Below are 115,343 nucleotides of genomic sequence, written 5' to 3' on the forward strand. Positions count from 1 at the left end.
TGAAGCGCTGCTTAAAATCGTCAGCGCAGGCATTTGCGGCACCGACATTCATGCCTGGGCAGGAAACCAACCCTTTTTTAGCTATCCGCGTGTCCTCGGCCATGAACTCTGTGCGGAGGTGGTGGAGACAGGCGCTGCCGTTCACGATTTAGCCGCAGGACAGCGGGTGGCACTGATTCCCTATCTCTCCTGTTTTGAATGCGATGCCTGCCGCAGCGGTAAAACCAACTGCTGCGAAAACATTTCGGTGATGGGTGTCCATCAGGATGGCGGCTTTAGCGACTACCTTTGCGTACCGGCAGCTAACCTGCTGGTGGTGGACGATCTTGCGCCAGAAGCCGCAGCGCTCATTGAGCCTTTTGCCATCAGCGCCCACGCGGTGCGTCGAGCGGCGGTGGCGCAGGGCGAGCAGGTGCTGGTCGTGGGAGCGGGGCCGATCGGCCTGGGGGCTGCCGCCATTGCCGCTGCTAACGGCGCGCAGGTGGTGGTCGCGGATACCAGTGATTACCGCCGTCAGCACGTCAGCCAGCAGTTGGGCCTCTGTGCACTCAATCCGGCTGATGCGGCGTTTATAACCTCACTGCGAAACGAATTTGATGGCAGGCTGCCGTTGAAGGTGCTTGATGCCACAGGCAATCCTGCGGCGATGAACGCGGCCGTGAGCCTGATTCGCCATGGCGGAACAGTCGTGTATGTCGGTCTGCATAAAGGGGATTTGGTGATTCCTGACAGTGAGTTTCACAAGAAGGAGAGCACGATCATGGGTAGCCGTAACGCCACCCGTGAGGATTTTGATCGGGTGCGTGAACTCATGGCGGCCGGGACGTTACGTGCCGATATGATGCTCAACCGGCGTTTCGCGTTTTCGACGCTGGCAGAACACTTTGAGGCGCAGGTCATCAACAATCGAGCGTTAATTAAGGGCGTTATCGATTTTGATCGCTGAAGCCGGAGACAACGGGGTGCGCTGTCTCCGCACGCGCTACGCCGTTCCGGAGAGCGACTGGAAAAAGTGGCGACGCACGGCGTCGGCATCCACGCCCAATGCGATGCGTTGTCGGGGCAAATCGCGAAAAGGGTTGTGACGGGAAGCCAGCGTGCTGATCTGGCGCACCGTCTGACCACAGGCGATGCCTTCGGTAATCACCCGCAGTGGGCTTTCCACCAGCGTAAATGCCTCGGGCAAACACAGCCAGGATATCGTCAGCGTGTCATGCAACGCCATTCCCGCAAATCCTTCCTTCTCAAGACTGTACGCCAGATAAGGGCGGCAGATCGCCCGCAGGATCGGCTGTTGCAGTTGATCCACCTCATCGCTATTGATCAACACTTTATGGGTAACATCCAGCGGGATCAGCATAACCGGCAAGGCCGAGGACAGGACCTGATCCGCAGCATGAGGATCTTTCCAGATATTAAATTCACTGAACGGTGTCACATTCCCGCTGTGGCCATCGGTACCAAAGGCGCCGCCCATGATGACCAGTTCTTTGACCAGCGGGATAATATCCGGTGCCTGATTGATGGCGCTGGCGATATTGGTAAGGGGACCGATTGCCACCAGTGTAATGACGCCGGGATTAGCACGAACGCTGTCGATAATAAACTGCACGGCACCGGGCGCGTCGTCGCTAAACGGATTATCAAACGCATCCCCTAAACCGTCTTCACCATGCAGCCTGGCAGGTGCGCTCGGTTCCCGTGCCAGCGGACGGGCGCAGCCGCGGTACACCGGCACGTCAATCGCCATTTTCTGGCAAAAGAGCCGCGCATTTTTCACCGCCTGGCCCACGGCAACGTTGCCGAATACCGTGGTAATGCCCAGCAGATGTTGCGTCCGCGCGGCATAGGCCAGCGCAAAGGCATCATCCACGCCGATATCAGTATCAAAAATGACAGTGCGCACAGGATTCTCCAGAAAGCGTGAGCGCCTCACCCGGGGCGACAATCATTGTGCGGGCGCGGCAAGCGTAAAAGCCGTCATTTATTTAAGCGGAAAACGGAAAAAGGGGAAACCTGAATTCTCCCCCCTTTTAAGGCTACCCGCGTCGGGTTTTTAACGCTGCATGTCAGCCGCACATCACGGGCGCGCGCGTTCACATGGTCTGAGTTGCCAGTCAGAAAAAGGCATCGTATGATTGCCTGCGCAAGGTGATGGCGTTCCACCTTCCCCAACCGCCAGCAGGTTTCCCCTGCGGCTGATGACGCCTGACACTATCCTTTATCCTTTCGTGGGAGCGGGAGCGTCAGGTGCCGGTATTTGCTGACCCTCCACCGTCTTCTGCACAATGCCTGTTAACGGGAGTATAAGATGTTAAAACCGCTATTCGCTGTGATCGTGGGCGGCAGCGTAGGTTGTGTACTGCGTTGGTGGTTCGGTATGCGTTTCAATGCGTTTTTCCCCAATCTTCCACCGGGTACGTTGCTGGTGAATCTGATTGGCGGCTTTGTGATCGGGGGGGCCATGGCCTGGTTTATTAAAAATCCCCAGCTCGATCCCGCCTGGCGGTTACTGATCATTACAGGCTTATGTGGCGGGCTCACCACGTTTTCCACGTTTACCGCAGAATTAATGACCCTGTTGCAGTCCGGAAAATATCTCTGGGCGATGAGCAGCGCGCTGGTGCATGTCATTGGCTCGTTGCTGATGAGTTTTGCCGGTTTCGCGCTGATTAACCTGTTGGGTTAACGCCGCCGCGAAACCGGATGCCATCAGTCCTGCAGACACTGAGCGATGAAGCTGGCGGCGTGCAGGGCGCCCTCGGCTGAAATCGTGTGGCCAGTCTGTGGCTCAATCAATGCCTCGACCGGAACCGCCGCAGCTTTCAGGCGGGCCGCGGCTGACTCGCTTTCGCTGACGGGGATCACCGCATCAGCCCGGCCATGGATCAGCAGGGCTGGCGTATGCGCGAGTGGTGTCAGTGGGCCGTCAAAGGCCAGTCGGCCGGAAAATGCCACCACGCCCGCCAGGGGATAACGGCCAGAGGCCAGTAGATCTAGCGCCATGATCGAGCCCTGAGAAAAGCCCACCAGGATGACCTTCTCCCAGCATTCTGCCATATCATGCTGCGCCATCAGGTCACGCAGAACGCGGTCAAACGCCTCACGAGCTTCGCGAACCCGCCCTGAACGGTTTTCCGGCGTAATGCCCGCCAGACTGAACCACTGATAGCCCATGCCCTGTTCAAAAGCATAAGGCGCATCCGGTGAGGCAAAGACCACATCGGGTAACAAGGTTGCCCAATAGTCGCCGACAGGTGCCAGATCGTCGCCGTTACTGCCTACGCCGTGCAGAAAAATCACCAGTGCTTTTGCCATGCCGGTTCCTGTAAAAGTTGTGTTGTCTGACAGGTATTTGAACAGTTACACCGGTTAACGTCAAAATCAAACTGACCGCCGGGAAGGCCGCCTGTCGTACAGGGGAAGGCAAACATTACGTGCCGTCTCCCTTTCCCTGTAACGTAAAACCTGCTTGACTGAAACGTCACCGCTTGCCGTCTGGAGTTATGCATGTCGTTGTTTACCCTGAGCACGTTATCCGACATTCCCGCCGCTGAATGGGATGCGCTGCTGCCTGATGATCAGCCTTTTTTGCGCCATGCCTTTTTGCTGAGCCTTGAAGACAGCGGCAGCGTCAGGCCGGAACGGGGCTGGCAGCCAGCCCATCTGGTCTGGCGTGAGCAGGGTGAACTCTGCGCCGCGCTACCCGGCTACCAAAAAAGCCATTCACAGGGTGAATACGTGTTCGATCACGCCTGGGCCGATGCCTGTCAGCGAGCCGGTATCGCTTACTATCCGAAATGGCTCGGTGCCATTCCCTTCAGCCCGGTAACGGGCGCGCGCGTGCTGGGCAAATCCGATGCCGCTATCCGTCTGCTGTCGAGGCTGCCAGACTGGCTGGAGCGCCAGACGTTGAGTGGCGCGCATATCAATTTCACCGACTCTCACGCTAACGCGCTGCTGGCGGAACAACCCGACTGGCTGGCGCGGCTGGGCTGCCAGTATCACTGGCACAATCGCGGCTATCGCGACTTCCAGGACTTTCTGGATACGTTGATGTCACGCAAGCGCAAACAGCTGCGCAAGGAACGGGAGCAGGTCGCCCTGAACGGCTTTGAATTTGACTGGTATCGCGGCGATCAACTGCGTGAAGATCAATGGGATTTTGTGTACACCTGCTATGCTAACACGTACTCGGTGCGTGGTCAGCGTCCTTATCTGACGCGTGCCTTTTTTAGCTTACTGGCCGCGCGTCTGCCGGAAAACATTCGCGTCGTCATTGCCCGTTTGCAGCAGCAGCCCGCAGCGATGGCTTTTTACCTTAAAGACGGGGAAAGCCTGTATGGCCGCTACTGGGGCTGCCTGGCGGAATTTAACCAGCTTCACTTCGAAACCTGTTTTTATCAGGGGATGGATTTCGCCATCGCCGAAGGCCTGCAACGCTTCGATGCGGGCGCGCAGGGCGAACACAAGCTGGTGCGTGGTTTCGAACCGCAGATTACCCACTCCTGGCACTACCTGTGTCACCCCGGCCTGCGCGCCGCCGTTGACGATTTTTTGCAGCAGGAGCGGCAGGGCGTTCACCTGTGGGCCGAGGAAGCCCGGGACGCCTTGCCCTACCGACGCGGCGACTAGTCCGCCCCGACAAACCCGCCGGTCTGGTGTTGCCAGAGCCGGGCATACAGGCCATTTTGTGCCAGCAGTTCCTGGTGGCTACCGATTTCGACAATCTGGCCGTGTTCCAGCACCACCAGCCGGTCCATTTTTGCAATCGTGGACAGACGGTGAGCGATGGCAATCACCGTTTTCCCCTGCATCAACGACTCCAGGCTTTCCTGAATCGCCGCTTCCACCTCTGAATCAAGGGCGGAAGTGGCTTCATCCATGATCAGAACCGGCGCGTTTTTCAGCAACACGCGCGCAATGGCTATACGCTGACGCTGCCCGCCAGACAGTTTTACGCCGCGCTCACCGACATGCGCATCCAGCCCTGTCCGGCCCTGGGAATCCGACAGCAGCGGGATAAATTCGTCGGCGCGGGCGCGACGGATAGCCAGTTGCAGTTCTTCCTCGCTGGCATGGGGCCGGCCATAGAGCAGATTTTCGCGGATAGAGCGGTGCAGCAGCGAGGTATCCTGGGTGATCATGCCAATCTGGCTGCGCAGGCTTTCCTGCGTCACCTCGGCAATACACTGACCGTCAATCAGGATGCGCCCGCCGTTCAGGTCGTAAAGACGCAACAGCAGATTGACCAGCGTTGATTTTCCGGCACCGGAAGGTCCAATCAGGCCAATCTTTTCTCCCGGTTTAATGGTCAGGTTCAGGCCATTAATCACCTGCCGCTCGCCACCATAGTTAAAACGGATGTTGTCGAAGCGAATCTCCCCCTGCGTCACCCTGAGCTGTTTTGCCTGGGGCGCATCCTGCACGCTAAGCGGTTGGGAAATGGTGTTCAGTCCGTCCTGCACCATGCCGATATTTTCAAAAATGCCGTTCACCACCCACATCACCCAACCGGACATATTAACAAGACGGATAACCAGGCCGGTCGCCAGGGCAATGGCACCGACGCTAATCAGCGATGCGCTCCACAGCCACAGCGCCAGGCCGGACGTGGCAACAATCAGAACGCCGTTGAGCGTCGACAGCGTCAAATCCATGCTGGTTACCATGCGGTTAGCCTGCTGCGTTTTGTCTGTCTGCTCCTGAATCGCCTCACGTGCGTACTGCCGCTCCAGGTCGCTATGGGCGAACAGCTTGATGGTAGCTATATTGGTGTAACCATCCACAATCGTGCCCATGAGTTTCGAGCGCGCTTCTGAGGACACCACGGAACGGGCCTTTACGCGCGGCACAAAATAGCGCAGCGCCGCGCTGTAAAGCACAATCCAGATAATGAGCGGAATCATCAAACGCCAGTCCGCTTCGGCGAACAGCACCAGCGCCGTCGCGGCGTAGATCAGCACATGCCAGATGGCATCGACCAACTGCACCGCAGAATCGCGGAGCGAGTTACCGGTTTGCAAAATGCGTTGCGCAATCCGGCCCGCAAAATCGTTCTGGAAAAAATTCATGCTCTGACGCAGAACGTAGTTGTGGTGCTGCCAGCGAATCATGCTGGTCATGCCGGGATTAATGCTCTGGTGAACCAGCATATCGTGCAGCGCAATAAACACCGGCCGCAGTATCAGGGCGACGCAGCCCATCCAGAGTAAGGTTGGCCAGTTATCGTGGAACAGCGTAGCCGGGGTGGAATGGTTAACCAGATCAATGATGCGGCTCAGATAACTGAACAGCGCCACCTCAATGAGCGCGCCCACCAGCCCCACCACCAGCAGTGCTGCGAAGCTCGGCCACACCTGGCGCAGGTAGTAAAAATAAAAAGGCCAGACCCGTGAGGGCGGCATATCGGTGGGGGCATCCTGAAAAATATTGATAAAACGTTCGAAACGACGATACAACATACAGTTACTCTTTCCGTTCGATAAGAATTACAGCTTAGTGCATGTGTACGTCCGATTAAAAAAAGGATTCTCTATGGATATCACTCTGCGCGGCCGTGAACCACATGATGCAGCGGCTTACCAACGTCTTTACGGCCATCCGGCGGTTTTCCCCTGGACGCTGCAATTGCCGTTTCCCAGCGTCGCCACCTGGGAAAAGAAATTCGCAAAAATGGATGCCGAGGGCTTCATCAATTTTGTTGCCGAAGTAGACGGCGAAATGGTTGGTGAGCTGACCTTGTTTACAAATCATAATCCGCGTACGCGTCACTGCATCAGCTTCGGCATCGGTGTCAATCCGGCGTTCTCAGGGCGCGGCATTGGCGAGCTGTTGATCCGCACGGCAATGGATTATGCACGTAACTGGCTGGGCATCACCCGCATGGAGCTTGAGGTGTTTCATGACAATCATCGGGCGCTGGCGCTGTATGAAAGGCTGGGTTTTGAGCGCGAAGGGGTGCGTCGTCAGGCATCCTTACGTGAAGGTAAACTTCATGATGTGGTGATGATGGCCAAACTGCTCAACGTGGCGTAACGACCGCGCATTGCCCGTTTTTGCGCGCGGCGTTAAGGTCAAAAGTCGCGCAACATGTTTAAACGTTGTTCTGTGCCACAGTTCGCACAAAATGCCCTGCATAAAACCCATCGCCTGCCGATATGACGGTATCACCCACTGATGCTCTGGAGGGCGATTGTGATAAAACTAATAACGATCGACGAACTGAAAACGGGCATGTTCGTCCACAAACTTGAGGTCTGGTGGTTTAAAGACAAACGTATTCGTAATCAGATGCTGATCACCGATCCGCAGCAGGTTGCGATGTTCCGGCGTGAAGGTATTCAGCGGTTATGGATTGATGAAGAGAAATCGATTTCATCACCACCTCCTGAGCCAGTCCATACCGCACCCTGCCAGCAGGCTCCCTTTACGCAGGAACGTGAACAGGCACAGCAGCTATTTGAACAAGGCAAAATCAAGGTCCTGGCGCTGTTTAACGAAGCGCGAATGGGTTGCGGCCTCGATCTGAGCAGTATGATTGATATTGTGGATAAAATAGCCGGTTCGATTGAGCGCGAGCCCAGCGCACTTCTGCGCGTGGCACAACTGAAAGATCACGATAATTACACCTACCTGCACTCCATGGCGGTCTGCGGCTTGATGATCGCCCTGGGTAAAAAGCTCGGCCTGGATGCGCATCAACTTCAGCGCGTTGGCATGGGAGGGTTGTTACATGACATTGGCAAAGCGGCCGTACCGCTCAGTATCCTGAATAAACCGGATAAGCTGAGCGACGACGAGTTTGCCATCATGTGCGAGCATCCGATAGCGGGTGCACAGATGCTGATGGAAGCGAACGCAGGGGATGACCTGGTCGATATTGCCCTGCATCATCATGAAAAATATGACGGCAGCGGTTATCCCTACCGTCATAAAGGCCATGAGATTAGCGTCTATTCCCGTATGGCCACCATTTGTGATGTGTACGATGCCCTGACCTCAACGCGTCCTTACCGCGAGGGCTGGACACCCGCACAGGCTTTACAGTCGATGCTGGCCTGGCGCGGGCATTTTGACACAACGCTGCTGCATGCGTTCGTTACGACAATCGGTCTGTATCCGGTGGGGTCGCTGGTGCGGCTGGCATCGGGACGTATTGCACTGGTGGTCAAGGCGGGCGAACAATCGCTTCAGAAGCCGCGCGTACATGTTTTCTGGTCGTTGCACGCTAAGCGCCCCGTCAGACCAGAAGTGGTCGATCTGGGGGACAGTTTTTGCACGGACAGCATTGTCTGCTCGGAGAGTCTCGCGGCCTGGCCAACGATCGACCTCAACCGGGTCTGGTTGCTGGACGTTGCCTGAGCCAACGTCGCCATTTTTATACCTTTTTTACAGCGTGCCAGTGCTTTTTAACCCTTTCTTTATGTGACTCAGCGCAAGCTATTCAGCAAATCCAAACCTCTGGAGGTTGCTGTGAGTGCAGGCGTGATAACCGGCATTGTGCTGGTCGTGTTGTTGCTGGGCTATTTAGTGTATGCCCTGTTGAATGCGGAGGCCTTCTGATGGCGGCCAATGCATTTTTACTGATCGCGGTGTATCTGCTGGTGCTGATGGTGTTGGCACAGCCGCTGGGACGTGGTCTGGCAGCGCTGGTGGCGGACAAACCCCTTTTTACCCGTGCCGAAGCGCTGTTTTGGCGCGTCGCCGGGGTACAGCAAGGCGATATGCGCTGGCCGCAATACCTGCTGGCCATTGTGCTGTTCAACCTGTTCGGCCTGATCCTCCTGCTGGCTATACTGCTGCTTCAGGACAAGCTCCCGCTCAATCCACAACATTTTCCGGCCTTGAGCTGGGATCTGGCGCTTAACACCGCGATTAGCTTCGTCACTAACACCAACTGGCAAGCTTATTCAGGCGAGAGCACCCTGAGCTATTTCAGCCAGATGGTGGGCCTGACCGTGCAGAACTTTTTCTCTGCCGCGACCGGTATCGCTGTCGCCTTTGCCCTGATTCGGGGCTTTGCGAATCGCTCGATTGCAACCCTGGGTAACGCCTGGCGCGATCTGACGCGCGTGACGCTTTACGTGTTATTGCCCGTCAGTCTGCTGATGGCGCTGTTTTTTGTCAGCCAGGGCAGCATTCAGAACGTCCTGCCTTATCAGACGATTACCGGCCTGGATGGGGCGCAGCAAACGCTGGCAATGGGCCCGGTGGCCTCGCAGGAAGCCATCAAAATGCTGGGCACCAACGGCGGCGGCTTTTTTAACGCGAACTCTGCTCACCCGTTTGAAAACCCCACCGCGCTGACCAACTTCGTGCAGATGCTCAGTATCTTCCTGATACCGGCCGCGCTGTGCTTTGCCTTTGGCGAATGTGTGAAAGACCGTCGTCAGGGCAACATGCTGCTGTGGTCAATGACGCTGATGTTTGTTGTGGCGGCGGCCTTCGTGATGTGGGCGGAAGTGAACGGGAATCCGCACTTCCTGACGCTGGGCGCGGACAGCGCCATCAATATGGAAGGAAAAGAAACGCGCTTTGGCATTCTCAATTCCAGCCTGTTTGCGGTTATCACGACCGCCGCGTCCTGTGGTGCGGTGAATGCGATGCATGACTCGTTCACGGCCCTGGGCGGCATGGTACCTATGTTGCTGATGCAACTGGGCGAAGTGATCTTCGGCGGTGTCGGTGCGGGCCTGTATGGGATGTTGCTGTTCGTGTTGCTGGCGGTGTTTATCGCCGGACTGATGATTGGCCGTACTCCCGAGTTTCTCGGCAAAAAAATTGAAGTCTGGGAAATGAAAATGACCGCCCTTGCCATTCTGGTGACGCCCGCGCTGGTGCTGATCGGTACAGCCATCGCCATGATGACCGACGCTGGCCGGGCCGGTATGGCTAACCCAGGCACCCACGGCTTCAGTGAAGTGTTATACGCCGTATCGTCGGCCGCCAACAACAACGGCAGTGCCTTTGCCGGTCTGAGCGCGAACACGCCGTTCTGGAACGTTTTGCTGGCCATCTGCATGTTCCTGGGGCGCTTTGGCATCATCCTGCCGGTAATGGCGATTGCTGGTTCTATGGCCGGTAAAAAAATTCAGCCGGTCGGTAACGGGACGCTGCCAACGCATGGTCCGCTGTTTATCGCGTTGTTGGTGGGCACCGTCCTGCTGGTGGGCGCACTGACCTTTATCCCCGCTCTGGCTCTGGGTCCGGTAGCCGAGCATCTGCAACTTATTCAGGGACATTAATCATGAGTCGTCAACAACAGGTGTTTGACGCAGCGCTCTTGCGCACTTCAGCAATCGATGCCGTGAAAAAACTCGACCCACGCGTTCAGTTTCGTAATCCGGTGATGTTTGTCGTCTACCTGGGCAGTCTCCTGACCACGGTACTGGCGGTGCTGATGTCTACTGGCTATCAGAGCGGCAGCGCCAGTTTTACCGGCGCGGTGTCTGTCTGGCTGTGGTTTACCGTGCTGTTTGCGAACATGGCAGAAGCGCTGGCCGAAGGGCGCAGTAAAGCCCAGGCGAACAGCCTGAAAGGCGTCAAAAAAACCAGCTTTGCGAAAAAACTGTCGGCTGCGCATTACGGTGCAAAATGGCAGCAGATTGCGGCCGATGAGCTGCGCAAAGGGGATGCGGTATTAGTGGAAGCGGGTGACGTTATCCCGTGCGATGGTGAGGTGGTCGAAGGGGGCGCATCGGTTGATGAAAGTGCCATCACCGGGGAATCCGCACCGGTGATTCGTGAATCGGGCGGTGACTTTGCCTCGGTAACCGGCGGGACGCGTATTCTGTCCGACTGGCTGGTCATCACCTGTAGTGCAAACCCCGGCGAAACCTTCCTGGATCGCATGATCGCGATGGTGGAAGGAGCACAGCGCCGTAAAACGCCCAATGAAATCGCCCTGACGATTCTGCTGGTGTCCCTGACGATTGTGTTTCTGTTAGCTACCGTCACGCTGTGGCCGTTCTCCGCCTGGGGCGGTACGCCGGTGACCATCACCGTGCTGGTTGCGTTACTGGTGTGCCTGATCCCTACCACGATTGGTGGTTTACTCTCCGCCATCGGCGTCGCGGGGATGAGCCGAATGCTGGGGGCAAACGTGATTGCCACCAGTGGTCGTGCTGTCGAAGCGGCCGGGGATGTGGACGTGCTGATGCTGGACAAAACCGGCACCATCACACTGGGTAACCGCCAGGCGACCCAGTTTTTACCGGCCCCCGGCGTCACAGAAGAACAGCTTGCCGATGCCGCCCAGTTGGCCTCGCTGGCGGATGAAACGCCGGAAGGTCGCAGTATCGTGGTCCTGGCGAAGCAAAAATTTAATCTGCGTGAGCGGGACCTGAGCAGCATGGGAGCCAGTTTTATTCCCTTCTCAGCCCAGACGCGCATGAGTGGTGTGAACGTGCAGAACCGCCTGATTCGTAAAGGGGCGGTCGATGCGGTGCGCCGTCATATTGAAGCCAGTCACGGTGCGTTCCCGGCAGAAGTAAACGCCCGGGTGGAAGAGGTTGCCCGTGCGGGCGGCACCCCGCTGGTGGTCGCTGAAGGCCCGAAAGTGCTGGGCGTGGTCGCGCTGAAAGATATCGTCAAGGGCGGGATCAAAGAGCGCTTTGCCGAACTGCGCAAAATGGGCATTAAAACCGTGATGATTACCGGTGATAACCCGCTGACCGCCGCCGCGATTGCAGCCGAAGCGGGCGTGGATGACTTTTTGTCGGAAGCGACACCCGAAGCCAAACTGGCGCTGATCCGTCAGTATCAGGCCGAAGGCCGCCTGGTGGCGATGACCGGTGACGGCACCAACGATGCGCCTGCGCTGGCGCAGGCCGATGTCGCGGTCGCGATGAACTCGGGGACGCAGGCCGCAAAAGAGGCAGGCAACATGGTCGATCTGGATTCCAACCCGACCAAGCTGCTGGAAGTGGTCCATATCGGTAAACAGATGTTGATGACGCGCGGATCGTTAACCACGTTCAGTATCGCCAACGACGTAGCCAAATACTTCGCCATTATTCCGGCGGCGTTTGCGGCTACGTATCCTCAGCTCAATATGCTCAACGTGATGGAGCTGCACTCACCGTCCTCCGCGATTCTGTCGGCAGTGATTTTTAATGCCCTGGTAATCGTCTTCCTGATTCCGCTGGCCTTAAAAGGCGTGAGCTACCGGCCATTAAGCGCCGCATCACTGCTGCGCCGTAATTTGCTGATTTATGGATTAGGTGGACTGCTGGTGCCGTTTATCGGTATCAAAGCGATCGATATGTTGCTTGTGCTGTTTGGTATGGCCTGAGGAGAATAAAATGAGTCAGTTACGTCCGGCAATTTTTCTGCTGCTGCTGCTAACGGTTGTATGTGGCGTAGTTTATCCTTTGCTCACGACCGGGTTGGCGCAGTGGCTGTTTCCCTGGCAGGCTAACGGATCGCTGTTAAAGGTAGAAGGTGAAGAACGGGGCTCTGCACTGATTGGGCAGGCTTTTAGCCAGCCTGGCGAGTTTTGGGGCCGTCCTTCTGCCACCGGCGACAAACCGTATAATCCCCTGGCATCCAGTGGCAGTAACCTGGCCGCGAGTAATCCGGCACTCGACAAAGCGGTGGCTGAACGCGTTGCCGCGTTACGTGCAGCCAATCCGCAGGCCAATGGGCCGGTGCCGGTGGATCTGGTGACCAGTTCAGCCAGTGGGCTTGATCCAGAGATTTCGCCACAGGCAGCGCTGTGGCAGGCACCGCGCGTGGCGGCGGCCCGTCAGCTGCCGCTGGCGAAAGTGGATGCGCTGGTGGACAGCCTGACCCAACGTCCGCTGCTCCCATTTATCGGCGAACCCACGGTGAATGTGCTGCAACTCAATCTGGCGCTGAACGATCTTAAATAAGTAAAAGGACGCTATGAATCACGAACCGCTGCGCCCCGATCCGGATGCGCTGTTACAGGCCAACAGTGACAGCCATCGCGGTAAGCTCAAGATCTATTTTGGTGCCTGTGCGGGGGTAGGGAAAACCTACGCCATGCTGCAGGAGGCGCAGCGGCTCCGTGCCCAGGGACTCGACGTGCTGGTCGGCGTGGTGGAAACCCACGAGCGGCCGGAAACGGCCCAGCTTCTTAACGGACTGGTGGTGCTGCCGCGTCGCGCTACCGGCCGATCCCGCCATGCTGAATTCGATCTGGATGCCGCGCTGGCACGTCATCCGGCGGTCATCCTGATGGATGAACTGGCTCATACCAACGTGAAAGGCTCGCGACATCCCAAACGCTGGCAGGATATTGAAGAACTGCTGGATGCGGGCATCGATGTGCTGACCACAGTGAACGTTCAGCACCTGGAAAGCCTGAATGATGTGGTCGGCGGCGTTACCGGCATTCAGGTGCGTGAAACCGTACCAGACCCGTTTTTTGACAGCGCCGATGAAGTGGTGCTGGTGGATCTGCCGCCTGACGATCTCCGGCAACGCCTGAAAGAGGGCAAGGTCTACATTGGCGATCGCGCCGAGCGGGCCATCGAAAATTTCTTCCGCAAAGGCAATCTGTTTGCGCTTCGTGAGCTGGCACTGCGCCGCACGGCCGATCGGGTAGACGACCAGATGCGCGCCTGGCGCGACAGCCAGGGACGGGACAAGGTCTGGCACACGCGCGACGCGATTTTGCTCTGTATCGGAGACGATACGGGCAGCGAGAAACTGGTTCGTACGGCGGCACGGCTGGCCGCCCGGCTCGGCAGCGAATGGCATGCTGTCTATGTTGAAACGCCGCGCCTCAACCGCTTACCGGAGGCCCGTCGCCGCGCCATTTTGCGGACGCTCAAACTGGCGCAGGAGATGGGCGCGGAAACGGCAACGCTCTCCGATCCCGACGACGCTCAGGCGGTGCTGCGCTACGCGCGGGAACACGATCTGGGCAAGATTGTGACCGGACGGCGTCCCGTGCGACGCTGGCGACGCGACAGTTTTGCTGAGCGGCTGGGGCAACTGGGCCCGGATCTGGATTTGCTGGTAGTGGCACTCAATGAGCCCATGCAGGATGCGCCGCATCCTTTAGCCAGCGACCGGGTTAACAGCGACAAATGGCGCATGCAGTTGCGCGGCGTCATGATGGCGCTGGTGCTGTGTATTCTGGTCACCGCCGCCGGACAATCGGTGCTGATCAGCTTTGATCCGGCCAACTGCGTGATGATCTACCTGCTGGCGGTGGTGATCGTGGCCCTGCGTTATGGCCGATGGCCATCCGTGATCGCCACGGTCATCAACATTATTGCCTTTGATCTGTTTTTTGTGGCACCGAAAGGCACGATTGCCGTCTCCGATTTACAGTACCTGGTGACCTTTGGCGTGATGCTGGCGGTCGGCGTGATCGTGGGTAACCTGACGGCGGGCGTGCGCTACCAGGCACGCGTCGCGCGTTATCGCGAACAGCGCACCCGGCAACTGTATGAAATGGCTAAATCGTTGGGCAGCGGTCTGACACCCGAGGATATCGCGGCCACCAGTCAGCGCGTGCTCGACGCCACATTGCAGGCCCGATCTCTGCTGCTGCTGCCGGATGAGCAGGGCGAGCTGCAAACCCTGGGCAACGCGCTGCCGGGAAATGAACCGGACTGGGCTATCGCCAAATGGAGCTACAGCAAAGGTCAGCCAGCCGGCGCAGGCACAGACACGTTACCGGCCGTGCCCTACCAGATTCTGCCGCTGAAGGTAGGAGAATCCTGTCGCGGGCTGTTGGTCGTCGAGCCAGAAAACGTGCGCCAGCTGATGATTCCCGAACAGCAGCGGCTGTTAGAAACCTTCACCGTCCTGATTGCGAACGCGCTGGAACGTCTGGCGCTGTCGCAGAGTGAAGCGGCTTCGCGGCTGGCCGCCGAGCGTGAACAGTTACGCAATGCCCTGTTGTCGGCGCTGTCTCACGATTTACGCACGCCCTTAACCGTGCTGTTTGGTCAGGCGGAAATGCTGATGCTCGACCTGGCCAGTGATAATTCAAAGTATGTGCCCCAGGCCAGCCAGATTCGCGAACAGACCCTGAGCACGATTCGTCTGGTCAGCAATATGCTGGATATGGCGCGTATTCAGTCCGGCGGTCTGAATTTACGGGAAGAGTGGCTGGCTCTCGAAGAGGTGATCGGCGGGGCGCTCAGTAGCATGGCACCGTCGCTGAAAGGAAAGGCGGTCGAACTCGATCTGCCTGCGGATATCGTCCTGATTAAGGGAGACAGCACCTTGCTGGAGCGGGTGTTTACCAACCTGATCGAAAACAGCCTCAAATACGCCGGTAACTGCGCGCCGCGCGGGATCCGCGCCTGGTGTGATCATGCCCGCCTGGAAATTGCCGTCTGGGATGGCGGTCCGGGCATCGCGGAACAGGACATGACCCGTATTTTTGATAAGTTTTCGCGTGGCGACAAAGAGTCGGCCGTGCCTGGCGTCGGACTGGGACTGGCCATTTGTAAAACCATCATTGAGAGTCACGGCGGTCAGATCTGGGCGGAAAATCGCCCGGAAGGTGGGGCCTGTTTCCGCCTTTCTTTACCCTTGCCGCCCGCACCTGAAATTTCTCCTGAAGGGCTGAAATAACTTCACAGATGATCGGTTATAATGCGCGACTTTACTGCTTATGACTGGGAAATTATGGAACGTTTTACCGAAAACCTGATGTATGCATCGCGCTGGCTGTTGGCTCCCGTTTACATTGGACTTTCGCTGGGATTACTGGCACTGACCATCAAATTTTTCCAGGAAATTGTTCACCTGTTGCCCAACATTTTTAGCATTGCAGAAAACGATCTGATCCTGCTGTTGCTGTCACTGGTGGACATGACGCTGGTCGGCGGGCTGCTCGTGATGGTGATGCTGTCTGGCTATGAAAACTTTGTCTCCAAACTCGATATTGATGAGGGTAAAGAGAAGCTGAGCTGGCTGGGTAAGATGGATTCCGGCTCGCTGAAAAACAAAGTGGCGGCGTCGATTGTGGCTATCTCCTCCATCCACCTGCTGCGGGTGTTTATGGACGCGCGCAATGTCGAAAACGATAAGCTGATGTGGTACGTGATCATCCATCTGACCTTCGTTTTGTCGGCCTTCGTGATGGGCTGGCTGGACAGCATGTCGCGGGCAGAGAAGAAAAACGTGTAACCGACGGCACGCGTTATCCGCGCCGGCGACTGACGTCGCTTTTCCCGCGAGATGCCGGCGTCAGCCTGACGCCGGCCGTGCCCCCGCCAGATGAGGCAACACCGCCTTGATCATGGCAAAAAACGCAGTCAGCCGGGCAGGATAATAGCTCGCCCAGGGATAGGTCAGCCATACCGGTAACGCCGGAGCCTGCCATTCCGGCATGAGCTGGACCAGCCTGCCCTCTGCTAAATCCTCTTGTATCACCCACGACGACACGATGGCGGCCCCCAGGCCCGCCAGCGCGGCTTTGCGTACCGCATAGAGGCTGTCGCTGCTTAAAACAGGGGCGATCGGCAGATTCATCGGTTCACCTTTGTCCTGATGCTGTAACGCGATTTCGTTACGGTAGAAGCTGGTTAACGCGAGCCAGGGCAACGCGCCCAGCTGTTCGACCCGGGTGATCGGTGCATGCTGCCGGAGCAGTTCAGGGGCCGCGACAACAATGCGCGGCACTTCGGCCAGCAGTACCGCCACGACCGAAGGATCGGTAGGCGCGCCGACCTGAATGGCGCAGTCAACGTTCTCGGCCACAAAATCGGGTGTTCTGTCGTTCAGCATCCACTCTATGCGTAAACGGGGATAGCGGCGCATAAAGTCCACCAGCGGGGCGACCAGTTGATCCTGACCAAATGCATGTGGCGCGCGTACCCGCAGTGTCCCGACGGGATCGCTGCCTGCGCCGGTTAAATCGTCTTCCAGCGCATGCCAGGTGGCGAGCAGTTGCCGTGCCTGTGCATAACAGCGTTCGCCATCATCGGTGAGCTTGAGCGCGTGCGTCGTGCGCAATATCAGCTTCACGCCGAGCCCGTGCTCAAGCGCCTGCAACCGACGGCTGATAGTGGGCTGCGTTGAGCCAAGTTGCACTGCGGCGGCAGACAAACTGCCGCTTTCGACAATGCGAATAAAGGTATGCATCAATGCGATACGATCGTTATTGCTGAAATTGATCATGCGCCCCACGTATAACCGTTTTGTTTTTTATCAGTCTACCGCGTATGCCAAAAACAGGCTTTACTTGCCACACGCTTTTTTCGAGGATTTCACTATGACAGTGGTACTCAACCTGAACCGGCATTCAACTGAGCGCCTGCCTGCGCCCCTTGTTTTTACGTTAGCAACCGGTGCGGGTCTGAGCGTGGCATCGATTTACTACAGTCAGCCCATGCTCGACATCATCAGCAAGCAGTTCCAGATAAGCGTTGGCAGCGTCGGTATGGTGCCCATGTTAACCCAGGCGGGTTATGCGCTGGGGATCCTGCTGCTGGCCCCGCTCGGCGATCGTCACGATCGTCGCACCATTATTTTAATCAAAGGGTTACTGCTAGTCATGGCGCTTCTGCTGTGCGGCTTTTCCGGCGGCATCAGCGCACTGCTTATCGCCAGTTTTATCACCGGCCTGACGGCGACCGTGGCGCAGGACATTGTTCCGGCGTCGGCCGCGCTCGCCCCGGTGGCCAGCCGGGGTAAAACGGTTGGCACGGTGATGACGGGTTTACTGGTCGGCATTTTATTATCCCGTGTCGTTAGCGGTGTGGTGGCGGAGTATTTTGGCTGGCGCACCATGTACATGATTGCGGCTGTGGCCGTGTTGCTGATCAGCCTGACGCTGTGGCGCGTACTGCCGCGCTTTACGCCGGGTACGTCGGTAAGCTATCCCCGCCTGCTGTTGTCACTGGTGCACTTATGGCGTGCGCATCAAACCCTGCGGCGTGCGGCGCTGGCACAGGGACTGCTCTCCGTGAGTTTTAGTGCGTTCTGGTCAACGCTGGCGATCATGCTTAGCGACCGCTTCCATTTTGACAGTGCCATTGCCGGTGCTTTTGGTCTGGCAGGGGCGGCAGGCGCGCTGGCGGCGCCGCTGGCCGGGAACGTGGCGGATCGTATTGGCCCGGCGCGCGTCACCCAGTTTGGTGCCGGTCTGGTGACGCTCTCTTTCGCGCTGATGTTTTTACTGCCTTTCCTGCCGCTGTCTGCTCAACTGGCCGTCATTATTATCAGCACAATAGGTTTTGACTTAGGCGTGCAGGCCACGCTGGTGGCCCATCAGACATTGATTTACGGTCTGGTTCCCGAGGCGCGTAGCCGGCTAAATGCCCTGCTGTTTACCGTGGTGTTTATCGGTATGGCCAGTGGGGCGGCACTGGGTAGCCTGGCGTTGGCGCACTGGGGCTGGAATGGCGTTGTCGTGTTATCCACCGTTGCCGCCGCTGTCAGCCTGTTAATCCGCCTCGCCAGTCGTCACCTCAGGGACTGATTCTTCCGCCCGCCAGCAAATGTGCCAGGCTTAGTCATAAACTCAATTAAAACGGTGCGTTATGAACTTCATTGCCTGGACAGCTGCGACGGGCTGTCTGCTGTTATTAATGTCGCTGGCATCAGGGTGGATCCACCGCGGCCCCGTGACCTCTTTTGGTCTTTTTTTATTAACCGGGATCGCCTGTGGGCCGTGGGGATTTGATGTGATTGAAATCGATATCCTCCGCCATGCTGAACTGGTCGCGCATATTACCGAGATAACGATGGCCGCGTCGCTGTTCATCACCGGGCTCAAGCTGCGTCTGCCGCTGAAAGCCAGGCAATGGCGCGCGGGCAGCCTGCTGGCGTTTCCGGCCATGTTGTTGACGGTCGCCGCAATGACGCTGCTGTCTCACTGGCTGGTGGGGCTGTCGTGGCCGATTGCGCTGGCCTTTGGTGCCATTGTTGCGCCCACCGATCCTGTGCTGGCCAGCCTGATTTCCGTCAGCGATGCGCAGGACGATGATGCCCTGCGCGTTGCGATATCCAGTGAGGCGGGCATGAATGATGGTTCGGCGCTGCCGTTACTCATTCTGGCCCTGTTGCTGTTTAACGGTGAAAGTCTGGGCACGGGCATGCTGGCACGCTGGGCAGCCATTGATGTGGTGTGGGCCATTGGCGGCGGCATTCTGCTGGGGTTTGGTCTGGGGCGGTTAGTCGGCCTGCTGGCCGCACGGCTTCGTCATGCGCATGGTGATGTCGCACCCAATGACTTTCTGGCGCTGGCGCTCATTGCGTTGAGCTATGCCCTTGCTGAATCGCTGGGCGCGTCGGGCTTTCTGGCTACCTTTGCGGCAGGCCTGGGATTACGTCGGGCTGAACTGGGTGTGTTCAAACGTTATCAGCCTGATGATATGCCGGATGACGATCGGGTGCTGCCTGCGGAAGCACTGGTCAATCCCAACCAGCGTTTACAGCAACACGGTAGCGGTATGGTGAAATCGGTCGGTTTAGTGGTAGGCGACGCGCTGTCTTTTGGCGATACTATTGAGCGTTTACTGGCGGCCACAATGATGGTGGTCCTCGGCGTGACGCTGGCCCATCACTGGAACATGCAGGGCGTGATGCTCGGCCTGTTGCTGTTTGTGGTCGTCCGGCCACTCGCCGTATGGCTGGTCACGCTGCGCTGCGGCGTATCGCTTCCTCACCGTTTGCTCATCGGCTGGCTGGGGATTCGCGGTATAGGTAGTCTTAATTATATTGCGTTTGCCTGGGTCCATGGTATGGGCGGCTCGCAGGCAACGATGATGGTTGATATGGCGCTGACGCTGGTGGTATGCAGCATCGTGGTGCACGGCGTGTCGGTAACGCCGCTGCTAAACTGGCGCCAGGCCCGACTGGATGCAAAGCAGCGCCAGTCATGAAAGTGGGTTAACTGATAACAGGAGAAGACGATGAAGATATCTCAGATACTGTTGCTGAGCGTACTGGCCTCTGGCAGTGCGCTGGCGGCAGACGACACGGAACAAAGTGCTTACGCCAGCCAGCTGTGTCACATCGTGAGCAGTGAAAAAAGCGTATCGACAGCCGATCAGTATGTCGAAAAAATGAAATCCAGCGTCGCAGGATCGCAGTCCTCTTCCGCCTTCAATAAACCTGAATTTGACGAGGAACTGGCGAATGAAGTCGCCAGCGCATGGCTGCAGCTGGGTGACGAAGAGCGCGCTAAACTGCGTAAAAATACGCAGCAGTGTGAGCAAACGGTGATGACGCAGTTCCAGCAGGAAGATTAACCGCAGTTAAATCGTCAATAAACGCGCTAAAATGGCGCGTTTTTTAATGGATTTTCATGCCCGATTGCGTACATAATCGCCAGCGTCTTCACCAAACGTGCGATACATAATAAAAACGCAGCGGACCGACAGGGCCGTCTGACCTTTCTGGCATAGATTTAACAGGCATCATGATTACGCGTCGACGCTTTATTTTCGGCACAGGAGCGCTTGCGCTTTCACTGGCTACCAGCAAACTGTTTGCCCGCGATGATATTATTCCCCTCTGGCCGGACGAACCGCCCGGCGGTGGCGGCCCTGGCGGAAAATTACGTGTTGATGCATGGGGCTCCTGGTCGAATATCGTCAGCCCGGCGATTCAGCGTTTCAGACCTGAAAACCCCAACGGTGAAGCGGTGCTCATCGCGGCAGGCGGCGGCTACCGCTGGATCGGTATGGGACGTGAAGCCTGGCCCGTTGCACACTGGTTAAATGCCAACGGCTATACCGCCTATGTTCTCAGCTACCGTTTGCCGCGTGAAAAGTGGCAGGCCGGGAATCTGGCGCCTTTACAGGATGCCCAGCGCGCGCTGCGTCTGCTTCGCTCATTCGAACGAAAAGTGCATGTATTAGGATTTTCGGCCGGTGGGCATTTGCTGGGGATGGCGGCGGCGCGTCCGGACTTTCAGTCCTATCCCCCCATTGACAGAGTGGATCAGGAAATCCCCAAAGCGGACAGTGTCGGGCTGATTTATCCGGTCATTACCCTGGAAGCCCCTTATCAACATACCAATACACATCTGATGATGGTCGGTAATGATGCCAGCCCACAGGAAGAAGCCAGTTGGTCTGTGCAAAATTACGTCACGCACGCTTATCCGCCAACCTTCCTGGCGCAGGCTGGTGACGACCACACTTCAAAACCCTTTAACACGCAGTTAATGCGCGATACCTGTCGCCGCAATCGCGTGCCGGTTCAGTTGATTCAGCTTTCCAGCGGCGGGCATGGTTTTGGCCTGGGTAAAGCGGGCACGCCGGCTGCGCTGTGGGATCAGGCCTATGTGAAATGGCTGGAAAACCTTGATCAGAACCCCTCGCCGTTGACGCATCGGTCTGCCACTGTCCTTTAGTTATTCTGGCAACGCCAGTCATAAAAAAAGCCGGCAGTTGCCGGCCTCGCTAAAACAGCGATTCTCAGGATTGAAGCGACACAGGGCAAAGCATGTGATAAAGCACGGTCACTGCGATTAAAACTGATAGGTCAGGCCCATCCCGACGCTGTCTTTCGTAGTGATACCAGTAGCACGAGTAAAGTCATTATCTTTCAACAGGTTAATGCGGTAATCCACATAGGTCAGCATGTTCTTGTTGAAGTAGTAATAGGTGCCCACCGCAATATACTTCTGCATGGTCTGACTTCCACCGGCAAAGTTGCCTGCGCCTTGCAGGTTTTCCCCACGCTGCGTGACAAAACCAATGGAAGGGCGTAAGCCGTTGAGGAACTGATATTGCGCAATGGCTTCGAAGTTATGCGTCTTGTCAGCAATCTGCGACAGCTGGCCGTACGGGGTCACATCGTTGGCCTCACCGTACATCGCGGCAAGGTAGATTTGGTTCGCATCGTATTTGGCCGAGGTCACCCATGCCGTCGCATCGTCACCCTGACCGTCCGCTTGCTGTGTCAGCGTACGATTGGCTTTCATACCGGCCGCAGCAATGCTCAAACCATCGGTAATGCTGTAGGTCAGACCGGCACCGTAGCCGTCGCCGTTTGCCAGCTTAGCGGTTGAGCGGTCGTTTTTCCCCTGATACTGAAGAATGACCTTCAGGCCGTTCCAGTCTGGCGAGTGCCAGGTGGCCAGGCCGGTTGAGCGTTTTGACAGGAAGTTGTCGTTGGTGGTCATGGTGCCGGAACCGTAAATCGGTGCCATATCGGTGTAAGCCGATGCGGTATACAGCACGCCAAAGCTGCGGCCGTAATCGAATGAGCCAAAGTCAGCCAGTTTCAGACCTGCAAAACCCAGACGCGTCGCATTCCCGGTTTGTGCGTCAGTGCCGCCTTCACTGTGGTTCAGCTGGAAGTTATATTCCCATTGACCATAGCCTGTCAGCTGATCGTTAATTTGGGTTTCACCTTTAAAACCCAGGCGCGCATAAGAGTTATCACCATCTTCGGCGGTATTGTCCGAAAAGACATGACGCGCATCGACTTTACCGTACAGATCAAGTTTATTACCGTTTTTATTATAAATTTCAGCGGAGCATGCAGAAAATGAGATCAGCAAACACAGTGCATGCGGCGCGCATATTTTTATTTTACGTTGCATATCATCTACCCTTTAATGTTGGTGAAGCATGAGGTTTATTTCCGCACAAGGCGGCATTGTTCAAAAATGTCAGTTTCGTTATGACGAAATAATTAAAAGCGTTACGTGGCTACATCATGTGGCCGTATTTTTATGGTTTTCCCTGGTGTTGATTATCAGGGCGCATAACGCCTTGATAATGTATTTATTATTAAATGGCTAAATCAGGTATATCGCTCAATATCGTTTGCGCGCCACTGTGTAAATATTTACGGGCGACAGCAGGGTCATTAATTGTGGCAATCGCAAATTCAATACCGGAATCGGCCAGGCGTTTCAGGTCGTCATCCGTCGCAAAGTCCGCCAGGAAGTGCAGGATCTGACAGCCGGTTCTGGCCAGTAATGCCACAGGATCGCTGGGAGGAACGCACACGGCCAGTCCACGCGGGACGTCAGGCATGATCCTTTCCGCAACCTTCAGCGAGAGCTCAGAAAAGCTGCTGATAAAGAGCTTCTTTTCATCCGCAGGCCACAGCGATTTCAGCTGCGTAATGGCAATTTCCGCAGTTTCAATTTCCTGACCTGACGTTGGTTTGATCTCCAGCTGAAGGCCAATACCTTTATCCAGCACAAATCCCACGGTTTCAGCCAGTGTAGGGACTTTAACGCCTTTGAACAGGTGGCCATAACAGACGCCCGCATCCAGCGACCGGATTTGGTCCAGGGTTAAATTGGCGACATAGCCGGTGCCATTTGTTGTCCGATCCACCGCGTCATCGTGAATGATGACCGGGTGCCTGTCTTTGGTCAGTTTGACATCCACCTCTATCCACGTCGCGCCATGCTCAACGGCCGCCTGAAAAGAAGGCAGTGTATTTTCTGGTGCCAGCAGAGGCGCACCACGATGTGCAATCAGGCGGGAATTCACTACGCGTACAGGGTGTTTTTTTGTCGGCATGCTCAGCGTTACCTTCTGTTGTCGGGTTAGCACAGGCTTACTTAAGTAAGACCTGGTTAGAAAATTCGGTTCTGACTTCGTCGCCCAGCGGTTTAGGCATGAACTGGGTGCCATGAACACGTTCTTTGCTGTTGATCAGACCAGCATCGCGATTCACTTCTTTATTTTGTGGCGTAATGCCATAAACCTGTTGAAACAGCCTTTGTGTCGTGGGCAGCGTCAGCCAGTGGATAAACAGCAATGCTGCCGCTTTGTGTGGCGCATTCTTGGGAATCGCCACCATATTTCCGCCGCCGGGCATGCCGAAATCGGGGATATAGAGTCGGATGGTTTTGGGGACTTCGCCGTGGTTTTCTAAGCCCACCAGATAGTCTTCCCAGGCGGGGACCAGCAGAAACTCACCGCTCACCAGTCGCGTTACGCTGTCGGCGTTAGAGGCGGTAATAATGTAATCAGGACGCAGTTGTTTGAACCAGTTCCAGGCCGGTTGTAAGGCCGTCAGGCTTTTTACATCCGCATCGCCTTTGGTGAAATCAAAGCCAGGCACCAGCGTACGCGTGACAGATTCAATAAACGCCGGACCGGAACCGCCGTTTTCCACGTTAAAGCCAAACTCCTGAGGATGAGTCTGCAGGAAGGTGGTGAGCTGCGGCAGGGTACGGGGCAACTCGCTTTCTTTCATGCGGCGCGAATCGTAGGCCAGGCCCGTCTGATTGCCCCAAAATGCCACGCCATAACCTTTACTGTCCGTACCCTCAATGGTGTAGTTCAGGGTTTTGCCTTCCGGCAGCAGTGTATTAATCGGGCCAAAAAACGTTTGCTGAGGCGATACCGTACCGAATGCGCCTCCGCCAATCGAAAACACATCAATATCGCCTGTTTCCCGTCCCCGGTCAGCCATGAGTTTATTAATATTGCCTTGCAGCGGACCTTCAGAGATCGTAACAGCAATACCGTACTGTTTTTCAAACAGGCTGACCTGCTCTTTAAGACGATCCTGGTAATACCATTGGTACCAGGTTAATTTCCCTTCTTTTTTAGCCTCGTCAACAATGTGTTGCCAGTCCATTTGTGTAATATCCTGAGCCTGAGTACAAAAAGCCCACGCAAGTAATAATAAGGTGGCAGATCGTCTGAACATGATTTTCCCCAGTTAAGCGAGTTAATAACCGTCAGCCTTTTCCAGCAAAAGCGGCGACGGGATTCTTTGTCAGTAATTTTTCAGCTATCAGCATTAAAATGACATTCGGCACGACCAGCATTAAAGAAATAACAGCGGCATTAGGTCTGATAAAGTTGTAACCCAGATAAGAATAAAGAATTGTCGGTACGGTAATAAAATCCGGCGAGCCGACAATAAAGCTAATGGCGAACTCTTCGATGGATAACGTAAAGACAATAATTAAGGCCGCAAATATGCCGGGTCTGATAGTTGGCAGGCAGGCAACTAAAAAACGATTTACTACAGACGCGCCCATGTCGCGGGCGGCATCCAGGGTGTCCTGACGTATTTGAGAAAAGGAAAGGGTCAGAATCCTCACGGCATAGGGCATTAAGATGATGGTATGTCCCAGTAAAATGCCGACAAACCGACTGTGGATGCCCACTACGTTCAACAGCATGGAAAAAAACAGCGCAATCACAAAGCCGGGCACGATGAGCGGAAGCAAAACCGCATTCTGTAGCAGGGATTTACCCGTAAACGACATCCGGCCAAACGCCCAGCCCGCTGGCAGGGCCAGTAGCAACGTGAGCACAGAGACGGTTGCCGCCAGTAAATAGCTGTTCTTCAGCGCCTGCGGCAGGGCCGTGGTCGTCCAGACTTCGACCCAGCGGCCCAGGGAAAGCACGGGCGGCAGGGCATCCGGCCAGGCCCAGGGATGCGTTTTATCCACCAGAGACCACAGCACGGTCAGAATAAAGGGGATCACCAGCCACAACATGAACAGTGCGGTAATCAGGATCATCATCATGATACGCAGGGGCGACATGCTTTTTCTGGCTCTCATCATTTATGTTCTCCCACTTTTTGCAGCCACTTCGCCACACCGGCCAGCACCACCGCACCGACAAACGCCGCCAGCATTAATATCACCGCCACCACGGCCGCAAGGTTCCAGCCCTGGGCGCTGATTTCCGGAAAGCGCAGCATGTATTGCGACAGGGAGAAAACGCTGGTGGGGCCAGCCACGACCTGGAATGAAAAGTCGCCCAATGCGCCAATGAAGATCAGGATCAGCGAGACCTGAACGGCTTTGATGGATAAGGGCAGAATGATCTGTAAAAGGCGGGCGGTTTTGCCTGCGCCCAGATCGCGGGCCGCATCAACGATTTCGTCCCCGATAGCGCGCAGGCTGCCGGTGATGATCAACAGGGCATAGGGAAGCTGTTTCCAGACCTGCAGGATAATGACACCAATGCCCCAGCGATCATTCTGCATACGGATGGGTTGCGAGATGATGCCCAGTTTGAGCAGGCCGAGGTTAATAAAGCCCTGCCAGGAAATCAGGTTGATGAACAGCAGGGCGGCGACCAGCCCGTGTACCATCAACGGGGCTTTCAGTAAGCCGCTCATCAGCACAGAGCCGGGAAAGGGCTTTCTCAGCCACAGCGCCAGCGGCAGGGCCAGCGCCACAGACAGGACGGCACTGACCACGCCAATTTTCAGGGAATAGCCGGTGGCGCGCCACAGCTGACTGTCGTTCAGGATGGTTTCCCAGTACTGCAGCGTAAAATGCGCAGGCGCGCCAAAGTTGAACAGTCCGACAGATTGCGCGATGGCCATAACGACGATCAGAATCAGGGTGAGCACGACGGGAGCGACCGCAGGCAGCACCAGTAACCAGGCGACTATGTTTCGGTTGTGCACTTTCATGACCAGCTTTCCTGCAAAAAGCGAATCCTGTCAGGCGCAATGGAAAAATTAACGCTATCTCCTTCCCGAATGTGATTTTTACCCACTAACTGAATATGCCACTGGTATTCCGGCTCTTCATGGTCCTTTGGGTGAACCTGTAGCTCGGACAGGTTGCCCAGAAAGCTCACGGCACCTATTTCGAAAGCACGGGTATTCATACCGGTTTCCTGTTCGCTCAGCAGAGCATCTTCCGGACGCCAGAAGGTGTATACCTTGTCGGAAAGGGGCGGAACAGGGCTGTGAATGTTCATTTCACCCAGCACGCAGGAAACACGATACATTCCGGTGTGACTGTCACCGTCGATGACATGTGCTTTCATCACATTCGCCTGGCCAACAAAGCCCGCAACAAACCGGTTAACCGGCGAGTAATAAATATCTTCAGGGGTGCCGGTTTGCTCAATGCGTCCGGCGTTCATAACCACGACGACGTCAGACATGGACAGGGCTTCTGCACGGTCATGGGTCACATAGATAGCGGTAAACCCGTGTGAACGCTGCAGCTGGCGGATTTCGAGGCGGACTCTGTCGCGTAATGTGGCGTCGAGATTCGACAGCGGTTCGTCGAACAACACGATTTCGGGCCGCACAGCCAGCGCTCTGGCCAGCGCGACACGCTGCTGCTGACCGCCCGATAACTGCGCAGGCAGCTTCGGTAAGTGGGCGTTTAACGAGACCTGAGCGGCGGTTTGCGTGACGCGATCCTGTCTCTCCGCTTTGGCCATTTTCCTCTGCTTCAGCCCAAACCCAATGTTTTCGGCCACAGACAGGTGAGGGAACAGCGCATAGGACTGAAAGCACATGGCCGTATCGCGGTGCTCAGGTTTAACCTGATGCATGTCCTGCTGGTGAATCAGGACTTCCCCGCTGTCCAGGCTGTAAAAGCCCGCAATCACTTTGAGCAGCGTGGTTTTGCCACATCCAGACGGACCCAGCAGGGAAACGAACTGTCCTTTTTCGGCCTTCAGTGAAATGCCGTCCAGCGCGACAAAGTCGTCGAATCTGAGCATGGCATTATTGATTTCAAGCGTATTCACGTATGGCTGCCCCGTCATTGAAGAAATGTGTGCATCTTAATTAATGCGATGCGCATAATAATTTGATGCGGCGAAATTAGGCAATTTCAGGCAGGTTAAGAATTTATTAATTTTATAAAACCCATATTTAACATGATAATACTGAGGTGATTTGATTTCGTACATTTACTCTGCTAACTATTATCATGCATAGTGAATAATATTGAAGGCAGAACGTTTGTCGGTCATATGAAGAAAAAAGCGGGGAGGACAGCGCCGAAACGCTGTCCTGAAAAGACGGCAGGAAGAGAGCGCGGACTGACGGATATTCAGGCGGGGGTAAAGCGGGGGTGCGGAATAAACTGGGCGGAAAGGCGATTGAGTGCCGCGGTGCCAACACTCACATGTGTTGAACTTTTTTCCTGGCTCCCGGCCAGATGAGCATCAAGCCCTGCGGCTTTGCATAGGGCATAGCCCGCGGAAACATCCCACATACTGCTGAAGCACTCCTGATAGCCATCGACATAGCCCAGCACACTAAAGCTTAAACCGATGGTGGCACAGCGGTAGCGCACCACATTCCAGCCAGTATCCCGGTACGCTTTTTCAATGCAGAGCTGGTGGGTGAAGTCCCATGAAGGACTGTCGCCAATGGCAACGGTTTTGAGTCCCTGGGCGATTTCGGGTCGCGTAAAAGGCTGGCCGTTAAAATAAATGCCGGCCTCCTTGCCCCCGCTCAGCATGATGTTTAACACCGGATGAACAATCACCCCGATGACCGGTTCGCCGTCGATGACATAACCGACAGAAATGCCCCATAACGACGAGCCACGGAGAAAGTTACTGGTGCCATCAATCGGATCGACCGACCAGTAACGGTCACTGAGTTCGCCGCCTTGCTCTTCGCCAATGACGCGTTCATTGGGGAAATATTGCGCCAGACGTTGACGAATCAGCTTCTCAACCTCCTGATCTGCTTCACTGAACACATCCTGGGGCCTTTTTTCGCAGATTTCTAATTCACTGAGCTGCCTGAAATAATCCAGCGCCAGCTGTGATGCCTCTTGAGCAATACGTTCAATCACCTTTACGCGCGTATCCATTCTTAATCCGTTCATTTTGTGGAAGGTCCTGAGCTCGTTCGTTTACCTTGTGCTGCACAATGACTCAGCAACGGGAAACGCTGATTTAATATAATGCTTTACGCATGAAATTAGAGTGTCGGCCTGTTTTGTGTCAGTATTATGATGATTTGGTGATGCGATTTTTTTTAGGAATATCGTCCTGAATCAGCATGTTCACACAGCACGTAAAGGTCAGGCGCATGACTATTCGGAATGCATAAAAGCGTGCTAGGGTATAACAGAACCTGTCATTAAAACGGTGAGGATAACGTGGTGGTTCATGGATATTCAGGTCGTGATGAAGTCGAACTTAATCGCAGTGAAAAACTTATTCTTGAGCTTGTTCGCCGCAATCACGGCATTTCCCGCTCCTCGCTGGTTTCACAAACGATTCTGAATCAGTCATCGGTTCACCGTATTGTTGATACACTGACCGAAAACGGTTTTCTCAGCCTGGGGGAATCGCCCTCACAGGGAAGGGGTAAGCCCAGCCCGTCGTTATCCCTGAATCCGGACGCACGTTACAGTTACGGTATTTCCATTAACTCTGACAGCGTGGCGGCAAGCCTGATTAATTTCCGCGGCGATATTATCGAATACTGCGTGCTGGACACGCTGCCCGGCAATCCTGCCCGAACGCTGCTGGATCTCAAACGCCATTATCTGGATACCTTAAAACATATTGGTATTTCGTCAGAAAAAGTGTGTGGCGTCGGATACAGCATGGCGGGCTTTCTGTATGACTCCCGGAAATATTTTAATCCGCCAGAACCGCTGAAAAACTGGATGGGCATTGATCTGCGCCGTGAAATTATGACGCTGTTTGACCGGCCCGTCTGGATTGAAAATAACGCCACGACGGCCGCGCATGCAGAAGCTTTTTTGGGCGCGGGCCTGCACTACGAGACCTTCGGCTACCTCTCTTTTAATTACGGCTTTGGTGGCGGCATTGTCATTAACGGCAAACCGTTTCAGGGTGCTTTTGGCAATGCGGGCGAGATCAGCCGGATTTTTTCGCCGGAAGAGGGCAAACTGCGTCCTGCGCTGGGGATCTTAATTGATCGACTGCGCAACGGCGGTATTGAAATTCACAACATTCGCGATCTGAATAATAAATTCGATCCGGACTGGCCCATTGCCCGGCAATGGGTCAACGAAGTCACGCCCAATTTACATCGGGCCATGGATGCCCTGAATGCCGTTATCGATCCCGGTGCCATTATTTTAGGCGGCGAATTGCCCCGTAAGCTGGGCGAAATGTTTTTAGCCATGCCCCGGGTCAGTTCGGGCAAACGCTGGAATATTTCGGCGGAGTATCCGGATATTCTGCTGAGCACTATTGAGGGCGACAGCTCGGCACTCGGTGCGGCGTTGACGCCGCTGCGGGAGACCTATTTCAACTGATAAATCGCTCACTGGCGCGAAGGCCAGCGAGCGGTGGTCTCTCTGCTGTCTGTCGGCAGCAGAGAGGAACGGGTTAGCGCATGGTGACAAACTCTTCCGCCGCCGTCGGGTGAATCGCCACGGTATTATCAAAGTCTTTTTTGGTCGCGCCCATTTTTAACGCAACCGCAAAGCCCTGCAGCATTTCGTCCATACCACTGCCAATGCCATGAATGCCGACGATTTTTTCCTCCGGACCGACGCAGACGAGTTTCATGCGGCACGGCTGGCGATGCTGCGTGACGGCGGTGTACATCGCGGTAAAGGCGGACTTGTAGACTTTCACCTGGTCATCACCGTACTGTTCGCGCGCCTGCGGCTCTGTCAGGCCCACCGTGCCGATGGGGGGATGGCTGAACACCACAGTCGGGATATTGCGGTAGTCCAGATGCTCATCCGGTTTGTTATTGAACAAACGCTCTGACAGGCGACGGCCCGCCGCGACGGCGACCGGCGTCAGTTCGACGGCACCGGTGTTATCGCCGACGGCATAAACGCCAGGCACGTTGGTGTTCTGGAATTTATCGACCTTGATGTAGCCTTTCTCGTCCAGCGCCACACCCGCTGCCTGAATATTCAGGCCGTCGGTTTCAGGAACGCGTCCAATCGCCCAGACCAGGCAATCAACCGTGTATTCACTGCCATCTTCCAGCTGCAGCGTCAGGCTGCCATCGGCATTTTTTACTACCGCTTTTGGCGTCGCCTGCGTATGCAGCGTTGGGCCTTCCGCATTCATCACCTCAACCAGCGTATCCGTAATTAGCGGATCAAAATTGCGTAGTGGCGCATGTTTGCGAACAAACAGATGGGTTTCTGAACCTAATGCGTTTACCACGCCCGCCAGCTCAACGGCGATATAGCCCGCGCCGACCACGGCGGTACGTTTTGGCAGGGCATCCAGCTCAAAGAAGCCGTCAGAATCAATCCCGTATTCCGCGCCGGGAATGTCGGGATGACTTGGGCGTCCGCCCGTAGCAATCAAAATATGATCGGCGGTGATCGTTTCGCCATTCACCTCAACGGTATGGGCATCAATAAAACGGGCAAAACCGTGGATCACATCGACCTTATTTTTCCCCAGAACATTGTCGTATGATTGGTGAATACGATCGATATAGGCGCTACGGTTTTTCACCAGCGTGCCCCAGTCAAAGCGATTAACGGTGGTATCAAAACCATAATCCGGCCCGTAAAGATGAATGGCCTCGGCAATTTGTGCGGCGTGCCACATTACTTTTTTCGGCACGCAGCCGACGTTGACACAGGTTCCGCCCAGCGCTTTGGCTTCAATCAGGGCGCACGTCTGGCCATAGCTTGCTGCACGGTTAATTGAAGCGATACCGCCGCTGCCGCCGCCGATGGCGAGATAGTCATAATGTCGGGTCATGGAAGTCTCATCCGGTTACTGGGAAAGTGATAGAGAGTGTAACGCCGCAGGGTACGGCGTCGCAAAAATTGCGCCTATGATTGTAACAGGCCTTATCGTTTCATTATTTACAGGGAAGCATAGCATGTACCTGACTTTTCTTGGCACCGGCGGGGGCGCGCCGAGTCTGCAACGCAATGTCACTGCCATCGCGTTTACCCGCGACAAAAGCGGCGCCACCTGGCTGTTTGACTGCGGTGAGGGCACACAACTCCAGTTTATGCGCTCAGACCTGAAGCCTGGCAAACTCGATAAAATCTTTATCACCCATCTTCATGGCGACCATATTTTTGGGCTGCCGGGCCTGCTTACCAGTCGCTCGATGGCGGGGTTAACCACGCCAATGACGGTTTACGGTCCAGCAGGGCTGAAAGCTTTCGTTGAAACGGCACTGTCGCTGTCCAGCTCGTATACCGATTACTCGCTGGAGATCGTTGAGATCGCCGCGGGTGAGGTACTGGATGATGGCGAATTTCGCGTGACCGCCTGGCCGATGAATCACACCATTGCCTGCTTTGGCTATCGCATTGAGCAGCATGACAAACCCGGTTTTCTGGATGCGCCTCGCCTGAAAGCAGAGGGCGTACCGCGCGGTCCCTGGTATCAGCAGTTAAAGCAGGGCGACACGATTACGCTGGAAGACGGGCGTACCGTTAACGGCGCTGAGTATCTTGGGCCGCCAGTGAAAGGCAAAACGCTGGCCATTTTTGGAGATACTGCGCCCACTGACGTCGCGCTACAGCTGGCGGCGGACGTTGATGTGATGGTGCATGAAACCACGCTGGAAGAGGCGCTGGCTGAAAAAGCCAACGGGCGCGGTCACTCTACCACCTTACAGGCTGCGACGGTGGCAAAGCAGGCCGGAGCAAAGCGCCTGATTGCCACCCATTTTAGTTCGCGTTATCTCGCCCGGGACATGGCGCGCCTGCTGGCAGAATGCCAGCGCATTTTCCCTGACACCGAGATGGCGCACGACCTGGCGGTCTTCACGCTGTAGGGATCAGTGCGCCAGCGCAGGGTAAGTAAAGAACAGCAGGTGGACCATGTTGAGTGCAAAATGGAACGCGGTCGCCAGCCACAGGCGGCCGCTCCAGTGCCAGACCAGACCATAAATCAGTCCGGCCAGCGCGGCAAAGATCATCAGCAGCACGCCGCCAGATGCATGGGCCAGACCAAACAGCAGTGCCGTTATCAGCAGGGCGATCACGCCGCCCCATTTCTGGCGCAGGCGCTGCTGGAGATAACCCCGGAAAAACGCCTCTTCGGCCAGTGAGACAAAAAACAGATTGGCCAGCGCAAACGCCCCCAGCCAGTCCGGAAGGTGCGTTTCGACGGCAAGGCCGCCCAGCAACACGGCGCTGCCCAACAGCAGCGGCACGGCGGCGACAGGCGCGAGCCACCAGGCCGGCGAGCGCGGCGGATGCGCCTCTGCGTTGAACAGCGTCGGCAGACAGGCCAGCAGCAGAAAAGGAATCAGCGCTTTATCGAAATTAAAGGAAAATGAGAAAGGTACGCTGCGGGCACCGACCTTAACCGCCTCGACCTGCGGGGGATTATTGAATCCCGGAATAAGGTGCAGCATCAGCGCCAGCGCAATCAACACCAGAAGGGCTTCGCTGACGATCTGCCATCGCCGACTCCGGCGATCGTAGATACGAAACGCGACCAGGGCAGCGACAGCCGCAAACACAAAGGTAACGGGCCAGTCGAGGACGTTTTGATAAACGCCCAGCGCCGTTGCCAGCGCGAGCAATAACAGAGAAAGGCGTTTCGCCGGTTGCAGGGCGGCCAGCGCGCCCGCCAGGATGATCCACATAAAAATGACCTACGTTCAACGCCGCCGTGCTGTGCGCGGCGACGTTAAGCTGGGAAAGGAATTATTCAGGTACGATTTGGTTAACACTGAAATGGCCTGTGCCGGTTGGCACCAGTTTCTGATGCAGCCACGGCAGCAGCGTGTTCATCTGATCGGCCAGCTTCCACGGGGGATTGATGACAATCATGCCGGACGCGGTCATGCCACGCTGATCGCTATCGGGGCGCACGGCCAGCTCAATCTGCAGGATATTACGGATGCCCGTGGCCTCCAGCTCGCGCAGCATATGTTTGATTTGCTGACGCAAGACGACCGGGTACCACAGCGCATAAATACCGGTACCGAAACGTTTGTGACCTTCCTGAATGCCTTTTACAACGGCCTGGTAATCACTTTTCATTTCGTAAGGCGGATCAATCAGTATCAGTCCACGACGTGACAGCGGTGGCAGCTTCGCTTTTAGCTGCTGATAGCCATCGGCCCTTTCAACGCGCGCGCGACTGTCTTTGCTGAACTCGGTACGCAGCAGCGGATAATCGCTGGAATGCAGCTCGGTCAGCTGAATCTTATCTTCAGGGCGCAGCAGATGGCGGGCGATTAGCGGAGAGCCAGGATAGTAGCGCAGCGTGCCGTTACGGTTCAGGGCATGAATCGCATCGAAATAGGGTTGCAGCAGGGCGGGCGCGTCCGGTTGTTGCCAGATGCGTCCGATGCCTTCCAGATATTCACCCGTGCGCTCTGCGTGCTCGCCGCTGAGTTGATAACGTCCTGCACCGGCGTGCGTATCCAGATAGAGAAATGGTTTTTCTTTCTCTTTTAACGCAGTGATGATGAGGCTCTGTACGGTGTGCTTAAGCACGTCGGCATGGTTGCCAGCGTGAAAACTGTGGCGATAACTCAACATAAAAAAGGGTATGTCCGCGGTTGAAGCTAAAAATAATCAAGTTGGCCCGATTATAACGACAGATAAGAATAATTGCTGGCATTTCGCGCACGGCAGTGGGCCTCTGGCCCTGGATTACAGGGTAAACCTTCTGCGCCATCGGTGTGTTAGCCTGTTTTATCCTCTGCTATGGTTAATCCAAACGCCGGCGGAAGGCCAGCCTGGCGCTATTCTGCTATTCATGACCGGTTACACCATTGATTTTCAGCATTCCAGACCGCATGTTAATAAGATTGCGTTGCGCGATTCATCGCGCCCCACACATTGTTAAAGGACTGCGCTATGACTAATCCGTTACTCACCTCGTTCACGCTTCCCCCGTTTTCGGCGATCAAGCCTGAGCACGTGGTGCCTGCCGTGACCGACGTTTTAAATGAATGCCGGGCGATGGTGGAAAAAGTGGTAGCGCACGGCGCACCTTACACCTGGGATAATCTTGTCCAGCCGCTGGCAGAAGCCGACGATCGCCTGAGCCGTATTTTTTCGCCGGTCAGCCATCTGAACTCGGTTAAAAACAGCCCGGAACTGCGTGAAGCCTACGAGCAAACGCTGCCGCTGCTGTCTGAGTACAGTACCTGGGTTGGTCAGCACGAAGGGCTCTATCAGGCTTACCGGGATTTAAAGGAAAGCAGTCATTACCGCACGCTGGATCAGGCGCAGCAGAAAGCCGTCGATAACGCCCTGCGTGACTTTGAACTGTCCGGGATTGGTCTGGAAAAAGACAAGCAGCAGCGCTATGGCGAAATTGCCGCGCGTTTGTCTGAGCTGGGCTCTGCCTACAGTAACAACGTGCTGGATGCCACGATGGGCTGGAGCAAGCTGATCACTGACGAAAGCGAACTGTCGGGCATGCCGGAGAGCGCACTGGCCGCAGCGAAAGCGCAGGCTGAAGCCAAAGGTCAGGAAGGCTGGTTGCTGACGCTGGATATTCCCAGCTACCTGCCGGTGATGACCTACTGTGATAACGCCGCGTTGCGTGAAGAAATGTACCGTGCTTATTCCACCCGCGCCTCCGATCAAGGCCCTAATGCGGGCAAATGGGATAACGGCCCGATTATGGCCGAGGAGCTGGCTCTGCGCCACGAACTGGCTCAGCTGCTGGGTTTCGACTCCTTCGCGGATAAATCGCTGGCAACCAAAATGGCGCAAAGCCCTGCTCAGGTGATCGATTTCCTGAACGATCTGGCCGACCGCGCACGTCCACAGGGCGAGAAAGAGCTGGCGCAGTTGCGTGCTTTCGCGAAGAAAGAGTACGGCGTGGAGACCATGAATCCCTGGGATCTGACCTACTATGGCGAAAAACAGAAACAGCACCTCTACACCATTAGTGATGAGCAACTGCGTCCTTACTTCCCGGAATCCCGTGCGGTGTCTGGCCTGTTTGAAGTCGTCAAACGCATCTATGGCATCACCGCCAAAGAGCGGACGGATGTGGATGTTTATCATCCGGATGTGCGTTTCTTCGATCTGTTTGATGAAAGTGGCGAGCTGCGCGGCAGCTTCTACCTTGACCTGTATGCGCGTGAGCATAAGCGTGGCGGCGCGTGGATGGATGACTGCGTTGGGCAGATGCGTAAAGCCGATGGCAGCCTGCAAAAACCGGTCGCTTACCTGACCTGTAACTTTAACCGTCCCGTCAGTGGTAAACCGGCGCTGTTCACGCACGACGAAGTGATCACCCTGTTCCATGAGTTTGGTCACGGCCTGCACCACATGCTGACCCGCGTTGAGGCGGCTGGCGTGTCAGGCATTAACGGTGTGCCATGGGATGCGGTGGAACTGCCAAGTCAGTTCATGGAGAACTGGTGCTGGGAGCCAGAGGCGCTGGCGTTTATTTCCGGGCACTACGAAACCGGCGAGCCACTGCCTGAAGACCTGCTGAATAAGATGCTGGCAGCGAAAAATTACCAGGCGGCGTTGTTCATCCTGCGCCAGCTGGAGTTCGGTCTGTTCGATTTCCGTCTGCATACTGAATTCAACCCAGAAAAAGGCGCACAGATCCTGGAGACGCTGCGCGAAGTGAAAAGCAAAGTCGCCGTGGTCCCCAGCCCGGAATGGGGCCGCTTCCCGCATGCATTCAGCCATATCTTCGCGGGCGGTTACGCAGCGGGTTATTACAGCTATCTGTGGGCCGATGTACTGGCGGCGGATGCGTATTCACGTTTTGAAGAAGAGGGCATTTTTAACCGCGAAACCGGTCAGTCCTTCCTCGACAACATTCTGACGCGCGGCGGTTCGGAAGAACCGATGGAGCTGTTTAAACGCTTCCGTGGCCGTGAGCCTCAGCTGGATGCCATGCTGGAACACTACGGTATTCAGGGATAAGCCGTACGTGAAAATTTGTTTGTTTGATGAAACAGGCGCCGGTGACGGCGCCTTATCTGTTTTGGCCGAACGCTGGCAACTGACGCATTGTGACGATGCGGTGCTGGCGCTGGTAAAGACCGCAACGCATCTTGAACTGCGTAAGCGGGATGAGCCTAAACTGGGCGGCATCTTCGTGGATTTTGTTTCCGGTGCCATGGCGCATCGCCGGCGTTTTGGCGGTGGCCGTGGCGAAGCGGTAGCAAAAGCGGTCGGCATTAAAGGCAGTTACCTGCCCGATGTGGTGGATGCGACCGCCGGGTTAGGGCGCGATGCGTTTGTGCTGGCGGCCTTAGGCTGTCGGGTGCGCATGCTGGAACGGCATCCCGTGGTGGCGGCACTGCTGGAAGACGGGCTGGCGCGTGGCTATCAGGATGCGGAAATTGGTGGCTGGCTGCGTGAGCGTCTTTCACTGATTCATGCCTCCAGTATTCAGGCACTCACCGATATTGCGCCACCGCCAGATGTGGTTTATCTCGATCCTATGTATCCCCATCGACAAAAAAGCGCCATGGTGAAAAAAGAGATGCGGGTGTTTCAGTCATTAGTCGGCGCGGATGAGGATGCGGATGCCTTGCTGGAACCGGCCCGCCGTCTGGCAAAGAAGCGTATCGTGGTGAAACGTCCTGATTATGCGCCACCGCTGGCCGGTGTCGTTACGCAGTCTGCGGTGGTCACGAAAAGCCACCGCTTCGATATCTATCCGCCGCTCGCGGAGTAGTCATGTCAAGCCGGTCGGCGACGACGTTCCTTCACGTCAACCGCCCCGGCTTTTTTCGTGCGGGTTATTCGTCATCCTCGTCGCGCAGTGGCACGATCAACATGTCGATATGCACGGTGTTGATCAACTGACGCGCTGATGACATCAGCTTGCTCCAGAAGTCCTGATGATGACCGCACACCACCATGTCCACGTCGTATTTTTTAATCGCATCGACCAGCACCTGGCCCAGATCGCCACTGCCGCTCAGGGTTTCGGTGATGGGATAGCCCGCTGCATCTGACAGATTTTTCAGCGCCAGATGGGTTTCTTCAGAAATCCGCTTTTGCATATCGCCCAGGTTGACGTCAATCAGGCCGGTGTACAGATCAGAGTAATTCACATCGACATGAATCAGCGAAATTTTGGCGTCGTAAGGGCGCGCGAGCGAGACAGCTTTATCCACTAATAACTGACTTTCTGGCGAAAGATCGACTGCAATCAGGATATGTTTATAAGCCATGATATAACTCCTTCCACGAGATTCAGAATGGCAGCGGTTTCCAGACGCGTCACAGCTGCGAAATCCATTGCGCGAACGGGCGATGAGCGCCACCAAATTGGGTAACCTGCAATACAGGCAATGCTGTTGTTATACCTGAAAGTATAGCCCTGTGTGTTAACAAATGCTTCTGAAGCCGTCTGGCTTGTGAATAAGATCAATGATGAACGATTTTTACTCGTATAAAACGAAAATCCTCGCTGGTAAAAAATTGAACATTTCTCCTAAACTAAAAAAAGCAGCCTTGATCACATGGCTGTTACTTTTCTGATGATTCAAAAATAAAACTACAAATCGCTTAACGAGGTTGTTGGCAAATTCTGCAGGGACTGTTCAGCATGGTGCGCGTTTTGCACTGTTCTGCGGTGCCGGTAAGGAGGGTGACATGATCAGCACTATCGCGCTTTTTTGGGCTCTTTGTGTGGTATGCCTTGTAAATATGGCGCGCTATTTCTCTTCGTTGCGTGCGCTGCTGGTGGTTCTGCGGGGTTGCGATCCCCTCTTATACCAATATGTTGACGGCGCGGGTTTTTTCACCTCCCATGGTCAGCCTGGCAAGCAGGTGCGGCTGGTCCGCTATATCTGGGCAAGGCGCTATCTTGATCATCATGATGACGAATTTATTCGCCGGTGTGAGCGGGTAAGAGGCTTGTTTTTGTTGACCAGTTCGCTGTGCGGATTAGTCATTATCAGTTTGATCGCCCTGGCTATCTGGCATTAAAAAGGGCGACCGAAGTCGCCCTGATGTGCTGCTTACTCAGATGAGCTTCAGCGCTATCCAGTAGAGTGAACCTGATAACAAAATACAGACCGGCAGGGTGAAAACCCAGGCCATGGCGATGTTTTTGATCGTTTTACTCTGCAGTCCGCCACCGTCGACCAGCATGGTGCCGGCCACGGAAGACGAGAGGATGTGGGTCGTGGAAACCGGCATGCCGGTGTAGCTGGCAATCCCTATGGACACTGCGGCAGTAACCTGCGCCGACATGCCCTGCGCATACGTCATGCCTTTTTTACCGATTTTCTCACCGATGGTGGTGGCCACACGGCGCCAGCCAATCATCGTGCCGATTCCCAATGCCAGTGCGACCGCCATGATAATCCACACCGGCGCGTACTCAATGGTGTTCAGCAGGTCGCCTTTGAGCTTGCCCAGGAAGCGTTTATCCTCTGGCGAGGTTTCCGGCAGCTTCGCCGCTTTATCGGCCGTATCGGAAATACACAACAAGAGGCGACGCATCTGGCTGCGTTGCTCAACCGACAAGTCGTTGTAGTTTTGCAGATTGTTCAGAAGCACCTGCGCACGCTGCACGGCCTGAAGCGCACGCGCACTGTCGCAGTGAAACTCTTTGGGACTGGTGGGTTCGACTTCTTCCGGCGTGGGCAGCTTAGGCGGTGCCATCTGGATAATATGGGTCAGTGATTCGCTGTGCTGCTGGTAATACTGTTCCAGGTGATTCACAGCATCGCGCGTTCGCGTGATGTCGTAACCCGACGCGTTCATATTGACCACAAAGCCCGCTGGCGCAACGCCAATCAGGACCAGCATAATCAGACCAATGCCTTTTTGCCCGTCGTTAGCACCATGTGAATAACTGACGCCAATGGCGGAGATAATCAGGGCGGTACGGGTCCAGAAAGGCGGTTTTTTCTTGCCGTCAATCTTCTCACGGTCAGCGGGCGTCATATGAATCCGTGCACGCTTTTTAGTGTTGCTCCAGTAACGGCGCAGAAGGAAAATCAGGCTGCCCGCAATCATCAGACCGACAATGGGGGAGAGAATGAGCGACAGGAAGATATTCAGCACTTTCGGAATGTTAAGCGCATCCACCACCGATGTCCCGCTCATTAACGCATTGGTCAGGCCAATACCGATAATCGCGCCGATCAGGGTGTGAGAACTGGAGGCCGGAAGCCCTAAATACCACGTTCCCAGGTTCCAGATAATCGCGGCCAGCAGCATGGAGAAGACCATAGCAAGACCGTGAGCGGAGCCAACATTGAGCAGCAGATCGGTCGGGAGCATATGCACGATGGCGTAAGCCACGCTTAATCCGCCGAGCAGCACGCCAAAGAAATTGAATACCCCAGCCATTAACACAGCAAGCTGAGCACGCATAGCGCGTGTATAGATGACCGTCGCAACCGCGTTGGCCGTATCATGGAAGCCGTTAATTGCTTCGTAAAACAATACAAACAGCAGAGCAAGAACCAGTAACAGGCCGGTGCTAAGATCGAGACCAGCAAACAGATGTAGCATAGACGTTACGCCATTTTGGAGGACATGAACGCGGCGCATTATCCGCGACAATATGTGGTCTGGGAAAGGAAAATATAGACCTGAACCGGCTTAAAAGTGTCAATTTTGGAAGCTTAAAGGCGTAAATTCCTTAAAAATTATAAAGTTAAATTATGACATAATTGCGGCAATTTTTTGACACTGGCATCAACGCAGGCAGATCACTACAATCTGCCCCTCTTTTATCAGGTGGACAATGGCAGTGGAACAGTTTGACGTTATCGTGATTGGAGCAGGGGCCGCGGGGCTTTTTTGTGCCGCGCAGGCTGGACAGCGCGGTCGCCGCGTATTACTGCTGGATAACGGCAAAAAGCCGGGCCGCAAGATTTTAATGTCAGGCGGCGGGCGCTGTAATTTCACCAATCTCTATACCGAACCGGCCGCCTACCTGTCGAACAATCCCCATTTCTGTAAGTCAGCGCTGGCGCGTTATACCCAATGGGATTTTATCGATCTGGTGAATCGTCACGGCATTGCCTGGCACGAGAAAACGCTGGGGCAACTGTTTTGCGATGAGTCTGCGCAGCAGATGGTCGATCTCCTGCTCGCCGAGTGTGAAAAGGGGCGCGTGACCCTGCGTTTGCGCAGCGAAATCCTGAGTGTAACCCTCGATGAAGCGGGCTACGTCCTGCAGCTCAACGGCAGCAGTGTACAGGCAGAGAAGCTGGTCATCGCCAGCGGCGGGCTTTCCATGCCGGGCCTGGGCGCGTCACCGTTTGGCTATAAAGTGGCCGAGCAGTTTGGGTTAACGGTGTTGCCAACCCGTGCCGCCCTGGTGCCCTTTACGCTGCATAAACCCCTGCTTGAACAACTGCAGACACTGTCCGGTGTGGCGCTGGACACGACCATCGAAGCGAAAGACGGCACCGTCTTCAAAGAGGCGATGCTGTTTACCCATCGTGGCCTGTCCGGCCCGGCGGTCTTGCAGATTTCCAGCTACTGGCAGCCGGGTGAGTTTATCTCGGTCAATCTCTCGCCTGCCACGCCGCTGGATGCGTTCCTCACGATTCAGCGTGACGCGCACCCGAATCTGAGTCTGAAAAACAGTCTGGCGAAAATTCTGCCTAAGCGCCTGGTCGAAATTTTACAGGAAATGCAGGTGGTGCCGGATGTCACGCTGAAGCAGCTGAACAGCAAGCAGCAGTCAGCGCTGGTGCAGACGTTGCACAACTGGCAGGTGCAGCCCAACGGCACGGAGGGTTACCGTACCGCTGAAGTCACGCTGGGCGGTGTGGATACGACTCAGCTGTCCTCTAAAACAATGGAAGCACGTGACGTGCCGGGACTCTATTTTATCGGTGAGGTCGTTGACGTGACCGGCTGGCTGGGAGGCTATAATTTCCAGTGGGCCTGGAGCTCGGCCTGGGCTTGCGCGCAGGCCGTGTAACGAGCTTCGCCATCAGTGACGCGCTCAGGCATAGCGCGAAACCGCATAGTCTGCGTGCGCAATCTCGGGCTGTTTGCTTGAAATCACATCACTTAACAGCTGGCCGGATCCGCAGGCCATCGTCCAGCCCAGCGTGCCATGTCCGGTGTTCAGCCACAGGTTGGTGAAATGTGTATGACCGACAATCGGCGTGCCGTCAGGCGTCATCGGACGTAATCCGGTCCAGAAGGTCGCCTGCTCAACGCGGCCGCCACGGGGATAAAGGTCGTTTACCACCATCTCAAGCGTTTGCCGTCTCGCGGGCAGCAGGGTTTTGCTGTATCCCACGATTTCCGCCATACCGCCGACGCGGATGCGATTATCAAAACGCGTGATGGCAATTTTATAGGTTTCATCCAGTACCGTGGAAACCGGGGCACCGGCCTCATCGGCGAGGGGAATCGTCAGGGAATAGCCTTTCAGCGGATACACCGGAATGTACATCAGTGGTCGAAGCAACTGGGTAGAGTAAGCGCCAAATGCCATAACGTACCCGTCTGCCGTCAGCGTCTGATCGCCACAGACAATCCCCCTGATCCTGTCACCTTCGCTCAGTAGCGCATCCACCTGCGTGTTAAAGCGGAACGTGACGCCGGCATCGCGCGCCAGGGCGGCAAGTCGCTGGGTAAACAGCTGGCAATCGCCAGTCTCATCGTTAGGCAACCGTAAACCTCCCGTCAACTTGTGCTTTACGTCAGCCAGTGCAGGTTCGACGGTCGCCAGCTGGTCGGCTTCAAGCAGTTGATACGGCACGCCAGCCTCCTGCAGCACGGCAATATCACGCGCTGCGTTTTCAAACTGCTGTTCTGTGCGAAACAGCTGCAGGGTGCCGCCCTGGCGTCCTTCATATTCAATTCCTGTGCTGGCCCGCAGCGCACTGATGCAGTCACGGCTGTACTCTGCCAGTCTGACCATCCTGGCTTTATTGACGGCATAGCTGTGAGGATTGCAGTTTTTCAGCATCTGCATCATCCAGGCCAGCTGGAAGCGAGATCCATCCGGCCGTACCGAAAGGGGCGCATGGCGCTGCACCATCCACTTCACCGCTTTAAGCGGCACGCCTGGTGCGGCCCAGGGCGCGGCGTAGCCAGGCGAGATCTGACCGGCGTTGGCGGCGCTGGTACCTAATGCCGGGCCCGCTTCGCGTTCGATCACGGTGACCTGATGCCCTGCCTGCTGCAGATACCAGGCGGTGGTGACGCCCACCACGCCGCTGCCAAGCACAATGATTTTCATCGCAATGTCTTCCTGAAAGAGTGATCGTTAAAAGGTGGTCGCGTTGCGCCACCCGCTTGATGTGTTGTGAATCAGGCATGCATAAGGTTATGGGCCAGCCAGCACCTGACCGCCCGCCCGTCATCCTGAACGCGCAAAGGCTGAGGCGTGGCACAGCCACTTGTTGCCAGCGGACAGCGATCGCGAAAGAAACAGCCGGTTGGCAGGTGGCGGTTACCCGGTAGTTCGGTGTTGACGGGAGCCCCCTCCAGCGGCGCGCCAATGCGTGGCACAGAGTCCATCAGCAATTGCGTATAGGGATGCTGAGGCGAATCGAGAACGTGCTGAGCCGCGCCCAGTTCGACAATCTGGCCCAGATACATGACCGCAACGCGATCGCTCATGTGACGGACGACCGAGACGTTGTGAGAGATCAGGATATACGTCAGATTGTACTGCTGTTGCAGTTCCACCAGCAGGTTCAGAATCTGCGCCTGGACAGAAATATCCAGTGCCGAGGTAGGTTCATCCAGCACAATGATGTCGGGTTGGGAGGACAGTGCCCGGGCGATGGCAATGCGTTGACGCTGACCGCCGGAAAACGCATGTGGTGGACGGTCCAGGTATTCCGGGCGAATCCCCACCTGACGGGCCAGGGAGTCAGCCAGGGCGCGTCGCGTTTTTTCTGACGCGCGTGACTGAATCCAGACCGGTTCGGTCATGATACGCCAGACCGGCAGGCGGGGATCCAGTGACGAGAGCGGATCCTGAAAGACCATTTGCATGCGACGTTCCCGGCCTCCGCCAGCGGCGGTGGCCAGGTCAAGCTGACCCGTTGTCGGACTCAGCATGCCCATCAACAGTTTCGCCAGGGTGCTTTTGCCGCAACCGGATTCACCGACAATGCCCAGCGTTTCGCCCTGTCTGACCTGGATATCCAGGCCATTCAGTGCATGAACCCGTTCCGTCACTTTGCCACGCCAGTTCTTATTCGCAGGAAAGGCAACGTGTACGTTTTGTAGCGTGAGCAGAGCATCAGACATGGCGCGTCTCCTGTTGTGGATACCAGCAGGCCACCTGCTGGGCAGCGTTGCCCGTTGCCTGTAAACGTGGTGCGCGGGTGCAGCGTTCGCCTGCCGCGAAGCAGCGCTCGCGAAACGCACAGCCCGAGGGCAGGCAGGTCAGGTTGGGGACGGTGCCGGAAATGGACGCCAACGGGGCGCGCGGTTCGCTGGCATCGGGCGAGCAGGCAAGCAGGCCAATGGAATAGGGATGGCTCGGTGAATGCAGGACGGTTTCCGTCATGCCGCTTTCAATGACTGCGCCGGCGTACATGACGTAAATCCGGTCGCACAACTGCGAAACCACCGCCATATCGTGGCTGATAAACAGCACCGCCGTGCCCGTTGCCTCCGCTTTTTGTTTTAACAGGCGCAGTACCTGACGCTGTACGGTGACATCCAGCGCGGTCGTGGGTTCATCGGCAATCAGCAGATCGGGTTCACAGGAAAAGGCCAGGGCGATCATGACGCGCTGACGCATACCGCCAGAAAGCTCGAAGGGATAGCGCGCCATCACGTTCTTTGCGTCCGCGATTTGCATATCGCCCAACAGCGCAAGCGCCCGTGCGTTGGCCTCACGGGCTGACACGGGACGATGTTGTCGAATGACATCCACCATCTGCTTGCCGATGCGGCGAGTGGGATTCAGGGCGGTCATGGGTTCCTGAAAGATCATGGCAACGCGATTGCCGCGCATTTTACGCATCGCGGCCTCACTGGCGGTCAGGACATTCTGTCCCGCCAGTTCCAGTTTGCCGCTTTTGATCTGATAGCTGTGTTCGGGAATCAGCCGCATCGCCAGCATGGCGGTGACCGATTTTCCCGAACCGGATTCCCCGACTACGCCGACAATTTCACCACGGTTAATGTGCATGGACACATTGTTCAGCACATTCACCTCGCCCTGATAGACCGGGAAACTGAGGCGTAAATCCTCAATCGTCAGGATTCTCTCTTGCATCAGTGACGTCCTCCTGCTTTCGGATCCAGCAGATCCTGAATCCCATCGCCAAACAAATTGAATCCAACGGCGGTGATTAAGATCGCCGCGCCGGGGAAGGTGCAGTACCACCACTGGTCCAGCACGTAGTTGCGCCCGTTCGCTACCATCGCGCCCCATTCAGCGGTCGGTTGCTGCGCGCCTAAGCCAATGAAGCCCAGCGTCGCGGCCATCAGAATGGCGCTGCCGATATCCAGCGAGGCCTGTACCACCAGCGGCGGTAGTGCATTACGCAGGATATGCCAGCTAATCAGATGCCAGCGCGAGGCACCAAAGGTTTTAGCGGCTTCGACAAAGGTATGCTGTCTGACAATCAACGTCTGACCGCGTGCCAGCCGGACGTAAAAAGGAATACGCACAATGGCGATGGCGAGCATGGCGTTAAACAGGCTCGGTCCCAGCGCCGCGGCCAGCGCCATGGTCAGCACCAGCGAAGGGATAGACAGCATGATGTCCATCAGGCGCATAATGAGCGCATCGCTGCGACCGCCCAGAACACCGGACAGACAGCCCAGTAATGAACCGCTGATGCCCGCCAGCAACACCACGGCCAGTCCGGCCGCGACAGACTGCTGGCTGCCGACCAGCACGCGACTAAACAGATCCCGGCCGACTTCATCGGTGCCAAACCAGTGCGCAGCACTGGGCGGCTGAAGACGGTCGGTCAAACTGATGGCATTCGGATCGTGGGGCACCAGCCAGGGCGAGAACACCATCAATCCCAGCATCAGGACAATAATGGCGGCCCCCAGCAGGGTCAGTGGACTTTTACGCACCATCCAGAGCCGACGCTTCCAGACGAGAAGCGTGGGTTTCGCCTGACGTACAGCAGGCTGTTCTTGCGTCATCATCATGCGTTACGCTCCCCGACCCATGCGCGGGTCAATCCACAGATAAAGAAGATCCACAAACAGGTTGACCAGCACGTACGCAAAGGACACGACGATGGCAAAACCCATCACGGCGGGAAAATCGAGTGCCTGAATCGAGGACACCACGTACGCGCCCATACCGGGCCAGGCAAAAACGGTCTCGGTCAGGACGGCACCATACAGCAGGTCACCCAGGGCCAGCCCCAGCACGGTCACAGAGGGGATCAGGGCGTTGGGCAGGGCATAGCGCACGACGATAGTAAACTTAGGCAGTCCGCTCGCCAGCGCGGTGCGAATATAGTCTTCGCTTAACTGTTCCAGCATGGCCGAGCGAATCTGACGCGCCACGATGCCCAGATGGACAAAGGCCAGCGTGGTGGCAGGCAAAATCAGATGCTGCAGGGCGTTCATAAAGACCTCAGTATTGCCCTCCAGCAAGGCATCAACCAGGTAGAAACCGGTGATGCGTGTGGGTGGATCAAGCCAGTCATCCAGGCGTCCGCCGCCGGGCAGCAGGTTCAACTTGCCATAAAACAGGACGATGGCACCCAGTCCCAGCCAGAACGCCGGGGTCGAAATACCGGTCAGCGCCAGCAGACGCACCAGATGATCAAGCCAGCGGTTGCGATAAACGGCAGAAAGCACGCCCAGCGGCACGCCGACCAGCAGCGCGATCAACAGCGCACAAAAGGCCAGCTCCAGCGTGGCGGGAAAGAATGCCCGCAAATCATCTAACACCGGGCGGCCTGTGCGGATCGAGGTGCCCAGATCGCCGTGCAAAAGTTGCTGTACATAACGGATAAATTGTTGCCACAGCGGTAAGTCCAGCCCTAACTGCTGGCGGATGTGTTGGACAATTTCATCACTGGCACGATCGCCGGCCAGCAGCCTGGCCGGATCCCCGGGAATAAGATGCGAAATAATAAACGTAATGACGCAGACGCCAGCGACGACCAACAGCAGTCCCCAGCTACGCTGTCTTAACAGACTCCAGTAACTCATCATGTCTTCCTCAGCAGGGCCAGGCAGGCCCTGCGTGAACGGGCGTGAAGGTTGTTATTCTTTATGCATGGTGGCGAGGTTAAAGATTTGCTCCAGCATCGGATTAAACACGTAGCCTTTAACCGACTTATTCATCGCAACCTGATAATTTTTCTGGAATAAATACACGTAAGCCGCATCGTTAATCACGATCTGCTCGGCCTGCTGGTAATCGCGGGTCCGTTCAGCCTGATTAGTCGTGGAAACCGCTTTCTTCAGCAGCGCATCGACCGCTGGGTTGGAATAAAAAGATCGGTTGCCGGGCAGACCTTTTTTGTCTGATTCAAACCAGTAGTTCATGAACATGTAGGGATCGGCAAAATCCGGGCTCCAGTTGCCAATGGCAATGTCATAGTCCGCTTTACCGATACGCTCGCGCATGGTGGCGTTGGCCAGTTTTTCCAGCTTAACGTTGATGCCCAGCGTCTTCAGATTGGCCTGCATGGAAAGGGCAATCGGCTCCCAGTTTGGATCGTTGTCCGAATAGAGAAAGGACAAGGTCTGCGGTTTGCTGGGCAGTTTAGCCAGTTCAGCCCTGGCTTTATCCATGTTAAAGCTGTACTGCATGGCCTGAGGATCATAGCCCCACATGCCTTCCGGAATCGGGCCGCGCATCTGTTTACCGTTGCCGCCCAGGATGCCCTGCACCATGCCCTGGTAGTCGGTAGCCCAGGAGATCGCTCTGCGTAAATCAGGCTGATTCAGCGGTGCTTTGCTGTTGTTCAGATAGAGGTAGGTCACACGCAGGGCAGGATAATCCATGACGGTGACGTCACCTTGCTTCTTCAGCGCGGCGAACTGGTCTACCGGTAACGCATCGGCAATATCGACATCGCCTTTTGCCAACTGCAAACGACGGGCTGAGCTTTCGCTGATAATTTTCACGGAAACGCGCTTAAAGGCCGGTTTAGGCCCCGTAAAGTGCGGGTTAGGCACCAGCACCAGCTGCTGACCTTTCTGCCAGCGTTGCAGCATATAGGCACCGGATCCTGCGGTATGCTCGGCCAGATAGCCGCGCGCATCATCGGCGGCGTTCGCTTTCAGCACGGCAGGGTTAATAATGGACGCGCCGTCATTCGCGAGCGTATAAAGAAACGGTGCGAACGGGGTGTTCAGCGTGAAACGCACGGTATGCGGATCGACTACCTCGACTTTCATGTCGGCTGGAAAGGCTTCCGACGGGCCTTGTTTGATACGCATCAGACGCTCAAAAGAGAGCTTAACCGCCTCAGCATTCACGGGTGAGCCATCGGCAAACGCGGCATCCGGACGTAGCGTAAACGTCCAGACCTTGCCATCGTCACTACTCTGCCAGCTTTGAGCCAGATCGCCCTCGATCTCCGTGGTGCCTTTACCGTCTTCTGTTTTGTATTTGATCAGGCGCTGGTAGGCAGGATACGTAACGGTCCAGTCATTGTTATCAATCGTCACCGCCGGATCCAGCGTCTGCGGATCGGCCGCTTTTCCGATCACCAGCATGTCTTTCGGTACCGCAGCCAGCACGGATGTCGTCGTGGCCGCGAGGGTAATAGCAAGTAACAAAGGGCGAAAATAACGGGGTGCTGTGTGCGTCATTGTCATGGTAAAACTCCGTCAGTCTGGGCTGGGGATATGCAGGTGAAAACATCGTTAATCAGCGGATAACGGGCCGCTTCCGGTAACTCGAAATGCCACCATTCGGTCGCAATGCCAGTAAAGCCACCGCCAAACATCACGGCATTAAGCAGTAGCCTGTTGCGCTGAGCAGCCAGCGGCACGTCGGGATGGTAGGGGTGCGACAGCGCCTGCATTTCATCAAACCCGGTTCCCATATCCAGAATGTGCCCGTCAGCATCGATTAGCGTGACATCAATCGCGGTGCCACGGCTGTGATTCGAGCCTTGCGATAAAGGCACGACGTAATTCTGATCAGGACAGGCGTGCCAAAGCAGCTCCTGCGCTTTTTGTGGGCGATAGGCGTCCAGCACCAGCAGCGTAAAACCCGCCACGCTGGCAATAGCAATACTTTTCTCCAGCGCGACGGCGGCATCGGGATGCAGCAGGCAGCGGGCTACGCTGTAGATGGGCTGGCCCGTGATGTTATCGGCGGTGGCATATTTCAGATCGATAGTCAGCGCCGGAAAGGCCACTGCGATATCGACCAGCTCTGTTTCCTGCATCATTCTGTAATCCCTGTTTTATCAATGTTCAAACTGACCAAATTCCTGCTGCAACAGTCGGTTTTGTGCCAGGCGCTGAGAAAGCGCGGGGCCAAGGCGTTCGACGACTGCAGACAGCAGAAGGTTGAAAAGGCAACTGATGGGGGCCAGCGAATCCCAAAAATTGGCGGTGTCCGTTTTTACCTGAAGTAAATCCACCGGATAATCCCGGGCCCACGGACACCAGATATCGGTAACCAGCGCCATCGACACGCCACGTGCGGTGGCGACCCGACAAAACTGTCTTGCTACGGTGGAATAGGCTCGCGTATCCGTAAGAATGACGTAAGGCTTTGACGACTCGGAGTTCAGCGACTCCAGCCAACTGCCCGAGCTGCCATCGGCATAGGTCACGCGCGGTCGCAGATATTCCAGATGACTGAAGAAGGTATTCGCGATGCCCCGGGTGGACTGAATCCCCAACACGATGACGGTTTCGGCCTCGGCTATTTGCTGGCTGATATGGCGAAAGGTCTCCGTCTGCGCCAGCTGGTAGACATAGCGGATAGCCTCTAACTCCATTTGTAATGACTGGCTGGCCGGATCCGGCAGCGTGCGTTGCTGCTCCCATGAATCAAGGCGGTCAATCACGCCCCATTGCTTGTACGGCGTATTGGGCACATCGCGCAGCAGGTTTTTCACATCATCAAGATTTTTAAATCCCAGCTTGCGCAAATAACGCCCGACAGTAATTCCGCTGGTGCCGGTCGCCTGGGCAATGCTGTCCGCCGTTTCAAAGGGGATTTGTTCGGAATGGCTGAGCAGCCACGAACTTATCCGTTTTTCGCTGGGCGTTTGCTGGCTAATGGCAGCCTCGATTTTTTTCAGCAGTTCGGTGTGAGCGCTCATGTCGTCCTCAATGTTACCTGGCTGTCATTGCTCGCAATGTTGTTATTTAAGTAACAAGCACAATGCATGCCAGTTTGCCCTGGCCTGTTAAAAAACAGCCACGTCAGGTGATTATGTGCAGCGGAATGGTGGAGTTGATAGCCTGCCGATAAATTAAGCGCAATCGAGGTGCAACGTAATTGAAACTTGCATCACACTAGTGCAACAAAATAACCCGGTAATGTGATCCAGACTGAAGAAACGATGTTCCTCTTTCCGCGTACGAGCGAGTGGCCGATCCTTTACGTCGGGGCCGGCAACAAGGTGCGTACGATGCACGGCGCTGTCGAGCGCCGCGATGAGCTGCCATCAGGCGACAAAAGCGGTTTGTGCACTGTCGTTTTATGGCGTGCATCGGGCAGACCGGATTGCGTTAAGAAGGGCATCATCGTCAGGGATGAATGAATGCGTTTCGCCATCTTTTATAAAGGGGGAGAGCAGAACGCGAAAAAATCAGCAACATTTACCGCTTCGTTAATCAGGCTTTTAAGAATGTTTACCGGCAATAAAATGGCAGCAAAGCCAATTCGGTCACATACTTGTGTTTTTTAACTCAGTAAGTGACCTGTCATGATCAGCTTTGTTCGTTCCTTGTTCGCCAGCCCGGATAAATTCCTCCAGATAATGAGCCGCCAGGACATAAACGACTCCATTGCCGATGGTGAGCGCATTATTATCGATGAAAACGGTAACGCCGCGGTCAATATCCTCAGTGAGGAAGTAAAGGAGGATTTCAACCGGCACGTCAATAGCTTAAAAGGAGTCTGAGGTGGGTACCGCGATTTTTATGGTATTGATGGTAAGTGGTTACTGGTACACCAGTCGGGATCTTTCCAGCCGTTTCAAAATGCGCCGTACCTCAGGCTGGGATGTCTATTTTCTGGTGGCGTTATACGGTTGTATATTCGTGCTTCAGGGGGTTTTTGCCACCGCATTTATTTGGTTTGTCTTATTTATTATTTCCTCCGTTTCCAACGCGCTTTATATTTTCCCCGGCGATCATCTTCAGCTGCAAATGAAGTTTGTGAACTGGAGCTTTTTAGGTATTCAGGCACCGGTAGTCATTATGCTGACCTTCGCCATTCTGTTTTGCCTTTATCGCTCGAACTGGGCGGGCAGCGCACGGCTGAATGTCTCTGGCCGAAAAGACCTCTATCAAAAACTCTCCCGTTCTAACGGCGTCGAGCAGATGCTTTTCCAGTGCATGGAGGAGGGGGAACTGGCATGGATCACGCTAAAATCGCGACGCATCTACATAGGCATGGTGCATGCGGCAACTTTTGAATATGAAAGCACCGCCAATATCGTGCTCATTCCGATGCTGAGCGGTTATCGCGACAGCCATACATTAAAGCTGGCGGTCGAACATAATTACAGTAGCTGGTACGCCGAGCACGGCATTACGCTGGATTCAGAACCCAAAAATGCTATGGCGTTTCGCAAAGTGATCATGCTGGACCAGATCGAGAGCTTCTCATTGTTCGATCCCGCCAGCGCGACAGCCCTGGCAATGGGTGAAGATCATCCGCAGAGTGTGGAAAAGAGCCGGGATGGCAACGAATCTTCGCCGCCTGATCAGCAGATTGAGTAACCCAGGCAGGGCGTATCAGGACACACAGCAGGGTCGGAGCGGCGGTATCCGCACAAAACAGCCTGTATAATGCAGTGCATGCGTTAACCCGCCTCTACTCTGCTTACTGACTTCATCAACGAGGACAATCCTATGGCTCATCAGGGGAAAATCTTAGTTATCGGCGCGTCGCGCGGCATCGGACTCGCCGTGGTTAACGCGTTTGTAGCCCATCACTGGCAGGTGACGGCCACATACCGCAGTGCTATTCCGCCACAAGGCGAGCACCCTGAGGTTGACTGGCATCAAGTGGATATAACGGATACCGACGCGGTTAAACACGTTGCGGTCCAGCTGAGTGGAGAGCCTTTTGACGCCATTTTGATTAATGCAGGCGTTTACGGGCCAGCGCATCAAAAGTTGGCCGAGACGGATGACAGCGAACTGATGCAGCTGTTCCTGACCAATGCCGTCGCGCCGGTACGTTGCGCTGAGATTTTGCTGCCGTTGCTGAATCAGCAAAAGGGCGTGATTGCGTTAACGTCTTCGCAGCTTGCCAGCCTGAATGAGAACCGCAGCGCGGACGCTCCTCTGTATTCGGCCAGTAAAGCGGCGCTCAATATGTTGACCCGTTCCCTTGCCAGAGGGGTAGAAGCGCAGAATGGCACGCTGTTAACGCTGCATCCCGGCTGGGTGAAAACGGATATGGGCGGCGATAAGGCCCCCCTTACGGCTGAAAAAAGCGCGGAAGGGATCTTCACGCAGTTGACGATGTTTCAGGGGCGCGGTGGTCACCACTATGTGGACTACGCGGGAAAAACGCTGCAATGGTAATGGCGTAAAGGAATTCGCCCTCAGGCCTTCACGACAGGCAGGGGCGATCCGATACACTGAAGTTTTGCAACAGACCTGTCCCGGCATTACACTGCCTTTTTTATTTCATTGATTGAAGGTGCTTATGTCTCAGCCCTATCAGCGTCAACCGCTACCGTTGCCCGGTGGACACAAAAAAGTGCTTCTGCACTCCTGCTGTGCGCCCTGTTCAGGGGAAGTCATGGAAGCCATGCTGGCCTCCGGCATTGAATACACGATCTATTTCTATAACCCGAATATTCATCCGCTTAAAGAGTACGAACTGCGTAAAGAGGAGAATATCCGCTTTGCTGAAAAGTTTAATGTGCCTTTTGTCGATGCAGATTACGATCGTGACGACTGGTTTAAACGGGCCAAAGGCATGGAATGGGAGCCTGAGCGTGGTGAGCGATGCACCATGTGCTTCGATATGCGTTTTGAGCGTACGGCGCTCTATGCGCATGAAAATGGTTTTCCTGTTATCACCAGTTGTCTGGGGATTTCCCGTTGGAAGAACATGCAGCAGATTAATGACTGCGGTGTCCGTGCGGCGGCAAAGTATCCCGATTTGACCTACTGGGAATTTAACTGGCGCAAAGGCGGCGGCTCGGCGCGTATGATCGAAATCAGTAAGCGCGAAAGCTTTTATCAGCAAGAGTACTGCGGATGTATTTACTCATTACGCGATACCAATCGTCATCGTGTTGCCAACGGGCGAGAGCGAATTCAGATTGGCGTGCAATATTATAAGCCGGACGAGTAACGCCTGTATTTAAAAAAAGCGGACTAAATCGTCGCTGCTCCGGGTGTCATTTATTCCGCTGTAAACCGGCTTTTTTGTCTTTTTCGGCGTCCTTATGCAGAGACTACAGGGATGCGCACCGGTGGACGTGGCGCTGTCCGTTCCCCCTTTCATTTGTCTTTTGCGGCAAACGCTGGGCGTACAGCCCATCATCTGTTTAAACGAGCGCGTAAAAGATTGTTGGCTTTCAAAATGGTATTTAACGGCCAGGTTGATAATAGGTGTACGGCTGTTTTTGAGATCGTTAATACAGGATATTAATTTCTTCTTGCGAATATAGCGTGCAAGCGTTTCATCGTTATAGCGGGAAAATAACTTCTGCAGATACCATTTTGAATAGCCCGCCTTTTCCGCAATATCATCAATGCTTAATCGCTGATCGAGATTTTCATTAATCCATTCAGTAACAGAAATAATTACGCTCTCATTGTATTTGTTCTCATTCATAACACCCCCTTAAATAATGAGGATGATTTTAAATTAACATATGTTTCTCAAAATAGGCATTACGTAAAGATTCTCAAGGAAGTGCATGGTTATTCCAGGAATGTGAAATAACATGATGAGCAATTATATTTATGCGTGATATGTATATTATTTGTTGCAAAGGTGAGAGGAGTGACTTTGTGGTACTATTACATCACGTTACCATGCTGCAAGTAAAATGTCACTCTGAGCAAAGTTAAAACAGGCCTCTCTGCGACACGTTGTCGCATCGCAGAGAACGACTGCCTACAGCAGATTTTGCTCCGCCAGGTCGAGCGCAAAATAACTGAAGATCAGATCGGCACCCGCACGTTTAATGGCCCCCAGGCTCTCAAGCACCACGTTACGTTCATCAATCGCGCCGGCCTGCGCGGCAAATTTAATCATCGCATATTCACCGCTGACCTGATAAGCCGCCAGGGGAAGCTCAGTGCGTTCACGAATGTCGCGCAGGATGTCCAGATAGGCGCCAGCCGGTTTCACCATCAGCGAATCGGCACCTTCGGCGGCATCAATCAGTGATTCGCGAATGGCCTCGCGGCGATTCATGGGGTTCATCTGATACGTTTTGCGATCGCCTTTCAGCGCGGTTCCGGCGGCTTCACGGAACGGGCCGTAGAAGGATGACGCAAATTTGGTGGAATAAGACATAATCGCCGTTTGCGTAAAGCCCGCAGCATCCAGTGCCTGGCGGATAGCCTGCACCTGACCATCCATCGCGGCCGAGGGCGCGATAAAGTCAGCGCCTGCCGCTGCCGCGACAACGGCCTGCTTACCCAGGTTGATAAGGGTTGCGTCGTTATCCACGCCGTGATCGCACAGCACGCCGCAGTGGCCGTGGCTGGTGTATTCACAGAAGCAGGTATCCGACATCACAATCATTTCAGGCACGGTATCTTTGCAAATGCGCGACATCCGTGCGACCAGGCCGTTTTCATTCCAGGCATCGCTGCCGGTCGCGTCGGTATGATGAGAAATCCCGAAGGTCATCACGGAGCGGATGCCTGCCCTGGCGATACGTTCAATCTCGTGGGCCAGACGTTTTTCCGGGATACGCCTTACGCCTGGCATAGCCTGAATATCTTTATAGTCATCAACGCCTTCCTCAACAAAAATGGGTAAAGCCAGGTCGTTGATACTGAGGGTGGACTCCTGAAACATTGCACGCATGGATGCGCTGGCGCGCAATCTTCTGGGACGTTGGGTAAGGGAAAAATCAGACATAGTTACTCACGTAGCTAATTCAAATAAGACGGACAGTCTACTCCGATTAAGAGCAGGCGATGAAGGTTTGTGTGCGGTGCGCTGAGAGAATAAAACGTCTCCCGCCACAAGGCGGGAGACGGGGGAGTTTACTCGTTAATGTCCGGGTGCTGCTGCACCAGATTTTTACGTTTCGCTTCGAGACGGGCAATTTCTGCGTCGATATCTTCGATTTTCTGTTCGATGTTATCGTGGTGTTCCTGAAGGATTTCGCGCGCCTCTTCTAAATCTGATGCGGCAGGCGTCGCCCCTTTCAGCGGCTTATTCGCAGTCTCTTTCATGTAAAGACCGGTAATCAGACCGACCACCGCCACGACCATCAGATAGTACGCGGGCATGTAGAGGTTGTTGGTCGCTTCGACCAGCCAGGCCGCGGCCGTTGGCGTCAGACCAGCAATCAATACCGAAATATTGAAGGCGCTGGCTAAGGCGCTATAACGAATATGCGTAGGGAACATTGCGGGCAGAGACGATGCCATCACACCCGTAAAGGCATTCAGGATTACCGCCAGTAGCAGCAGTCCGGCAAAAATCATTCCCAGCACGCCGCTGTTGATCATCATAAAGGCGGGAATAGCAAAAACCATCAACGCAATACTGCCCAGAATCACAAACGGACGGCGGCCAAAACGGTCGCTCAGCATGCCCATTACCGGCTGCACAAACAGCATCCCCATCATGATGGCGATGATGATCAGCACGCCATGATCTTCTGAGTAATGCAGGTTGTGTGACAGATAACTTGGCATGTAGGTGAGCAGCATGTAGTAGGTCACGTTGGTCGCAATGACCAGGCCAATACAGGCTAACAGGCTGCGCCAGTGTTTGGTGGCGATCTCTTTGAAAGAGACTTTCGGACCATCACGCAGGCCTTCGCGATCCCCCTGTTCCAGCTTATCAACGTGCTGCTGGAATGCTGGCGTTTCTTCCAGCGCATGACGCAGATATAAACCAATAATGCCCAACGGCAAGGCCAGGAAGAAAGGAAGACGCCAGCCCCACTCAAGGAAGTTCTCTTCGCCAATAATGGTCGAGATCAGGACGACAACGCCCGCACCCAGTACAAAACCGGCAATAGAACCGAAGTCGAGCCAGCTTCCCATAAAGCCACGTTTGCGGTCCGGTGAATACTCCGCCACGAAAATCGATGCGCCGGTATATTCCCCGCCCACGGAAAAGCCCTGCGCCATTTTGGCCAACAGCAGCAAAATCGGTGCCCAGATGCCGATGGAGGCGTAAGAGGGAATCAGACCAATACAGAACGTACTGACCGACATAATGACAATGGTAATGGACAGTATTTTCTGACGACCATATTTATCACCCAGCATGCCGAAGAACAGGCCACCTAAAGGACGAATCAGAAAAGGAACAGAGAACGTTGCCAGGGCGGCAATCATTTGAATGCCCGGTGAGGCATCCGGAAAAAAGACTTTACCTAAGGCATAAGCCACAAAGCCATAAACACCAAAATCAAACCACTCCATGGCGTTACCCAACGACGCGGCGGTAATGGCTTTTCGTAAACGGGCATCATCAATGATGGTCACATCATCGATCCCAATCGGTTTTACACGCTTCCTACGCAATTTCATAGAATTACCCTGTAATGGAATATGAAAGTCCTCAACGGCGCGAACCGACCACAGCGTTCAGACCGCTGCGTTGAGGAAATTTAAGCATAGCCGTAAAACAGCATTATCTGTCGACGTATAAATACAACGAAAACTGCCGTGATTCATTTCATCGACCGCAGAGTATAACGTTTTTGTGTGATATTTGTCATGTTTGGCCTGAAAGTGACCAACTCTGCCTTGTGTTTACACCAGTCTTGCTGGCTAAAAAAAGAAGCAGGCGAACGCGTTTGCCTGGTAACGATACGTGCCGATCGCAAGTGAAAACGCGCTCTGACGCATTACAGGTTAAAATTACTTATGATTTTTCGTATCGATCGTTGAGGCTTGCCTAATCAATTCCCTTCAGTAATACTCATCCCCCTTGATTTGGATAGAAATTGTCAAGGAGGATATCGCCATGAGCCAAAATCCCTGGGTGGCGCTCATCGATAGTGTGGAAAAAAAATTAATCTATCCTGCCACCATGTTGTCCGCTGACCGGCAGCGCGGCGAGAGGACACAGATGGACTCTGCGCCGGGTTGGTTTCGCTGTCGGGGGAAACGCTGGATAAACCGACTGACGAAGCTGAGCGAAACGCTTATCACGTCGACGACAACGGGGAAGCAGTGCTCGGCATATGAAGAATGCCAGCAGTTACTCCAGCAGTCGGTGCCAACGCTACAGCGGCTAAGTCAGCGAACCCGTCGGCCCTGTGAAGGCCTGTCTGTCTGCCAGCAGGAAGAAACGGTAGCCGTCGCATTGCGCGCGGCACGTAAACGGCGCTAAATCCCTACAAAATCATCTCGTGCTGTTGTCATCCGATGGTGACCTGATGTGCTCTAGAGCGCTTCAGGAGGCACTGGCAAATGACCATATTTTTCCATCCATGCAATGAAGGCGCTGTTTTCCATAGGGCGGGCATAAAAATAGCCTTGCACGAAGGTCACGCCGTGCTGTTGCAGGTAGTGGAATTGCAGTGCAGTTTCAACACCTTCACCTAATACCTGTAGCTTAAGCTTGTGGCTCAGGCTGATAATGGCGTCCAGCACAGGCGTTTCGCCATCCAGTGATTCAATGGCATTAATAAAGCCCCGATCGATTTTGAGATAGTCCAGCGCGAAAGTTTGCAGATAACTGAGCGAGCAATGGCCGGTTCCGAAGTCATCAATCGCGACTTTCATCCCCGCCGCACGCAATCTTTCCAGTTTGTCCGCCACCACGTTACCTTCCTTAATCAGGCTTCGTTCGGTCAGCTCCAGAGTAAGGTTGAATTCCGTTACTGCCATCTTTTCCGCGAAGCTCAGCATCTCATCGACGAAGTCTGGATGCTGAAGATGGTCGGCGGCCACGTTAATTGCCAGATGAAAACCGGGATTCGTTTTCCACTGCCGTGCGTCTTCAACGATTAAATCCATTAAATGGCGGGTAACGGGAATGATCATTCCCTCGGCTTCCGCCGCGCTGATGAAGGTATCGGGACGCACGCTGTCACCATTGGGCAGCGTCCAGCGCAAAAGGGCTTCTGCGCCGGTGCAGCGTTTAAGTGCATAGCTGTAGGTGGGCTGATAGTGCACGCTGAACTGCCCGGAACGAATGGCGCGACGAATGTCATCTGCCCATGAAAATCGCCGGCGTAGCCATGATGCCGTGAGAATCATCAACAAAACGGAAAACACGGAAGCAAAAGGCATAATCAGGAGCAACAACTGTTTCAGTGCTTTTATGCGTTCTGTGCCCGGTGCCAGTAGCGTTACGCTGATGGGATAGCGCGATGACGTGGCGCGATAAAGTTGAGGAGAAGGCCCGGTATCCCCGGTAAAGTCATGTTCACCTGACACAATTGACGCACCATCACTGAAGCGCATCGTGATCTGATAATCGTGCGTGCTCCCTAACGCACTCATAAAATCGATGAGATATTGCCCTTCCACCATTACCCAGACGGCTCTGCCTGCGGTAAGGTTACGCACAAAGATGACGGCGGGCCGGTCGGGTACGCTGTAGGAGCCGCGCAGAGACAAACTCCACCCGTCTTTGCGCGCCACCGGCGGCGTTACGCCAATCATCGCTTTCAGGGTTGAGGGTTTATTACCGTAAGCCGAAGAGCAGGTGATCACATCGTTTTCCAGCGTGCCCAGGCCACGAAAATAGGGATAAAGCGTGCCGTTAAGCCGCAATGCATGCTCAATCTGCTCGCAGGGCTGCTCCTCGTACTGCCGAAGCCAGGCAATCATGCTCCAGGCGTTGTCGCTGATTTTTTCTGCCTGAGACAGTAAAGTCGCTGCCGTGTTGATCTGTTGCTCGCGCACAGTTTGACGCGCATCAATGGCACAAAAAAACAGTCCCAGAAGGAGTGGCAGGACGCCAGCAAAGACGATAAGTAGCCTGGTATGGGCCGGTTTTTCTTTAATCAGCGGCACCGTATAACCTCTGAATTGTAATCATGTTTTTGAGCGGTGCTAAGGGTTTATTCAGCATAGCACGCCAGTTCACACCACGGGTGAACGGTCGGATATCCTTTGCCTCCGATAATCGTCATTATCGGCCTCGTCCATAATTTATTGACAGAAAATTCATGCCCGGATTGGGTGAAAGACGGCATATGACAGAGTGTACTGATGAAAGTGAATACTCACATTTTCTGCCAGGTGTCCCTGTGGCCGGCAGGCAAGCCGTGCGCGCGGGGCAAAAGAATGTCCCCGCGCGGTGGAGAAAGCAAAAGGGCATTGACGCCGCAGGCACGGACCACATGCGCCGGGTCAACCGAACACGATGGCTTCTGGTCTGGCACGTCCCTCCAGCGGCACCGTGGTGGGCTAATCCTGGAAGTAGATTTGCTTCAGCGCGACTTCTACGCCACGCAGCTCGGCCAGCCCCTTGAGCCTGCCTATTGCTGAATAGCCCGGATTGGTGCGCTTGTGCAAATCGTCCAGCATCTGATGACCGTGATCGGGACGCATAGGAATAGCGCGTAGATTGCCTGCACGACGACGGCGCTGCTCCTCAGCCAGAATGACTTTGATGACGCCAACCATATCAACGTCTCCCGCCAGATGAGCGGCTTCGTGGAAGCTGTTGGGGTTTGCTTCGCGTTTTGTGGCGCGTAAATGCACGAAGTTAATACGATCGGCAAAGGTTTCGGCCATCGTAACCAGTGGGTTATCCTCGCGAACGCCGTACGATCCTGTACAGAAGCAGAATCCGTTATGCAGGCTGTCGACAGTCTCTTTCAGCCACTGCATATCCTCCTGGGTGGAGACAATGCGCGGCAGGCCAAGAATAGGACGCGGCGGATCGTCGGGATGTACCGCCAGTTTGATGCCCACCTCTTCTGCCACTGGCACAATAGCCCGCAGGAAGGTGGCCATATGCTCGCGCAGTCTGGCTTTATCAATGCCATCATATTGGGCCAGCTGGGCCTGGAACTGTTCAAGCGTGTAGCCTTCTTCCGCACCGGGTAAACCCGCAATGATGTTGCGCACCAGCGTGGCTTTCTCTTCTTCGTTCATCGCGGCAAAACAGGCAGCAGCGGCCTGCTGCTCGGCGGGGCTGTATTCTTTTTCCGCACCGGGACGTTTTAACAGGTACAGTTCAAACGCAGCAAACGCATCGGCGTCAAACCGCAACGCTTTCGCCCCATCCGGCAAGGTCCAGGCCAGATCGGTACGCGTCCAGTCAAGCACCGGCATAAAGTTGTAGCACACGGTATCGATCCCGCAGGCGGCCAGATTACGAATCGACTGCTGATAGTTGGCGATATAGCGCGAATAATCGCCCCGTTGCGTTTTAATGGATTCGTGAACGGGAATGCTTTCAACAACAGACCAGGTGAGTCCTTTTTCCGCCAGTAGCGCCTGACGCGCTTTGATTTCGGCTACGGGCCACACGTCGCCGTTTGGGATGTGATGAAGTGCCGTAACAATACCGGTTGCACCTGCCTGGCGAGCATCGTCCAGTGAAACAGGATCGTTGGGGCCGTACCAGCGCCATGTATGTTCCATTATTACTCCTTGATGAACGGGTGGCCCAGTGGTCAGGCCGCTGGACCAAGAGTAAATTAGCGCGTAAATTAAGGCCGTGATCCGGATCGCAGCATAGTAAATACGTCCGGCTGGATTCTGCAAAGACGGCCATAACAGGAGAAGGTGATGGTGCTACCGGTGCTGAAAACTGAACGACTTTATCGACAGATCGCCAATGCCATTATCGCGGGCATTCAGCGTGGGGATTTCGTACCCGGCGGTGCGTTGCCACCGGAGCGAGAGCTGGCAAAGCAGTTGGGCGTCAGTCGCTCGTCCGTGCGTGAAGCGCTGATTGCGCTTGAAATGACGGGCTACGTTACTATCCAGACCGGAACGGGCGTATTTGTCGCCCAAACCCTGCCTCAGCCCTCAGCGGTCAAAGACACCGAACATTTCAGCCTGCAGGATCTTTTACAGGCGCGCGAAGCCTATGAAAGTCTGCTGGCAGGAATGGCGGCGCGTAACGGCAGTGAGGCGCAACGTGAGCGGCTCATGGCGATGAGCATCAGTCTCCAGCAATTTAATGAAAACGATGCGGCGTTTATAGAACAGGATAAAGCCTTTCATCTTTTGATTAGCGAGATGAGCGGTAACGATCTGCTGCGGGAGATGATGGAAAACCTGTGGAACAAACGCGACAGCGCGCATTTTCGTCGGCTGGAACGCCATTATGCCGACAATACCTTTGCTGACGAAATGAACGCCGACCATCAGTGCATTGCAGAGGCCATTGTCGGGGGAGATGAGCAGGCTGCACAGGCTGCGATGAGAGCGCATCTGCAGCATGTGCAGCAGCGTTTACTTGGTTAGCAGCCGGGCAGGTTTAGGGCGTCCGGTGCCCAGCATGATTGCCAGCCGGCTTCCGCCTGGCGTGGTTTCCATCAAAATTTTTGTAATGCTGGTCAGCGGTACGGAGAGCAGCATACCGACCGGACCCAACAGCCAGCCCCAGAAGATCAAGGACAGAAAGACCACCAGTGTCGACAATCCCAGTCCGCGCCCCATGATGCGCGGCTCTAACATATTGCCAAACACCATATGAATGGCGGTAAACAGCGCCGCCACCATCGCCGCGTCAAACACACTGTTCAGCAACAGTGCCTGCAGGAAAGGGGGAATACCGGCGATAATCGGCCCGATATTGGGAATAAAATTCAGGATAAAGGCTACCACGCCCCACAGTAATGCAAATTTCACATCCAGCAGGTACAGCGTCAGCCAGACCGAGATACCGGTAATCAGGCTGATCAGCGTTTTTAATGCCAGGTAATGCGTCACGCCTTTAAGCGCTTTGTGTAAACCCGCAATACGAATTTTGGGGTTCACAAACGAGTTGCGCATTTTGTAAGGCAGGTGGTGCACTTCAAACAGCATAAAGACGACGGTAAGGATCAACAGGACAGTATTGGTCATTGCGCCGGAAAAACCACTCAGCGCCACGCTGGCCAGATTCATCAATGTGTTGGGATCGAAGCGCTGAACCAGCGCATCGGTAGAGACATTCAGATGAATGCTGGCCGCCAGATGCTGAACGACCAGCATTTTCTTTTCCATGATGGTGCGCAGTTGAGGATAGAGATCGTAAAACTCACTTATGGAGCTGGCCAGTACGGCCCCCAGCAGCAAAATCACAACAAAAATGACCGTGATCACCAGCGTAATCGCCATCCCGCGCCGCAGTCCGCGCCGCATCAGTATCGTGACTAAGGGATTCAACACAATGGCAAAAAACGCCGCCAGGAGTAACGGCACCAGAATATCGGAAGCGGCTCTTATCCCGGCAAGGATAATCACTAACATCGCCAGTTTGATTAAGATATTTTGTCCAATTCTTTCCTGCTGCAACCCGTTCATTCGTTCTCTCTACGCATAAATAACTGATTGAAGTGTAGTTGAAGGAAAAATCAGAAGCGGATTCGTTGAGGAAAAGGGTAAGCGAGGCGAGACGGTGAGGGAAACAGGACGCGAAAGGGTGTTAAGCGTCCTGATGGCGCGGCGGACAATGGCGACTGTCACGGCGATATGCTGTCAACAGCGATGCCGCCGCAATGAAACGACGCAGGCGGCCGCCTGCCGCCGCCTTACACTGAGGGCGCAGATTCCTCTTTCGTGGCGTCCTGTGGCACCGGCTCCTGCCCGCCGGGAATCAGAATATTCAGCACGATGGCAACAATCCCGCCGCTGGTGGCGGCTGAACCAAACAGGTTCGCAAACAGGGGCGGCAGATGGGAAAGGGCAGCAGGCACGGACTCAATCCCTAAGCCGAAGCTGAAGGCCAGGCCGACAATCAGCATCTCTCTGCGCGTCAGCGCGGTCTGGCTGAGAATACGAATGCCGGCCGTTACCACGCAGCCAAACATCACCATGGTCGCGCCACCCAGGACGGGCGTGGGAATCTGACGCAACGCTTCGCTAAACGGCGGAAACAGAGCCAGTAAAATCAGCATCACACCGATATAGCGGCCAACAAAACGGCTTGCCACACCGGTCATCTGTATGACGCCGTTGTTTTGCGCAAAGGTGGTATTTGGAAAGGCACTCACCATGGCGGCAATCATACAACTCAGTCCGTCAGCCAGAATGCCGCCTTTCAGGCGCGCACTGAACGCTTTATCCGTAATCGACTTACCGGAGATCAGGTGGTTTGCGGTAAGATCGCCTACCGCCTCAATGATGCAGACCAGTGAAACCAGCACCACAGGCACAAAAAGGCTGCTGTTGAAGTGAAAGCCAAACGGAAACAGCGCGGGCAGGCGAAACAGGCTGTCCCCCAAACCATGCACCTGAAATTTGCCGCTCAGTGCCGCCGCGATGCAGCCGGTGAGAATGCCGACCACGATGGATGACAGACGCAGCCAGCGGTTCCCCGAACAGCTCAGCAGCACGATCACGCCAAGCGTCAACGCCCCCAGGGCGAGGTTGCTAAGGCTGGCAAAATCCTGTGCATTCTGACCGCCGCACCAGTTAATCACGCTGACCTTAATCAGGCTGATACCGATTAACGCAATCACGCTTCCCGTCACGACCGGCGTAAAGACCCGTTTTAAGGTATCAATAAAGCGGCTGACGATAACCGGAACCAGCGCGGCCACGGCGTTGACGCCAAACAGCATCGCCATAATGTCCTCAGGGCTGCCGCCCTGGGCTTTGACCCACAGGCCACCTGAAATGGCGACGCCGAGAAAAGCAAAGCTGGTGCCCTGCATGCATATCATGCCCGCGCCCACGCCCCACACGCGATTTGACTGCAGAAAGGTGCCGATGCCCGAAGCAAGGAGCGACATACTAATTAAATACGGAAGCCAGGCTTCCAGACCAAGCGCGGTGCCAATCAGCAAAGGCGGCGTGATAATCCCGACCAGACCTGCCAGTACATGCTGCGATGCGCTAAAAAAAGCCTGCACAGGCGGAATTCGCTGATCAAGGCCGTACAGTAAGCCACTGTTTTTTTCGTCAGACACGGTTATCTCATCTCAGTGCGGGGAAGTCACCGGATGTTGCATAAAGCAGGCCAGGTTTATCTGATAAACGTTTCACTGCTATCAATGCCTTTAAAATCATAGCGATAATGTTGTGATGAAGCGCGTCGCTCGCCCGGGAAAAGTGAAACACATGATTCCTGATGGGGCAGTGAAGAAATTATTGGTTCATAAAATGACGATTAACGCCCTTTTTTGCACTGCGTTAGTGCGTAGTGATGTTTTTTCACCAGACAACTGTCCTCATGGCCAGCAGCCATTTTTCTGGCCGACTCTCAGCAAAAAGAAAATGTATATTTCATATTTAAAATTGATGAAACATATCCGGGCTGCTTAATGCCGTCAGGCCGAAAACCTTTCATCCCGCAAAGGCGTTAAACCGCCCTGAAGCGACAATGTCATGGGACCCCGATTACACCGTCAGCGATGACGAGCCAGAATGGCCGCCGCGAAGACGTCAATCCTTTATGAAAAGAGAAATGCGATCTGTGCCGCTAAAAAGTAATTTTCCAAAAATATCTATTTGAAAAATTTATTCCATTGTAATAGTTTTCCAGCATGCTTTTGGCTTTTCCTGCCCAGCCAGCATGCCACTTCTGTGCTCTGCCCGCTGGAACCGTACATACCAAAGAGGCAACATCATGACTATCGTAGGAAACTTTATTGGCGGTCAAACCACATTCAGCGCCAGCAACGAAACCATTCCTGTGTTCGATCCGGCAACCGGCAAGGTTATCCGTGAGCTCACGCAAAGCAGCGCAGATGAAGTGGCTCAGGCGATTGATGTGGCACATGCGGCCTTTCCTGCCTGGTCAAAAACCTCCCCGCTGCGCCGCGCACGCATCATGTTCAATTTTAAAGCTCTGATGGAGCAGCACCGCGATGAACTGGCGGCGCTGATTGTGTCTGAGCATGGCAAAGTCTGGTCAGATGCGCTGGGTGAGCTGACGCGCGGTATCGAAGTCATCGAATTTGCCTGTGGTATTCCGCACCTGCTTAAAGGCGAGTATTCCCCGAATGTAGGCGGTGGCGTAGACAGTTACTCGCTGATGCAGCCGGTGGGCGTCGTGGCAGGGATTACGCCCTTCAACTTTCCGGCAATGGTGCCGTTGTGGATGTTCCCGATTGCGTTGGCCTGCGGTAACACCTTTATTCTCAAGCCGCCTGCGCTGGATCCGTCAGCGTCGGTGCGCATGGCCGAGCTGTTGAAGGAGGCGGGCCTGCCGGATGGCGTGTTTAATGTCGTGCACAGTTCCAATGACAATGCAGAACAGCTTTATAAAGATCCGCGTATTGCCGCCGTCAGCTTCGTTGGCTCATCCGGTGTGGCCGAGCATATTTACAAAACGGCCAGTGCGCACGGTAAGCGCGTTCAGGCTTTTGGCGCGGCAAAAAATCACGCCATCGTTATGCCAGACGCCGATTTGGACGCCACGGTAAACGCGATTATGGGCGGTGCGTTTGGCTCGGCGGGCGAGCGTTGCATGGCGCTGCCGGTTGTCGTTGCAGTGGGCAACGATACCGCCGATAAGCTCATTTCGCGCCTGACACCGCTGATCAACGCATTACGGGTTGGGCCGGGAATCCAGCAAGGCAGCGATGAAAATGAAATGGGGCCTGTGGTTTCTGCGGCACACCAGAAAAAGGTGCTGGGCTATATCGATCTGGGCGAGCAGGAAGGGGCGAAGCTGGTCGTTGATGGCCGCAACCACAAAGTCGCCGGTTTCGAAGAGGGCTACTACGTCGGCGGTACGCTGTTCGATAACGTTACCGCCGAGATGACCATCTGGCGTGAGGAAATTTTTGGTCCGGTGCTGAGCATTATGCGCGCGCCGGATTACGACAGTGCCCTGAAGCTGGTTAACAGCCACGAATTTGGTAACGGCAGCGCCATCTTTACCAGCAATGGCCATACCGCGCGGGAGTTTGTGCAGGATGTTGAGGCCGGAATGGTCGGCGTCAATGTGCCGGTGCCGGTGCCGATGGCCTTCCACAGTTTTGGGGGCTGGAAACGGTCAGTCTTTGGTGCGTTAAACGTGCACGGGCCAGACGGCGTGCGTTTTTACACCCGCATGAAAACCGCCACCGTGCGTTGGCCAGGCGGTCAGCAAACGGTGTCCGAATTCAGCATGCCAACGTTAGGCTAAATCACCTGCACCACTGACGCTGCGTTCGACACACAGGGGCGCGGGTTGTCAGGTGAAGGACCGCAAAACAGGAGGAGGCGAATGGCCTTACTTTCGAAGGTAAAACAGCCCGACAATAGCGGCTGCATTCAGCAGGTGACGCCAGCGCGCGCCGGTTGGCGTTATGTCGGTTTTTCATCCTATCTGCTGAAAAAAGGGCAAACGCTCGACCTGAAAAGTGGCGACAGCGAACTTTGCCTGGTGCTGGTCGCGGGGCTGGCTTCCGTCACCACGCGCCACGCACGTTTCCCGAATATCGGCAAACGTCTGTCACCGTTTGAGCGCACGCCGCCTTATTCTGTGTATGTTCCTCATGATGATGACGTCAGGGTACAGGCTGAAAGCGATCTTGAGCTGGCGGTCTGCCAGGCACCCGGGCAGGGCGGCAAGCTGCCCGCTCGCCTGATTGCGCCGGAGGATGTTGGCGTTGAACGGCGGGGCAAAGGGCAAAATCAGCGCCTGGTGCATAATATTCTGCCGGACTCTCAACCGGCAGAGAGCCTGCTGGTCGTGGAAGTGTATACCGATGAGGGCAATACCAGCTCTTACCCGAGCCACAAACACGATCAGGAAAACAGCGAACACGAAACCTATCTGGAAGAAACCTATTACCACCGTTTTCAACCCGAGCAGGGGTTTGCCATGCAGCGCGTTTATACTGACGACCGTTCGCTGGATGAGTGCATGGCAGTGTATAACCGTGATGTGGTCATGGTGCCGCGCGGCTATCATCCTGTGGCGACGCTGGCAGGCTACGACAATTACTACCTTAACGTCATGGCGGGGCCGGTACGTTTGTGGAAGTTCAGTTGGGAGCACGATCACGCCTGGGTTAACAGCGACAGTTATCCGCGACGTTAATCCGTGGCGAGAACTGACAAGGCAGCGCTATTCGCTGCCTTTTTTATTGCGTGATGATACCTGTAAGTTGACCAGAGAACGGTGTTCGGCGACAGGCTCTGTCTGTTACCTGACGAGGCCGTCTCTGATTGACCGGCGCAGGCTACGCCGCCCTGTCAGGTGGCGCGATCGTCAGGATGCGGGGGGCGTCCGGGCATTGTTCAGTGCCAGGGAAACCGCCAGCGTCTGAGCCAGACAGAGTGACGCCACCTGAGAGCGGAAACCGTCAACCTGGGCTTCCCGTACCACAAAGCAAACGTCGCTGAACGCGGCCAGAGGGCTCACCTGGCTGTCCGTAATCGCAATCAGGCGGGCACCGAGCCTGGCACCCAGCTCAACCACTTCTACCGCTTCGCGAGCGTAAGGCGAACAGCTGATAGCAATCACCACGTCTTTCGGATTCACCAGCGTCAGCTGTTCAGTGAACATGCCGCCTAACCCGTCAATCAGAAAGGCGCGGCGCTCCAGATGGCGCAGGGCATAAACCAGATAGGAGGCGACACTGAACGAGCGACGCAGGCCGATAACATAGACGTTCTCGGCATCATTGAGTAACTGCACCGTTTTGTTCAACTGCTCCGGGCTCACCTGCATCGCCAGTTGCTGCAACGCCTGGCTGTTTACCATGGTGAAGACATTCAGAATTTCCGCCGGGCTTTCAGGCGCGTTCGCTGCGTCGTCTGCGGCGGTCTGGCGGAACAGGCGTGCCCGTTCGGTGTAGTTAACCGTCTCTTCCATCAGATGCTGACGAAAAATTTGTTTCATTTCGTTGAAGCCGCTAAAACCAAAGGCGTTGGCAAAGCGAATCAGGGTCGAAGGCGGCACATCGGCCTGCTGAGCAATAGACGCGACGGTATCAAAGGCGATGCTGTTACTGTTATCAAGAATATAACGAGCCACCTGCTTCAGACGCTTACTCAGCGTTTCATAACGGCGACGAATCTCGTCCTGCAGCAGTGAAAGTTGGGAAGGGTTATTGCTCATTACGTCGGCTCATGTGCGGAAAGCGTGGCTGGATAAGAATCGCTATGATACCAGATGGATGGAAAATTTCATTTGTTTGTTTTTCAGGCATAATTTATTTCATTGGTTTATGAAATGACTCACAGATTCGTCGTCAAACGGTGCGATCGGGCTGAAAAAAGGCTGCCCTGGGGCAGCCTTATGCATATCGTCCTGCGTCAGGGTGAATTTACAGCCCGGTGTGCTCGCGAATATATTTTCGTGCCTTCACCGCATACTCAAATGGATTCGCCAGCGCGGGATCCTGCTCTGCCTCCACCACCATCCAGCCTTGATAGCCGTAATCATTAAGGATTTTAAACACGGGTTTAAAGTCGATCACGCCATCGCCCGGCACGGTAAAAGTGCCTTTTTTTACGCCGTCCAGGAAAGACAGATGCTGATCTCTGACTTCAGCGACGATGTCATCCCGCACATCTTTGAGGTGCACGTGGAAAATACGTGGCAAGTGGTTTTCCAGTACCGCCAGCATGGCCTGCTGTGAGCCTTCGGAATAGTAGATATGGCCGGTGTCGTAAAGTAAGCCGACAGTATCGTTCGTCATGGCCATAAAACGGTCAATTTCTGCTGGCGTCTGGATAGCGGTGCCCATGTGATGGTGCAGGCAGACGCGCATGCCTTTACGGGCGGCGATCGCGGCCAGTTCATTGTAGCCTTCCGCCGTGCGCTGCCATTCATCGTCGTTAAACACGGGCTTATCGTCCAGCACCGCCAGCGTCGTGCCTTGTATGCTCTTGCTTTGTTCAGAGCACCCAATCACCCGGGCGCCCATCTCGAAGAGGAAATTCATGTGCTCGGTGAATCCCTCAATCGTTTTCGCTTTGTCGCCCTGTGCAAAGAAGGTGCTGAACCAGGCGTTACAGATCTCAATACCGCGAATCTCCAGCATCGGTTTCAGAACCGTAGGATCGCGTGGGTATTTACTGCCGACTTCACTGCCGGTGAACCCGGCCAGCGCCATTTCACTGACCGTTTGCTGGAAGGTGTTTTCGCTGCCCAGTTCGGGCATATCATCATTCGTCCAGCCAATGGGCGCGATCGCCAGCTTAACCTTTTGATTGTTCATCAGTTACCTGCCTGAAGGCGAGAGGAGTCAGTTATAAAATGCCGGACGGGCGGGCATTTCAATGGGTTCGATCGCGCCGCTCTTCTGCGCTTTGATACAGGCGTCAGCAGCGACCGAGGCGGCAAAACCATCCCATGCGGAAGGACCGGTTAACTGGCCCGCTTTTACGTCGTTGATAAAGGCCTGTAGCTCAACGTCGTATGCCTCAATAAAGCGATCTTTCCAGTCGACCAGAATGGTATTGGACAGTTTGGCGTCTTTACGTAACTGTACCGATGACGGCTCGGGCAGTCTGGCGATACCTTCCTCGCCCACGACTTCGCACTGAATATCGTAGCCGTAGGTACAGTTCACAAAGATCTCCACATCAATGCGAATCCCTTTTTGCGTCTCAAACAGAACGATTTGCGGGTCTTTCAGGTGTGGACGGGCTTTAGAACTGACGCGCGGGAACACCACCTGCACGGTTTTATAGTCGTCGCGGGTCAGCCAGCGCAGGACATCCAGCTCGTGGATCAGCGTATTGGTAATCGCCATTTCGGTGTTGTAGTTTTCCGGCACCGTCGGGTTGCGGTGCGCGCAATGCAGCATCAGCGGCTCACCGATATCACCATCGGTAATCACCTTTTTCAATGCCCGATAACCGGCATCGTAGGGGCGCATAAAGCCGACCTGTACGAGACGTTTGCCGTGTTTGATCTCGGCGTCCACGATACGACGACAGCCTTCAGCGCTCATCGCCAGCGGCTTCTCACAGAAGACCGGTTTGCCCGCCTCAATGGCAGCCAGCGTGAACGCTTCATGGGTCGGGTCCCAGGAGGTGACGAGCACGGCATCCACGTTGGGTGACTGAATGACTGCGAAGCCATCCTCGCATACGTCTGCATCACTGTTCAGACGTTGCAGCGCGGCTTTGGCGCCTTCCGCATTGATATCGGATACCGCAACCACTTTTGCCCCTTGTAAGACATTGTTGCAGCGCCGAATGTGCTCCTGACCAATCGCACCAGTTCCAATCACACCAAGTTTCAATGTCATAATTACACCTGTAGGGTTAAATCGGAGAGTAGAAACATGGGCCGTCAGACGGCCCGGAAATCAGTATTTACGGGCCTGAGCCAGATGCGTATTCAGCGTGTTCGCCACCTGTTGCGCGCGCGTCGAGTGGGCGGTTTGTGCCACACCAACGTGCCACCAGCTGAAGTAGTTGTGAATCATGGTCTTGGGCAGCACTTTGATATCAATCAGCGTGGAAACGCGCTGCGTTTTTGCGTCTTCCAGCGCGGCGGTAAGCTGCTCCAGCGTACTGACGCGATAGGTTTTGCAGCCATAACCGGCGGCAATGGCAGCAAAATCCACCGGAACCAGTCCGCCGTCGAGCTTGCCACCGTCCGGATTACGGAAACGGAACTCGGTAACAAAGCTGTCCATGCCGTGCCCCATTTGCAGGTTGTTAATGCAGCCATTGCTCATGTTATCCAGCAGGACCACATTGATTTTCGCCCCTTCCTGAAGGGAGGTCACCAGCTCGGAATGCAGCATCATGAACGAGCCATCGCCTACCAGGGCATAAACCTCTCGCTCAGGCTGCGCCAGTTTGACGCCCAGTGCCGCATTCACTTCGTACCCCATGCAGGAGTAACCATATTCAAGGTGATAGCCGTTATAACCCCGCGTACGCCAGGCGCGTTGCAGGTCGCCGGGCAGGCTGCCCGCAGCGCCCACGATCACGGCATCGGCAGGCAGGTGCTGATTCAGCGTGCCCACTACGCTGCTTTGTGTCAGCAGAGACTGCGTAAGGCGGTTAAATTCGGCATAGACGGCTTTTCGGTCAAGGTGATCGGTAATCTCAGGCTCAAAGGCGGTATCGTTGGGCGTGATGTGATAAACGCGCAGTGTCTCGTCTTCCAGCTGCTGCCGGGCCAGGGCAATCTGATCGCCCCAGTCGTTGGCATAGTGCTGTGAAACCAGTCCATGGCTGAGCGCCAGCAGTGCTTCACGTGCGTCGGCCAGCAACTGCACGCCATCGAGCTTATAACTGTCAAAGTTGCTGACGTTGACATTCAGAAAGCTCACATCAGGATGCTGGAAGATCCATTTCGACGAGGTGGTGAAATCGGTGTAGCGCGTTCCAATGCCTATCACCAGATCGGCCTCTTTTGCCAGCAGGTTGGCCGCCAGACAGCCGGTTTCACCCACGCCGCCGACGTTGAGAGGATGATCAGATAATAAGGTACCTTTTCCCGCCTGGGTTTCAGCAAACGGAATCTGATAGCGTTCGGCAAATGCACGTAGTGCCTCGCCTGCGCCGGAATATTTCACGCCCCCGCCGCAGATAATTAATGGCTTACGTTTACGGATGATGAGCTTCAGCGCATCTTCGAGCTGGGCAACGGTGGGTTGACGCCGATCCAGACGATGAACGCGTTTCTGGAAGAAATAATCCGGATAATCCCAGGCTTCACCCTGAACATCCTGCGGTAAAGAGAGCGTGACGGCACCCGTTTCAGCCGGATCGGTCAGGACGCGCATGGCGTTAATACAGGCGCTCATCAGTTGCTCCGGACGGCTGACGCGGTCCCAGTATTTACTGACGGCACGAAAGGCGTCGTTGGTGCTGATACTCAGATCCCAGGGCTGCTCAATCTGCTGCAGGACTGGATCGGGCTGGCGGGTGGCAAAGACGTCGCCAGGCAGGAGCAGAAGAGGAATTCGGTTTGCGGTGGCAGTGGCGGCGGCCGTCAGCATATTGGCGGCGCCGGGCCCTACGGACGACGTACAGGCGATAATCTGGCGGCGCAAAGACTGTTTGGCAAAGCCCGTTGCGGCGTGGGCCATCCCTTGTTCATTACGCCCCTGATAGACCACCAGATCGCCGCTGTCCTGCTCCAGCGCTTGTCCCAGTCCCAACACATTGCCATGACCGAAAATGGCGAAAATGCCTTTTACAAACTTTGTCTCTGTGCCGTCTACGTCAATGTATTGATTATCGAGAAACTTAACTAATGCCTGTGCGGTAGTCAGTTTGATGGTGGCCATAAACCTTCCTCAACGTGCTGGCAGTAGCAGAGTCCGGCACCGCGCTAAAAAGGCGTGACGTAACGGAAAAGGCTACCTGAAGAACTGAAATGTCAGAGGATTATAAACAAATGCATTTTTCATAAAATACGATTACAGAAGAAATATTTCATTTTGCGAGGGGGATCAAATTTACCCTTGCTGACAGGGCAGCGGGAAGCTATGCCATAAGCGTAACTGGAATGTTTAGTGAGAGTTACAAAGTTTTCGAGATTTCATTTCATCACGCAGAAAGATGCTGCAAAACGGGCAGGAGCGTCATGGCCCTGTCGCACCGGGCCCACGAGGTCCCGTCCGGCAACGCCTGACTGACGTGTCGGGCATAACAGATTTTTAACTGCTTCACATAATCGCAGTGTAAGTTTCATTTTGAATTGAGTTTGGAATATTTGTTCCTCATACTGCGTTTATCGTTAACCAGACACCTTCAGACCCCACGCACAACCTGTCCGCAGTGTCTGCTCATCACAGAAGGAAACCAGAAGCATGCAGAGAGAACAGAAGCGTCTTGATGTGATTTGTATCGGACGCATTGCCGTCGACTTCTATGGTCAGCAAATTGGCGCGCGGCTGGAAGACACCACGTCTTTCGCGAAATATCTGGGCGGGTCATCAGGCAATGTCGCACACGGTACGGCGATTCAGGGGCTGAAATCCGCCATGCTGGCTCGTGTAGGCGATGAACATAATGGCCGTTTTCTGCGGGAAAGTTTGCAGCGGGTCGGCTGCAATACAGAAGCACTTATCACGGACAAAAAGCGGCTGACCGCTCTGGTCATCCTGGGCATTAAAGATGAAGACACTTTTCCGCTGATTTTTTACCGCGACAACTGCGCCGATATGGCCCTGGTGCCAGACGACATTAATGAAGACTTTATCGCTTCTTCTCGCTCGGTTGCGGTAACCGGCACGCATTTGTCGCACCCGCAGACGCGAGCGGCCGTGCTGAAAGCGCTGGAGTATGCCCGTAAGCATGGTCTGCGTACCGCGCTGGACATCGACTATCGCCCGGTATTGTGGGGCCTGACTTCACTGGGGGACGGGGAAACCCGGTTTATTGCCTCCTCTGAAGTCACCGCGCAACTGCAGCAGGTTATGCATTATTTCGATCTCATTGTCGGCACGGAAGAAGAGTTTCATATCGCAGGCGGCAGCACCGATACGCTGACCGCGCTGAAAAACGTGCGCACGGTGAGCAACGCAACGCTGGTCTGTAAGCGAGGAGCAATGGGATGCGTGGTATTTGAAGGCGCGATTCCAGACAACTGGGCAGCGGTGAAACTGCACAGCGGCGTGCGTGTCGAGGTCCTGAATGTGCTGGGTGCAGGGGACGCGTTTATGTCCGGTCTGCTGCGCGGCTGGTTAAATGATGAAGGATGGGAACAGGCCTGCCGCTACGCAAACGCCTGTGGCGCGTTGGTGGTTTCGCGACACGGGTGCGCCCCTGCGATGCCCACCCGACAGGAGCTGGATGACTTTTTAAGCCGCGAACAGGACGTGAAACGCCCCGATCTGGATAGCCGTCTGACCCATCTGCACCGCGTCACGTCGCGTCAACACGCCTGGCCGGAACTGAATATTTTCGCTTTTGATCACCGCAAACAGCTGGTAGAGATGGCTACGGAGGCTGGCGCGGACGTTTCGCGCATTCCGCAGTTGAAACTTTTGCTATTGCAGGCTGCGGAGCAGGCCGTGCAGCAAGCCGGCATTGAAAGTAAAAGCGGCATTCTGGCGGACACGACCTTCGGTCAGAAAACGCTGAATGCGATTACGGGTAAGAACCGATGGATTGGCCGACCCATTGAACTACCGGGGTCGCGTCCGTTACGCCTGGAACATGGCAGCATTGGTTCCCAGTTGATCGGCTGGCCAGCGGAGCATGTGGTGAAATGCCTGGTGTTTTATCATCCTCACGACAGTGCCGAACTGCGCGAGGAGCAGGACGCGCTGTTGCTGGAAGTGTGGAAAAGCTGTAACCAGAGCGGTCATGAGTTACTGCTGGAAGTGATCCTGCCTGACAGCCAGCCAGACCACAATGAAGCGCATTTTCTTAAGATGCTGAACCACTTTTATGCGCTTGGCATCAAGCCTGACTGGTGGAAGCTCCCACCCCTGTCTCCGGCAAGCTGGCGTGACATAGGTGCCTTGATCGAACAGCAGGATCCTTACTGTCGTGGCATTTTATTACTGGGACTTGATGCGCCAGAAGCCACGCTTAAAGCGGGGTTTGCCGCGGCGGCGCAGGCCCCGTGGGTAAAAGGGTTTGCGGTGGGGCGCACAATCTTTGCACAGCCCTCGCGCCAGTGGTTGCAGGGTGAAATACGTGACGACGCACTGGTGGCGGCGGTAAAAGAGAACTACCTGCGCCTGATTGATTACTGGCGTCAGGCGCGCGAACAGCGTGTCTAAAGCAGAAGGGATGAGTGATAACTGAGCCATGCGGCAGAATGATCATTGCATGGCTCAGTATTAACGCGCGGTGGTGTGGTGTGCCCTTGCCGTTATTTCAGGGTAATGCTTTTCACCACGGTTTCAGCATCGCTTTGGGCCTGCTGTTGATTGTCCCCGGGCAGCGTAATCTGCATCGTCATCAGCTTACCATCGACTTTGGCCAGAACAACCGAGGACCAGGAGGTCTGGTTGTTTGCTGAGATGACGGTATCCAGCTGCTGTGCCGGCTCACCGCCCAGCGTGACCGCTTTATTGGAGACAACCTGAAGCTGGGGATCGCGATTACGCTGCTGTTGTTCCATGCGTTGCGCTAACACATCCAGGGCCTCATTCGTCGGCTCACCGGCAATGACGATAATCGCCCGCGCACCGCTTTCATCAGCATAAACGTGCATGTTGGTACTCTGAGAACCCAGTTTACCGCTCTTATCTGACAGGCCAGGTGGCAGGGTAAATCGTAATTTACCGTCCATCAGCGCCACGGTTTGTGCAGACTGACTGGCAGATGCGCCATTATCGTTTGCTGCTTCATCTTTCTTTTGATCGCAGGCGGCAAGGCCGAGTACCAGCAAACCAATTCCCGCATATTTCACTAAATTACGCATCAGAATCCCTTTTTAACATTCCACGAAGGCGTTTATACAACAGGAATCAGGTTGCAAACGCAACCTGAGTATTGTCAGGAGATTTTAGCGGATTGTCAGGAAAGGCTGTATTGCCGGTTAGCCGAAATGTATCTGCGGCTGGGCCTGGCGTTCGGCCAGGCGTTTGAGCGCAGCGTTGAGTAAAACACCATAGGCAGGCAAAAAGAAAATCATACAAATCAGCACTTTGAAACTGTAATCGACCAGAGCGATTTCTACCCAGTGCTGTGCCATAAACGGATCGGAGCTTTTGTAGAAGGCAATGAAAAAGAAGGCCAGCGTATCGCTGATGTTGCCTAAAAACATGGCACAGCCTGGCGCCACCCACCACTGCGGCAAGCGACGCAGGCGGTTGAAAACGTGCACATCCAGAATCTGGCCCAATGCGTAAGCCATAAAGCTGGCGCAGGCGATACGGGCGACAAACAGGTTTACCTGTTGCAGCGCCTGCCAGCCTTGCCATTCGCCCTGGTAAAACAGGCTGGAAATCGCGTAAGAGATAAACAGGGCCGGCACCATCACCGCCAGAATAATGCGGCGTGCAAGCGGCGCACCAAAGATGCGCACGGTCAGATCAGTGGCCAGGAAAATAAACGGAAAGCTAAAGGCGCCCCAGGTGGTATGAAAACCGAAAAGGGAAACAGGCAACTGCACCAGATAATTGCTGGAAGTGATCACCAGCAGATGAAACAGGGACAACCAGACGAGCGCATGAGCGCGCTGACGCGGGGTAAATGCGAGCATAGTAAGCCTTTTTAGTAGTGGGGTGAGGGAACCCAGTGCAGGCAACTGAACATTCAGTGCGCTGCAGTTTTATGAACAAAAAACGGCCGCATCTTACCCTGTTGTGCTATTAATGCAATGGCTAATTTTAACGCAATCGTTACCGCCTTGCGTCAAAGGGCGGACGCGCTAGAATAAGCGCCCGTTAACTGAAATCGAGACCGTCATGAGTGATGCATTTTCTTCCGCCGACCATCAACTGGATGCTCAGGGCCTGCGTTGTCCCGAGCCGGTCATGATGGTACGTAAAACGGTGCGCGGCATGCAGGACGGTGAAACGCTGCTGATTATCGCGGACGATCCGGCAACCACGCGGGATATCCCCGGTTTTTGCCGGTTTATGGAGCACCAGCTACTGGCCGAACAAACCGACACGCTGCCTTACCAGTTTTTGATTCAGAAAGGGATGGGAGAATAACGGCGGCAGTGAGCCGCCGTCAGGTTATGCATCCCGCGTGCGCAACAGCCGCAACGCGTTTGCCGTGACCAGTGCGGTGGCACCGGAATCAGCCAGCACCGCCAGCCACAATCCCGTTAACCCCGCCAGCGTCGTCACCAGGAACAGCGCCTTCAGCCCCAGCGCAATACCAATATTCTGACGAATAATCGCCCGGGTGCGGCGCGCCAGGGCAATCATCGGGGCCAGGTTGCTGAGCTGATTGCGCGTCAGGGCGGCATCCGCCGTTTCCAGCGCGACATCCGTCCCACTGCCCATCGCAATACCCAGCGTGGCGGCCTTCATGGCTGGCGCATCGTTGATACCGTCGCCCACCATCGCCACCACCTGCTGCTCACTGAGCTGACGAACCGCCTCCACCTTACCGGCTGGCAACAGGCTGGCATGCCAGGCGATGCCTAAAGGTTGGGCGACGACAGCGGCCGCCCGCGGGTTATCACCTGTCAGCATGAGGCTGTTGATGCCAAGCGCTTTTAAGGCCTGCAAGGCGGCGGGGGTTTCGCTGCGCAGCTTGTCCCGTAAGGCCAGCGCCCCCAGCACCTCGCCATTACGCAGCACCATCACAAGGGTTTCGCCCTGGGCTTCCTGCTCATGCACCATTGCCTGGTGCGCCGGGCTCAGGCTGCTGACGTACGACGGTGCCAGCAACGTTATACGCTGGCCGTCCACTTCAGCCTGAATACCGCTTCCCGCCAGTGCCTGCTGTTGAGTGGCAGACGGAAGCGGCAGTGCCCTGGACTGTGCGGCTGCCACAATCGCCGTTGCCAGTGGATGGGTAGAACCTTGTTCCACCGCGGCACCTAATTGCAGAATCGCGTCTTCGTTAGCCTCGCCGAACGGCAAAATTCGCGTCAACTGCGGCCGGCCTTCTGTCAGCGTACCCGTTTTATCGAACGCGATCGTCTGCACTGTGCTCAGCCGTTCCAAGGCCGCGCCTCCTTTAATCAGCGCACCACGGCGGGCGGCGGCGGCCAGTCCGGACGTGATGGCGGCGGGCGTGGAGATCACTAGCGCACAGGGACAGCCGATCAACAGCAGCGTCAGGCCTTTATAAACCCAGGGCAGCCAGGCACCCGCGCCAAACAGGGGCGGCAGCACCATCACCAGCAGGGCCAGCAGCATGATGGCTGGCGTGTAAATCCGGCTAAAGTTATCGATAAAACGTTCTACCGGAGCACGATGACTTTCGGCTTCCTCAATCAACTGCAAAATGCGGTCAATGGCACTTTCGCCAGGCCTGGAAACCACCTCCAGTTCCACCAGACGATCAACGCTGGTCGCACCCGCCAGTATTTTTTCGCCACGCTGACGCAGCACCGGTACCGACTCGCCCGTCAGCGCGCTCTCATCGAAACTGGCGCTTTCCGCCAGTAAGCAGCCGTCGACCGGCAAACGGCCACCGGCGGCGATTACGATCCGGTCGCCAGGCTGCAACGCGGACAGGGGCACCTCACTACGGGTGCCATTTTGCAGGCGCACAGCGAACTCGGGACGCAGCGCCATCAGCTGGCTTACCCCACTGCGCGCGCGGGTTGCGGCATAGGCTTCCAGTTTTTCGCCCAACAGGAACAGCAGCAGAACCATGGCGGCTTCCGCATGCGCACCAATTAATAACGCACCTGCCGACGCCAGGGTCATCAGAGTTTCAATGGTAAAGGCAGAGCCGGTTCGCAGACGTTGCCACGACTTACGCGCGACCGGCACCAGCCCGACCAGCGTCGTCAGAATAAATAACCGGTCGCCCCAAACGGCATTCACCTGCGTAAGCGCAGCGCTGGCTACCATGAGCGCAGCAAGCAGTAAAAGCGGGAAACGGGCACGCCAGGGCGATGGCGCAGGCGCAGAAACAGAGGTTGAGGAGAGATGAAAACCTGCTTTTATCACGGCGTCTTCTATTGCAGACTGAACCGGGGCACGGGCATTAACGACAAGTTTTTCACTGGAAAAGACGACGCGGACCTGCAGGACGTCAGGGAGTTGGCGAACGGCGGTTTCGATTGCGCGGGCACAACTGGGGCAGTCCATACCGCTAACCTGCCAGCTGAACTGAAAAGCATCAGAGGATCGTCGTCGGTCACCTTCGTCACTGGCTTCGCCGGCAGACGCGGCAGAGCAGCTACAGTCGCCGCCGCAGCTGGTGCTCTCTGTCGTTTCAGGAGAGGCCGCAGTAATGGATAAGGTGCCCGGACGAACAGGGCGAATGGCACAAAGTGGTTTTGCGGCTCGATGAGTATTGCGTGGCTTACCGCAGCCACAAGCATGATGTTGATGCATATAACCTCCGGAAGACGTGGGCGACGTGCCCACGGCTTATCTTACACCCAGAGGTTTAACCCAACGCCAGCATTATTGTGCCTTTTTTCAGTAGATCCACAGGGAGCGGACGATCATAAAGTGACCGGCAAAGTAGCAGGCCGCGACAATCGCGCTGTCGGCGCTGAAACGGCGGCGATAATGGCTGATAAACCACACGATATTGGCCAGCAGAAGCAGGGCAGAGCCAACCAGAATTGAGAAGCTGTAATCGCTGGGGCGGAAGACATATTGTTCAGTGGCCATCCAGTTCATGACCAGCGTCATGCCGATCAGCGTACAGACGGGCCAGCGCAGCGTTTCCAGCTTACTCCACAGCACACCAATCACAACCACCCCGATGATCAGAAAGGTCAGTGGGATGGGCCAGTAAAATGTCATCGTCATATTGGCCGCAAAACACAGCGTGTACAGCAGATGCGACAGGAAAAACGCGCCCAGCGCGTAAAGCATTTGTTGCCGCGGGAGCAGCGTCAGCGTGTCGCCGATGAGCGTGGCGACTAACCCAGCCACAATCAGGTAATCAGATGTATTGCGTGTGGGGGCCTGCCAGGCCAGACCGACTAACAGGAGCAACGTGACAGGTTTAAATAACCAGCGTTGCCATTGCGGGCCCCGGTAAGAGGCATCAACGTACAGCCAGCCGGAGAAAAGTACAGCGAGAAAGGACCAGAGCATTGCTTCTCCCTTTTTACCAAAATAGTGACAGTTCCTGAAACACTCCTGTCAGTCTAGGTTATGCCAGCGCGATGTGACAATCGGTCAACTCTGGTTGTATGCTTTATCGCGCAATGCAAGACGATCTGAGACCGGATAAACGCTGAGGAAAGATGAAACCACCGCTACTTTTTATTATCGTCGTGGCCATTATTGCCGTACTCGCGACACGCCAGTTCATCAAACAGCGGCGCGAGGCAGCCGTCAACGATGCCTCGCCGGTACGCACCGTCGCGGTTGAGGTCAAAACCAAACGTGAGTTTTCGGTATCCAGTCGCCGCTCACGTGAGCGCGAAGTGATCGCCGGAGACGAAATGCGCTATGAGGCCTGGTTTCATCCGCTCAATGGCGAAAGCGATATTAAGATGCGCGTTAATGAAAGCGACTACCATCTGATGGACAAGGGCACGAAAGGCGAGCTGACACTTCAGGGCACGCGCTTTATCCGCTTCACGCCTGCCGGAAACTGACGGCGAGCGTGACGCCCGCCGTTATCCTTTATTTACGTGGGAAATTTTTTTTCTGCCACGCAACCAGTTCGAACACGCCAAACAAAAAGACTTTGATCTGGGTAGCGCGATCGAGCGGTGGTGCATCTTTGCCCTGCGTCGTGCGCAGCAGGACTAACTGCAGGCCGTGCATCAGGATCATAAATATCAAGGCCACATTGATGAACCAGGTCAGGGGCTTCGGATACGGATGAATCAGGTTAAACAGTAAAAAACCCCATACGCACAGCATCAGCAGGCGTCCTAAATTAAGTAACATCATGCGTCTCCTGTTGGCGCTGATATAAACGATAGGCCACCTGGCCCGCAATTTTTTCGCGATGTAAATCCCAGTGAACCGGCACCGGCGGTGGGCCGTTTTCAACTTCGCTTTCAACGTAGACGAGTGCATCCGCTGTCAGCCAGTTATTTTTTTCCAGCAGTTGCAGGGTTTGCTCCAGCAAACCCTGCCGAAACGGAGGATCGACAAACACGATACCAAAGGGATGGCCGTCCTGCGCCAGCCAGCTCAGGGTGTTGGTTTGTACAACGTTGCCGTTTGAGGCCTGCAATGTCTGAAGGTTTTTGCTCAGCTGTTGCGCCACCGGGCGCTCCAGCTCAAGCAGCGTCGCCGACGCGGCATAGCGTGAGAGCGCTTCCAGCCCCAGTGCGCCACTTCCGGCAAAGCAATCCAGGCAGTCAGCCTGCTGCAGGTGGGGTGCCAGCCAGTTAAACAGGGTTTCTCGCACCCTGTCGGTGGTGGGACGAAGACCCGCGCTGTCTGGCACCGGTAATTTGCGGCCGCGCCACTGTCCGCCAATAATGCGGATTTGTCCCGCACCACCTGTTTTACGGGGAGGTTTTATCATCTTGCTCACAAATCGTCATAATTTGTTGCGTAGTTTAACGGGCGAAACGATGAGAAGAAACGTTAAAAAAGGGTGCTGTGGTGAGCCGCCAGGAAAGTGTTAGACTACGACGCTGCTGATGTTATGCATAATTCTGCGGTTTAACGCCACTTTGGCGTTTATCACCAATACTGTTTTTAACCCTGGGAACATTGTGCTACCGGGATGAAGCCATCGAGGAGTGTGGTTACACAATGGCAAAAGAGAAGAAACGAGGCTTTTTTTCCTGGCTGGGATTTGGCAAAGAAGAAGAGAAACAACCCTTAACGGATGCGCAGACGGCACAACCGGAAGCCCAGCAGCCAGAACAGGAAGCCCCGGCACGCAGTCAGGCGGAAACCGCTGAACAGGAACGCGGTGCCGCACCTGAAAACCGTGTTGAACAGCAACAGGAAAGTGATGCAGCTACGTCTGAAGACGTACCGGTTACCGCCCGTGTAGCCGGGCCTGAAACGGCGGTTGATCCGCATACCGGTATGATCACGCCCGTTGAGCCTGCCGATGACGTCAACGATGAGGAACTGACTGCGCTGCCGTCAGCGGAGGTTGAGCTTGCCTCATCCGCGCCTGAACAGGCACCTGTGGCGGACGATGCGCCGCTGAGCGACGATGAGCTGGCCGCGCTGGCTCTGGCGGATGCCGACGTGACAGATATCGCGCCGCACGACGCTGCCATCGCTGAAACTGAACAGGCGGACGATGCGCCGCTGAGCGACGATGAACTGGCCGCGCTGGCGCTGGCGGATGCCGACGTGACAGATATCGCGCCGCACGACGCTGCCACCGCTGAAACTGAACAGGCGGACGATGCGCCGTTGAGTGACGAAGAACTGGCTGCGCTGGCACTGGGAGACGCGGACGTCGTTAACGTTGAAACTGTCGGGCACGATGCCGGGGCGACAGCGCCAGACGACACGGTTAGCGATCTTCCGTTAGCCGCCGCACCGCTGGTAGCGCACGAGCAGGAACAGGAGCGCCCCACCAAAGAGGGATTCTTTGCCCGCCTGAAACGCAGCCTGGTGAAGACCCGCCAGAACCTGGGCTCGGGTTTTATCAGCCTGTTCCGTGGCAAGAAAATCGACGATGACCTGTTCGAAGAACTGGAAGAACAACTGCTGATTGCCGACGTGGGCGTGGAAACGACGCGGCGCATTATTACCAGCCTGACGCAGCATGCTGACCGTAAGCAACTGCGCGATGCGGAAGCGCTTTATGGCCTGCTGAAAAGCGAAATGGCGGCGATCCTGGCAAAAGTCGATGAACCGCTGAATGTCGAAGGTAAAACCCCGTTTGTTATCTTAATGGTCGGCGTGAACGGCGTGGGTAAAACCACCACCATCGGCAAGCTGGCACGTCAGTATCAGGCAGAAGGTAAATCTGTGATGCTGGCGGCGGGCGATACGTTCCGTGCGGCAGCTGTTGAACAGCTTCAGGTCTGGGGCCAGCGCAACAACATTCCCGTTGTCGCGCAGCATACCGGCGCGGATTCTGCCTCGGTGATTTTCGATGCCATCCAGGCGGCCAAATCACGTGGCGTTGACGTGTTGATCGCGGATACCGCAGGGCGCTTGCAAAATAAATCGCACCTGATGGAAGAGCTGAAGAAAATTACCCGTGTGATGAAGAAGCTGGATGAGCAGGCGCCACATGAAGTCATGCTGACCCTGGATGCCAGTACCGGGCAAAATGCTATCAGCCAGGCCAAACTGTTCCATGAAGCGGTAGGGCTGAGCGGCATTACACTGACTAAACTGGATGGGACAGCCAAAGGTGGCGTGATTTTCTCGGTCGCCGATCAGTTTGGCATCCCTATCCGTTATATCGGTGTCGGAGAAGGCATCGACGATTTACGGCCCTTCAAGGCCGAGGATTTTATTGAGGCACTGTTTGCCCGAGAGGACTAATTAGGATGATTCGCTTTGAAGAGGTCAGTAAGGCATATCTCGGCGGACGTCAGGCGCTGCAGGGCGTAGATTTTAATCTGCGTCCTGGCGAAATGGCGTTTTTGACCGGCCACTCCGGGGCAGGTAAGAGTACGTTGCTGAAGCTGATTTGTGGCATTGAGCGCCCCAGCGCCGGGCAAATCTGGTTTAGCGGACACGATATTTCGCGCCTACGTAACAGCGAAGTGCCGTTCCTGCGTCGTCAGATCGGGATGATCTTTCAGGATCACCATCTGCTGATGGATCGTAGCGTTTATGACAATGTGGCCATCCCGTTGATCATCTCCGGTGCCAGCGGCGAGGATATCCGTCGTCGTGTTTCGGCGGCGCTCGATAAAGTGGGCCTGCTCGACAAAGCGAAAAGTTTTCCTATTCAGCTCTCCGGCGGTGAACAGCAACGTGTCGGTATTGCCCGTGCCGTCGTGAATAAGCCCGCCGTTCTGCTGGCTGACGAACCAACGGGTAACCTGGATGAGGCGCTGTCAGAAGACATCCTGCGGCTGTTTGAAGAATTTAACCGCGTAGGTGTGACCGTTTTGATGGCGACGCATGATGTTGCCCTTATTGGTCGCCGCAATTATCGGGTAATGACGCTGAATAAAGGACGCCTGCACGGAGGCCACGATGGTCAATAAACGCAACAAACGCGCGGCAGCCCCGAAGGCGAAGCAACCGTCAAAGAGTAAAGCGTTACGCGGTGGCTGGCAGGAACAGTGGCGCTACGCGCTACGCGGTACGCTGTCAGATATGTGGCGTCAGCCGCTGGCGACGTTGCTGACAGTGATGGTGATTGCGATTTCCCTGACGCTGCCCAGCGTCTGCTATATGGTGTGGAAAAACGTCAGTCAGGCGGCTTCGCAGTGGTATCCCGCGCCGCAGCTGACGGTGTATCTCTCAAAAACGCTGGATGATACGGCTGCTGAGAATGTGACCGCGCAACTGAAACAGGTTGAGGGCGTGGATCACGTTAACTATCTGACGCGTGAAGAAGCCCTGAATGAATTCCGCAACTGGTCAGGCTTCGGCGGCGCGATGGACATGCTGGAACAGAATCCGCTGCCTGCTGTCGTTATTATTACGCCAAAGCTCAACTTCCAGAATTCGGACACCATGCAAACGTTACGCGACAGAGTGGCGAAAGTGCAGGGCGTCGATGAGGTACGGATGGATGACAGCTGGTTTGCCCGTCTGGCGGCGCTGACCGGCCTGGTCGGTCAAATTGCGTCGATGATCGGTATCCTGATGATCGTGGCGGTCTTCCTCGTGATTGGTAACAGCGTCAGGCTGAGTATTTTTGCCCGCCGCGATACGATCAACGTTCAGAAGCTGATCGGGGCAACGGATGGATTTATCCTGCGGCCGTTCCTGTATGGTGGCGCGTTACTGGGGGTTAGTGGCGCGGTACTTTCCCTGATCCTGTCTGAAGTGCTGGTGCTGCGCCTGCAGTCTGTTGTGGCTCAGGTGGCGTCGGTATTTGGCACCACCTTCTCTCTGGAAGGGTTTTCCTGGGATGAGGCGTTACTGCTGTTGCTCATCGCCGCCATTATCGGCTGGATTGCCGCCTGGCTGGCAACCGTACAACATTTACGTCGATTTACGCCCCAGTAAAGCGCTGCAACATTTTTTTGTTATAATCATCCTCTGCTGCCGACAGTGGGCGCAGAGGATGTTGCCCTGCTGTCATCTGTGTGTAAAATATTCACTGCTATAATTGAACTTGTGGATAACTTTGTTTTCTAAGTAGCACAGATTGCTTTTGGTTTTCCTGCGACGTTGACATAATGTGACGTGCGCTTATGGAAAGATGCGGCAATTCCACTGATTTTGTGAGGGTTTGAATGACCAAAGAAATGCAAACTTTAGCTATTGCTCCTCTGGGCAACCTGGAATCTTACGTTCGGGCTGCCAACACCTGGCCGATGCTGTCGGCAGAAGAGGAAAAAGCGTTGGCTGAACGGCTGCATTACCAGGGCGATCTGGATGCGGCAAAGACGCTGATCCTGTCTCACCTACGCTTTGTTGTTCATATCGCTCGTAACTATTCTGGCTATGGCCTGCCTCAGGCTGACCTGATCCAGGAAGGTAACATTGGCTTGATGAAAGCCGTTCGTCGCTTCAATCCTGAAGTGGGTGTTCGTCTGGTGTCCTTTGCCGTTCACTGGATCAAAGCAGAAATTCACGAGTATGTGCTGCGTAACTGGCGCATCGTGAAAGTGGCGACCACTAAGGCACAGCGCAAGCTGTTCTTTAACCTGCGTAAAACCAAGCAGCGTCTGGGCTGGTTTAACCAGGATGAAGTCGAGATGGTGGCGCGTGAGCTGGGCGTGAGCAGCAAAGATGTGCGAGAAATGGAATCGCGCATGGCGGCTCAGGATATGACCTTCGATATGTCCGCTGACGACGAAAGCGGCGAGGGAAAATCCATGGCGCCGGTGCTGTATCTCCAGGATAAAACCTCTGACTTTGCGGACGGCATCGAAGAGGACAACTGGGAATCGCATGCAGCCGATAAGCTGACTTATGCAATGGAAGGGCTGGACGAGCGCAGCCAGCATATTATCCGTGCCCGCTGGCTGGACGAAGACAACAAAACCACCCTGCAGGAACTGGCCGATCAATACGGTGTTTCTGCTGAGCGTGTCCGACAGCTTGAGAAGAACGCGATGAAAAAACTCCGAATGGCTATCGAAGCCTGACGAGACAGGGCGACCTCAGGTCGCCCTTTTTATTGCCCGCGATTTATTTTACCCAGCCATCAACCTGCGCACGAAATCCGCAGGCCTGCATAAACGCCGCCCGAACGCGTTGATCTTCGCTACCGTCATCAGCAATCCACCAGTCCTCCAGCGATGGGTTCTGCTTCATCGTGTCTTCCAGCAAATATTGCCCGACACCGCGACGTCGCGTGACATCTCTGACGGTCAGATGATGCACTTTACCGTGGATACCGGCTATCTCTAACTGTAACGCCGCCAGCAAACGGTCGTTGAAGCGTGCGACATAAAGGCGGTGATTTTCATTTAACGCGTTTTCCAGCGTGGCCAAATCCCTCTCAGGCCAGATTTTCTCCAGATCGATCCGATCCTGCTGCGTTAGAGAGGTCAACCGCAAAATAGTAAGCTTCATAACAAACACCTGTCCGTGTAAAAGCCGAAAGTGTAGTCAATTCCCGTAATCAGAACCCCGGCACATTTTACGCAATAAAACAGGTCAAAACAGCGACAGAGTGCCAGGATAATAGTTATAAACAGGTAGTCAGCATTTAAAGCCAGCATAACGCGCTGGCCTGGTGAACAAAAGCCGCGCATTGCATCCAGTTGATTATGCTGCTTTTGGCCGCGAATCATGAATATGTCAGTTGCTTTACAGAATAAACTTCCTGTTTAATAGACTGAAATATAAAGCCTTATTATTAATAAAAGCCAGAAAAGCGTGCTAACTCCTTATTGTTAAATCAGTTTTCCCCTTTATCTGGCCAAAATAAAACCACTCACAACAAACACGACATAACTGATGGGGTAGTTCGCATGAAAATGACAGGTCGCGCGTTACTGGCAGGATGCATTGCATTGGCGATGAGCCATGCGGCAATGGCGAAAGACATTAAGATCGCTATCGTAGGTGCCGCTACTGGCCCGGTCGCGCAATATGGTGATATGGAATTTACCGGCGCCGCACAGGCGATTAAAGACATCAATGCCAAAGGTGGCGTAAACGGCGACAAACTGGTCGGTGTCGAATATGACGATGCCTGTGACCCGAAACAGGCGGTTGCGGTGGCTAACAAGGTCATCAATGACGGTATTAAATATGTTATCGGTCACCTGTGCTCCTCCTCTACGCAGCCTGCATCAGATATCTATAACGATGAAGGCGTGCTGATGATTACGCCTGCGGCTACCGCGCCAGAACTGACTGCACGCGGCTATGCCGATGTGATGCGTACGACCGGTCTGGATTCTGATCAGGGTCCAACTGCGGCGAACTACATTCTGGATGTCATCAAGCCAAAACGCATTGCTGTGGTGCACGACAAGCAGCAATACGGCCAGGGTCTGGCAGAATCGGTACAGAAAACCCTGAAAGCGAAAGGCGGCAACGTGGTGATGTTTGAAGGGATCACCGCGGGCGATAAAGATTTCTCAACGCTGATTGCGCGACTGAAGAAAGAAAACGTCGACTTTGTTTATTACGGTGGTTATTACCCGGAGCTGGGCCAGATTCTGCGTCAGGCAAAAGCGGCAGGACTGAAAGCAGGCTTTATGGGGCCAGAAGGTGTGGGCAACGCCTCGCTGTCTAACATTGCGGGCGACGCCTCAGAAGGGCTCTACGTAACCCTGCCAAAACGTTACGACCAGCTGCCTCAGAACAAGGCCATCGTGGACGCCATCAAAGCGAATAGCGCGTCTAACCGTAAAGATCCTACCGGCCCGTTTGTCTGGACAACCTATGCGGCTATCCAGTCTCTGGTGACCGGCATGGAGCGCAGTAAGAGCGATGAGCCGGATGCGATAGCGAAGAACCTGAAAACCGGCGCACCGGTTCCGACAGTGATGGGCGACCTGAGCTGGGATCAGAAAGGCGATTTGAAAGGCTTCGAGTTTGGCGTCTTCAAATGGCACAAAGACGGTTCGTCTACCGCAGTTAAATAAGGCACTGATTCTTCCCCGTCGTACGACAGCGGGGAAGCAGGAGAAGGCGTGACTGACGCGCCATCGCCTGACTAACCCTCTTCTGGCAGCAGGAGAGGGGTTTTCTGGTTTCTGAGCAGGTCCTCACTATGTCCGAGCAGTTTCTCTATTTTATTCAGCAGATGTTCAACGGGGTGACTCTGGGGAGCACCTACGCGCTGATCGCCATCGGTTACACCATGGTTTACGGCATTATCGGCATGATCAACTTCGCCCATGGCGAAGTCTATATGATCGGCAGCTATGTCTCTTTTATGGTTATTGCAGCCCTGATGATGATGGGTATTGATACCGGCTGGCTCATGATTGCCGCCGGTTTTGTTATGGCCGTTATCATCTCCAGTGCCTATGGCTGGAGCATCGAACGGGTGGCTTATCGTCCCGTACGGGCATCCAAGCGTCTGATTGCGTTGATTTCCGCCATCGGAATGTCCATCTTTCTGCAAAACTACGTCAGCCTGACGCAGGGTTCACGTGACCTTGCCCTGCCGAGCTTAATCACCGGCCAGTGGACGCTGGGCGAAAGCAACGGCTTTGCCGCCACGCTGTCGACGATGCAGATCGTGATTTGGGTGGTCACGTTCCTGGCAATGCTGGCCCTGACCCTGTTTATCCGTTATTCCCGCATGGGACGCGCCTGCCGCGCCTGTGCGGAAGACCTCAAAATGGCCAGCCTGCTGGGCATTAATACTGACCGGGTGATCTCGCTGACCTTTGTGATTGGTGCGGCGATGGCGGCGGTTGCGGGCGTGCTCTTGGGGCAGTTTTATGGCTCGATTAACCCGTTTATCGGCTTTATGGCGGGGATGAAAGCCTTTACTGCGGCGGTCCTGGGCGGTATCGGCAGTATTCCCGGCGCGATGATTGGCGGGCTGGTGCTGGGCATTGCCGAAGCGCTGACCTCGGCTTATCTCTCCACCGAATACAAAGATGTGGTGTCGTTTGCCTTACTGATTGTGGTGCTGCTGGTCATGCCTACCGGTATTCTGGGCCGCCCGGAGGTGGAGAAAGTATGAAACGCCTTGGTCTGGTCAATGCGATTGTTTCAGCGGCCATGCTGCTGGTGCTGGCGGCCTTCTTTATGGGGATGCGCCTCGATCTGAATGGTACGCAGCTACAGATAGTGAATGCCGGCAGCGTGCGCTGGAACTGGATATTCATCGGTTGTGCCGTTGTGTTTTTGTTTCAACTGCTACGTCCGCTGTTTCAGGGCAAGCTGACACGTAGCGGTGGTGGCCTGGTGTTGCCGGGCTTCGACGGCTCAACGCCAAAGCAAAAAGCCATTATGGGCTTGATGATCGCCGCGGCGGTTATCTGGCCGTTCCTGGTTACACGCGGCAGCGTCGATATTGCCACCCTGACACTGATCTACATCATGCTGGGGCTGGGACTAAACGTGGTCGTAGGGCTGTCGGGTCTGCTGGTACTGGGCTACGGTGGTTTCTATGCCATTGGCGCGTATACCTTCGCGCTGCTTAATCATTACTATGGTTTTGGTTTCTGGCAAAGCCTGCCGCTGGCGGGCCTGGTGGCGGGCGCATTTGGCCTGATGCTCGGTTTCCCGGTGCTGCGCTTACGCGGTGACTATCTGGCTATTGTTACGCTCGGCTTCGGCGAAATCGTCCGTATTCTGCTGCTCAATAACACGGCAATCACCGGCGGTCCGAATGGGATTGCTCAGATTCCTAAGCCCACCTTTTTTGGCCTGGAGTTTGGCCGTCGCGTCAGCGAGGGGGGATGGGGCACGTTTCACGATGTCTTTGGCATGAAGTACGATCCTAACGACCGGGTGATATTCCTCTATCTGGTGGCGTTGTTGCTGGTGGTGCTGACGCTGTTTGTGATCAACCGCCTGCTGCGCATGCCGCTGGGTCGGGCATGGGAAGCGTTACGTGAAGATGAGATCGCCTGTCGTTCGCTGGGCTTGAGCCCGACCCGCATTAAGCTGACCGCGTTTACTATCAGCGCCGTCTTTGCTGGCTTCGCGGGAACGCTGTTTGCCGCTCGCCAGGGCTTTGTCAGTCCGGAGTCCTTTACCTTTGTCGAGTCCGCTTTTGTTCTGGCTATCGTGGTGTTGGGCGGAATGGGCTCGCAGTTTGCCGTTATTCTGGCCGCCATTTTGCTGGTGGTTTCGCGTGAGCTGATGCGCGACCTCAACGAATACAGCATGCTGGTATTGGGGGCGCTGATGGTGCTGATGATGATTTGGCGTCCGCAAGGCTTACTGCCGATGAAACGACCGCACCTGAAACTGCGTCAGGGTAAACAAGGAGAACAGGCATGAGTCAGCCTTTATTAGCCGTTGAAGGCCTGATGATGCGCTTCGGCGGTCTGTTAGCCGTGAACAACGTTAAACTGGAATTGCGCCCCCAGGAAATTGTGTCGCTTATTGGTCCAAACGGTGCGGGTAAAACCACCGTGTTTAACTGCCTGACCGGCTTTTATAAGCCAACGGGCGGCAGTATCACCTTACGCGACAAGAACCTGACTGGCCTGCCCGGACAGAAGATCGCCCGTATGGGGATCGTGCGGACCTTCCAGCACGTCCGTTTATTCCGCGAAATGACGGTGATTGAAAACCTGTTAGTCGCCCAGCACCAGCACCTGAAAAGTGGCGTGTTTGCGGGGCTACTGAAAACCCCGGCTTTTCGCCGCAGTGAAGGCGAGGCGCTGGATCGCGCTGCCACCTGGCTTGAGCGGGTTGGCTTACTCGATATGGCGAATCGCCAGGCCGGTAACCTGGCTTACGGTCAGCAGCGCCGACTGGAGATCGCCCGCTGCATGGTGACGCGGCCGGAGATTTTAATGCTGGATGAACCGGCAGCCGGACTTAACCCGAAAGAGACGCATGAGCTGGATGCGCTGATCGCCGAGTTACGAGGCGAGCATAAGGTATCCGTTTTGTTGATTGAGCACGATATGAAGCTGGTAATGGGCATTTCTGACCGTATTTATGTGGTGAATCAGGGCACGCCACTGGCGAACGGCACGCCGGAAGAGATTCGTAATAATCCGGATGTGATCCGTGCCTATTTAGGAGAGGCGTAATATGGCCATGTTAACCATTGATAACGTCAGTGCGCACTATGGCAAAATTCAGGCGCTGCATAATGTCAGTTTGCATATCGATCAGGGCGAAATCGTCACCCTGATCGGCGCAAACGGTGCAGGCAAAACCACTTTGCTGGGCACATTATGCGGCGAGCCGCGCGCCACCAGCGGTACGATCAAGTTTGACGGCAAAACCATTACCGACTGGCAAACGGCGCGCATTATGCGTGAGGCGATTGCCATCGTGCCCGAAGGTCGCCGCGTGTTCTCACGCATGACGGTGGAAGAGAACCTGGCCATGGGCGGTTTTTTTGCCAGTCGTCCGGAGTATCTGGCGCGCATCGAGCGCGTTTACACCCTGTTTCCACGTCTGGCAGAGCGTAAGGTGCAGCGTGCGGGCACCATGTCGGGCGGTGAACAGCAAATGCTCGCTATTGGTCGCGCGTTGATGAGTCAGCCGCGCCTGTTGTTACTTGATGAGCCTTCTCTGGGTCTGGCGCCGATTATTATCCAGCAGATTTTTGACACGATTGAGCAACTGCGCAGCGAAGGTATGACGATTTTCCTGGTTGAACAGAACGCGAACCAGGCGCTGAAGCTGGCCGATCGGGGCTACGTACTGGAAAATGGTCATGTCGTGCTGGAGGACAGCGGTGCGGCACTGCTGTCGAATGAAGCCGTGCGCAGCGCCTATCTGGGCGCCTAGGTTTCTCCGCCATCATCTATGCCGGGTGACTGCAGGCTCTGTGCCGGGCTGTCACCCGGCGAATTTTCTTTCCCTTACGGCACATACTTATCCCTGCTTCAGCAGCGCGGTTCAGCCCGGCGCTTTCCGGTCCATTAAACGCGCTTATCACTGTCATATCCTGACATTATGTCGTCATTTTTCCGTCATCTGACTGTTATTTTTCCGTCATTTCCACATGTCATGTTACTTCGCGAGCAAAAAATGCGTGATAGCGCGCGTACCTACCTGAACAGGAAAATCCTATGTCCGTTGTTACTTTTCGTCGTAGCCTGATGAGCGCCCTGCTCGGTCTGGCGATCAGTGGTAATGCACTGGCCGTCACTGAGATCCCTTTCTGGCACTCAATGGAAGGCGAGTTAGGCAAAGAAGTTGACTCACTGGCACAACGTTTTAACCAGGAACACCCTGACTACAAAATCGTCCCTGTGTACAAAGGGAACTACGAACAAAGTCTGGCGGCAGGTATCGCTGCGGTCCGCACCGGAAAAGCGCCCGCGCTGTTGCAGGTTTACGAAGTGGGCACCGCCACCATGATGGCCTCTAAAGCCATTGTGCCTGTTTATCAGGTCTTTAAAGACGCGGGCATTTCAATGGACGAGAAGCAGTTTGTTCCTGCGGTCGCGGCTTACTACAGCAATTCAAAAGGCCAGCTGATCTCGCAACCGTTCAACAGCTCCACGCCTGTGCTGTACTACAACAAAGATGCGTTTAAAAAAGCCGGTTTAAACCCGGATCAGCCACCCAAAACCTGGCAGGAACTGGCAAAAGATGCCGATGCACTGCGTAAATCAGGCATGAGCTGTGGCTATGCCAGCGGCTGGCAGGGCTGGATTCAGATTGAGAACTTCAGCGCCTGGAACGGTTTGCCGGTGGCCACCAAAAATAACGGATTCGACGGCACCGATGCGGTACTGGAATTCAATAAACCGGCGCAGGTTCGCCATATCCAGTTGCTGGAAGACATGAACAAGAAAGGTGATTTCACCTATTTTGGTCGTAAAGATGAATCCACTGCGAAGTTCTATAACGGTGACTGTGGCATGACCACGGCCTCGTCAGGTTCACTGGCCGATATCCGCCATTACGCCAAATTCCATTACGGCGTCGGCATGATGCCTTACGATGCGGATATTCCGAATGCCCCGCAGAACGCGATTATCGGCGGTGCCAGCCTGTGGGTGATGAAAGGCAAAGATGCCAATACCTACAAAGGTGCGGCGGAATTTATGAAGTTCCTTACCGAGCCAAAAATTGCCGCAGAATGGCACCAGAAAACGGGCTACCTGCCTATTACTACCGCCGCGTATGAGCTGACGAAGAAAGAAGGCTTCTACGAGAAAAACCCAGGTGCGGATATTGCGATTCGCCAGATGATGAACAAGCCGCCGTTGCCTTACACCAAAGGCATGCGTCTGGGGAATATGCCGCAGATTCGTACCATCCTGGATGAAGAGTTAGAAAGCGTCTGGACCGGCAAGCAGACACCGCAGGCTGCGTTAGATAACGCCGTGAAGCGGGGTAATGAGCTGCTGCGTCGTTTCGAGCAACAGAATAAATAATCCGTTCTGCAGGCCAGCTCCGGCTGGCCTTTTTTCACCCAAGTCAGAGAACGTTATGTCTCCATCTCGCCCGGTGTTTCGTAATCGCCTGTTACCCTATTTGCTGGTGCTGCCGCAACTCCTGATCACCGCTATTTTCTTTGTCTGGCCAGCGGGTGAAGCGTTGTGGTATTCACTGCAAAACCTGGATCCTTTCGGCATCTCCAGCACCTTTGTGGGTCTGGCGAACTTTGAACGGCTCTTTTCCGACGGGCTTTATCTGGACACCTTCTGGACCACCATCAAGTTCAGCAGCATGGTCGCCTTTTTTGGCATGGTGTCCTCATTGCTCCTGGCGGCGCTGGTGGACTACGTCGTACGCCTGCGCAAGCTCTATCAGATGTTGCTGCTGTTGCCTTATGCGGTGGCACCGGTGATCGCGGCCGTATTGTGGATGTTCCTGTTCAGTCCCGGACTGGGGTTGCTGAGCTACCTGCTTAACCACATGGGCTATAACTGGAACTTCGCACAGAACAGCGGCCAGGCCATGTTCCTGGTGGTGCTGGCCTCCGTGTGGCAGCAGATGAGCTACAACTTCCTGTTCTTTTTTGCCGCGTTACAGTCGATACCAAAGTCGCTGGTCGAAGCCGCCGCCATTGATGGGGCAGGGCCGGTGCGTCGGTTCTTCTCTATTTCGCTTCCGTTGATTACCCCGGTGAGTTTTTTCCTGCTGGTGGTCAACCTGATTTATGCCTTCTTCGATACGTTCCCGGTCATTGATGCCGCGACAGGCGGTGGCCCGGTCCAGGCGACGACGACGCTCATCTATAAGATTTATCGTGAAGGCTTTACCGGTCTGGATCTCTCCTCATCTGCTGCGCAGTCCGTGGTGTTGATGCTGTTGGTTATCGCGCTGACCGTCATTCAGTTCCGCTTCGTCGAGCGTAAGGTGCAATATCAATGATTGAAAATCGTCGCGGGCTGGACATTTTCAGCCATGTCGTCCTGGTGCTGGGTATCCTGACCATCCTGTTTCCACTCTATGTGGCTTTTGTGGCCGCCACGCTGGATAACGACGCCGTCTATAACGTCCCGATGACGCTGATTCCCGGTACTCACCTGTGGGAAAACATTTCGCATATCTGGACGCAGGGCGTGAACGGCAACGGTCCGGCCTTTAGCCTGATGTTGATGAACAGCGTTATCATGGCGCTGGGCATCACCGTCGGTAAGATTCTGGTGTCGATTCTGTCCGCTTTTGCCCTGGTATGGTTTCGCTTCCCCCTGCGCTCACTGTTCTTCTGGATGATCTTTATCACCCTGATGCTGCCGGTCGAAGTGCGCATTTTCCCAACGGTGCAGGTGATTGCCGATCTCAACATGCTGGACAGCTACAGCGGCCTGACACTGCCCTTGATGGCCTCCGCGACGGCCACTTTCCTGTTCCGGCAGTTCTTTATGTCGCTGCCGGATGAGCTCATTGAAGCCGCGCGCATTGACGGTGCCAGCGCGATGCGTTTTTTCTGGGACATCGTGCTGCCCTTGTCAAAAACCAATCTGGCGGCGCTGTTCGTTATCACGTTTATCTATGGCTGGAACCAGTACCTCTGGCCATTATTAATCATTGATAACGCCAGCCTGGGCACGGCCGTGGCGGGGATTAAAAGCATGATCTCTACCAGCGGTTCGCCAACGCAGTGGAACGAAGTCATGGCCGCAATGTTATTAACCCTGATTCCACCCGTGGTGGTGGTGTTTGTTATGCAGCGCGCCTTCGTGCGTGGTCTGGTTGAGAGTGAGAAATAGTGATGGCAGGCGTAACCCTTCAGGCGGTGACCAAATCTTACGACGGTAAAAATCAAATCATCCAGCCGCTCAACGTCACGATCAATGACGGCGAGTTTATGGTGATGGTAGGCCCTTCGGGTTGTGGCAAATCCACGCTGTTGCGCATGGTGGCCGGACTGGAGCGCGTCACGTCCGGCGATATTTATATCGCGGATAAACGCGTCACGCATGAGGAGCCCAAGGATCGCGGCATTGCCATGGTGTTCCAGAACTATGCACTTTATCCCCATATGTCCGTCGAAGAAAATATGGCTTACGGCCTCAGAATTCGTGGGATGAGTAAAGAGCATATTCGCCAACGCGTGCTGGATGCGGCACGGAGCCTGGAGCTGGATCATCTGTTAACGCGCCGTCCACGTGAGTTATCCGGTGGACAGCGCCAGCGCGTGGCCATGGGGCGTGCCATCGTGCGTGAACCCGCCGTGTTTTTGTTCGACGAGCCGCTCTCTAACCTGGATGCGCGCCTGCGCGTACAAATGCGCCTTGAGCTTCAGCAACTGCATCGCCGTCTGCAAACGACCAGCTTATATGTGACGCACGATCAGGTTGAAGCGATGACGCTGGCCCAGCGCGTGATGGTGATGAACAAAGGCGTGCTGGAACAGATTGGCACGCCGGTCGATGTTTACGAGCGCCCGGCCAGCCTGTTTGTGGCCTCCTTTATGGGTTCCCCCGCGATGAGTCTGATACAGGGCAATTTCAGCGAAGATGGCGCGCGCTTTGTGGTTGATGCGTCCCACGCTATTCCGGTGGGCGAGGGCAAAGCCAAATGGGCCAATCGCCCCGTGGTGCTTGGTATCCGGCCCGAACATGTTCAACTCAGTAGCCAGCAGCAGGGCGGCATTCCCTTCCGTGTTGAGACGCTTGAGATGCTGGGTGCCGACAATCTGGCACACGGTCGCATCGGTGAGGCACGTTTAGTGGTACGCTTACCCCATAGCGAGCGCCCGGAAGCAGGCAGCACCCTGTGGCTGCATCTGCCTGTTGAGGCGTTACATTTCTTCGATTCAAGTCACGGGAAGCGTCTGGAATGAGTGAAAAGCAATGGCCCTATCCGCGCATTGTCGCCCATCGTGGTGGTGGCAAGCTGGCACCTGAAAATACCCTTGCTGCAATTGACGTTGGCGTAAAATACGGACATCTGATGATTGAGTTTGATGCCAAACTCTCGGCAGATGCGCACATTTTTCTGCTGCATGACGATACGTTAGATCGCACCAGCGACGGCTGGGGCATTGCGGGCGAGCTCCCGTGGGACAAGCTGTCGCAGCTTGATGCGGGCGGTTGGTTCAGCGCGGCCTTTCAGGGCGAAAAGCTGGCCCGACTGGATGAGGTCGCGGCACGCTGCCGTCAGCATGGTTTGATGGCCAATATCGAAATTAAACCGACCACAGGGACCGACGCCGAAACCGGACGCGCCATTGCGCAGGCCGCTGCCACGCTGTGGCAGGGGCAACCTCTTCCTCTGCTCTCCTCGTTCTCCTTTGTGGCACTGGAAGCGGCCATGCAGGCCGAACCACAACTACCGCGCGGCCTGTTGTCTCATCACTGGGATAACGCATGGCAGGAGAAGACGCGGGCGCTGGACTGCACTTCAATTCACCTGAATCACAAGGTCCTCACTGAAGCCAGAGTCGCTGAGCTGAAAGAGGCCGATCTGCGTATTTTGGTGTATACCGTGAACAGCCCGGAACGGGCAAGGACATTACTGAAATGGGGCGTCGATGCCATCTGTACCGACAGCATCGACAGCATTGGCCCCGATTTTCACTAGTTCATATTCTGTTGGTTCTGCTGCTGGCCCGGCTGCGATTTGATCACGCGCTGCTGGGCACTATCCCGCTGCTCCTGCAACTTCCGCTGTACGTCCTGATTCTGACGCTGCTGGTCCTGCTGTAACTTCGTCTGCTGTTGCTGCGACTGGTTAAGCATCTGGGTCTGCATGCGTTGCTGGCTGGGATTATAGCCAGGCTTGTTGGGATCATTCGTGCTGTTCAGCATGTTCGCCATGCCGGTTAACGGCAGCAGGGCGGCGAAAACCATAAGCCACTTTTTCATTTTAATCCTCCAGTAAACGACCGGTGCTGTGTGTGCATGCCTGAAGCAGGTCATGTGGTCGTTAGCGTAAGTTTATGCGCTGGTTCAGATTACTGCTCCAGGAGTGCACTGAATTTGTGTTAATCCTTGATATTCGGCTTTGTTTGTAGTCAGTTACATAAAGGATAAAGAAATGTAAATAACCGTGAAGGTGGGAACGGAATGATGATGCAAGCCAGGTTACGCCAGCTGAGCTGGTCATTACTAATGAGTTTTACTGTTGTTACGGGGGCAAATGCCGCCCCGGTTCAGGCGCCGCCCGTCTCCTATGGCGTGGACAGTGATACGTTTCATCCGGTCAAAGCCCATAACGGCATGGTAGCGTCAGTCGATGCGCTGGCCACCAATGTGGGCGTGGATATCCTGCGTCAGGGCGGTAACGCGGTCGATGCCGCTGTGGCGGTTGGCTTCGCGCTGGCAGTGACGCATCCGCAGGCGGGCAACCTGGGCGGCGGTGGATTTATGCTGTTGCGAACGGCATCAGGACAGACCACGGCGATCGATTTTCGTGAAATGGCCCCGGCGGCGGCCACGCGCGATATGTTCCTGGACAAGCAAGGCAACGCCGACAGTAAGCTTTCTCTAACGTCACCGCTGGCTTCAGGCACGCCTGGCACCGTGGCTGGCTTTGCGCTGGCGGTGAACAAATACGGTACGCTGCCGCTGAATAAACTGCTGGCACCTGCCATCAAACTGGCGCGCGACGGGTTTATCGTGAATGATGCGCTGGCGGACGATCTTAACACCTATGGCAAGGAAGTCCTGCTCGCCCATCCCAACAGTAAAGCTATTTTCTTCAAACCGGATGGCACGCCCTGGCTGAAAGGCGAACGTCTGGTACAAAAGAATCTGGCTCACAGCCTGCAGTTGATCGCACAACAAGGCCCGGATGCGTTTTATAAAGGCAAGATTGCCGATCAGATTGCGGCCGAGATGGCCCAGCATGGCGGTCTGATAACGAAAGCCGATCTCGCGGCCTATCATGCGGTGGAGCGTAAGCCGATCAGCGGCACTTACCGGGGCTATGAGGTCTTCTCGATGCCACCACCCTCATCGGGCGGTATTCATATCGTGCAGATCCTGAATATCCTGGAAAATTTCGATCTGGGAAAAATGGGTTTTGGCAGCGCCGACGCCATGCAGGTCATGGCTGAAGCAGAGAAGTATGCCTATGCGGATCGCTCAGAGTATCTGGGCGATCCAGACTTCGTCAAAGTCCCGTGGCAGGCGCTGACCAGCAAAGCCTATGCCAAATCGCTGGCACAGCAAATCGATCTGGCGAAGGCACGGCCATCCAGTGATATTAAGCCCGGTAAACTGGCCCCTTACGAAAGTAATCAAACCACTCACTTCTCTGTGGTGGACAAAAGCGGCAATGCGGTTGCGGTCACCTACACCTTAAACACTAACTTCGGCAGTGGCATCGTAGCGGGTAACAGCGGCATTCTGATGAACAACCAGATGGATGATTTCTCGGCCAAACCGGGCACGCCGAATGTATATGGGCTGGTGGGCGGGGAAGCCAACGCGGTGCAGGCTGGAAAACGTCCGTTATCCTCAATGTCACCGACTATCGTTGCGAAGGACGGAAAAACCTGGCTGGTTACCGGTAGCCCGGGCGGCAGTCGCATTATCACCACGGTATTACAAATGGTCGTGAACAGCATTGATTACGGCATGAACGTGGCAGAGGCGACCAATGCGCCGCGTTTCCATCACCAGTGGCTGCCCGATCAGTTACGGGTTGAGAAGGGCTTCAGCCCGGATACGTTGCGCTTGCTCGAAGCGAAAGGACAACACGTTAAAGTGCAACCGGCCATGGGCAGTACACAAAGTATTATGATTGGTCCTGACGGTACGCTGTACGGAGCTTCTGATCCCCGCACGGTGGGCGATCTGAGTGCCGGTTATTGATATCGGTGGGCAGCCTTCTTGCTGCCCGTTTCGTTATGCTCTGATACGCGCCATAAAATGCGCATCTGTCATGTTCCCCTCGCGTATCGCATAGCCCTGCGCGGTGCCTTCAATTCGGAAACCGAACTGCTGGTACAGCGCGATTGCTTTGTGATTGTCAGCAAAGACCGTCAGTTCAATGCGCGTCACCTGAAGCCAGTTGTCGCAAAGATCGACCATTGCCGCCATCAAAGCTTTGCCCACCCCGCGTCGATGAAACGCCGGATCAACGCCCATCTCTATGCTGGCGCAGTGTCGCCGCCGTGCTGTCGTAACGCCTTCAAGCGTGAGTTGCCCGACCACCTGCTCATCAATACAGGCTACCAACATATGCACACCGGCGCGTGGACTGGCCAGTTTTTGCTCCCATAGTGAGGGCGAGGGATAGGGCAGGTGCAGGGTCGTGGCCTGGGTTTCAGGCTGGCTGTAAAGACGAGTTAACGCGGGGGCATCAGCCGGGACAGCATGGCGAATCATCACTGAAGGCATGGCGGTTATTCTTATGAGCGCGTGGTAAACCCTTTAAACATCAGGGGATTTACGTCAGGCGTCAACAGAAATAATACACAAAAGCGCTTTACAGACGAGAATGATAATGATTATTATTGTCATGCCTTCTGGATGTTGTCGAGACGTCAGAAAGCACGACATTGCTCACATTGCTTCCAGTATTATTTAGCCAGCCGGGTGCTGGCTTTTTTTTGCGCGCCCGTCCTGCTTTCCTTCAGTTCCGTTCAACAACCCCTTGCCAGAGGTTCATAATTTTTGAACAGAGAGGTGAAGTTTTTCAGCTATCAATCTTTCTCACCTGATACCAAACTATAAAAAACAGTGAGGAGATTTGAACATGATCTATTTACGTAAAGCTAAAGAACGTGGCCACGCTAATCATGGCTGGCTGGACAGCTGGCACACCTTCTCGTTTGCCAACTATTACGATGCAAATTTTATGGGCTTCTCAGCCCTGCGGGTGATTAATGAAGATGTGATCGATCCCGGCCAGGGATTTGGTACGCATCCGCATAAAGACATGGAAATTTTGACCTATGTCCTGTCTGGTACCGTGGAACACCAGGACAGCATGGGCAACAAGGAACAGATTCCCGCGGGTGAGTTCCAGATCATGAGTGCAGGTACCGGCGTACGTCATTCAGAATACAACGCCAGCAAAACAGAACCGCTGCATCTTTACCAAATCTGGATCATTCCAGAGCGCACGGGGATTGAGCCGCGTTACGATCAGCGTCGCTTTCCGGATGTGCAGGGTCGCCAGTTTATCCTCACCCCGGATGCCCGTGACGGTTCGCTCAAAGTCTGGCAGGACATGACGCTATCGCGCTGGGTATTTGCGGCAGGCGAAAGCGACAGCGTGACCATTGAGGCGGGACGCCGTATCTGGATTCAGGTTGTCAAAGGCGACGTGAAGGTGAACGGGCAATCCGCGTCAAACAGTGATGCCTTTGCCGTTTGGGACGAAACTGGCCTGACGCTTGAAGCCGACAGCGCGGCCGAAGTGTTGTTGTTTGACCTGCCGCCGGTCTGAGCCTGAAGGGGGCGAGCCTGTCTCGCCCCATTAGCAATCTGCCTGTAAAAAAGTGGTAGACTCGTCGTCATGTGCTTTCAGCGAGATCCAGGCGCTTACGATGAAGAAGAAAAGACCGGTTTTACAGGACGTTGCCGATCGTATCGGTATCACCAAAATGACTGTCAGTCGTTATCTGCGCAATCCTGAGCAGGTGTCGGTTGCGCTGGGGGAGAAGATCGCCGTTGCGCTGGATGAGTTGGGTTACATCCCCAATCGCGCCCCCGATATGCTGTCCAACGCGACCAGCCGCGCCATCGGCGTGTTGCTGCCCTCGCTGACCAATCAGGTGTTCGCCGATGTTCTGCGGGGAATCGAAGCGGTGACGGATGAAGCCGGTTACCAGACGCTGGTGGCACACTTTGGTTATAACCCGGAAAAAGAGGAGCGCCAGCTGCGGTCGCTGCTTGGCTGGAACATCGATGGCGTGATTCTGACCGAACGCACACATACAGCAGGGACGTTACGCATGCTGGAGGTGGCCGGTATTCCGGTGATTGAAATGATGGACAGCGTTACGCCCTGTCTGGATATGGCGGTAGGCTTTGACAACGTCGAAGCCGCCCGGCAAATGACGCTGGCGATTCTGAAAAAAGGGCACCGTCATACCGTTTATCTGGGGGCGCGCCTGGATGAACGCACGCTGCAAAAGCAGCGGGGTTATGAAAGTGCCATGCGCGAAGCCGGATTAACGCCGCGCAGTGTCATGATGGAAGAAGCCTCCTCTTTCAGTGCCGGTGGCGAATTGCTCCGCGAAGCGCAGCGACGCTATCCTCAGACGGACAGCCTGTTCTGTACCAACGACGATTTGGCGGTGGGCGCGATGTTTGAGTGCCAGCGTCAGGGGCTTCAGGTGCCTTCCCAAATGGCTATTGCCGGTTTTCACGGTCATGATATCAGTCAGGTGGTGACGCCTGCGCTGGCGACGGTTCTGACGCCGCGTGACCAAATAGGTCGTGAATCGGCCGCGTTGTTACTGGCGCGCATTGCCGGCGAAAACCGGGCCAGCCAGCCGCTGGATATGGGATTTGCTATTGTGGAAGGCGGCAGTATCTGATTCGCGCAAATTTATGAGTCAGCTCACACTTTAAGGCTTCAGTCAGTAAAAAGGTTGCCAGAGTGTAATGTCACCAGGAGAATGATAAGCATCATTGTTATCGGTAACATGGCACATTGACTTGCCGGAGTAGAAAATGACGACGCAATCCACGCCACATCACGTTTTTATTTTGATGGGTGTTTCAGGCAGCGGCAAATCCGTTGTGGCAAACCGGGTCTCCCACCAGTTGAACACCGCTTTTCTCGATGGCGATTTTCTTCATCCCCGCGCCAATATCTTAAAGATGGCAGAAGGCCATCCGCTGGACGATAACGACCGTTTGCCATGGTTACAGGCATTGAACGACGCGGCGTTCGCCATGCAACGTACGCAGGCGATCTCGATCATCGTCTGCTCAGCGTTGAAAAAGCATTACCGCGATATGCTTCGACAGGGCAACGACAACCTGCGTTTTGTCTACCTGAAAGGGGATTTCGACACCATCGAATCGCGTCTGAAAGCGCGCAAAGGGCACTTCTTTAAGCCGCAAATGCTGGTAACACAATTTGCGACGCTGGAAGAGCCGGGTGCGGATGAAACGGATGTGCTGGCTGTCGATATCACGCACTCCCTGGACGAGGTTGTAGCGGCAACGGTTGCAACCATTAAGGATGCAATCAATCAAGGCTAGACCATGAATACCGCAACACTTATTTTGACTGCAGCAGGCTCTGTCCTGCTGCTGCTTTTTCTGGTGATGAAAGCCCGGATGCATGCTTTTCTTGCCCTGATGTTGGTTTCTGTAGGCGCTGGTCTGTTGTCGGGCATGCCGCTGGATAAAATCGCGGAAACGATGCAGAAAGGCATGGGCGGCACGCTCGGTTTCTTAGCCATCGTCGTGGCGCTGGGTGCCATGTTTGGCAAGATCCTGCACGAAACCGGGGCGGTGGATCAGATTGCGATTCGCATGCTGAAAACCTTTGGCGAGAGCCGGGCGCATTTTGCCATGGGCATTGCCGGCTTAATCTGCGCGTTGCCGCTGTTCTTTGAGGTGGCCGTAGTGCTGCTGATTAGCATCGCATTCGCTGTCGCCAGGCGGACAGGGGATAACCTGGTCAGGCTGGTTATTCCCTTATTTGCCGGTGTGGCGGCGGCGGCGGCCTTTTTGCTGCCGGGCCCTGCGCCCATGCTGTTAGCTTCGCAAATGCATGCGGATTTCGGCTGGATGATTTTGCTTGGGCTGTGTGCCGCTCTGCCGGGCATGCTGATTGCCGGGCCGTTGTTTGGCAATTTTATCGCGAAGCGCGTAACGTTCAGCGCACCACCGGAAGATCATCAGCCCGACGTTGATGCCGGCAAGCTGCCCTCTTTTGGCTTTAGCCTGGCGCTTATCCTGTTTCCACTTGTGCTGGTGGGACTGAAAACCATTGGTGCACGCTTTACCGCTGAGGGTTCTACACTTTACGAGTGGCTGGAATTCATCGGGCATCCCTTCATCGCGATTCTGCTGGCCTGTCTGGTCGCTATCTATGGCCTGGCGTACCGTCAGGGCATGGATAAAGAAGAAGTGATGCAGATTTGTGGCAGTGCGCTGCAGCCTGCGGGGATTATTTTGCTGGTAATAGGGGCGGGCGGCGTCTTTAAACAGGTGCTGGTCGATTCTGGCGTAGGGCCGGTACTGGGCAATGCCTTAACCGGTGCCGGGCTGCCGGTTGCCCTGGCCTGTTTTATTTTGTCCGGTGCGGTCCGGGTGATTCAGGGGTCGGCGACGGTGGCCTGCCTGACGACGGTGGGCTTGATCATGCCGGTGATAGAACCGTTGCATTACTCCGGCGCACAGCTGGCAGCCTTGTCCATCTGCATCGGCGGCGGTTCCATTATTATCAGCCATGTTAATGATGCGGGCTTCTGGTTGTTTGGCCGCTTCACCGGCGCGACCGAAGGTGAAACGCTCAAGACATGGACGCTGATGGAAACCATTTTAGGTACCGTGGGCGCGGTGGTCGGGATGATCGCCTTTACCCTGCTCACCTGAGCGATTTAACCCGGGCAACGCTGCCCGGGTTAACGCCGACAGCTATAGCTTCAGATACACACGAATCCCGTCTAAAAACATCTGCGTCGCCAGCATAATCAGGATCAATCCCATCAGGCGTTCCAGTGCGTTAACGCCTTTGTCCCCCAGCAGACGCAGAAACAGGCCCGATAACAGCAGGATCATCACCGTTACGCCCCAGGCGATGAGTAAGGCTCCAACCAGGTGCGACATCTGGTTTGGATACTGGTGGGATAACAGCATCAGTGTCGCCAGCAGTGAAGGCCCCGCCACCAGTGGGATGGCCAGCGGCACCAGAAAGGGTTCTTCGCCCGCCGGTAACCCGGTACTGCTGCTTTCCGGCGAGGGGAAAATCATCTTAATAGCGATTAAAAACAGAATAACGCCACCGGAAATGGAGACGGTTTCGGTACGCAGATTAAGGAAGGCCAGAATGCGTTCGCCCGTGAATAAAAACAACAACATGATGATAAGGGCAATCAGCATTTCGCGAATAAGCACGACGCGCCGACGTTTGGGTTCCAGATGCTTTAAAACCGACATAAAAATCGGCAAATTGCCCAACGGATCCATTATTAACAACAATAATATTGTTGCTGAGATCATTTCAGTCATTCGTTTAACATCTTCTCGTTATAGATAAAGCCGGGTTATTAGCAGGGCTGCTGAAAAAGTTGGCCCGATTACATTAATTCACTTGCCAGAAAATCTGCATTTTGTAGAGTTAATCATCACAGGCAACGTTGATTATTACGCAGAGTGGCGTGAAAGTACCACGACACTTTTCCCTTCGATGAGAAAGTCAGGTGTTTATCACCCTGAAACGGATATGACATGAAGAATGTAGGTTTAGTGGGTTGGCGCGGTATGGTGGGTTCAGTGCTGATGTCCCGCATGAGTGAAGAACGTGATTTTGATGTAATCAATCCGGTCTTCTTCTCCACTTCACAACATGGTGAAGCGGCCCCGACGTTTGCGGGCAAACAGCAGGGAACATTGCAGGACGCCTTTGATATTGACGCGTTGAAGGCGCTGGATATCATCATTACTTGCCAGGGCGGCGACTATACCTCTGAGGTGTATCCGAAATTGCGTGCCAGTGGCTGGAATGGCTACTGGATTGATGCGGCGTCCACGCTGCGCATGAAAGACGATGCCATTATTATCCTGGATCCGGTTAACCATCAGGTTATTCGTCAGGGCATCGACAGCGGCATCAAAACTTTTGTTGGCGGCAACTGTACGGTGAGTCTGATGTTGATGTCACTGGGCGGCCTGTTCGCACATGATTTGGTTGAATGGGTTTCCGTGGCTACGTATCAGGCTGCGTCCGGGGGCGGTGCCCGTCACATGCGCGAGCTGCTCACACAGATGGGCATGCTGCACGATCACGTGGCGACCTCGTTGCAAAATCCTGCCTCTGCCATTCTGGATATCGAACGTAGCGTGACGGATTTCACGCGCTCTGGCACGTTGCCGACGGATAATTTCGGCGTGCCGTTAGCGGGCAGCCTGATTCCGTGGATCGACAAGCAGCTTGATAATGGCCAAAGCCGCGAAGAGTGGAAAGGACAGGCTGAGACTAACAAGATTCTGGCGACCCCGCGCGTCATTCCTGTCGATGGACTTTGCGTCCGTGTCGGTGCGCTGCGCTGTCACAGTCAGGCTTTCACGCTGAAACTTAAAAAAGATCTGCCGCTGGCCGAGATTGAGCAACTGCTGGCGTCCCATAATGAATGGGTAAAAGTCGTGCCTAACGATCGTGAAATCACTATGCGTGAACTGACGCCTGCGGCGGTAACGGGGACGCTGAACACGCCGGTCGGCCGTCTGCGCAAACTGAATATGGGACCAGAATACCTCTCGGCCTTTACCGTGGGCGATCAGCTACTGTGGGGTGCGGCTGAGCCGTTGCGCCGCATGTTACGTCTGTTGATCGACTAAATCTGAAAGACGAAAAAGACCGGGTTTTTCCGGTCTTTTTTCTACAAATCCCTGCAAACTGTTCTACCGTTACTATCACTAAGTGATCCGCTTCCCCTTTTTGCCTGTCCAGAAATAAATTTTTGCTGATCTGCTCTGTCAACGCTCGCCGCCAAGCTATGATTTAACATAGGCGTGTAACAGACGGGCTGTTTTAATGTATTCACTAACTGGTTGTTGTGGCTGGTAAAGACAGACTTTTTTCGGTGCAAGCTGGCCGCGTCTTTTTTCAAAAGGCGCGTGGTTCCGGCGTGTGAGCAGCATCCTGTCACACTGTTAACGCACACTCGGCAGTTGTCCGTTTTATGTCATGTTAAAGCGGCCAGGGAAATGTCGCCGTGGCTCACGGCTCACGGCGCGTAAGACAGGTGGCGAGTCCGGCAGGCCGTTGACCGCCTTTCGTCCATACGGCACGCAGGCATGATGATCGCGCCAAAAAAAGATACTGCATTTGAGTGAAGATTATGAGACATAAATTCGTTATGTATTAATATATTTTACTGTTTTTCATCATTGTGCAAGGGCGCTCACATACCGGCTCCGCGGTTGAAGTCGACGGTATACAGGAAAATCGTCCGAATGGCGCAGGATTGCATCAGGAACCGGACGGTAGGGAAAAGTCAAAATTATCTAATGTCTCGGAGTGCCGGATAGTCGTCTGGTGATACTGCGGGATTGGCATCAAGCAGACAGGCTTAATGCTTACTGGTTGTGATTTAAGGAGGCGCGTGGTGACAAGCGTTTTTTGCTGGCGCCCACGCCGCTGTACTCATGGCTCAATGAAGAGCAGCGCAAGAGATATGCGATAGCGCGTGCATCGTGGTCTTTTAGCCTGCCAACTATCACAGGAAGAAAGTCATGTCAGAGCTACCCGATCGCCAGGCGATCAATGCCCTTTTTGCGGGTAACTATTCCGACCCCTTTTCGCTGCTGGGGATGCATAAAACGGAAAACGGTCTTGAAGTGCGGGCGTTGCTCCCCGAGGCCCTTGAAGTCTGGGTTATCGAAACCTCCACAGGACGTAAGCTTGCTCAACTGAAATGCGATGACGCGCGCGGGTTTTTCAGCGGCGTTATTCCTCGTCGTAAGAATCCCTTTCGCTATCAACTGGCTGTGAACTGGCATGGTCAGCAAAACCTCATCGATGATGCTTACCGCTTTGGTCCTCTGTTGCAGGAGATGGATTTGTGGCTGCTGGCGGAAGGGACTCACCTTCGGCCTTATGAAACCCTGGGCGCGCACGGTGATGTGATTGATGGCGTCATCGGCACGCGTTTCTGCGTCTGGGCTCCTAATGCGCGTCGTGTCTCCGTTGTCGGTGATTTCAACTTTTGGGATGGCCGTCGCCATCCGATGCGTTTGCGCCAGGAAATGGGGGTCTGGGAGCTGTTTGTTCCTGGGGCCATTAACGGGCAGCTCTATAAATTTGAAATCATCGATGCGCAGGGTCAGTTGCGAATCAAAGCCGATCCCTATGCCTTTGAGGCGCAAATGCGGCCACAAACGGCCTCGATGATTTGTGGCCTGCCAGAAAAAGTCGAGATGTCAGAGGCCCGTAAAGCGGCCAATGGCTTCGACAAGCCTGTTTCTATTTACGAAGTTCACCTGGGATCGTGGCGCCGCCATACCGACAACAACTTCTGGCTCAGCTACAAAGAGCTGGCTGAGCAGCTGGTGCCTTACGTGAAAGAGATGGGGTTTACCCATATCGAATTGCTGCCCATCAATGAGCATCCTTTTGACGGCAGTTGGGGCTATCAGCCGCTGGGCATGTATGCGCCCACGCGCCGTTTTGGCACCCGGGATGATTTCCGTCACTTTATCGAGACGGCCCATGCAGCGGGACTCAACGTTCTGCTGGACTGGGTGCCAGGCCATTTCCCCAGCGATGACTTTGGCCTGGCGAAATACGATGGCACAGAACTGTACGAACACAGCGATCCGCGTGAAGGCTACCATCAGGACTGGAACACACTGATTTACAACTTTGGTCGCCGCGAAGTCAGTAACTATCTGTCAGGCAACGCGCTTTACTGGCTGGAACGTTTTGGTATTGATGGTCTGCGCGTGGATGCCGTTGCTTCAATGATCTATCGCGATTACAGCCGCGCCGAGGGCGAATGGATCCCCAATCAATATGGCGGTCGGGAAAATCTCGAAGCGATTAACTTCCTGCGCTACACCAACCGCACGCTGGGGCATGTTGCGCCCGGTACGGTGACGATGGCCGAAGAGTCTACCGATTATCCCGGCGTTTCACGTCCTCCTGAAAGCGGCGGCCTGGGATTCTGGTACAAATGGAATCTGGGCTGGATGCATGACACGCTCGACTACATGAAGCTCGATCCCGTTCATCGCCGTTACCATCACAACCTGATGAGCTTCGGCATCATGTACAACTACAGCGAAAACTTTGTCCTGCCGTTGTCCCACGACGAGGTAGTGCACGGTAAACGCTCTATCCTGGATCGCATGCCCGGCGACGCCTGGCAAAAATTTGCCAACCTCCGCGCCTACTACGGCTGGATGTGGGCGTTCCCGGGTAAAAAACTGCTGTTTATGGGCAACGAATTCGCACAGGGCAAAGAGTGGAACCATGATGTCAGCCTGGACTGGCATTTGCTGGAAGGGGAAGACAACTGGCACCACGGTGTGCAGCGTCTGGTGCGCGATTTGAACCATACCTACCAATATTACACCCCGCTTCATCAGCTTGATTTCGATCCGGCCGGATTCGAGTGGCTGGTGGTGGATGACGCCGAACATTCAGTTTTTGCCTTTGTGCGTCGCGATCGTGAAGGCAATGAAATCATTGTCGTCAGCAACTTTACGCCTGTACCGCGGCCGGGCTATCGCTTTGGCGTCAATCAGGCGGGCAGCTGGCGCGAAGTCATCAATACCGATCAGCATGACTATCACGGCAGCGACGTACGTAATCATCGTGTCCATACCGATCAGCAGGAAAGCCACGGTCGTCCCCAGTCACTGAGCCTGAACTTACCGCCGCTGGCGACGGTATGGTTGGTGCGGGAGGGAGAATGATTGTGCGTGCCGGACATCCCCACCCGCTGGGTGCCAGCTATGACGGGAAGGGCGTAAACTTTACGCTGTTTTCCCATCATGCTGAGCGCGTTGAACTCTGCCTGTTCGACGAGAACGGGCTTGAGCAGCGCGTTGAACTCCCTGCGCGTAGCGGCGATATCTGGCACGGTTATCTTCCGGGCGTCCAGCCCGGACAGCGCTATGGTTACCGGGTTTATGGCCCCTGGGCACCGCAGGCGGGGCATGTTTTCAATCCCGCCAGGCTGCTGGTCGATCCCTGTGCCAAAGCAGTGCTGGGCGACATCCCCGACGATCCGCGTTTCCACTGTGGCTACAGGGAGCCCGACACACGCGATAACGCGGCGCTGGCACCCAAATCTGTCGTGGTGATGGAGGATTTCGACTGGCAGGGAGATCAGGCACCGCGCACGCCATGGGGCAGCAGCGTGATTTATGAAGCCCATGTTCGCGGTTTGACCCAGCTGCATCCCGGTATTCCTGAGGCACTGCGTGGCACTTATGCCGCACTGGCGCATCCTGTGATGATCGATTACCTGCTCCAACTGGGCATTACGGCTATCGAGTTACTGCCTGTGGCCCACTTTGCCAGCGAGCCGCGCCTGTTGCGTCTGGGCTTAACCAACTACTGGGGCTATAACCCTTTTGCCCTCTGGGCGGTCGATCCCCGTTATGCTTCCGGCCAGGATGGGCTGTCTCCGCTGCAGGAGTTTCAGCAGACGGTGAAGCGCCTGCATGCTGCGGGCATCGAAGTGATCCTGGACGTGGTGTTTAACCATACGGCAGAACTGGATGAGACCGGGCCGACAATATCCTTTCGCGGCATCGACAATGCCAGCTATTACTGGCTCGACGACCGGGGCGGTTATCACAACTGGACTGGTTGCGGTAACACACTCAAACTGAGCCATCCTCAGGTCATGAACTGGATACTGGAGGCGTTGCGCTACTGGGTGCGCGTCTGCCACGTGGATGGCTTTCGCTTTGATCTGGCACCGGTTCTGGGGCGTGAGCCTGACTACCATCGCGACGCCGCGCTGTTCGAGGCCATACGCGCCTGCCCGATCCTGTCAACGGTCAAACTGATTGCCGAGCCCTGGGATATTGGCCCCAATGGTTATCAGGTAGGGAATTTCCCCGCACAGTTTGCTGAATGGAACGATCAGTTTCGTGATACGGCCCGCCGGACGTGGCTGCATGGGGATGTGACGATGGGGGATTTTGTCCGCCGGTTTGCCGCCTCAAGCGATCTTTTTCAGCACAATGGCCGCAAGCCCCATGCTAGCCTGAATATGATCACCGCGCATGATGGTTTCACGCTGCGCGATCTGGTGAGCTTCAGTCAAAAACATAATGAAGCCAACGGCGAACAAAACCGTGACGGACACGGTAACAATTACAGCCATAACCATGGTACAGAAGGATTGGTGGTTAGTGCGGATGTGGCCCAGCGCCGCAGGCGCAGCACGGAAGCGCTGCTGACGACGTTGTTGCTTGCTCAGGGCACACCGATGCTGCTGGCCGGGGACGAGCGTGGTCAAACCCAGCACGGCAACAATAACGCCTACTGCCAGGACAACCCACTGACCTGGCTCAAGTGGGACGATGAAGAAAAAGGCCTTGTCGACTTTACCGCATCGCTGATTCACCTGCGTAAGCGCATTCGGGCACTCACTGCGGATAGCTGGTGGCAGAACGAGGATGGCAATGTCGAGTGGCTGGATGACCAGGGTAAACCTGTGGATGAAGGCGGCTGGAAGCAGGGCATGCGCAGGTTGCAAATTCTGCTCTCTGGTTGCTGGTTAATAACAATAAATGCGACAGATACGCAATGTGATATCGCCTTACCAGACGGAGAATGGCACGTCCTTCCTCCTTTTACCGGGGAATGTAACCCCATCCGATTAACTGTCTGGCATGGTCCCGCACACGCTGTGTGTGTGTTCCAAAAGCAATGATAAGGAGTCAGACATGGTTAAATTAGAAAGAGCAGAACATCTTATGCTGGCGCGCCAGCTCCCTACACAAACCATCGCCCTTGTACTCGCTGGAGGACGCGGGACGCGCCTGGTGGATCTGACCGCCAAACGCGCCAAGCCCGCCGTTCATTTTGGCGGCAAATTCCGCATTATCGATTTTGCGCTCTCCAACTGTGTTAACTCCGGCATTCGCCGTATCGGCGTCATTACGCAGTATCAATCTCATACGTTAACTCAACATATTCAGCGTGGTTGGTCTATCTTCAACGAAGAGATGAATGAATTTGTTGATCTGCTTCCGGCTCAGCAGCGGTTTTCCACCGAGCACTGGTATCGCGGCACAGCGGATGCGGTGACCCAGAACCTCGACGTTATCCGGCGTTACAACGCGCAGTATGTGGTTATCCTGGCAGGCGATCACATCTACAAAATGGATTACTCCAGAATGCTGCTGGATCACGTGCTGAACGATGCCCGCTGCACGATCGCGTGTCTGCCGGTGCCCGTCGCAGAGGCGACCGCGTTTGGTGTGATGGCGGTTGACGAAAACAATAAAGTAATCGATTTCGTGGAGAAGCCGCCGAAGCCGCCAACCATGCCGGGCGATGACACAAAATCGCTCGCCAGCATGGGGATTTACGTTTTCGACGCCGAGTATCTCTATGGTTTGCTGGAGGACGATCTGCATCAGGCCGGTTCAAGCCACGATTTCGGCAAAGATATTTTGCCGAAGGTCGTAGAAAGTGGTGAGGGCTACGCCCATTCATTTGCGATCTCTTGTGTGCAAAACGATCACGAGGCTCCGCCTTACTGGCGGGATGTCGGTACGCTGGAGGCTTACTGGCGTGCGAACCTCGATTTGGCCTCGGTCACACCGGAACTGGATATGTACGACAGCAGCTGGCCGATTCGTACCCATATGGAACCCTTACCCCCGGCGAAGTTTGTCCAGGACCGTTCCGGTAGCCATGGTATGACAATGAATTCCCTGGTCTCTGGCGGCTGCATTATTTCGGGCTCGGTGGTCGTGAATTCGGTTATGTTTTCCCGCGTGCGGGTGAACTCATTTTGCAACATTGATTCAACGGTACTGCTGCCTGATGTGGTGGTTGGCCGATCCTGTCGTCTGCGCCGCTGCGTCATTGACCGCGCCTGTGTGTTGCCAGAAGGGATGGTGATTGGTGAAAACCCTGATGAAGACAGCCGCCGCTTTTTCCGTTCAGAAGAAGGCATTGTACTGGTGACCCGCGCCATGCTGGCCAAACTCAGTAGTGCGGGACAATAAACGACAAGCGGCACACAACCCATCGGCACGAGGATCGTGCCTGGTAACTTAATGAGGTCGAGGATGCAGGTTTTACATGTCTGTTCAGAACTTTTCCCGCTGTTGAAAACGGGCGGGCTGGCTGATGTAGTCGGGGCATTACCTCAGGCACAAATTGCGGGTGGAACAGATACGCGAGTGTTACTTCCCGCGTTTCCTGCATTACGTAAAGGAATACCGGATACGCAGTTGGTGGCGGAGTTGCAGACGTTTGCCGGGCCCGTTCGCTTACTGTTTGGGCAGTTTGATGGGGTAGGCATTTACCTTATTGATGCCCCTGATCTCTATGATCGTCCGGGTAGTCCTTATCATGATGAATCGCAGTTTGCCTACGTCGACAACTATTTACGCTTTGCTTTACTGGGGTGGATGGGCTGTGAGTTAGGCTGCGGTCTGGACAGCTACTGGCGGCCCGATATCGTTCACGCACACGACTGGCATGCAGGGCTGACCTGTGCCTATCTTGAAGCGCGTGGACGGCCTGCAAAATCCGTTTTCACCGTGCATAACCTGGCCTATCAGGGACTGTTTTCCGCGCATCATCTGGATCAGATTCAACTGCCACAATCCTTTTTTAATATGTACGGCCTGGAGTTTTTTGGACAGATCTCGTATCTAAAAGCGGGCCTGTTTTACGCAGATCATGTGACGGCCGTAAGCCCAACCTATGCGCATGAAATCACCACGCCCGAATACGGTTACGGCATGGAAACCCTGCTGGCCCAACGGATGCGCGAAGGGCGTTTAAGCGGTGTGTTAAATGGTGTCGATCCGGCAATCTGGGATCCCTCCCATGATCTGCTGCTGAGCTCACGCTATAACCGCGATACGCTGGAAGCCAAAGCGGAAAACAAGCGTCAGCTGCAGGTGGCGATGGGACTGAAGGTGGACGACAAAGCCCCCGTCTTTGCCGTGATCAGCCGCCTGACCCGACAGAAAGGGCTGGATCTGGTACTGGAAGCGCTGCCCGGTTTGCTGGCTCAGGGCGGACAACTGGTGCTGTTAGGGCAGGGTGATGCCGAACTGCAACAGGGTTTTCTGGCCGCTGCGGCGGAACATCCCGGCAGTGTTGGCGTACAGATTGGCTACCACGAAGCGTTTTCGCATCGCATTGTTGGCGGCGCGGATGTCATCATGGTGCCAAGCCGCTTCGAGCCTTGTGGTCTGACACAGCTCTACGGACTGAAATATGGCACCCTGCCATTAGTGCGTCGCACGGGCGGCCTGGCCGATACGGTAAACGACAGTTCGCTGGAAAACCTGGCGGATGGTATTGCCAGTGGATTCAGTTTTGAAGACAGTAATGCCTGGTCTTTATTAAGGGCCATTCGTCGCGCGTTTGTGTTGTGGTCTCGCCCTTCACTGTGGCGTTATGTGCAGCGTCAGGCGATGGGGATGGATTTTAGCTGGCAGGTCGCCGCTCAAGCCTACCGCGATCTTTATCAACGTTTGTTGTAACGGATTGGGAAACTGAAAATGAATACACCATTCACTTACGCTTCACCTACGTTGACGGTTGATGCTTTAAAGCACTCAATTGCATACAAACTGATGTTCACCATTGGTAAAGACCCTTCCATTGCGAATAAACACGAATGGCTGAACGCCGCACTGCTGGCCGTGCGCGATCGTATGGTTGAGCGCTGGCTGCGCTCTAACCGCGCGCAACTTTCTCAGGATGTGCGGCAGGTTTATTACCTGTCGATGGAATTTCTTATGGGGCGCACGTTGGGCAATGCTCTGCTGGCGATGGGGATCTATGACGATCTCAATCTGGCGCTCGACGAAATGGGCCTCGATCTGGCCGAGTTGATGGAAGAAGAGAACGATCCCGGTCTGGGTAACGGTGGCCTGGGTCGCCTCGCGGCCTGCTTCCTGGACTCGCTGGCAACGCTCGGTATGCCGGGCCGCGGCTACGGCATTCGCTACGATTACGGCATGTTCAAACAGAATATTGTGGATGGCGAGCAGAAAGAGTCACCGGATTACTGGCTTGAATACGGCAACCCGTGGGAGTTCCAGCGTTTCAACACCCGTTATAAAGTTCGCTTCGGTGGCCGTGTTCAGCACGAAGGGGCCAAGGTTCGCTGGCTGGAAACCGAAGAGATTCTGGCTATGGCCTACGATCAAATCATCCCCGGCTACGATACGGATTCTACTAACACGTTACGTTTGTGGGGCGCGCAGGCCAGTAACGAAATCAACTTGGGTAAATTCAATCAGGGTGACTATTTTGCGGCTGTGGAAGACAAGAACCACTCAGAAAACGTGTCCCGCGTGCTTTACCCCGACGACTCAACCTATTCCGGTCGGGAACTGCGTTTGCGCCAGGAATATTTCCTCGTGTCGGCTACCGTGCAGGACATTCTGAATCGTCACTGGACGATGCACCGGACCTGGGGCAACCTGGCGGACAAAATTGCCATTCACCTCAATGACACCCATCCGGTGCTGGCGATTCCCGAGCTGATGCGGTTGTTGATTGATGAGCATAAATTTACCTGGGATGATGCGTTCGATGTGTGCTGCCAGGTGTTTTCGTATACCAACCACACCTTGATGAGCGAAGCGCTGGAAACCTGGCCGGTAGATATGATTGGCAAGATCCTGCCGCGCCACCTCAGCATCATTTTTGAAATCAACGACTTTTTCCTTAAAACGATTCAGGAATATTATCCTGACGACTGGGATCTGCTGTCGCGCATTTCTATCATTGATGAGAACGACGGGCGCCGGGTGCGCATGGCCTGGCTGGCCGTGGTCGTCAGTCACAAGGTCAATGGCGTTTCAGAGCTGCACTCGAACCTGATGGTTCAGTCCCTGTTTGCCGATTTCTCCCGCCTGTTCCCCGGCCGTTTCTGCAACAAAACCAATGGCGTTACGCCGCGCCGCTGGCTGGCGCTGGCAAACCCACCTCTGTCTGAATTACTGGATGAGCAGATTGGTCGTAACTGGCGGACAGATTTAAGCCAGCTCAGCGAGCTGAAAGCCTGTATCGATTACCCGGCCTTTATTGAGAAAGTGGCGGATGCCAAGCTGGAAAACAAAAAACGGCTCGCCGTCTGGGTAGCGAAAAACCTCGATGTGGTGATCGATCCTAACGCGTTGTTCGACGTTCAGATCAAGCGTATTCATGAGTATAAGCGCCAGTTACTTAACGTCCTGCACGTGATTACCCGTTACAACCGCATCAAGGCCGATCCCGATGCCGAGTGGGTGCCGCGCGTGAATATTTTTGCGGGTAAAGCGGCTTCGGCGTACTACGTTGCCAAGCACATTATCCATTTGATTAACGATGTGGCGAAGGTGATTAACAATGATCCTCAGGTTAAAAATAAGCTGAAGGTCGTCTTTATCCCTAACTACAGCGTGAGTCTGGCGCAGATTATTATTCCGGCGGCCGATCTCTCTGAGCAAATCTCGACGGCAGGTACCGAAGCCTCGGGCACCAGTAACATGAAATTTGCCCTCAACGGTGCGCTGACCATTGGCACGCTGGACGGTGCCAACGTCGAAATGCTTGAGCATGTGGGCAAAGAAAACTTCTTTATTTTTGGTAACACCACTCCGCAGGTTGAAGCCTTGCGTCAGGCAGGCTAC

General features: G+C 55.0%; 103 protein-coding genes and 1 riboswitch (2 of these 104 running past the window's edge). Of the genes, 58 read left to right on the forward strand and 45 right to left on the reverse strand.

Annotated features, from left to right (window positions below; translation table 11 throughout):
- On the forward strand, positions 1 to 946 hold the 3' portion of the coding sequence (locus C1N58_RS18545; RefSeq protein ID WP_006121142.1) for a zinc-binding alcohol dehydrogenase family protein. It extends 83 nt beyond the left edge of the window; the window shows 946 of its 1,029 coding nt (coding positions 84–1,029); its start codon lies beyond the left edge, outside the window; its stop codon occupies positions 944 to 946.
- A 36-nt stretch (positions 947 to 982) separates the two neighbouring features.
- Here the strand turns inward: C1N58_RS18545 and C1N58_RS18550 are convergent, their stop codons facing one another.
- On the reverse strand, positions 983 to 1,906 hold the full coding sequence (locus C1N58_RS18550; RefSeq protein WP_054632907.1) for a nucleoside hydrolase: 924 nt from the start codon (positions 1,904 to 1,906) through the stop codon (positions 983 to 985).
- A 235-nt stretch (positions 1,907 to 2,141) separates the two neighbouring features.
- A riboswitch (Fluoride riboswitch) is annotated at positions 2,142 to 2,218 on the forward strand.
- Between the two features lie 93 nt (positions 2,219 to 2,311).
- On the opposite strand from C1N58_RS18550, the gene crcB reads away from it, so the two are divergent.
- Entirely contained in the window at positions 2,312 to 2,689 is a 378-nt protein-coding gene (crcB, locus tag C1N58_RS18555) for a fluoride efflux transporter CrcB (protein WP_006121140.1), read from the forward strand.
- Between the two features lie 23 nt (positions 2,690 to 2,712).
- Here crcB and C1N58_RS18560 read toward each other — a convergent pair whose 3' ends face one another.
- Entirely contained in the window at positions 2,713 to 3,318 is a 606-nt protein-coding gene (locus tag C1N58_RS18560; protein WP_325992865.1) for an alpha/beta hydrolase, read from the reverse strand.
- A 192-nt stretch (positions 3,319 to 3,510) separates the two neighbouring features.
- On the opposite strand from C1N58_RS18560, the gene C1N58_RS18565 reads away from it, so the two are divergent.
- Positions 3,511 to 4,635, forward strand: coding sequence for a GNAT family N-acetyltransferase (locus C1N58_RS18565; RefSeq protein WP_394564401.1), 1,125 nt, complete (start codon positions 3,511 to 3,513; stop codon positions 4,633 to 4,635).
- Here C1N58_RS18565 and C1N58_RS18570 read toward each other — a convergent pair.
- The gene (locus tag C1N58_RS18570; protein WP_394550201.1) at positions 4,632 to 6,464 is read right to left on the reverse strand and encodes an ABC transporter ATP-binding protein; all 1,833 of its coding nucleotides are present in this window, start codon (positions 6,462 to 6,464) and stop codon (positions 4,632 to 4,634) included. The two genes, C1N58_RS18565 and C1N58_RS18570, sit on opposite strands and share 4 nt — an antisense overlap.
- Before the next feature lie 73 nt (positions 6,465 to 6,537).
- On the opposite strand from C1N58_RS18570, the gene C1N58_RS18575 reads away from it, so the two are divergent.
- From C1N58_RS18575 to C1N58_RS18610, 8 genes are all read left to right on the forward strand, one after another.
- Positions 6,538 to 7,038, forward strand: a complete 501-nt coding sequence (locus tag C1N58_RS18575) for a GNAT family N-acetyltransferase (RefSeq protein WP_006121137.1) — start codon at positions 6,538 to 6,540, stop codon at positions 7,036 to 7,038.
- A gap of 159 nt (positions 7,039 to 7,197) precedes the next feature.
- Positions 7,198 to 8,364 (forward strand): HD-GYP domain-containing protein, encoded by a 1,167-nt coding sequence (locus tag C1N58_RS18580; RefSeq protein ID WP_039342807.1) that lies wholly within the window; start codon positions 7,198 to 7,200, stop codon positions 8,362 to 8,364.
- A gap of 111 nt (positions 8,365 to 8,475) precedes the next feature.
- Positions 8,476 to 8,565, forward strand: a complete 90-nt coding sequence (kdpF, locus tag C1N58_RS18585; RefSeq protein WP_033738296.1) for a K(+)-transporting ATPase subunit F — start codon at positions 8,476 to 8,478, stop codon at positions 8,563 to 8,565.
- Complete coding sequence (gene kdpA / locus C1N58_RS18590; RefSeq protein WP_033738293.1) at positions 8,565 to 10,247, forward strand: potassium-transporting ATPase subunit KdpA; 1,683 nt, start codon at positions 8,565 to 8,567, stop codon at positions 10,245 to 10,247. Before kdpF ends, kdpA begins: the two co-directional genes overlap by 1 nt.
- A gap of 2 nt (positions 10,248 to 10,249) precedes the next feature.
- Positions 10,250 to 12,295 carry a potassium-transporting ATPase subunit KdpB gene (gene kdpB / locus C1N58_RS18595; protein ID WP_033738291.1) on the forward strand — a complete coding sequence of 682 codons (2,046 nt, stop codon included), beginning with the start codon at positions 10,250 to 10,252 and terminating at the stop codon, positions 12,293 to 12,295.
- A 10-nt stretch (positions 12,296 to 12,305) separates the two neighbouring features.
- The gene (gene kdpC / locus C1N58_RS18600) at positions 12,306 to 12,875 is read left to right on the forward strand and encodes a potassium-transporting ATPase subunit KdpC (RefSeq protein ID WP_006121133.1); all 570 of its coding nucleotides are present in this window, start codon (positions 12,306 to 12,308) and stop codon (positions 12,873 to 12,875) included.
- 13 nt (positions 12,876 to 12,888) lie between these two features.
- A complete protein-coding gene (gene kdpD, locus C1N58_RS18605) occupies positions 12,889 to 15,564 on the forward strand; it encodes a two-component system sensor histidine kinase KdpD (protein ID WP_054632914.1) in 2,676 nt (891 codons plus the stop codon).
- 54 nt (positions 15,565 to 15,618) lie between these two features.
- A complete protein-coding gene (locus C1N58_RS18610; protein ID WP_006121131.1) occupies positions 15,619 to 16,122 on the forward strand; it encodes a TIGR00645 family protein in 504 nt (167 codons plus the stop codon).
- A gap of 60 nt (positions 16,123 to 16,182) precedes the next feature.
- Here the strand turns inward: C1N58_RS18610 and C1N58_RS18615 are convergent, their stop codons facing one another.
- A complete protein-coding gene (locus C1N58_RS18615; RefSeq protein ID WP_394564402.1) occupies positions 16,183 to 17,115 on the reverse strand; it encodes a LysR family transcriptional regulator in 933 nt (310 codons plus the stop codon).
- A gap of 94 nt (positions 17,116 to 17,209) precedes the next feature.
- Here C1N58_RS18615 and C1N58_RS18620 point away from each other — a divergent pair, with 94 nt between their 5' ends.
- From C1N58_RS18620 to C1N58_RS18635, 4 genes are all read left to right on the forward strand, one after another.
- Positions 17,210 to 18,418: an MFS transporter gene (locus C1N58_RS18620; RefSeq protein ID WP_394550204.1), complete on the forward strand. Its 1,209-nt coding sequence runs from the start codon at positions 17,210 to 17,212 to the stop codon at positions 18,416 to 18,418.
- 61 nt (positions 18,419 to 18,479) lie between these two features.
- Positions 18,480 to 19,823 (forward strand): cation:proton antiporter, encoded by a 1,344-nt coding sequence (locus C1N58_RS18625; protein WP_006121128.1) that lies wholly within the window; start codon positions 18,480 to 18,482, stop codon positions 19,821 to 19,823.
- A gap of 30 nt (positions 19,824 to 19,853) precedes the next feature.
- Positions 19,854 to 20,192, forward strand: coding sequence for a hypothetical protein (locus C1N58_RS18630; RefSeq protein ID WP_006121127.1), 339 nt, complete (start codon positions 19,854 to 19,856; stop codon positions 20,190 to 20,192).
- Positions 20,193 to 20,362: 170 nt separating this feature from the next.
- A complete protein-coding gene (locus tag C1N58_RS18635; protein ID WP_006121126.1) occupies positions 20,363 to 21,301 on the forward strand; it encodes an alpha/beta hydrolase in 939 nt (312 codons plus the stop codon).
- Positions 21,302 to 21,418: 117 nt separating this feature from the next.
- Here C1N58_RS18635 and C1N58_RS18640 read toward each other — a convergent pair whose 3' ends face one another.
- The 7 genes from C1N58_RS18640 to C1N58_RS18670 all read right to left on the reverse strand — a co-directional run bounded on the left by C1N58_RS18640 (position 21,419) and on the right by C1N58_RS18670 (position 28,471).
- Entirely contained in the window at positions 21,419 to 22,498 is a 1,080-nt protein-coding gene (locus C1N58_RS18640) for a porin (RefSeq protein WP_006121125.1), read from the reverse strand.
- A 190-nt stretch (positions 22,499 to 22,688) separates the two neighbouring features.
- On the reverse strand, positions 22,689 to 23,435 hold the full coding sequence (locus C1N58_RS18645; RefSeq protein WP_006121123.1) for a glycerophosphodiester phosphodiesterase family protein: 747 nt from the start codon (positions 23,433 to 23,435) through the stop codon (positions 22,689 to 22,691).
- Between the two features lie 37 nt (positions 23,436 to 23,472).
- Positions 23,473 to 24,576 (reverse strand): extracellular solute-binding protein, encoded by a 1,104-nt coding sequence (locus C1N58_RS18650; RefSeq protein WP_033738282.1) that lies wholly within the window; start codon positions 24,574 to 24,576, stop codon positions 23,473 to 23,475.
- A 31-nt stretch (positions 24,577 to 24,607) separates the two neighbouring features.
- A complete protein-coding gene (locus tag C1N58_RS18655; protein ID WP_058701474.1) occupies positions 24,608 to 25,444 on the reverse strand; it encodes an ABC transporter permease in 837 nt (278 codons plus the stop codon).
- On the reverse strand, positions 25,444 to 26,310 hold the full coding sequence (locus tag C1N58_RS18660) for an ABC transporter permease (protein ID WP_039342799.1): 867 nt from the start codon (positions 26,308 to 26,310) through the stop codon (positions 25,444 to 25,446). Before C1N58_RS18660 ends, C1N58_RS18655 begins: the two co-directional genes overlap by 1 nt.
- The gene (locus C1N58_RS18665) at positions 26,307 to 27,407 is read right to left on the reverse strand and encodes an ABC transporter ATP-binding protein (RefSeq protein ID WP_054632917.1); all 1,101 of its coding nucleotides are present in this window, start codon (positions 27,405 to 27,407) and stop codon (positions 26,307 to 26,309) included. Before C1N58_RS18665 ends, C1N58_RS18660 begins: the two co-directional genes overlap by 4 nt.
- Before the next feature lie 290 nt (positions 27,408 to 27,697).
- Positions 27,698 to 28,471, reverse strand: coding sequence for an inositol monophosphatase family protein (locus C1N58_RS18670; protein WP_039342793.1), 774 nt, complete (start codon positions 28,469 to 28,471; stop codon positions 27,698 to 27,700).
- A 294-nt stretch (positions 28,472 to 28,765) separates the two neighbouring features.
- On the opposite strand from C1N58_RS18670, the gene C1N58_RS18675 reads away from it, so the two are divergent.
- Entirely contained in the window at positions 28,766 to 29,896 is a 1,131-nt protein-coding gene (locus C1N58_RS18675; protein ID WP_054686841.1) for an ROK family transcriptional regulator, read from the forward strand.
- Positions 29,897 to 29,969: 73 nt separating this feature from the next.
- Here C1N58_RS18675 and gorA read toward each other — a convergent pair whose 3' ends face one another.
- Positions 29,970 to 31,322 carry a glutathione-disulfide reductase gene (gene gorA, locus C1N58_RS18680; RefSeq protein WP_033738266.1) on the reverse strand — a complete coding sequence of 451 codons (1,353 nt, stop codon included), beginning with the start codon at positions 31,320 to 31,322 and terminating at the stop codon, positions 29,970 to 29,972.
- 124 nt (positions 31,323 to 31,446) lie between these two features.
- Here gorA and rnz point away from each other — a divergent pair, with 124 nt between their 5' ends.
- A complete protein-coding gene (rnz, locus tag C1N58_RS18685) occupies positions 31,447 to 32,358 on the forward strand; it encodes a ribonuclease Z (RefSeq protein ID WP_394564403.1) in 912 nt (303 codons plus the stop codon).
- A gap of 3 nt (positions 32,359 to 32,361) precedes the next feature.
- On the opposite strand, the gene C1N58_RS18690 is transcribed toward rnz, so the two are convergent.
- Both C1N58_RS18690 and C1N58_RS18695 read right to left on the reverse strand, forming a co-directional pair.
- On the reverse strand, positions 32,362 to 33,177 hold the full coding sequence (locus C1N58_RS18690; protein ID WP_394515207.1) for a CPBP family intramembrane glutamic endopeptidase: 816 nt from the start codon (positions 33,175 to 33,177) through the stop codon (positions 32,362 to 32,364).
- A gap of 61 nt (positions 33,178 to 33,238) precedes the next feature.
- A complete protein-coding gene (locus C1N58_RS18695; protein ID WP_006121111.1) occupies positions 33,239 to 34,081 on the reverse strand; it encodes a 23S rRNA (adenine(2030)-N(6))-methyltransferase RlmJ in 843 nt (280 codons plus the stop codon).
- A gap of 321 nt (positions 34,082 to 34,402) precedes the next feature.
- Here C1N58_RS18695 and prlC point away from each other — a divergent pair, with 321 nt between their 5' ends.
- Both prlC and rsmJ read left to right on the forward strand, forming a co-directional pair.
- Positions 34,403 to 36,445, forward strand: coding sequence for an oligopeptidase A (prlC, locus tag C1N58_RS18700; protein WP_039342788.1), 2,043 nt, complete (start codon positions 34,403 to 34,405; stop codon positions 36,443 to 36,445).
- Positions 36,446 to 36,452: 7 nt separating this feature from the next.
- The gene (gene rsmJ / locus C1N58_RS18705) at positions 36,453 to 37,205 is read left to right on the forward strand and encodes a 16S rRNA (guanine(1516)-N(2))-methyltransferase RsmJ (protein WP_033738260.1); all 753 of its coding nucleotides are present in this window, start codon (positions 36,453 to 36,455) and stop codon (positions 37,203 to 37,205) included.
- A gap of 64 nt (positions 37,206 to 37,269) precedes the next feature.
- Here rsmJ and uspA read toward each other — a convergent pair whose 3' ends face one another.
- Positions 37,270 to 37,707, reverse strand: coding sequence for a universal stress protein UspA (gene uspA, locus C1N58_RS18710; RefSeq protein WP_006121100.1), 438 nt, complete (start codon positions 37,705 to 37,707; stop codon positions 37,270 to 37,272).
- A 424-nt stretch (positions 37,708 to 38,131) separates the two neighbouring features.
- On the opposite strand from uspA, the gene uspB reads away from it, so the two are divergent.
- On the forward strand, positions 38,132 to 38,467 hold the full coding sequence (gene uspB / locus C1N58_RS18715) for a universal stress protein UspB (RefSeq protein WP_006121097.1): 336 nt from the start codon (positions 38,132 to 38,134) through the stop codon (positions 38,465 to 38,467).
- Positions 38,468 to 38,503: 36 nt separating this feature from the next.
- On the opposite strand, the gene pitA is transcribed toward uspB, so the two are convergent.
- A complete protein-coding gene (pitA, locus tag C1N58_RS18720) occupies positions 38,504 to 40,006 on the reverse strand; it encodes an inorganic phosphate transporter PitA (protein ID WP_394564404.1) in 1,503 nt (500 codons plus the stop codon).
- Between the two features lie 241 nt (positions 40,007 to 40,247).
- On the opposite strand from pitA, the gene C1N58_RS18725 reads away from it, so the two are divergent.
- A complete protein-coding gene (locus C1N58_RS18725; protein ID WP_394550764.1) occupies positions 40,248 to 41,432 on the forward strand; it encodes a BaiN/RdsA family NAD(P)/FAD-dependent oxidoreductase in 1,185 nt (394 codons plus the stop codon).
- Between the two features lie 24 nt (positions 41,433 to 41,456).
- Here C1N58_RS18725 and C1N58_RS18730 read toward each other — a convergent pair whose 3' ends face one another.
- The 8 genes from C1N58_RS18730 to C1N58_RS18765 all read right to left on the reverse strand — a co-directional run bounded on the left by C1N58_RS18730 (position 41,457) and on the right by C1N58_RS18765 (position 49,707).
- Positions 41,457 to 42,707, reverse strand: a complete 1,251-nt coding sequence (locus C1N58_RS18730; RefSeq protein ID WP_394550207.1) for a D-amino acid dehydrogenase — start codon at positions 42,705 to 42,707, stop codon at positions 41,457 to 41,459.
- Positions 42,708 to 42,778: 71 nt separating this feature from the next.
- On the reverse strand, positions 42,779 to 43,729 hold the full coding sequence (locus C1N58_RS18735) for an oligopeptide/dipeptide ABC transporter ATP-binding protein (RefSeq protein ID WP_394564405.1): 951 nt from the start codon (positions 43,727 to 43,729) through the stop codon (positions 42,779 to 42,781).
- Positions 43,722 to 44,708, reverse strand: a complete 987-nt coding sequence (locus C1N58_RS18740; protein WP_033738248.1) for an ABC transporter ATP-binding protein — start codon at positions 44,706 to 44,708, stop codon at positions 43,722 to 43,724. The genes C1N58_RS18735 and C1N58_RS18740 overlap by 8 nt, the downstream gene beginning before the upstream one ends.
- Positions 44,708 to 45,601, reverse strand: a complete 894-nt coding sequence (ddpC, locus tag C1N58_RS18745) for a D,D-dipeptide ABC transporter permease (RefSeq protein ID WP_006121090.1) — start codon at positions 45,599 to 45,601, stop codon at positions 44,708 to 44,710. Before ddpC ends, C1N58_RS18740 begins: the two co-directional genes overlap by 1 nt.
- A gap of 3 nt (positions 45,602 to 45,604) precedes the next feature.
- Complete coding sequence (locus C1N58_RS18750; RefSeq protein WP_054632925.1) at positions 45,605 to 46,621, reverse strand: ABC transporter permease; 1,017 nt, start codon at positions 46,619 to 46,621, stop codon at positions 45,605 to 45,607.
- A gap of 54 nt (positions 46,622 to 46,675) precedes the next feature.
- The gene (locus C1N58_RS18755) at positions 46,676 to 48,241 is read right to left on the reverse strand and encodes an ABC transporter substrate-binding protein (RefSeq protein ID WP_054632926.1); all 1,566 of its coding nucleotides are present in this window, start codon (positions 48,239 to 48,241) and stop codon (positions 46,676 to 46,678) included.
- Entirely contained in the window at positions 48,238 to 48,822 is a 585-nt protein-coding gene (gene ddpX, locus C1N58_RS18760) for a D-alanyl-D-alanine dipeptidase (protein ID WP_039342773.1), read from the reverse strand. Before ddpX ends, C1N58_RS18755 begins: the two co-directional genes overlap by 4 nt.
- Positions 48,823 to 48,840: 18 nt before the next feature.
- Complete coding sequence (locus C1N58_RS18765; RefSeq protein ID WP_006121084.1) at positions 48,841 to 49,707, reverse strand: MurR/RpiR family transcriptional regulator; 867 nt, start codon at positions 49,705 to 49,707, stop codon at positions 48,841 to 48,843.
- 609 nt (positions 49,708 to 50,316) lie between these two features.
- On the opposite strand from C1N58_RS18765, the gene C1N58_RS18770 reads away from it, so the two are divergent.
- The 4 genes from C1N58_RS18770 to C1N58_RS18785 all read left to right on the forward strand — a co-directional run bounded on the left by C1N58_RS18770 (position 50,317) and on the right by C1N58_RS18785 (position 52,931).
- Entirely contained in the window at positions 50,317 to 50,514 is a 198-nt protein-coding gene (locus C1N58_RS18770; RefSeq protein ID WP_033738245.1) for a hypothetical protein, read from the forward strand.
- 1 nt (position 50,515) lies between these two features.
- The gene (locus C1N58_RS18775; protein WP_394564406.1) at positions 50,516 to 51,337 is read left to right on the forward strand and encodes a hypothetical protein; all 822 of its coding nucleotides are present in this window, start codon (positions 50,516 to 50,518) and stop codon (positions 51,335 to 51,337) included.
- 132 nt (positions 51,338 to 51,469) lie between these two features.
- Positions 51,470 to 52,150, forward strand: coding sequence for an SDR family oxidoreductase (locus C1N58_RS18780; RefSeq protein ID WP_054686854.1), 681 nt, complete (start codon positions 51,470 to 51,472; stop codon positions 52,148 to 52,150).
- Positions 52,151 to 52,274: 124 nt separating this feature from the next.
- On the forward strand, positions 52,275 to 52,931 hold the full coding sequence (locus C1N58_RS18785; RefSeq protein ID WP_006121081.1) for an epoxyqueuosine reductase QueH: 657 nt from the start codon (positions 52,275 to 52,277) through the stop codon (positions 52,929 to 52,931).
- Positions 52,932 to 52,940: 9 nt separating this feature from the next.
- Here the strand turns inward: C1N58_RS18785 and C1N58_RS18790 are convergent, their stop codons facing one another.
- The 3 genes from C1N58_RS18790 to proP form a co-directional block, all read right to left on the reverse strand.
- Entirely contained in the window at positions 52,941 to 53,417 is a 477-nt protein-coding gene (locus C1N58_RS18790) for a helix-turn-helix domain-containing protein (protein ID WP_054686856.1), read from the reverse strand.
- Between the two features lie 285 nt (positions 53,418 to 53,702).
- Entirely contained in the window at positions 53,703 to 54,680 is a 978-nt protein-coding gene (hemB, locus tag C1N58_RS18795) for a porphobilinogen synthase (RefSeq protein WP_006121079.1), read from the reverse strand.
- A gap of 128 nt (positions 54,681 to 54,808) precedes the next feature.
- Positions 54,809 to 56,314: a glycine betaine/L-proline transporter ProP gene (gene proP, locus C1N58_RS18800; protein ID WP_006121078.1), complete on the reverse strand. Its 1,506-nt coding sequence runs from the start codon at positions 56,312 to 56,314 to the stop codon at positions 54,809 to 54,811.
- Positions 56,315 to 56,753: 439 nt separating this feature from the next.
- On the opposite strand from proP, the gene C1N58_RS18805 reads away from it, so the two are divergent.
- Positions 56,754 to 57,122, forward strand: coding sequence for a hypothetical protein (locus C1N58_RS18805; RefSeq protein WP_226374594.1), 369 nt, complete (start codon positions 56,754 to 56,756; stop codon positions 57,120 to 57,122).
- 53 nt (positions 57,123 to 57,175) lie between these two features.
- Here the strand turns inward: C1N58_RS18805 and C1N58_RS18810 are convergent, their stop codons facing one another.
- Both C1N58_RS18810 and uxuA read right to left on the reverse strand, forming a co-directional pair.
- Complete coding sequence (locus C1N58_RS18810) at positions 57,176 to 58,756, reverse strand: EAL domain-containing protein (protein WP_054632928.1); 1,581 nt, start codon at positions 58,754 to 58,756, stop codon at positions 57,176 to 57,178.
- Positions 58,757 to 59,152: 396 nt separating this feature from the next.
- The gene (uxuA, locus tag C1N58_RS18815) at positions 59,153 to 60,337 is read right to left on the reverse strand and encodes a mannonate dehydratase (RefSeq protein WP_164482675.1); all 1,185 of its coding nucleotides are present in this window, start codon (positions 60,335 to 60,337) and stop codon (positions 59,153 to 59,155) included.
- A 147-nt stretch (positions 60,338 to 60,484) separates the two neighbouring features.
- Here uxuA and C1N58_RS18820 point away from each other — a divergent pair, with 147 nt between their 5' ends.
- The gene (locus C1N58_RS18820) at positions 60,485 to 61,168 is read left to right on the forward strand and encodes a FadR/GntR family transcriptional regulator (RefSeq protein WP_039342744.1); all 684 of its coding nucleotides are present in this window, start codon (positions 60,485 to 60,487) and stop codon (positions 61,166 to 61,168) included.
- Here the strand turns inward: C1N58_RS18820 and C1N58_RS18825 are convergent.
- Positions 61,157 to 62,212: an AI-2E family transporter gene (locus tag C1N58_RS18825; protein ID WP_394550210.1), complete on the reverse strand. Its 1,056-nt coding sequence runs from the start codon at positions 62,210 to 62,212 to the stop codon at positions 61,157 to 61,159. The two genes, C1N58_RS18820 and C1N58_RS18825, sit on opposite strands and share 12 nt — an antisense overlap.
- 227 nt (positions 62,213 to 62,439) lie before the next feature.
- Positions 62,440 to 63,819, reverse strand: coding sequence for a nucleobase:cation symporter-2 family protein (locus tag C1N58_RS18830; protein ID WP_394550211.1), 1,380 nt, complete (start codon positions 63,817 to 63,819; stop codon positions 62,440 to 62,442).
- 115 nt (positions 63,820 to 63,934) lie between these two features.
- Between C1N58_RS18830 and C1N58_RS18835 the strand changes: the two genes are divergently transcribed.
- From C1N58_RS18835 to iolB, 3 genes are all read left to right on the forward strand, one after another.
- Entirely contained in the window at positions 63,935 to 64,174 is a 240-nt protein-coding gene (locus C1N58_RS18835) for a hypothetical protein (RefSeq protein ID WP_394564407.1), read from the forward strand.
- A 304-nt stretch (positions 64,175 to 64,478) separates the two neighbouring features.
- Entirely contained in the window at positions 64,479 to 65,984 is a 1,506-nt protein-coding gene (locus C1N58_RS18840; RefSeq protein WP_033738237.1) for a CoA-acylating methylmalonate-semialdehyde dehydrogenase, read from the forward strand.
- An 81-nt stretch (positions 65,985 to 66,065) separates the two neighbouring features.
- Positions 66,066 to 66,884 carry a 5-deoxy-glucuronate isomerase gene (iolB, locus tag C1N58_RS18845; RefSeq protein ID WP_394550213.1) on the forward strand — a complete coding sequence of 273 codons (819 nt, stop codon included), beginning with the start codon at positions 66,066 to 66,068 and terminating at the stop codon, positions 66,882 to 66,884.
- Positions 66,885 to 67,055: 171 nt separating this feature from the next.
- On the opposite strand, the gene C1N58_RS18850 is transcribed toward iolB, so the two are convergent.
- The 4 genes from C1N58_RS18850 to iolD all read right to left on the reverse strand — a co-directional run bounded on the left by C1N58_RS18850 (position 67,056) and on the right by iolD (position 72,051).
- On the reverse strand, positions 67,056 to 67,907 hold the full coding sequence (locus tag C1N58_RS18850) for a MurR/RpiR family transcriptional regulator (protein ID WP_058708193.1): 852 nt from the start codon (positions 67,905 to 67,907) through the stop codon (positions 67,056 to 67,058).
- A gap of 208 nt (positions 67,908 to 68,115) precedes the next feature.
- A complete protein-coding gene (iolE, locus tag C1N58_RS18855) occupies positions 68,116 to 69,012 on the reverse strand; it encodes a myo-inosose-2 dehydratase (protein ID WP_394564408.1) in 897 nt (298 codons plus the stop codon).
- Positions 69,013 to 69,039: 27 nt separating this feature from the next.
- Positions 69,040 to 70,050: a Gfo/Idh/MocA family protein gene (locus C1N58_RS18860; RefSeq protein ID WP_033738232.1), complete on the reverse strand. Its 1,011-nt coding sequence runs from the start codon at positions 70,048 to 70,050 to the stop codon at positions 69,040 to 69,042.
- A gap of 60 nt (positions 70,051 to 70,110) precedes the next feature.
- Positions 70,111 to 72,051, reverse strand: a complete 1,941-nt coding sequence (gene iolD / locus C1N58_RS18865; protein ID WP_394550216.1) for a 3D-(3,5/4)-trihydroxycyclohexane-1,2-dione acylhydrolase (decyclizing) — start codon at positions 72,049 to 72,051, stop codon at positions 70,111 to 70,113.
- A gap of 525 nt (positions 72,052 to 72,576) precedes the next feature.
- Here iolD and iolC point away from each other — a divergent pair.
- Positions 72,577 to 74,499: a bifunctional 5-dehydro-2-deoxygluconokinase/5-dehydro-2-deoxyphosphogluconate aldolase gene (gene iolC, locus C1N58_RS18870; RefSeq protein WP_394564409.1), complete on the forward strand. Its 1,923-nt coding sequence runs from the start codon at positions 72,577 to 72,579 to the stop codon at positions 74,497 to 74,499.
- Positions 74,500 to 74,591: 92 nt separating this feature from the next.
- Here the strand turns inward: iolC and C1N58_RS18875 are convergent, their stop codons facing one another.
- On the reverse strand, positions 74,592 to 75,146 hold the full coding sequence (locus tag C1N58_RS18875; protein ID WP_006121064.1) for a DcrB family lipoprotein: 555 nt from the start codon (positions 75,144 to 75,146) through the stop codon (positions 74,592 to 74,594).
- A gap of 117 nt (positions 75,147 to 75,263) precedes the next feature.
- Complete coding sequence (locus C1N58_RS18880) at positions 75,264 to 75,929, reverse strand: 7-cyano-7-deazaguanine/7-aminomethyl-7-deazaguanine transporter (protein ID WP_039342735.1); 666 nt, start codon at positions 75,927 to 75,929, stop codon at positions 75,264 to 75,266.
- 205 nt (positions 75,930 to 76,134) lie between these two features.
- On the opposite strand from C1N58_RS18880, the gene tusA reads away from it, so the two are divergent.
- The gene (gene tusA / locus C1N58_RS18885; RefSeq protein ID WP_006121061.1) at positions 76,135 to 76,386 is read left to right on the forward strand and encodes a sulfurtransferase TusA; all 252 of its coding nucleotides are present in this window, start codon (positions 76,135 to 76,137) and stop codon (positions 76,384 to 76,386) included.
- A gap of 24 nt (positions 76,387 to 76,410) precedes the next feature.
- Here the strand turns inward: tusA and C1N58_RS18890 are convergent, their stop codons facing one another.
- Positions 76,411 to 78,699: a zinc/cadmium/mercury/lead-transporting ATPase gene (locus C1N58_RS18890; protein WP_058701439.1), complete on the reverse strand. Its 2,289-nt coding sequence runs from the start codon at positions 78,697 to 78,699 to the stop codon at positions 76,411 to 76,413.
- Positions 78,700 to 78,786: 87 nt separating this feature from the next.
- A complete protein-coding gene (locus C1N58_RS18895; protein WP_033738214.1) occupies positions 78,787 to 79,416 on the reverse strand; it encodes a lysoplasmalogenase in 630 nt (209 codons plus the stop codon).
- A gap of 152 nt (positions 79,417 to 79,568) precedes the next feature.
- On the opposite strand from C1N58_RS18895, the gene C1N58_RS18900 reads away from it, so the two are divergent.
- Positions 79,569 to 79,925, forward strand: a complete 357-nt coding sequence (locus C1N58_RS18900) for a DUF2500 domain-containing protein (protein ID WP_033738213.1) — start codon at positions 79,569 to 79,571, stop codon at positions 79,923 to 79,925.
- 28 nt (positions 79,926 to 79,953) lie between these two features.
- Here the strand turns inward: C1N58_RS18900 and C1N58_RS18905 are convergent, their stop codons facing one another.
- The gene (locus C1N58_RS18905) at positions 79,954 to 80,223 is read right to left on the reverse strand and encodes a DUF1145 family protein (protein ID WP_006121057.1); all 270 of its coding nucleotides are present in this window, start codon (positions 80,221 to 80,223) and stop codon (positions 79,954 to 79,956) included.
- Entirely contained in the window at positions 80,213 to 80,812 is a 600-nt protein-coding gene (rsmD, locus tag C1N58_RS18910; protein ID WP_033738212.1) for a 16S rRNA (guanine(966)-N(2))-methyltransferase, read from the reverse strand. Before rsmD ends, C1N58_RS18905 begins: the two co-directional genes overlap by 11 nt.
- 233 nt (positions 80,813 to 81,045) lie before the next feature.
- Here rsmD and ftsY point away from each other — a divergent pair, with 233 nt between their 5' ends.
- The 4 genes from ftsY (at position 81,046) to rpoH (ending at position 85,490) form a co-directional block, all read left to right on the forward strand.
- Entirely contained in the window at positions 81,046 to 82,755 is a 1,710-nt protein-coding gene (gene ftsY / locus C1N58_RS18915; protein WP_205955751.1) for a signal recognition particle-docking protein FtsY, read from the forward strand.
- 5 nt (positions 82,756 to 82,760) lie between these two features.
- Positions 82,761 to 83,429, forward strand: coding sequence for a cell division ATP-binding protein FtsE (gene ftsE / locus C1N58_RS18920; protein WP_006121054.1), 669 nt, complete (start codon positions 82,761 to 82,763; stop codon positions 83,427 to 83,429).
- Entirely contained in the window at positions 83,419 to 84,402 is a 984-nt protein-coding gene (gene ftsX / locus C1N58_RS18925; protein WP_394564410.1) for a permease-like cell division protein FtsX, read from the forward strand. The genes ftsE and ftsX overlap by 11 nt, the downstream gene beginning before the upstream one ends.
- Before the next feature lie 230 nt (positions 84,403 to 84,632).
- Complete coding sequence (gene rpoH, locus C1N58_RS18930; protein ID WP_006121051.1) at positions 84,633 to 85,490, forward strand: RNA polymerase sigma factor RpoH; 858 nt, start codon at positions 84,633 to 84,635, stop codon at positions 85,488 to 85,490.
- 43 nt (positions 85,491 to 85,533) lie between these two features.
- Here rpoH and panM read toward each other — a convergent pair whose 3' ends face one another.
- On the reverse strand, positions 85,534 to 85,920 hold the full coding sequence (gene panM, locus C1N58_RS18935) for an aspartate 1-decarboxylase autocleavage activator PanM (RefSeq protein WP_058701437.1): 387 nt from the start codon (positions 85,918 to 85,920) through the stop codon (positions 85,534 to 85,536).
- Positions 85,921 to 86,321: 401 nt separating this feature from the next.
- Here panM and C1N58_RS18940 point away from each other — a divergent pair, with 401 nt between their 5' ends.
- From C1N58_RS18940 to ugpQ, 10 genes are all read left to right on the forward strand, one after another.
- Entirely contained in the window at positions 86,322 to 87,446 is a 1,125-nt protein-coding gene (locus C1N58_RS18940; protein WP_006121049.1) for a branched-chain amino acid ABC transporter substrate-binding protein, read from the forward strand.
- 128 nt (positions 87,447 to 87,574) lie between these two features.
- On the forward strand, positions 87,575 to 88,501 hold the full coding sequence (livH, locus tag C1N58_RS18945; protein WP_033738195.1) for a high-affinity branched-chain amino acid ABC transporter permease LivH: 927 nt from the start codon (positions 87,575 to 87,577) through the stop codon (positions 88,499 to 88,501).
- Positions 88,498 to 89,769, forward strand: coding sequence for a high-affinity branched-chain amino acid ABC transporter permease LivM (locus tag C1N58_RS18950; RefSeq protein WP_054686873.1), 1,272 nt, complete (start codon positions 88,498 to 88,500; stop codon positions 89,767 to 89,769). The genes livH and C1N58_RS18950 overlap by 4 nt, the downstream gene beginning before the upstream one ends.
- A complete protein-coding gene (gene livG / locus C1N58_RS18955) occupies positions 89,766 to 90,533 on the forward strand; it encodes a high-affinity branched-chain amino acid ABC transporter ATP-binding protein LivG (RefSeq protein WP_006121046.1) in 768 nt (255 codons plus the stop codon). Before C1N58_RS18950 ends, livG begins: the two co-directional genes overlap by 4 nt.
- A 1-nt stretch (position 90,534) precedes the next feature.
- The gene (livF, locus tag C1N58_RS18960) at positions 90,535 to 91,242 is read left to right on the forward strand and encodes a high-affinity branched-chain amino acid ABC transporter ATP-binding protein LivF (protein WP_394564411.1); all 708 of its coding nucleotides are present in this window, start codon (positions 90,535 to 90,537) and stop codon (positions 91,240 to 91,242) included.
- 284 nt (positions 91,243 to 91,526) lie between these two features.
- Positions 91,527 to 92,843, forward strand: a complete 1,317-nt coding sequence (gene ugpB / locus C1N58_RS18965) for a sn-glycerol-3-phosphate ABC transporter substrate-binding protein UgpB (RefSeq protein ID WP_033738192.1) — start codon at positions 91,527 to 91,529, stop codon at positions 92,841 to 92,843.
- 55 nt (positions 92,844 to 92,898) lie between these two features.
- Complete coding sequence (ugpA, locus tag C1N58_RS18970; protein ID WP_006121041.1) at positions 92,899 to 93,786, forward strand: sn-glycerol-3-phosphate ABC transporter permease UgpA; 888 nt, start codon at positions 92,899 to 92,901, stop codon at positions 93,784 to 93,786.
- Positions 93,783 to 94,628, forward strand: a complete 846-nt coding sequence (ugpE, locus tag C1N58_RS18975) for a sn-glycerol-3-phosphate ABC transporter permease UgpE (protein WP_006121040.1) — start codon at positions 93,783 to 93,785, stop codon at positions 94,626 to 94,628. The genes ugpA and ugpE overlap by 4 nt, the downstream gene beginning before the upstream one ends.
- A 2-nt stretch (positions 94,629 to 94,630) precedes the next feature.
- Positions 94,631 to 95,704 carry a sn-glycerol-3-phosphate import ATP-binding protein UgpC gene (locus C1N58_RS18980; protein ID WP_033738186.1) on the forward strand — a complete coding sequence of 358 codons (1,074 nt, stop codon included), beginning with the start codon at positions 94,631 to 94,633 and terminating at the stop codon, positions 95,702 to 95,704.
- Positions 95,701 to 96,444 (forward strand): glycerophosphodiester phosphodiesterase, encoded by a 744-nt coding sequence (gene ugpQ, locus C1N58_RS18985; RefSeq protein WP_054686875.1) that lies wholly within the window; start codon positions 95,701 to 95,703, stop codon positions 96,442 to 96,444. The genes C1N58_RS18980 and ugpQ overlap by 4 nt, the downstream gene beginning before the upstream one ends.
- On the opposite strand, the gene C1N58_RS18990 is transcribed toward ugpQ, so the two are convergent.
- The gene (locus C1N58_RS18990; protein ID WP_033738183.1) at positions 96,441 to 96,728 is read right to left on the reverse strand and encodes a DUF2756 domain-containing protein; all 288 of its coding nucleotides are present in this window, start codon (positions 96,726 to 96,728) and stop codon (positions 96,441 to 96,443) included. The genes ugpQ and C1N58_RS18990 overlap by 4 nt on opposite strands.
- A 207-nt stretch (positions 96,729 to 96,935) precedes the next feature.
- On the opposite strand from C1N58_RS18990, the gene ggt reads away from it, so the two are divergent.
- Positions 96,936 to 98,681: a gamma-glutamyltransferase gene (gene ggt / locus C1N58_RS18995; protein ID WP_369974390.1), complete on the forward strand. Its 1,746-nt coding sequence runs from the start codon at positions 96,936 to 96,938 to the stop codon at positions 98,679 to 98,681.
- 33 nt (positions 98,682 to 98,714) lie between these two features.
- Here ggt and C1N58_RS19000 read toward each other — a convergent pair whose 3' ends face one another.
- A complete protein-coding gene (locus C1N58_RS19000) occupies positions 98,715 to 99,209 on the reverse strand; it encodes a GNAT family N-acetyltransferase (protein ID WP_054686879.1) in 495 nt (164 codons plus the stop codon).
- Positions 99,210 to 99,567: 358 nt separating this feature from the next.
- On the opposite strand from C1N58_RS19000, the gene C1N58_RS19005 reads away from it, so the two are divergent.
- The 4 genes from C1N58_RS19005 to gntU all read left to right on the forward strand — a co-directional run bounded on the left by C1N58_RS19005 (position 99,568) and on the right by gntU (position 103,376).
- Positions 99,568 to 100,263 (forward strand): pirin family protein, encoded by a 696-nt coding sequence (locus C1N58_RS19005; RefSeq protein WP_394564412.1) that lies wholly within the window; start codon positions 99,568 to 99,570, stop codon positions 100,261 to 100,263.
- A gap of 100 nt (positions 100,264 to 100,363) precedes the next feature.
- Positions 100,364 to 101,359 (forward strand): gluconate operon transcriptional repressor GntR, encoded by a 996-nt coding sequence (gene gntR, locus C1N58_RS19010; RefSeq protein WP_006121034.1) that lies wholly within the window; start codon positions 100,364 to 100,366, stop codon positions 101,357 to 101,359.
- Positions 101,360 to 101,495: 136 nt separating this feature from the next.
- A complete protein-coding gene (gene gntK / locus C1N58_RS19015) occupies positions 101,496 to 102,032 on the forward strand; it encodes a gluconokinase (protein ID WP_006121033.1) in 537 nt (178 codons plus the stop codon).
- Positions 102,033 to 102,035: 3 nt separating this feature from the next.
- Positions 102,036 to 103,376 carry a gluconate transporter gene (gntU, locus tag C1N58_RS19020; protein WP_394564413.1) on the forward strand — a complete coding sequence of 447 codons (1,341 nt, stop codon included), beginning with the start codon at positions 102,036 to 102,038 and terminating at the stop codon, positions 103,374 to 103,376.
- A 42-nt stretch (positions 103,377 to 103,418) separates the two neighbouring features.
- On the opposite strand, the gene C1N58_RS19025 is transcribed toward gntU, so the two are convergent.
- Positions 103,419 to 104,012 carry a YhgN family NAAT transporter gene (locus C1N58_RS19025; protein WP_006121032.1) on the reverse strand — a complete coding sequence of 198 codons (594 nt, stop codon included), beginning with the start codon at positions 104,010 to 104,012 and terminating at the stop codon, positions 103,419 to 103,421.
- 219 nt (positions 104,013 to 104,231) lie between these two features.
- Between C1N58_RS19025 and asd the strand changes: the two genes are divergently transcribed.
- From asd to glgP, 6 genes are all read left to right on the forward strand, one after another.
- Positions 104,232 to 105,341: an aspartate-semialdehyde dehydrogenase gene (gene asd / locus C1N58_RS19030; RefSeq protein WP_033738171.1), complete on the forward strand. Its 1,110-nt coding sequence runs from the start codon at positions 104,232 to 104,234 to the stop codon at positions 105,339 to 105,341.
- Positions 105,342 to 106,238: 897 nt separating this feature from the next.
- Complete coding sequence (glgB, locus tag C1N58_RS19035; protein ID WP_033738170.1) at positions 106,239 to 108,422, forward strand: 1,4-alpha-glucan branching enzyme; 2,184 nt, start codon at positions 106,239 to 106,241, stop codon at positions 108,420 to 108,422.
- Complete coding sequence (gene glgX, locus C1N58_RS19040; RefSeq protein ID WP_394564414.1) at positions 108,419 to 110,398, forward strand: glycogen debranching protein GlgX; 1,980 nt, start codon at positions 108,419 to 108,421, stop codon at positions 110,396 to 110,398. The genes glgB and glgX overlap by 4 nt, the downstream gene beginning before the upstream one ends.
- A 13-nt stretch (positions 110,399 to 110,411) precedes the next feature.
- Positions 110,412 to 111,704, forward strand: a complete 1,293-nt coding sequence (gene glgC / locus C1N58_RS19045; protein ID WP_033738167.1) for a glucose-1-phosphate adenylyltransferase — start codon at positions 110,412 to 110,414, stop codon at positions 111,702 to 111,704.
- Positions 111,705 to 111,767: 63 nt separating this feature from the next.
- On the forward strand, positions 111,768 to 113,201 hold the full coding sequence (gene glgA, locus C1N58_RS19050; protein WP_033738165.1) for a glycogen synthase GlgA: 1,434 nt from the start codon (positions 111,768 to 111,770) through the stop codon (positions 113,199 to 113,201).
- A gap of 18 nt (positions 113,202 to 113,219) precedes the next feature.
- A protein-coding gene (glgP, locus tag C1N58_RS19055) for a glycogen phosphorylase (protein ID WP_033738164.1) crosses the window boundary here: on the forward strand, positions 113,220 to 115,343 show its 5' portion. The gene runs 324 nt beyond the window's last position; only the first 2,124 of its 2,448 coding nucleotides appear in the window; the start codon lies at positions 113,220 to 113,222; its stop codon lies beyond the right edge, outside the window.

It is taken from the genome of Pantoea sp. SGAir0180 (assembly GCF_043546245.1).

Bases quoted from the DNA above. Each gene is read 5' to 3' on its own strand.
- C1N58_RS18610 (WP_006121131.1), top strand. From the start codon at position 15,619: ATGGAACGTTTTACCGAAAACCTGATGTATGCATCGCGCTGGCTGTTG.
- ddpX (WP_039342773.1), bottom strand. From the start codon at position 48,822: ATGATGCAGGAAACAGAGCTGGTCGATATCGCAGTGGCCTTTCCGGCG.
- kdpA (WP_033738293.1), top strand. From the start codon at position 8,565: ATGGCGGCCAATGCATTTTTACTGATCGCGGTGTATCTGCTGGTGCTG.
- livH (WP_033738195.1), top strand. From the start codon at position 87,575: ATGTCCGAGCAGTTTCTCTATTTTATTCAGCAGATGTTCAACGGGGTG.
- C1N58_RS18900 (WP_033738213.1), top strand. From the start codon at position 79,569: ATGAAACCACCGCTACTTTTTATTATCGTCGTGGCCATTATTGCCGTA.
- C1N58_RS18820 (WP_039342744.1), top strand. From the start codon at position 60,485: ATGGTGCTACCGGTGCTGAAAACTGAACGACTTTATCGACAGATCGCC.
- tusA (WP_006121061.1), top strand. From the start codon at position 76,135: ATGAGTGATGCATTTTCTTCCGCCGACCATCAACTGGATGCTCAGGGC.
- iolE (WP_394564408.1), bottom strand. From the start codon at position 69,012: ATGAACAATCAAAAGGTTAAGCTGGCGATCGCGCCCATTGGCTGGACG.
- C1N58_RS18780 (WP_054686854.1), top strand. From the start codon at position 51,470: ATGGCTCATCAGGGGAAAATCTTAGTTATCGGCGCGTCGCGCGGCATC.
- ugpB (WP_033738192.1), top strand. From the start codon at position 91,527: ATGTCCGTTGTTACTTTTCGTCGTAGCCTGATGAGCGCCCTGCTCGGT.
- C1N58_RS18670 (WP_039342793.1), bottom strand. From the start codon at position 28,471: ATGGATACGCGCGTAAAGGTGATTGAACGTATTGCTCAAGAGGCATCA.
- C1N58_RS18850 (WP_058708193.1), bottom strand. From the start codon at position 67,907: ATGAGCAATAACCCTTCCCAACTTTCACTGCTGCAGGACGAGATTCGT.
- C1N58_RS18695 (WP_006121111.1), bottom strand. From the start codon at position 34,081: ATGTTGAGTTATCGCCACAGTTTTCACGCTGGCAACCATGCCGACGTG.
- ftsE (WP_006121054.1), top strand. From the start codon at position 82,761: ATGATTCGCTTTGAAGAGGTCAGTAAGGCATATCTCGGCGGACGTCAG.
- C1N58_RS18665 (WP_054632917.1), bottom strand. From the start codon at position 27,407: ATGACGGGGCAGCCATACGTGAATACGCTTGAAATCAATAATGCCATG.
- livG (WP_006121046.1), top strand. From the start codon at position 89,766: ATGAGTCAGCCTTTATTAGCCGTTGAAGGCCTGATGATGCGCTTCGGC.
- C1N58_RS18565 (WP_394564401.1), top strand. From the start codon at position 3,511: ATGTCGTTGTTTACCCTGAGCACGTTATCCGACATTCCCGCCGCTGAA.
- C1N58_RS18730 (WP_394550207.1), bottom strand. From the start codon at position 42,707: ATGAAAATCATTGTGCTTGGCAGCGGCGTGGTGGGCGTCACCACCGCC.
- C1N58_RS18560 (WP_325992865.1), bottom strand. From the start codon at position 3,318: ATGGCAAAAGCACTGGTGATTTTTCTGCACGGCGTAGGCAGTAACGGC.
- ftsY (WP_205955751.1), top strand. From the start codon at position 81,046: ATGGCAAAAGAGAAGAAACGAGGCTTTTTTTCCTGGCTGGGATTTGGC.
- prlC (WP_039342788.1), top strand. From the start codon at position 34,403: ATGACTAATCCGTTACTCACCTCGTTCACGCTTCCCCCGTTTTCGGCG.
- C1N58_RS18880 (WP_039342735.1), bottom strand. From the start codon at position 75,929: ATGCTCGCATTTACCCCGCGTCAGCGCGCTCATGCGCTCGTCTGGTTG.
- C1N58_RS18615 (WP_394564402.1), bottom strand. From the start codon at position 17,115: ATGATCAATTTCAGCAATAACGATCGTATCGCATTGATGCATACCTTT.
- hemB (WP_006121079.1), bottom strand. From the start codon at position 54,680: ATGTCTGATTTTTCCCTTACCCAACGTCCCAGAAGATTGCGCGCCAGC.
- iolB (WP_394550213.1), top strand. From the start codon at position 66,066: ATGGCCTTACTTTCGAAGGTAAAACAGCCCGACAATAGCGGCTGCATT.
- C1N58_RS18875 (WP_006121064.1), bottom strand. From the start codon at position 75,146: ATGCGTAATTTAGTGAAATATGCGGGAATTGGTTTGCTGGTACTCGGC.
- C1N58_RS18790 (WP_054686856.1), bottom strand. From the start codon at position 53,417: ATGAATGAGAACAAATACAATGAGAGCGTAATTATTTCTGTTACTGAA.
- C1N58_RS19025 (WP_006121032.1), bottom strand. From the start codon at position 104,012: ATGACTGAAATGATCTCAGCAACAATATTATTGTTGTTAATAATGGAT.
- gntK (WP_006121033.1), top strand. From the start codon at position 101,496: ATGACGACGCAATCCACGCCACATCACGTTTTTATTTTGATGGGTGTT.
- C1N58_RS18860 (WP_033738232.1), bottom strand. From the start codon at position 70,050: ATGACATTGAAACTTGGTGTGATTGGAACTGGTGCGATTGGTCAGGAG.
- ugpA (WP_006121041.1), top strand. From the start codon at position 92,899: ATGTCTCCATCTCGCCCGGTGTTTCGTAATCGCCTGTTACCCTATTTG.
- C1N58_RS18655 (WP_058701474.1), bottom strand. From the start codon at position 25,444: ATGAGAGCCAGAAAAAGCATGTCGCCCCTGCGTATCATGATGATGATC.
- C1N58_RS18625 (WP_006121128.1), top strand. From the start codon at position 18,480: ATGAACTTCATTGCCTGGACAGCTGCGACGGGCTGTCTGCTGTTATTA.
- C1N58_RS18740 (WP_033738248.1), bottom strand. From the start codon at position 44,708: ATGCAAGAGAGAATCCTGACGATTGAGGATTTACGCCTCAGTTTCCCG.
- panM (WP_058701437.1), bottom strand. From the start codon at position 85,920: ATGAAGCTTACTATTTTGCGGTTGACCTCTCTAACGCAGCAGGATCGG.
- C1N58_RS18835 (WP_394564407.1), top strand. From the start codon at position 63,935: ATGAAGCGCGTCGCTCGCCCGGGAAAAGTGAAACACATGATTCCTGAT.
- ddpC (WP_006121090.1), bottom strand. From the start codon at position 45,601: ATGATGATGACGCAAGAACAGCCTGCTGTACGTCAGGCGAAACCCACG.
- glgA (WP_033738165.1), top strand. From the start codon at position 111,768: ATGCAGGTTTTACATGTCTGTTCAGAACTTTTCCCGCTGTTGAAAACG.
- C1N58_RS19005 (WP_394564412.1), top strand. From the start codon at position 99,568: ATGATCTATTTACGTAAAGCTAAAGAACGTGGCCACGCTAATCATGGC.
- C1N58_RS18825 (WP_394550210.1), bottom strand. From the start codon at position 62,212: ATGAACGGGTTGCAGCAGGAAAGAATTGGACAAAATATCTTAATCAAA.
- ggt (WP_369974390.1), top strand. From the start codon at position 96,936: ATGCAAGCCAGGTTACGCCAGCTGAGCTGGTCATTACTAATGAGTTTT.
- C1N58_RS18645 (WP_006121123.1), bottom strand. From the start codon at position 23,435: ATGCCGACAAAAAAACACCCTGTACGCGTAGTGAATTCCCGCCTGATT.
- C1N58_RS18640 (WP_006121125.1), bottom strand. From the start codon at position 22,498: ATGCAACGTAAAATAAAAATATGCGCGCCGCATGCACTGTGTTTGCTG.
- C1N58_RS18635 (WP_006121126.1), top strand. From the start codon at position 20,363: ATGATTACGCGTCGACGCTTTATTTTCGGCACAGGAGCGCTTGCGCTT.
- glgB (WP_033738170.1), top strand. From the start codon at position 106,239: ATGTCAGAGCTACCCGATCGCCAGGCGATCAATGCCCTTTTTGCGGGT.
- pitA (WP_394564404.1), bottom strand. From the start codon at position 40,006: ATGCTACATCTGTTTGCTGGTCTCGATCTTAGCACCGGCCTGTTACTG.
- C1N58_RS18575 (WP_006121137.1), top strand. From the start codon at position 6,538: ATGGATATCACTCTGCGCGGCCGTGAACCACATGATGCAGCGGCTTAC.
- C1N58_RS19000 (WP_054686879.1), bottom strand. From the start codon at position 99,209: ATGCCTTCAGTGATGATTCGCCATGCTGTCCCGGCTGATGCCCCCGCG.
- iolC (WP_394564409.1), top strand. From the start codon at position 72,577: ATGCAGAGAGAACAGAAGCGTCTTGATGTGATTTGTATCGGACGCATT.
- kdpB (WP_033738291.1), top strand. From the start codon at position 10,250: ATGAGTCGTCAACAACAGGTGTTTGACGCAGCGCTCTTGCGCACTTCA.
- gntU (WP_394564413.1), top strand. From the start codon at position 102,036: ATGAATACCGCAACACTTATTTTGACTGCAGCAGGCTCTGTCCTGCTG.
- C1N58_RS18980 (WP_033738186.1), top strand. From the start codon at position 94,631: ATGGCAGGCGTAACCCTTCAGGCGGTGACCAAATCTTACGACGGTAAA.
- rsmD (WP_033738212.1), bottom strand. From the start codon at position 80,812: ATGATAAAACCTCCCCGTAAAACAGGTGGTGCGGGACAAATCCGCATT.
- C1N58_RS18770 (WP_033738245.1), top strand. From the start codon at position 50,317: ATGATCAGCTTTGTTCGTTCCTTGTTCGCCAGCCCGGATAAATTCCTC.
- iolD (WP_394550216.1), bottom strand. From the start codon at position 72,051: ATGGCCACCATCAAACTGACTACCGCACAGGCATTAGTTAAGTTTCTC.
- C1N58_RS18785 (WP_006121081.1), top strand. From the start codon at position 52,275: ATGTCTCAGCCCTATCAGCGTCAACCGCTACCGTTGCCCGGTGGACAC.
- C1N58_RS18805 (WP_226374594.1), top strand. From the start codon at position 56,754: ATGAGCCAAAATCCCTGGGTGGCGCTCATCGATAGTGTGGAAAAAAAA.
- C1N58_RS18940 (WP_006121049.1), top strand. From the start codon at position 86,322: ATGAAAATGACAGGTCGCGCGTTACTGGCAGGATGCATTGCATTGGCG.
- C1N58_RS18735 (WP_394564405.1), bottom strand. From the start codon at position 43,729: ATGTCTGATGCTCTGCTCACGCTACAAAACGTACACGTTGCCTTTCCT.
- C1N58_RS18690 (WP_394515207.1), bottom strand. From the start codon at position 33,177: ATGTGGATCATCCTGGCGGGCGCGCTGGCCGCCCTGCAACCGGCGAAA.
- C1N58_RS18755 (WP_054632926.1), bottom strand. From the start codon at position 48,241: ATGACAATGACGCACACAGCACCCCGTTATTTTCGCCCTTTGTTACTT.
- ugpQ (WP_054686875.1), top strand. From the start codon at position 95,701: ATGAGTGAAAAGCAATGGCCCTATCCGCGCATTGTCGCCCATCGTGGT.
- uspB (WP_006121097.1), top strand. From the start codon at position 38,132: ATGATCAGCACTATCGCGCTTTTTTGGGCTCTTTGTGTGGTATGCCTT.
- glgC (WP_033738167.1), top strand. From the start codon at position 110,412: ATGGTTAAATTAGAAAGAGCAGAACATCTTATGCTGGCGCGCCAGCTC.
- C1N58_RS18950 (WP_054686873.1), top strand. From the start codon at position 88,498: ATGAAACGCCTTGGTCTGGTCAATGCGATTGTTTCAGCGGCCATGCTG.
- gorA (WP_033738266.1), bottom strand. From the start codon at position 31,322: ATGACCCGACATTATGACTATCTCGCCATCGGCGGCGGCAGCGGCGGT.
- C1N58_RS18650 (WP_033738282.1), bottom strand. From the start codon at position 24,576: ATGTTCAGACGATCTGCCACCTTATTATTACTTGCGTGGGCTTTTTGT.
- C1N58_RS18840 (WP_033738237.1), top strand. From the start codon at position 64,479: ATGACTATCGTAGGAAACTTTATTGGCGGTCAAACCACATTCAGCGCC.
- proP (WP_006121078.1), bottom strand. From the start codon at position 56,314: ATGAAATTGCGTAGGAAGCGTGTAAAACCGATTGGGATCGATGATGTG.
- uxuA (WP_164482675.1), bottom strand. From the start codon at position 60,337: ATGGAACATACATGGCGCTGGTACGGCCCCAACGATCCTGTTTCACTG.
- C1N58_RS18905 (WP_006121057.1), bottom strand. From the start codon at position 80,223: ATGTTACTTAATTTAGGACGCCTGCTGATGCTGTGCGTATGGGGTTTT.
- glgX (WP_394564414.1), top strand. From the start codon at position 108,419: ATGATTGTGCGTGCCGGACATCCCCACCCGCTGGGTGCCAGCTATGAC.
- C1N58_RS18660 (WP_039342799.1), bottom strand. From the start codon at position 26,310: ATGAAAGTGCACAACCGAAACATAGTCGCCTGGTTACTGGTGCTGCCT.
- crcB (WP_006121140.1), top strand. From the start codon at position 2,312: ATGTTAAAACCGCTATTCGCTGTGATCGTGGGCGGCAGCGTAGGTTGT.
- C1N58_RS18895 (WP_033738214.1), bottom strand. From the start codon at position 79,416: ATGCTCTGGTCCTTTCTCGCTGTACTTTTCTCCGGCTGGCTGTACGTT.
- ugpE (WP_006121040.1), top strand. From the start codon at position 93,783: ATGATTGAAAATCGTCGCGGGCTGGACATTTTCAGCCATGTCGTCCTG.
- rpoH (WP_006121051.1), top strand. From the start codon at position 84,633: ATGACCAAAGAAATGCAAACTTTAGCTATTGCTCCTCTGGGCAACCTG.
- C1N58_RS18620 (WP_394550204.1), top strand. From the start codon at position 17,210: ATGACAGTGGTACTCAACCTGAACCGGCATTCAACTGAGCGCCTGCCT.
- rnz (WP_394564403.1), top strand. From the start codon at position 31,447: ATGTACCTGACTTTTCTTGGCACCGGCGGGGGCGCGCCGAGTCTGCAA.
- uspA (WP_006121100.1), bottom strand. From the start codon at position 37,707: ATGGCTTATAAACATATCCTGATTGCAGTCGATCTTTCGCCAGAAAGT.
- gntR (WP_006121034.1), top strand. From the start codon at position 100,364: ATGAAGAAGAAAAGACCGGTTTTACAGGACGTTGCCGATCGTATCGGT.
- ftsX (WP_394564410.1), top strand. From the start codon at position 83,419: ATGGTCAATAAACGCAACAAACGCGCGGCAGCCCCGAAGGCGAAGCAA.
- C1N58_RS18750 (WP_054632925.1), bottom strand. From the start codon at position 46,621: ATGAGTTACTGGAGTCTGTTAAGACAGCGTAGCTGGGGACTGCTGTTG.
- asd (WP_033738171.1), top strand. From the start codon at position 104,232: ATGAAGAATGTAGGTTTAGTGGGTTGGCGCGGTATGGTGGGTTCAGTG.
- kdpD (WP_054632914.1), top strand. From the start codon at position 12,889: ATGAATCACGAACCGCTGCGCCCCGATCCGGATGCGCTGTTACAGGCC.
- C1N58_RS18570 (WP_394550201.1), bottom strand. From the start codon at position 6,464: ATGTTGTATCGTCGTTTCGAACGTTTTATCAATATTTTTCAGGATGCC.
- C1N58_RS18765 (WP_006121084.1), bottom strand. From the start codon at position 49,707: ATGAGCGCTCACACCGAACTGCTGAAAAAAATCGAGGCTGCCATTAGC.
- kdpC (WP_006121133.1), top strand. From the start codon at position 12,306: ATGAGTCAGTTACGTCCGGCAATTTTTCTGCTGCTGCTGCTAACGGTT.
- C1N58_RS18630 (WP_006121127.1), top strand. From the start codon at position 19,854: ATGAAGATATCTCAGATACTGTTGCTGAGCGTACTGGCCTCTGGCAGT.
- C1N58_RS18890 (WP_058701439.1), bottom strand. From the start codon at position 78,699: ATGCATCAACATCATGCTTGTGGCTGCGGTAAGCCACGCAATACTCAT.
- C1N58_RS18990 (WP_033738183.1), bottom strand. From the start codon at position 96,728: ATGAAAAAGTGGCTTATGGTTTTCGCCGCCCTGCTGCCGTTAACCGGC.
- livF (WP_394564411.1), top strand. From the start codon at position 90,535: ATGGCCATGTTAACCATTGATAACGTCAGTGCGCACTATGGCAAAATT.